This is a genomic window from Pseudomonas violetae (assembly GCF_023072615.1).
Lineage (GTDB): Bacteria > Pseudomonadota > Gammaproteobacteria > Pseudomonadales > Pseudomonadaceae > Aquipseudomonas > Aquipseudomonas violetae.
The window spans coordinates 283,648-396,057 of record NZ_JAKNRW010000004.1 but is presented as its reverse complement, the minus strand read 5'-3'; the positions used below and the strand labels follow the sequence as shown (position 1 = coordinate 396,057).

The 112,410-nt window shown below is 59.6% G+C and carries 106 protein-coding genes, 1 other RNA gene and 6 pseudogenes (2 of these 113 cut by a window edge); 44 read left to right on the top strand and 69 right to left on the bottom strand.

What is annotated here, in order from left to right; genetic code table 11:
* A protein-coding gene (locus L9059_RS08530) for a penicillin acylase family protein (protein WP_247289976.1) crosses the window boundary here: on the top strand, nt 1–2,116 show its 3' portion. It extends 290 nt beyond the left edge of the window; only the last 2,116 of its 2,406 coding nucleotides appear in the window; its start codon lies off the left edge, out of view; it ends in the stop codon at nt 2,114–2,116.
* A gap of 54 nt (nt 2,117–2,170) precedes the next feature.
* On the opposite strand, the gene L9059_RS08525 is transcribed toward L9059_RS08530, so the two are convergent.
* Nucleotides 2,171–3,136, bottom strand: coding sequence for a GlxA family transcriptional regulator (locus tag L9059_RS08525; RefSeq protein WP_247289974.1), 966 nt, complete (start codon nt 3,134–3,136; stop codon nt 2,171–2,173).
* A gap of 349 nt (nt 3,137–3,485) precedes the next feature.
* Between L9059_RS08525 and L9059_RS08520 the strand changes: the two genes are divergently transcribed.
* On the top strand, nt 3,486–4,127 hold the full coding sequence (locus L9059_RS08520; RefSeq protein WP_247289972.1) for an HD domain-containing protein: 642 nt from the start codon (nt 3,486–3,488) through the stop codon (nt 4,125–4,127).
* Nucleotides 4,128–4,274: 147 nt separating this feature from the next.
* Here L9059_RS08520 and L9059_RS08515 read toward each other — a convergent pair whose 3' ends face one another.
* From L9059_RS08515 to L9059_RS08475, 8 genes and pseudogenes are all read right to left on the bottom strand, one after another.
* A complete protein-coding gene (locus L9059_RS08515; protein ID WP_247289971.1) occupies nt 4,275–5,165 on the bottom strand; it encodes an ABC transporter permease subunit in 891 nt (296 codons plus the stop codon).
* The gene (locus L9059_RS08510; RefSeq protein WP_247290042.1) at nt 5,162–6,043 is read right to left on the bottom strand and encodes an ABC transporter permease subunit; all 882 of its coding nucleotides are present in this window, start codon (nt 6,041–6,043) and stop codon (nt 5,162–5,164) included. The genes L9059_RS08515 and L9059_RS08510 overlap by 4 nt, the downstream gene beginning before the upstream one ends.
* Before the next feature lie 35 nt (nt 6,044–6,078).
* A complete protein-coding gene (locus L9059_RS08505; protein ID WP_247289970.1) occupies nt 6,079–7,221 on the bottom strand; it encodes an ABC transporter ATP-binding protein in 1,143 nt (380 codons plus the stop codon).
* Nucleotides 7,222–7,293: 72 nt separating this feature from the next.
* A complete protein-coding gene (locus tag L9059_RS08500; protein WP_247289969.1) occupies nt 7,294–8,391 on the bottom strand; it encodes a polyamine ABC transporter substrate-binding protein in 1,098 nt (365 codons plus the stop codon).
* Nucleotides 8,392–8,632: 241 nt separating this feature from the next.
* Nucleotides 8,633–9,730: a polyamine ABC transporter substrate-binding protein gene (locus L9059_RS08490; RefSeq protein WP_247290040.1), complete on the bottom strand. Its 1,098-nt coding sequence runs from the start codon at nt 9,728–9,730 to the stop codon at nt 8,633–8,635.
* Nucleotides 9,731–9,912: 182 nt separating this feature from the next.
* Nucleotides 9,913–11,277, bottom strand: coding sequence for an aspartate aminotransferase family protein (locus L9059_RS08485; RefSeq protein ID WP_247289968.1), 1,365 nt, complete (start codon nt 11,275–11,277; stop codon nt 9,913–9,915).
* Between the two features lie 58 nt (nt 11,278–11,335).
* Nucleotides 11,336–12,694, bottom strand: coding sequence for a glutamine synthetase family protein (locus tag L9059_RS08480; protein WP_247289967.1), 1,359 nt, complete (start codon nt 12,692–12,694; stop codon nt 11,336–11,338).
* Nucleotides 12,695–12,772: 78 nt separating this feature from the next.
* Nucleotides 12,773–13,022: pseudogene (locus tag L9059_RS08475) on the bottom strand (gamma-glutamyl-gamma-aminobutyrate hydrolase family protein); the annotation flags it as partial.
* 278 nt (nt 13,023–13,300) lie between these two features.
* Here L9059_RS08475 and L9059_RS08470 point away from each other — a divergent pair.
* Together L9059_RS08470 and L9059_RS08465 are read left to right on the top strand one after the other, a co-directional pair.
* Entirely contained in the window at nt 13,301–14,677 is a 1,377-nt protein-coding gene (locus L9059_RS08470; RefSeq protein WP_247289966.1) for a glutamine synthetase family protein, read from the top strand.
* A gap of 225 nt (nt 14,678–14,902) precedes the next feature.
* Entirely contained in the window at nt 14,903–15,541 is a 639-nt protein-coding gene (locus tag L9059_RS08465; protein WP_247289965.1) for a TetR/AcrR family transcriptional regulator, read from the top strand.
* A gap of 201 nt (nt 15,542–15,742) precedes the next feature.
* Here the strand turns inward: L9059_RS08465 and L9059_RS08460 are convergent, their stop codons facing one another.
* The 9 genes from L9059_RS08460 to L9059_RS08420 all read right to left on the bottom strand — a co-directional run bounded on the left by L9059_RS08460 (nt 15,743) and on the right by L9059_RS08420 (nt 24,507).
* Nucleotides 15,743–15,958, bottom strand: a complete 216-nt coding sequence (locus tag L9059_RS08460) for a TOBE domain-containing protein (RefSeq protein ID WP_003229256.1) — start codon at nt 15,956–15,958, stop codon at nt 15,743–15,745.
* 31 nt (nt 15,959–15,989) lie between these two features.
* Nucleotides 15,990–16,796, bottom strand: coding sequence for an aliphatic sulfonates ABC transporter ATP-binding protein (gene ssuB, locus L9059_RS08455; RefSeq protein ID WP_247289963.1), 807 nt, complete (start codon nt 16,794–16,796; stop codon nt 15,990–15,992).
* Entirely contained in the window at nt 16,793–17,575 is a 783-nt protein-coding gene (gene ssuC / locus L9059_RS08450) for an aliphatic sulfonate ABC transporter permease SsuC (protein WP_247289961.1), read from the bottom strand. Before ssuC ends, ssuB begins: the two co-directional genes overlap by 4 nt.
* Before the next feature lie 8 nt (nt 17,576–17,583).
* Nucleotides 17,584–18,732: an FMNH2-dependent alkanesulfonate monooxygenase gene (ssuD, locus tag L9059_RS08445; RefSeq protein WP_247289959.1), complete on the bottom strand. Its 1,149-nt coding sequence runs from the start codon at nt 18,730–18,732 to the stop codon at nt 17,584–17,586.
* Between the two features lie 25 nt (nt 18,733–18,757).
* Complete coding sequence (locus tag L9059_RS08440; RefSeq protein ID WP_247289957.1) at nt 18,758–19,723, bottom strand: sulfonate ABC transporter substrate-binding protein; 966 nt, start codon at nt 19,721–19,723, stop codon at nt 18,758–18,760.
* A gap of 102 nt (nt 19,724–19,825) precedes the next feature.
* Nucleotides 19,826–20,419 (bottom strand): NADPH-dependent FMN reductase, encoded by a 594-nt coding sequence (gene ssuE, locus L9059_RS08435; protein WP_247289955.1) that lies wholly within the window; start codon nt 20,417–20,419, stop codon nt 19,826–19,828.
* A gap of 234 nt (nt 20,420–20,653) precedes the next feature.
* The gene (locus L9059_RS08430; protein ID WP_247289953.1) at nt 20,654–21,292 is read right to left on the bottom strand and encodes a peroxiredoxin; all 639 of its coding nucleotides are present in this window, start codon (nt 21,290–21,292) and stop codon (nt 20,654–20,656) included.
* A gap of 185 nt (nt 21,293–21,477) precedes the next feature.
* Nucleotides 21,478–22,812, bottom strand: a complete 1,335-nt coding sequence (locus tag L9059_RS08425; protein ID WP_247289951.1) for an OprD family porin — start codon at nt 22,810–22,812, stop codon at nt 21,478–21,480.
* 366 nt (nt 22,813–23,178) lie between these two features.
* Complete coding sequence (locus L9059_RS08420) at nt 23,179–24,507, bottom strand: OprD family porin (RefSeq protein WP_247289949.1); 1,329 nt, start codon at nt 24,505–24,507, stop codon at nt 23,179–23,181.
* Nucleotides 24,508–24,856: 349 nt separating this feature from the next.
* Between L9059_RS08420 and L9059_RS08415 the strand changes: the two are divergent.
* Nucleotides 24,857–25,267 (top strand): annotated as a pseudogene (locus L9059_RS08415) (hypothetical protein).
* Between the two features lie 99 nt (nt 25,268–25,366).
* Here the strand turns inward: L9059_RS08415 and argA are convergent.
* Both argA and argE read right to left on the bottom strand, forming a co-directional pair.
* A complete protein-coding gene (gene argA, locus L9059_RS08410; protein ID WP_247289947.1) occupies nt 25,367–26,665 on the bottom strand; it encodes an amino-acid N-acetyltransferase in 1,299 nt (432 codons plus the stop codon).
* 182 nt (nt 26,666–26,847) lie between these two features.
* Nucleotides 26,848–28,017, bottom strand: a complete 1,170-nt coding sequence (gene argE / locus L9059_RS08405) for an acetylornithine deacetylase (protein ID WP_247289945.1) — start codon at nt 28,015–28,017, stop codon at nt 26,848–26,850.
* Nucleotides 28,018–28,173: 156 nt separating this feature from the next.
* Here argE and L9059_RS08400 point away from each other — a divergent pair, with 156 nt between their 5' ends.
* Nucleotides 28,174–29,541 carry a CYTH domain-containing protein gene (locus L9059_RS08400; RefSeq protein WP_247289943.1) on the top strand — a complete coding sequence of 456 codons (1,368 nt, stop codon included), beginning with the start codon at nt 28,174–28,176 and terminating at the stop codon, nt 29,539–29,541.
* 85 nt (nt 29,542–29,626) lie between these two features.
* On the opposite strand, the gene L9059_RS08395 is transcribed toward L9059_RS08400, so the two are convergent.
* Nucleotides 29,627–30,097: an Lrp/AsnC family transcriptional regulator gene (locus tag L9059_RS08395; protein WP_105340727.1), complete on the bottom strand. Its 471-nt coding sequence runs from the start codon at nt 30,095–30,097 to the stop codon at nt 29,627–29,629.
* Between the two features lie 127 nt (nt 30,098–30,224).
* On the opposite strand from L9059_RS08395, the gene L9059_RS08390 reads away from it, so the two are divergent.
* The 5 genes from L9059_RS08390 (at nt 30,225) to L9059_RS08370 (ending at nt 34,315) form a co-directional block, all read left to right on the top strand.
* On the top strand, nt 30,225–30,563 hold the full coding sequence (locus L9059_RS08390; protein WP_247289941.1) for a hypothetical protein: 339 nt from the start codon (nt 30,225–30,227) through the stop codon (nt 30,561–30,563).
* A 90-nt stretch (nt 30,564–30,653) separates the two neighbouring features.
* Nucleotides 30,654–32,438 (top strand): type IV pilus assembly ATPase TfpB, encoded by a 1,785-nt coding sequence (gene tfpB, locus L9059_RS08385; protein ID WP_045059636.1) that lies wholly within the window; start codon nt 30,654–30,656, stop codon nt 32,436–32,438.
* A gap of 112 nt (nt 32,439–32,550) precedes the next feature.
* Nucleotides 32,551–33,471: an SPFH domain-containing protein gene (locus L9059_RS08380; RefSeq protein WP_247289939.1), complete on the top strand. Its 921-nt coding sequence runs from the start codon at nt 32,551–32,553 to the stop codon at nt 33,469–33,471.
* Nucleotides 33,472–33,479: 8 nt separating this feature from the next.
* Nucleotides 33,480–33,929: an NfeD family protein gene (locus L9059_RS08375; protein ID WP_247289937.1), complete on the top strand. Its 450-nt coding sequence runs from the start codon at nt 33,480–33,482 to the stop codon at nt 33,927–33,929.
* Nucleotides 33,930–33,997: 68 nt separating this feature from the next.
* Nucleotides 33,998–34,315, top strand: coding sequence for a DUF2388 domain-containing protein (locus L9059_RS08370; protein ID WP_247289935.1), 318 nt, complete (start codon nt 33,998–34,000; stop codon nt 34,313–34,315).
* A gap of 94 nt (nt 34,316–34,409) precedes the next feature.
* On the opposite strand, the gene gcvP is transcribed toward L9059_RS08370, so the two are convergent.
* From gcvP to L9059_RS08320, 10 genes are all read right to left on the bottom strand, one after another.
* Nucleotides 34,410–37,283 (bottom strand): aminomethyl-transferring glycine dehydrogenase, encoded by a 2,874-nt coding sequence (gcvP, locus tag L9059_RS08365; RefSeq protein ID WP_247289933.1) that lies wholly within the window; start codon nt 37,281–37,283, stop codon nt 34,410–34,412.
* A gap of 145 nt (nt 37,284–37,428) precedes the next feature.
* Nucleotides 37,429–37,812, bottom strand: coding sequence for a glycine cleavage system protein GcvH (gene gcvH, locus L9059_RS08360; protein ID WP_247289930.1), 384 nt, complete (start codon nt 37,810–37,812; stop codon nt 37,429–37,431).
* A gap of 51 nt (nt 37,813–37,863) precedes the next feature.
* Nucleotides 37,864–38,946: a glycine cleavage system aminomethyltransferase GcvT gene (gene gcvT, locus L9059_RS08355; RefSeq protein WP_247289928.1), complete on the bottom strand. Its 1,083-nt coding sequence runs from the start codon at nt 38,944–38,946 to the stop codon at nt 37,864–37,866.
* A gap of 156 nt (nt 38,947–39,102) precedes the next feature.
* Nucleotides 39,103–40,719 (bottom strand): ABC transporter permease, encoded by a 1,617-nt coding sequence (locus tag L9059_RS08350; RefSeq protein ID WP_247289926.1) that lies wholly within the window; start codon nt 40,717–40,719, stop codon nt 39,103–39,105.
* Between the two features lie 148 nt (nt 40,720–40,867).
* Nucleotides 40,868–41,872, bottom strand: coding sequence for an extracellular solute-binding protein (locus tag L9059_RS08345; RefSeq protein ID WP_247289924.1), 1,005 nt, complete (start codon nt 41,870–41,872; stop codon nt 40,868–40,870).
* A gap of 246 nt (nt 41,873–42,118) precedes the next feature.
* Nucleotides 42,119–43,336: a 2-octaprenyl-3-methyl-6-methoxy-1,4-benzoquinol hydroxylase gene (locus L9059_RS08340; RefSeq protein ID WP_247290038.1), complete on the bottom strand. Its 1,218-nt coding sequence runs from the start codon at nt 43,334–43,336 to the stop codon at nt 42,119–42,121.
* A gap of 8 nt (nt 43,337–43,344) precedes the next feature.
* Nucleotides 43,345–43,830: a DUF4442 domain-containing protein gene (locus L9059_RS08335; protein WP_247289922.1), complete on the bottom strand. Its 486-nt coding sequence runs from the start codon at nt 43,828–43,830 to the stop codon at nt 43,345–43,347.
* Nucleotides 43,823–45,010 carry a 2-octaprenyl-6-methoxyphenyl hydroxylase gene (gene ubiH, locus L9059_RS08330; protein ID WP_247289920.1) on the bottom strand — a complete coding sequence of 396 codons (1,188 nt, stop codon included), beginning with the start codon at nt 45,008–45,010 and terminating at the stop codon, nt 43,823–43,825. Before ubiH ends, L9059_RS08335 begins: the two co-directional genes overlap by 8 nt.
* A complete protein-coding gene (gene pepP / locus L9059_RS08325; protein WP_247289918.1) occupies nt 45,007–46,341 on the bottom strand; it encodes a Xaa-Pro aminopeptidase in 1,335 nt (444 codons plus the stop codon). Before pepP ends, ubiH begins: the two co-directional genes overlap by 4 nt.
* A 27-nt stretch (nt 46,342–46,368) precedes the next feature.
* Nucleotides 46,369–46,929 (bottom strand): YecA/YgfB family protein, encoded by a 561-nt coding sequence (locus L9059_RS08320; protein ID WP_247289915.1) that lies wholly within the window; start codon nt 46,927–46,929, stop codon nt 46,369–46,371.
* A gap of 193 nt (nt 46,930–47,122) precedes the next feature.
* Between L9059_RS08320 and L9059_RS08315 the strand changes: the two genes are divergently transcribed.
* The 4 genes from L9059_RS08315 (at nt 47,123) to L9059_RS08300 (ending at nt 48,547) form a co-directional block, all read left to right on the top strand.
* Nucleotides 47,123–47,332, top strand: a complete 210-nt coding sequence (locus tag L9059_RS08315) for a TIGR02449 family protein (protein ID WP_003177365.1) — start codon at nt 47,123–47,125, stop codon at nt 47,330–47,332.
* Nucleotides 47,329–47,646 carry a cell division protein ZapA gene (locus tag L9059_RS08310; protein WP_007942435.1) on the top strand — a complete coding sequence of 106 codons (318 nt, stop codon included), beginning with the start codon at nt 47,329–47,331 and terminating at the stop codon, nt 47,644–47,646. The genes L9059_RS08315 and L9059_RS08310 overlap by 4 nt, the downstream gene beginning before the upstream one ends.
* 30 nt (nt 47,647–47,676) lie before the next feature.
* A non-coding RNA gene (gene ssrS / locus L9059_RS08305) (6S RNA) lies at nt 47,677–47,855 on the top strand.
* 86 nt (nt 47,856–47,941) lie between these two features.
* The gene (locus L9059_RS08300; RefSeq protein ID WP_247289913.1) at nt 47,942–48,547 is read left to right on the top strand and encodes a 5-formyltetrahydrofolate cyclo-ligase; all 606 of its coding nucleotides are present in this window, start codon (nt 47,942–47,944) and stop codon (nt 48,545–48,547) included.
* 35 nt (nt 48,548–48,582) lie between these two features.
* On the opposite strand, the gene L9059_RS08295 is transcribed toward L9059_RS08300, so the two are convergent.
* A complete protein-coding gene (locus L9059_RS08295; RefSeq protein WP_247289911.1) occupies nt 48,583–48,732 on the bottom strand; it encodes a hypothetical protein in 150 nt (49 codons plus the stop codon).
* Between the two features lie 196 nt (nt 48,733–48,928).
* Here L9059_RS08295 and L9059_RS08290 point away from each other — a divergent pair, with 196 nt between their 5' ends.
* A complete protein-coding gene (locus tag L9059_RS08290; protein WP_247289908.1) occupies nt 48,929–49,378 on the top strand; it encodes an EVE domain-containing protein in 450 nt (149 codons plus the stop codon).
* Between the two features lie 106 nt (nt 49,379–49,484).
* Here the strand turns inward: L9059_RS08290 and L9059_RS08285 are convergent, their stop codons facing one another.
* The gene (locus L9059_RS08285; protein WP_247289905.1) at nt 49,485–49,892 is read right to left on the bottom strand and encodes a flagellar basal body-associated protein FliL; all 408 of its coding nucleotides are present in this window, start codon (nt 49,890–49,892) and stop codon (nt 49,485–49,487) included.
* Between the two features lie 150 nt (nt 49,893–50,042).
* Between L9059_RS08285 and L9059_RS08280 the strand changes: the two genes are divergently transcribed.
* Nucleotides 50,043–51,020, top strand: coding sequence for an NADPH:quinone oxidoreductase family protein (locus L9059_RS08280; protein WP_247289903.1), 978 nt, complete (start codon nt 50,043–50,045; stop codon nt 51,018–51,020).
* A 58-nt stretch (nt 51,021–51,078) separates the two neighbouring features.
* On the opposite strand, the gene L9059_RS08275 is transcribed toward L9059_RS08280, so the two are convergent.
* Nucleotides 51,079–51,693: an energy transducer TonB gene (locus L9059_RS08275; RefSeq protein WP_247289901.1), complete on the bottom strand. Its 615-nt coding sequence runs from the start codon at nt 51,691–51,693 to the stop codon at nt 51,079–51,081.
* Nucleotides 51,694–52,014: 321 nt separating this feature from the next.
* Here L9059_RS08275 and glpT point away from each other — a divergent pair, with 321 nt between their 5' ends.
* Nucleotides 52,015–53,364 (top strand): glycerol-3-phosphate transporter, encoded by a 1,350-nt coding sequence (gene glpT, locus L9059_RS08270; RefSeq protein WP_247289899.1) that lies wholly within the window; start codon nt 52,015–52,017, stop codon nt 53,362–53,364.
* Here the strand turns inward: glpT and L9059_RS08265 are convergent.
* The 5 genes from L9059_RS08265 to trxA all read right to left on the bottom strand — a co-directional run bounded on the left by L9059_RS08265 (nt 53,340) and on the right by trxA (nt 58,639).
* Entirely contained in the window at nt 53,340–54,008 is a 669-nt protein-coding gene (locus L9059_RS08265) for a gamma-glutamylcyclotransferase (protein WP_247289895.1), read from the bottom strand. The two genes, glpT and L9059_RS08265, sit on opposite strands and share 25 nt — an antisense overlap.
* A 219-nt stretch (nt 54,009–54,227) precedes the next feature.
* Complete coding sequence (locus tag L9059_RS08260; RefSeq protein WP_247289893.1) at nt 54,228–55,196, bottom strand: CDP-6-deoxy-delta-3,4-glucoseen reductase; 969 nt, start codon at nt 55,194–55,196, stop codon at nt 54,228–54,230.
* Nucleotides 55,196–56,662: a 4-hydroxy-3-polyprenylbenzoate decarboxylase gene (ubiD, locus tag L9059_RS08255; RefSeq protein WP_247289892.1), complete on the bottom strand. Its 1,467-nt coding sequence runs from the start codon at nt 56,660–56,662 to the stop codon at nt 55,196–55,198. Before ubiD ends, L9059_RS08260 begins: the two co-directional genes overlap by 1 nt.
* Nucleotides 56,663–56,800: 138 nt before the next feature.
* Entirely contained in the window at nt 56,801–58,060 is a 1,260-nt protein-coding gene (gene rho, locus L9059_RS08250; RefSeq protein ID WP_007942421.1) for a transcription termination factor Rho, read from the bottom strand.
* Between the two features lie 249 nt (nt 58,061–58,309).
* On the bottom strand, nt 58,310–58,639 hold the full coding sequence (trxA, locus tag L9059_RS08245; protein WP_003206727.1) for a thioredoxin TrxA: 330 nt from the start codon (nt 58,637–58,639) through the stop codon (nt 58,310–58,312).
* 297 nt (nt 58,640–58,936) lie between these two features.
* On the opposite strand from trxA, the gene L9059_RS08240 reads away from it, so the two are divergent.
* The 6 genes and pseudogenes from L9059_RS08240 to L9059_RS30875 form a co-directional block, all read left to right on the top strand.
* Nucleotides 58,937–59,722: a transporter substrate-binding domain-containing protein gene (locus L9059_RS08240; protein WP_247289891.1), complete on the top strand. Its 786-nt coding sequence runs from the start codon at nt 58,937–58,939 to the stop codon at nt 59,720–59,722.
* A 21-nt stretch (nt 59,723–59,743) separates the two neighbouring features.
* Entirely contained in the window at nt 59,744–60,412 is a 669-nt protein-coding gene (locus L9059_RS08235) for an amino acid ABC transporter permease (RefSeq protein WP_247289890.1), read from the top strand.
* Nucleotides 60,409–61,059 (top strand): amino acid ABC transporter permease, encoded by a 651-nt coding sequence (locus L9059_RS08230; protein WP_247289889.1) that lies wholly within the window; start codon nt 60,409–60,411, stop codon nt 61,057–61,059. Before L9059_RS08235 ends, L9059_RS08230 begins: the two co-directional genes overlap by 4 nt.
* Complete coding sequence (locus L9059_RS08225) at nt 61,046–61,783, top strand: amino acid ABC transporter ATP-binding protein (RefSeq protein WP_247289888.1); 738 nt, start codon at nt 61,046–61,048, stop codon at nt 61,781–61,783. The genes L9059_RS08230 and L9059_RS08225 overlap by 14 nt, the downstream gene beginning before the upstream one ends.
* 159 nt (nt 61,784–61,942) lie before the next feature.
* On the top strand, nt 61,943–63,445 hold the full coding sequence (ppx, locus tag L9059_RS08220; protein WP_247289887.1) for an exopolyphosphatase: 1,503 nt from the start codon (nt 61,943–61,945) through the stop codon (nt 63,443–63,445).
* Between the two features lie 27 nt (nt 63,446–63,472).
* Nucleotides 63,473–63,562: pseudogene (locus tag L9059_RS30875) on the top strand (outer membrane lipoprotein carrier protein LolA); the annotation flags it as partial.
* A 65-nt stretch (nt 63,563–63,627) separates the two neighbouring features.
* Here L9059_RS30875 and ppk1 read toward each other — a convergent pair.
* Nucleotides 63,628–65,850 carry a polyphosphate kinase 1 gene (ppk1, locus tag L9059_RS08215; protein WP_247289886.1) on the bottom strand — a complete coding sequence of 741 codons (2,223 nt, stop codon included), beginning with the start codon at nt 65,848–65,850 and terminating at the stop codon, nt 63,628–63,630.
* 18 nt (nt 65,851–65,868) lie between these two features.
* Nucleotides 65,869–66,882, bottom strand: coding sequence for a porphobilinogen synthase (hemB, locus tag L9059_RS08210; RefSeq protein ID WP_247289885.1), 1,014 nt, complete (start codon nt 66,880–66,882; stop codon nt 65,869–65,871).
* A gap of 208 nt (nt 66,883–67,090) precedes the next feature.
* Here hemB and L9059_RS08205 point away from each other — a divergent pair, with 208 nt between their 5' ends.
* A complete protein-coding gene (locus tag L9059_RS08205) occupies nt 67,091–67,723 on the top strand; it encodes a DedA family protein (protein WP_247289883.1) in 633 nt (210 codons plus the stop codon).
* 38 nt (nt 67,724–67,761) lie between these two features.
* On the opposite strand, the pseudogene L9059_RS30715 reads toward L9059_RS08205, so the two are convergent.
* Nucleotides 67,762–67,997: pseudogene (locus L9059_RS30715) on the bottom strand (sterol desaturase family protein); the annotation flags it as partial.
* 84 nt (nt 67,998–68,081) lie between these two features.
* On the opposite strand from L9059_RS30715, the gene elbB reads away from it, so the two are divergent.
* Nucleotides 68,082–68,750: an isoprenoid biosynthesis glyoxalase ElbB gene (gene elbB, locus L9059_RS08200; protein WP_247289881.1), complete on the top strand. Its 669-nt coding sequence runs from the start codon at nt 68,082–68,084 to the stop codon at nt 68,748–68,750.
* An 80-nt stretch (nt 68,751–68,830) separates the two neighbouring features.
* On the opposite strand, the gene L9059_RS08195 is transcribed toward elbB, so the two are convergent.
* From L9059_RS08195 to L9059_RS08175, 5 genes are all read right to left on the bottom strand, one after another.
* Nucleotides 68,831–69,286, bottom strand: a complete 456-nt coding sequence (locus L9059_RS08195; RefSeq protein ID WP_247289879.1) for a YaiI/YqxD family protein — start codon at nt 69,284–69,286, stop codon at nt 68,831–68,833.
* Between the two features lie 86 nt (nt 69,287–69,372).
* Nucleotides 69,373–71,271 (bottom strand): FTR1 family protein, encoded by a 1,899-nt coding sequence (locus tag L9059_RS08190; protein WP_247289877.1) that lies wholly within the window; start codon nt 71,269–71,271, stop codon nt 69,373–69,375.
* Between the two features lie 212 nt (nt 71,272–71,483).
* Nucleotides 71,484–72,116, bottom strand: a complete 633-nt coding sequence (locus L9059_RS08185; RefSeq protein WP_247289875.1) for a LysE family transporter — start codon at nt 72,114–72,116, stop codon at nt 71,484–71,486.
* A 188-nt stretch (nt 72,117–72,304) separates the two neighbouring features.
* Nucleotides 72,305–72,886: a mechanosensitive ion channel family protein gene (locus L9059_RS08180; RefSeq protein ID WP_247289872.1), complete on the bottom strand. Its 582-nt coding sequence runs from the start codon at nt 72,884–72,886 to the stop codon at nt 72,305–72,307.
* Nucleotides 72,886–74,796, bottom strand: a complete 1,911-nt coding sequence (locus tag L9059_RS08175) for an ATP-binding cassette domain-containing protein (RefSeq protein WP_247289870.1) — start codon at nt 74,794–74,796, stop codon at nt 72,886–72,888. The genes L9059_RS08180 and L9059_RS08175 overlap by 1 nt, the downstream gene beginning before the upstream one ends.
* 50 nt (nt 74,797–74,846) lie before the next feature.
* On the opposite strand from L9059_RS08175, the gene L9059_RS08170 reads away from it, so the two are divergent.
* Nucleotides 74,847–75,311 (top strand): TIGR02444 family protein, encoded by a 465-nt coding sequence (locus L9059_RS08170; protein WP_247289869.1) that lies wholly within the window; start codon nt 74,847–74,849, stop codon nt 75,309–75,311.
* Here the strand turns inward: L9059_RS08170 and L9059_RS08165 are convergent.
* On the bottom strand, nt 75,308–76,360 hold the full coding sequence (locus L9059_RS08165) for an AlgP family protein (RefSeq protein ID WP_247289867.1): 1,053 nt from the start codon (nt 76,358–76,360) through the stop codon (nt 75,308–75,310). The two genes, L9059_RS08170 and L9059_RS08165, sit on opposite strands and share 4 nt — an antisense overlap.
* A gap of 192 nt (nt 76,361–76,552) precedes the next feature.
* Here L9059_RS08165 and L9059_RS08160 point away from each other — a divergent pair, with 192 nt between their 5' ends.
* Nucleotides 76,553–77,218, top strand: coding sequence for an FKBP-type peptidyl-prolyl cis-trans isomerase (locus L9059_RS08160; protein WP_247289865.1), 666 nt, complete (start codon nt 76,553–76,555; stop codon nt 77,216–77,218).
* Between the two features lie 61 nt (nt 77,219–77,279).
* On the opposite strand, the gene rsd is transcribed toward L9059_RS08160, so the two are convergent.
* The 8 genes and pseudogenes from rsd to L9059_RS30870 form a co-directional block, all read right to left on the bottom strand.
* On the bottom strand, nt 77,280–77,738 hold the full coding sequence (gene rsd / locus L9059_RS08155; protein WP_247290036.1) for a sigma D regulator: 459 nt from the start codon (nt 77,736–77,738) through the stop codon (nt 77,280–77,282).
* A 178-nt stretch (nt 77,739–77,916) separates the two neighbouring features.
* Nucleotides 77,917–78,468, bottom strand: coding sequence for a disulfide bond formation protein B (locus tag L9059_RS08150; RefSeq protein WP_247289863.1), 552 nt, complete (start codon nt 78,466–78,468; stop codon nt 77,917–77,919).
* A gap of 244 nt (nt 78,469–78,712) precedes the next feature.
* Nucleotides 78,713–79,951: a heme biosynthesis protein HemY gene (locus tag L9059_RS08145; RefSeq protein WP_247289862.1), complete on the bottom strand. Its 1,239-nt coding sequence runs from the start codon at nt 79,949–79,951 to the stop codon at nt 78,713–78,715.
* On the bottom strand, nt 79,948–81,102 hold the full coding sequence (locus L9059_RS08140; RefSeq protein ID WP_247289860.1) for a uroporphyrinogen-III C-methyltransferase: 1,155 nt from the start codon (nt 81,100–81,102) through the stop codon (nt 79,948–79,950). Before L9059_RS08140 ends, L9059_RS08145 begins: the two co-directional genes overlap by 4 nt.
* 16 nt (nt 81,103–81,118) lie before the next feature.
* Nucleotides 81,119–81,886, bottom strand: coding sequence for a uroporphyrinogen-III synthase (locus L9059_RS08135; protein ID WP_247289858.1), 768 nt, complete (start codon nt 81,884–81,886; stop codon nt 81,119–81,121).
* Nucleotides 81,883–82,824: a hydroxymethylbilane synthase gene (hemC, locus tag L9059_RS08130; protein WP_247289856.1), complete on the bottom strand. Its 942-nt coding sequence runs from the start codon at nt 82,822–82,824 to the stop codon at nt 81,883–81,885. The genes L9059_RS08135 and hemC overlap by 4 nt, the downstream gene beginning before the upstream one ends.
* 138 nt (nt 82,825–82,962) lie before the next feature.
* Nucleotides 82,963–83,709 (bottom strand): LytR/AlgR family response regulator transcription factor, encoded by a 747-nt coding sequence (locus L9059_RS08125; protein WP_247289855.1) that lies wholly within the window; start codon nt 83,707–83,709, stop codon nt 82,963–82,965.
* A pseudogene (locus L9059_RS30870) lies at nt 83,706–83,819 on the bottom strand (sensor histidine kinase); the annotation flags it as partial. The gene L9059_RS08125 and the pseudogene L9059_RS30870, both read right to left, overlap by 4 nt.
* Before the next feature lie 350 nt (nt 83,820–84,169).
* Here L9059_RS30870 and argH point away from each other — a divergent pair.
* Nucleotides 84,170–85,564, top strand: coding sequence for an argininosuccinate lyase (argH, locus tag L9059_RS08115; protein ID WP_247289854.1), 1,395 nt, complete (start codon nt 84,170–84,172; stop codon nt 85,562–85,564).
* Nucleotides 85,565–85,683: 119 nt separating this feature from the next.
* Here argH and L9059_RS08110 read toward each other — a convergent pair whose 3' ends face one another.
* Nucleotides 85,684–86,343 (bottom strand): glutathione S-transferase family protein, encoded by a 660-nt coding sequence (locus L9059_RS08110; RefSeq protein ID WP_247289853.1) that lies wholly within the window; start codon nt 86,341–86,343, stop codon nt 85,684–85,686.
* 124 nt (nt 86,344–86,467) lie between these two features.
* On the opposite strand from L9059_RS08110, the gene L9059_RS08105 reads away from it, so the two are divergent.
* The 3 genes from L9059_RS08105 (at nt 86,468) to L9059_RS08090 (ending at nt 90,242) form a co-directional block, all read left to right on the top strand.
* The gene (locus L9059_RS08105; RefSeq protein ID WP_247289852.1) at nt 86,468–86,752 is read left to right on the top strand and encodes a hypothetical protein; all 285 of its coding nucleotides are present in this window, start codon (nt 86,468–86,470) and stop codon (nt 86,750–86,752) included.
* 202 nt (nt 86,753–86,954) lie between these two features.
* On the top strand, nt 86,955–87,200 hold the full coding sequence (locus L9059_RS08095; RefSeq protein ID WP_247289851.1) for a TIGR02647 family protein: 246 nt from the start codon (nt 86,955–86,957) through the stop codon (nt 87,198–87,200).
* 195 nt (nt 87,201–87,395) lie between these two features.
* The gene (locus L9059_RS08090; RefSeq protein ID WP_247289850.1) at nt 87,396–90,242 is read left to right on the top strand and encodes a class I adenylate cyclase; all 2,847 of its coding nucleotides are present in this window, start codon (nt 87,396–87,398) and stop codon (nt 90,240–90,242) included.
* Between the two features lie 6 nt (nt 90,243–90,248).
* Here L9059_RS08090 and rnk read toward each other — a convergent pair whose 3' ends face one another.
* From rnk to cyaY, 3 genes are all read right to left on the bottom strand, one after another.
* Nucleotides 90,249–90,659: a nucleoside diphosphate kinase regulator gene (gene rnk / locus L9059_RS08085; RefSeq protein WP_045059688.1), complete on the bottom strand. Its 411-nt coding sequence runs from the start codon at nt 90,657–90,659 to the stop codon at nt 90,249–90,251.
* 103 nt (nt 90,660–90,762) lie between these two features.
* Nucleotides 90,763–91,005 carry a DUF1289 domain-containing protein gene (locus L9059_RS08080; RefSeq protein ID WP_247289849.1) on the bottom strand — a complete coding sequence of 81 codons (243 nt, stop codon included), beginning with the start codon at nt 91,003–91,005 and terminating at the stop codon, nt 90,763–90,765.
* Nucleotides 91,006–91,008: 3 nt separating this feature from the next.
* Entirely contained in the window at nt 91,009–91,341 is a 333-nt protein-coding gene (gene cyaY, locus L9059_RS08075; RefSeq protein WP_247289847.1) for an iron donor protein CyaY, read from the bottom strand.
* 250 nt (nt 91,342–91,591) lie between these two features.
* On the opposite strand from cyaY, the gene lptM reads away from it, so the two are divergent.
* Genes lptM through L9059_RS08045 form a run of 6 tightly spaced genes read left to right on the top strand, consistent with a single transcriptional unit; the run spans nt 91,592 to nt 96,202 of the window.
* Nucleotides 91,592–91,768, top strand: coding sequence for an LPS translocon maturation chaperone LptM (lptM, locus tag L9059_RS08070; RefSeq protein WP_247289846.1), 177 nt, complete (start codon nt 91,592–91,594; stop codon nt 91,766–91,768).
* A gap of 9 nt (nt 91,769–91,777) precedes the next feature.
* Entirely contained in the window at nt 91,778–93,025 is a 1,248-nt protein-coding gene (gene lysA, locus L9059_RS08065) for a diaminopimelate decarboxylase (RefSeq protein WP_247289844.1), read from the top strand.
* A 4-nt stretch (nt 93,026–93,029) separates the two neighbouring features.
* Nucleotides 93,030–93,860 carry a diaminopimelate epimerase gene (gene dapF, locus L9059_RS08060; RefSeq protein WP_247289842.1) on the top strand — a complete coding sequence of 277 codons (831 nt, stop codon included), beginning with the start codon at nt 93,030–93,032 and terminating at the stop codon, nt 93,858–93,860.
* 13 nt (nt 93,861–93,873) lie between these two features.
* Complete coding sequence (locus L9059_RS08055) at nt 93,874–94,599, top strand: DUF484 family protein (protein ID WP_247289840.1); 726 nt, start codon at nt 93,874–93,876, stop codon at nt 94,597–94,599.
* A 2-nt stretch (nt 94,600–94,601) separates the two neighbouring features.
* A complete protein-coding gene (xerC, locus tag L9059_RS08050; protein WP_247289839.1) occupies nt 94,602–95,501 on the top strand; it encodes a tyrosine recombinase XerC in 900 nt (299 codons plus the stop codon).
* Entirely contained in the window at nt 95,498–96,202 is a 705-nt protein-coding gene (locus L9059_RS08045) for an HAD family hydrolase (protein ID WP_247289838.1), read from the top strand. The genes xerC and L9059_RS08045 overlap by 4 nt, the downstream gene beginning before the upstream one ends.
* 114 nt (nt 96,203–96,316) lie before the next feature.
* On the opposite strand, the gene sutA is transcribed toward L9059_RS08045, so the two are convergent.
* The 4 genes from sutA to glnK all read right to left on the bottom strand — a co-directional run bounded on the left by sutA (nt 96,317) and on the right by glnK (nt 99,092).
* Nucleotides 96,317–96,640 (bottom strand): transcriptional regulator SutA, encoded by a 324-nt coding sequence (gene sutA / locus L9059_RS08040; RefSeq protein WP_247289837.1) that lies wholly within the window; start codon nt 96,638–96,640, stop codon nt 96,317–96,319.
* A gap of 102 nt (nt 96,641–96,742) precedes the next feature.
* Complete coding sequence (locus L9059_RS08035; RefSeq protein ID WP_225568883.1) at nt 96,743–97,168, bottom strand: secondary thiamine-phosphate synthase enzyme YjbQ; 426 nt, start codon at nt 97,166–97,168, stop codon at nt 96,743–96,745.
* A 212-nt stretch (nt 97,169–97,380) separates the two neighbouring features.
* Nucleotides 97,381–98,718, bottom strand: a complete 1,338-nt coding sequence (locus L9059_RS08030; protein ID WP_247289836.1) for an ammonium transporter — start codon at nt 98,716–98,718, stop codon at nt 97,381–97,383.
* Between the two features lie 35 nt (nt 98,719–98,753).
* Entirely contained in the window at nt 98,754–99,092 is a 339-nt protein-coding gene (gene glnK / locus L9059_RS08025) for a P-II family nitrogen regulator (protein ID WP_002555808.1), read from the bottom strand.
* A gap of 417 nt (nt 99,093–99,509) precedes the next feature.
* On the opposite strand from glnK, the gene L9059_RS08020 reads away from it, so the two are divergent.
* Nucleotides 99,510–99,770, top strand: coding sequence for an accessory factor UbiK family protein (locus L9059_RS08020; RefSeq protein WP_247289835.1), 261 nt, complete (start codon nt 99,510–99,512; stop codon nt 99,768–99,770).
* A 29-nt stretch (nt 99,771–99,799) separates the two neighbouring features.
* Nucleotides 99,800–99,961: pseudogene (locus L9059_RS08015) on the top strand (BRO-N domain-containing protein); the annotation flags it as partial.
* A gap of 4 nt (nt 99,962–99,965) precedes the next feature.
* On the opposite strand, the gene L9059_RS08010 reads toward L9059_RS08015, so the two are convergent.
* A complete protein-coding gene (locus tag L9059_RS08010) occupies nt 99,966–100,229 on the bottom strand; it encodes a HigA family addiction module antitoxin (RefSeq protein WP_247289834.1) in 264 nt (87 codons plus the stop codon).
* A gap of 342 nt (nt 100,230–100,571) precedes the next feature.
* Here L9059_RS08010 and L9059_RS08005 point away from each other — a divergent pair, with 342 nt between their 5' ends.
* The gene (locus L9059_RS08005) at nt 100,572–102,065 is read left to right on the top strand and encodes a YifB family Mg chelatase-like AAA ATPase (RefSeq protein ID WP_247289833.1); all 1,494 of its coding nucleotides are present in this window, start codon (nt 100,572–100,574) and stop codon (nt 102,063–102,065) included.
* A gap of 5 nt (nt 102,066–102,070) precedes the next feature.
* Here the strand turns inward: L9059_RS08005 and L9059_RS08000 are convergent, their stop codons facing one another.
* Complete coding sequence (locus L9059_RS08000; protein ID WP_247289831.1) at nt 102,071–103,285, bottom strand: aldose 1-epimerase family protein; 1,215 nt, start codon at nt 103,283–103,285, stop codon at nt 102,071–102,073.
* A 239-nt stretch (nt 103,286–103,524) separates the two neighbouring features.
* Nucleotides 103,525–104,445 (bottom strand): LysR substrate-binding domain-containing protein, encoded by a 921-nt coding sequence (locus L9059_RS07995; protein ID WP_247289830.1) that lies wholly within the window; start codon nt 104,443–104,445, stop codon nt 103,525–103,527.
* 158 nt (nt 104,446–104,603) lie between these two features.
* On the opposite strand from L9059_RS07995, the gene L9059_RS07990 reads away from it, so the two are divergent.
* Complete coding sequence (locus L9059_RS07990; RefSeq protein ID WP_247289828.1) at nt 104,604–106,001, top strand: NorM family multidrug efflux MATE transporter; 1,398 nt, start codon at nt 104,604–104,606, stop codon at nt 105,999–106,001.
* 141 nt (nt 106,002–106,142) lie between these two features.
* Here L9059_RS07990 and L9059_RS07985 read toward each other — a convergent pair whose 3' ends face one another.
* The gene (locus tag L9059_RS07985) at nt 106,143–107,816 is read right to left on the bottom strand and encodes a putative bifunctional diguanylate cyclase/phosphodiesterase (protein ID WP_247289826.1); all 1,674 of its coding nucleotides are present in this window, start codon (nt 107,814–107,816) and stop codon (nt 106,143–106,145) included.
* Nucleotides 107,817–108,080: 264 nt separating this feature from the next.
* On the opposite strand from L9059_RS07985, the gene rep reads away from it, so the two are divergent.
* Entirely contained in the window at nt 108,081–110,090 is a 2,010-nt protein-coding gene (rep, locus tag L9059_RS07980) for a DNA helicase Rep (RefSeq protein WP_247289824.1), read from the top strand.
* 70 nt (nt 110,091–110,160) lie between these two features.
* A complete protein-coding gene (locus tag L9059_RS07975; RefSeq protein ID WP_247289823.1) occupies nt 110,161–110,733 on the top strand; it encodes a xanthine phosphoribosyltransferase in 573 nt (190 codons plus the stop codon).
* Between the two features lie 66 nt (nt 110,734–110,799).
* Here the strand turns inward: L9059_RS07975 and L9059_RS07970 are convergent, their stop codons facing one another.
* On the bottom strand, nt 110,800–112,410 hold the 3' portion of the coding sequence (locus L9059_RS07970) for an acetyl-CoA hydrolase/transferase C-terminal domain-containing protein (RefSeq protein WP_247289821.1). Its footprint extends 312 nt past the window's final position; the window shows 1,611 of its 1,923 coding nt (coding positions 313–1,923); the start codon falls outside the window, past its right edge; its stop codon occupies nt 110,800–110,802.

Here is a 112,410-nt window from a genome sequence, read left to right as displayed (position 1 = left end):
ACTGCTCGATACCGACAAGCTGATGCGTAGCCTGCGCATTCGGGAGCGCGCTGAAACCTACTTCGCCAACCTGGATCAACAGTCGCCGGCGTTTGTCGCCATGCAGGCTTATCTGGACGGCATCAATCAGTATCAGGACAGCCATCCGCGGCCGGTCGAGTTCGACGTGCTGGGTATTCCCAAGCGTCCATTCACCGCACAGGACACCATCAGCATCGCCGGCTACATGGCTTACAGTTTCGCCGCAGCGTTCCGTACCGAGCCCTTGCTGACCTACGTGCGCGATCAGCTAGGTGCGAACTACCTCAGCGTTTTCGATCTCGACTGGCAGCCCAAAGGCGTGCTGGTAAATCACCAGGGGGGCAATGCTGGGCCACTTGCCACTGTCGACTGGAAGGACCTTAACGCCCTCGCCCGCCTGAGTGAACAGGCCCTGGCGGAACATGGCCTGCCGCAGTTCGAGGGCAGTAATGCCTGGGTCGTCGCCGGCAGCCGCACAAAGAGTGGCAAGCCGTTGCTGGCGGGAGACCCACACATTCGCTTTTCCGCGCCGTCGGTGTGGTATGAGGCGCAGCTCTCGGCACCAGGCTTCGACCTCTACGGCCACTATCAGGCGCTGATGCCGTTTGCTTCACTCGGCCTGAATCACGATTTCGGCTGGAGCATCACCATGTTCCAGAACGATGACCTGGACCTGATCGCGGAGAAGGTCAATCCGGACAACCCCAACCAGGTCTGGTATCGCGGCAAGTGGGTGGACATGACCTCCAGCGAACAGCAAATCGCTGTGAAGGGCCAGGCTCCAGTGACCCTGGTGCTGCGCCAGTCGCCCCACGGGCCGATCGTCAACGACGCCCTGGGGGCCAGCGTGGGCAAGACGCCGATCGCCATGTGGTGGGGCTTCCTCGAAAGCCAGAACCCGATACTCGAAGGCTTCTACCAGCTCAACCGTGCCGACACCCTGGCAAAGGCGCGCAGTGCCGCCGCCAAGGTCCAGGCCCCCGGCCTGAACATCGTCTGGGCCAATGCCAAGGGTGACATCGGGTGGTGGGCGGCTGCGCAGTTACCCAAGCGTCCAGCCGGCGTTCGGGGTGGCTTTATTCTCGATGGCAGCACCGCCGAGGCGGAGAAGGAAGGGTTCTATCCGTTCAGCGCCAACCCTCAGGAAGAGAATCCGGCGCGGGGCTATATCGTGTCTGCCAACTTCCAGCCCGTATCGCCGACCGGCATGGACATTCCCGGGTACTACAACCTGGCGGATCGTGGCCAGCAGCTCAATCGCCAGCTCGGCGACAAAGCCGTCAAGTGGGACCTGGAAGCCAGCCAGAAGCTGCAACTGGGCACCACCACCGGCTACGGGCCACGCTTGCTCGCCCCCTTGTTGCCGGTGCTGCGTGAAGTGGTGAGTGATCCGGCCGAACTGCAGCTGGTGGAGCAATTGGCCCAGTGGCAAGGTGATTACCCACTGGATTCCACCAGCGCCACGCTGTTCAACCAGTTCCTGTTCAACCTGACCGACGCAGCCATGCATGACGAACTGGGAGATGCGTTCTTCGAAACCCTGCTGTCGACCCGGGTGATCGATGCCGCGCTGCCCCGCTTGGCCGCCAACGCTTCTTCGCCGTGGTGGGACAACCGCGACACCCCCGTCAAGGAAACCCGCGCCGATACGGTCAAGGCAGCGTGGCAAGCGAGCCTGGCGCACCTCAAGAACACGCTCGGCGCAGACTTCGCGCAGTGGCAGTGGGGTAAGGCGCACACCCTGACCCATGCTCATCCGGTAGGGCAGCAAAAGCCGCTGGACCGAATATTCAACGTCGGCCCGTTCGCCGCGCCGGGCACTCATGAAGTACCCAACAACCTCTCGGCGAAGATCGGCCCGGCGCCCTGGCCTGTCACCTACGGTCCCTCAACCCGACGCCTGATCGACTTCGCCGACCCGGCCCACAGCCTGACCGTCAACCCGGTCGGCCAGAGCGGCGTGCCGCTCAACCGCCACTATGACGACCAGGCCGAGGCGTATATCGAAGGGATGTATTTCCAGGCTTACCTCAATGAAGAGGAAGTGGCGGCGAATACGCGCAGTACTTTGAAGTTGGTGCCAGGGGCTCGGTAGATTTGTGTTGGCTTGCACGCGAAGAGGCCAGCACAGACAACACATACCCCTGCCTCAAATCGACACCGCAAAATTCAACCTGAACTGCTGGGGCGTCACCCCCAGCCGACGGTTGAATACACTGCGCATATGCTGCGCATCCCGGAAACCACACTGATACGCCACCGTCTTGAGGGGTGCACGCGTGCTTTCCAGCAGCACCCGCGCCGCATCCACCCGCGCCCGCTCGACAAATTCCGCCGGGGTGATTTTCGCTTCCCGGGCAAACACCCGGGAGAAATTACGCGCGCTCATGTTCGCGGCGTTGGCCAGGTCGGCGATGGTCAGGTCGCCAGTGAGATTGGCCAACACATGCAGCTGCACCAGCGCTACCGCCGAAGTCGGTTCGGCATGGGGTGTGAGGAACGGGCTGAACTGCGACTGCCCGCCCGAGCGCTGGGTGAACACCACCAGCCGCTTTGCCACGCTCAATGCGACTTCCGGGCCGTGATCCTGGGTTAGCAGGAACAGCGACAGATCAATCCCCGCGGTGACCCCGGCCGAGGTGTAAAGCTCGCCATCCTGCACGTACAACCGGTCGGCTTCGACGCGCGTTCCAGGACATAAAGCGGCCAGCGCCGCCGCATCGCCCCAATGAGTGGTCACTGTTTTCGACTCCAGCAAACCGGCCCGGGCCAGCATGAACGCGCCATTGCAGATCGAGCCAAACCGTTGCGCCCGTGCGCTGGCTTCGCGTAGCCAGGTATCAAAAGCCGCGCCGAAATTCATTAACGGCAACTGCGGCCCGCCGGCCACCAACAGCAGGTCGTAAGCCTCCAGCGCTTCGCTGTAATGCCGATGGGCGTTGAGCGCCAACCCGTTGGAGCACGCCATCGCCCCATGCTCGACGCCGATCACTTCCAGGCGATAGTGCTCGGCCGGATCGAGAAATCGATTGGCTTCGCAAAACACGTCCATAGGCCCGGTAACGTCCAGGGACTGGACGCCGGCGAAGACCACGATGGCAACGGTTTTACTCATGGCAAAAATCGCCCTCTAGGGTTTCGATCATCAACACCCACCTGTGGCGAGGGAGCTTGCTCCCGCTGGGCTGCGCAGCGGCCCTGAAATCAGCCACCAAGTTCTATCCGCGAAAACGCGTCCAGCTGTTTTGCGACTGCTGCGCAGTCGAGCGGGAGCAAGCTCCCTCTCCACAAAAGCGCCTGCACTCCCAGCAAACTTAGCCAATCCCGGGGCAACAAGCGAGACTGGCGCGATATGCATGCTCATTGGCAAGGATCGCAGCCATGGCTCGATTGTCCGCAGTGGGGTGCGGGAACAGACTGGTTCCATCAGCGCCACCACGGCGTTTCCCACGAGGAAAGCATCCATGAGCAGCCAAATCGCCGGCATTCAGATACCCGACAGCGCCCTCGCCAGGGCCACCACCGAATACATCCGCGACGCCGAGTCTGACTTGCTCTATCACCATTCCCGTCGAGTATTTCTGTTCGGCGCGCTAAGCGGTGAACGCAAGCAACTGGCCTACAACCCCGAACTGCTGTACGTCGGCGCGATGTTTCATGACCTGGGCCTGGTGGAAGGCCATCGCTCCGCCGGCGAGCGTTTCGAGGTCGACAGTGCCAACGCCGCCAAGACTTTTCTCAAGCCCTATGGATTGAGCGACGATGACATTGAACAGGTATGGCTGTCGATTGCCTTGCACACCACACCGGGCGTACCACAACACCTTCGTCCCAATGTGGCGCTAGTGACGGCAGGGGTCGAGATGGACGTGCTGGGCATCGATTACGCGGCGTTTTCCACCGTGCAGCGCGAGGCGGTGGTGCATGCGCATCCAAGGGAAGAGGGGTTCAAGGAGTGCATCCTGTGTGCGTTTGCCAATGGCTTCAAGGATAAGCCGCAGACCACACTCGGCACGGTGAATGCGGATGTGCTGGTGGACAGCGAACCGGGGTTCAAGCCGATGAATTTTGTAGAGATCATCCGCAAGTCCCCGTGGATTTCCTGACCGGTGAAAAAACCTGTGGGAGCAGGCTTGCTCGCGAAGGCGGTGTATCAGTCGACTTCTCTATCGACTGACACGCTGCCTTCGCGAGCAAGCCCGCTCCCACATGGGATTGCGGTTGACCACAGATTGATGATCAACCTATCAGACTCAAACCGCTTCCGGCGCCTGCGCGCGACGCACGTCCGGTTGCTTCCACGAGTCGGCAGCACCTTCCTCGATCGCCTGCTGGATCGCTTTCTTGCGCGACTCTTCCGCACGACGGCTGAAGAACCACACCAGGAAGGTCACCAGCGACACTGCCAGCAGAATCAGGCTGGCCACGGCGTTGATCTCCGGCTTCACGCCCAGGCGCACGGCCGAGAACACTTCCATCGGCAGGGTCGTCGACCCCGGCCCGGAAACGAAACTCGCCAACACCAGGTCATCCAGGGACAGCGCGAAGGACATCATGCCCCCCGCTGCCAGGGATGGCGCGATCATCGGGATGGTGATCAGGAAAAACACCTTCCACGGCCGGGCGCCAAGGTCCATGGCCGCTTCTTCGATGGACAGGTCCAGCTCACGCAAACGCGCCGACACCACCACCGCTACATAGGCCGCACAGAATGTCGTGTGCGCGATCCAGATAGTGACAATGCCACGCTCCTGGGGCCAGCCGATCATTTGCGCCATCGCCACGAACAGCAGCAACAGCGACAGACCGGTTATCACCTCGGGCATTACCAGCGGCGCGGTGACCAGGCCGCCGAACAGCGTGCGGCCCTTGAAGTGGGTGATACGGGTGAGGACGAACGCCGCCAATGTCCCCAGCGCCACTGCCGCAATCGCGGTGTAGCAGGCGATTTCCAGCGAGCGCACCACCGAACCCATCAGTTGAGTGTTGTCCATCAGGCCGACGTACCACTTGATCGACCAGCCGCCCCACACCGTCACCAGTTTCGAGGCGTTGAACGAGTAGATCACCAGGATCAGCATCGGCGCGTAGATGAACAGCAGCCCCACTACCAGCATGAAACTCGAGAAACGGAAGCGCTTCATTCCTTGCCCTCCATCTCTTTGGCCTGGCTACGGTTGAACAGGATGATCGGCACGATCAGGATCGCCAGCATCACCACCGCCAGGGCAGACGCCACCGGCCAGTCACGGTTATTGAAGAACTCCTGCCACAACACTTTACCGATCATCAGAGTTTCCGGACCGCCGAGCAGTTCCGGGATCACGAACTCACCCACGACCGGAATGAACACCAGCATGCAGCCAGCGACTATGCCGTTCTTGGACAATGGAATGGTGATTTTCCAGAAACTGTTGAAGGTGCTCGAGCCCAGGTCGGATGCAGCTTCCAGCAGGCTGTTGTCGTGCTTCACCAGGTTGGCGTAAAGCGGCAGGATCATGAACGGCAGGTACGAATAAACCACGCCGATATAGACCGCCAGGTTGGTGTTGAGGATCTGCAGCGGTTCGTCGATCCAGCCCATGGTCATCAGGAAACCGTTGAGCAGACCGTTGTTGCTCAGGATGCCCATCCACGCATACACGCGAATCAGGATCGCGGTCCAGGTCGGCATCATGATCAACAGCACCAGCACTGTTTGCAGCTCTTTGCGCGCACTGGCAATGGCGTAGGCCATCGGGTAGCCGATCAGCAGGCAGAGGGTGGTGCTGATCAGCGCCATCTTCAGCGAACCGAGGTAGGCGGCAATGTACAACTCGTCGCCGGCCAGCATCGCGTAGTTGCCGAGATTGAGCAGCACCTGCAGCTTCTGGTCAACGAAGTTGTAGATCTCGGTGTACGGTGGAATGGCCACGTCGGCTTCGGCGAAGCTGATCTTCAGGACGATGATGAACGGCAGCATGAAGAACAGGAACAGCCAGATGAACGGAACCCCGATGACCAACTGGCGGCCACCGGGAATTATTCGATTGAGTCGGCGTTTGAATTTGCGCATGTTCATGAGCGAAGTACCACGCCGCTATCGTCTTCCCACCACACGTAGACCTGATCGCCCCAGGTAGGACGCTGGCCGCGACGTTCGGCGTTGGCCACGAATGACTGCACCAGCTTGCCGCTTGGCAGCTCGACGTAGAATACCGAGTGACCACCAAGGTAGGCGATGTCGTGGACCTTGCCGCTGGACCAGTTGTATTCGCAGGTCGGCATGTCGGCGGTGACCAGCAGTTTTTCCGGACGGATCGCGTAGGTGACCGACTTGTCCTGCACCGAGGTGCTGATGCCGTGGCCCACGTAGATTTTACGGTCCAGGTCCTTGCAGGTAATGATCGCGTGGCCTTCCGCGTCATCGATGACTTCGCCTTCGAAGATGTTCACGTTACCGATGAATTCGCAGACCAGGCGGCTGGTCGGGGTTTCGTAGATGTCGATCGGGCTGCCGATCTGGGCGATCCAGCCCAGGTGCATGATCGCAATGCGCTCGGCCATGGTCATGGCCTCTTCCTGGTCATGGGTAACCATGACGCAGGTTACGCCGACTCGCTCGATGATCTCCACCAGTTCCAACTGCATTTGCGAACGCAATTTCTTGTCCAATGCGCCCATCGGCTCGTCGAGCAGCAACAACTTTGGCCGCTTGGCCAGGGAGCGCGCCAGCGCCACACGCTGACGCTGACCACCGGACAGTTGATGCGGCTTGCGCTTGGCGTACTGGCTCATCTGCACCAGCTTGAGCATTTCGGCCACGCGGGCATCGACTTCAGCGGAGGAAATCTTGTCCTGCTTGAGGCCGAAGGCGATGTTCTGCGCCACGGTCATGTGCGGGAACAAGGCGTATGACTGGAACATCATGTTGATCGGCCGCTCGTATGGCGGCATATCAGTGATGTCCACGCCATCGAGGAAAATGCGCCCCTCCGTGGGCCGTTCGAAACCTGCGAGCATACGCAGCAAAGTGGATTTGCCCGATCCCGAACCGCCGAGCAGGGCGAATATCTCGCCTTTTTTGATTTCCAGGGACACATCGTCCACGGCAATCGTCTCGTCGAACTTCTTCGTGACCCGGTCGATTTTGACCAGCACCTGTTTAGGTGTCTGGTCGCCCTCGAGGGCTTTCTTATAGGCGCCGGAGGCAACTGCCATTTACGAAACTCCCAAAAAAAAGAGTGCAGTTCGCTCAAGGTGAGCCAACCTTGGATAGTTTGAGCCTTGAAGCTATTTACCCGTCTTGACCTTGGTCCAGCTGCGGGTCATCAACCGTTGAATTTTGGGTGGCAGCTCGATGGACACGTAGGTTTTGTCGAGGACTGCCTGCGGTGGATAAACCGCTTCGTCGGTGCGAATTGACTGCTCCATCAGTTTGTCCGACCCAGGATTTGGGTTGGCGTAGCCTACGTAATCACTGACCTGGGCGATCACCTCAGGTTTCAGCAAATAGTTGATGAAGGCGTGGGCTTCCTTGACGTTGCTCGAGTCCTTTGGAATCGCCAGCATGTCAAACCACAGCGCGCCACCTTCCTTGGGAATCGAATAGGCGATGTTCACACCCTTCTTCGCTTCTTCCGCGCGGTTCTTCGCCTGGAACATGTCGCCGGAGAAACCGATAGCCACGCAGATGTCGCCGTTGGCCAGGTCCGAGATGTATTTGGATGAGTGGAAATATGTCACGTAAGGCCGTACCGCCAGCAACTTGGCTTCAGCCTTCTTGTAGTCTGCCGGGTTGGTACTGTTGGCGTTCAGGCCCATGTAGTTGAGGACTGTCGGCATCATTTCATCGGCCGAATCGAGGAACGCCACACCGCAGCTGTGAAGCTTCTTGATGTTCTCCGGCTCGAAAAGCACTGCCCAGGAATCTATCTTGTCGACACCCAGTACAGCCTTGACCTTTTCGACGTTGTAACCGATCCCGTTGGTGCCCCACAGATATGGCACGGCATAGAGATTGCCCGGATCGTTCTGCTCCAGGCGCTTGAGCAGCACCGGGTCGAGGTTTGAGTAGTTCGGCAACTTCGACTTGTCGAGCTTCTGGAATGCACCCGCCTTGATCTGTTTGCCAAGGAAATGGTTGGACGGCACGACGACATCGTAACCGGTACGCCCGGCCAGCAACTTGCCTTCCAGGGTTTCGTTAGAATCGAAGACGTCATACACCGGTTTAATGCCGGTCTCTTTCTGGAAGTCTTCCAGGGTGGTCTGACCGATGTAGTCCGACCAGTTATAAATATGCACCGTACCGGCGGCCTGGACACTGGCAGCAACTGTCAGTCCCGTAGCCACCAGCAGGGCATTGCGCAACAAAGAAGAAATAGGCAAATGGAGGTCCTCTGAAATTAGTTGGGCCCAAGTTGCCCCGCGCTGCATGACAGCCTCGACTGCCCGACAACAAACCGGCGCGCAACTTACCCTCGAAAAACCGTTCCAGCAAAACTTTTATGCATATACCCCTGTAGGCGCGAGCTCGCTCGCGATGATCGCCAACGATAACGCGGGGTGCCTGACACCCAATGGCGCTTCGGCTTTCTTCACGAGCAAGCTCGCGCCTACAGGGGTTAACTTATTTACCCGATTTGATCCTGGTCCAACTGCGGGTCAGGATTCGCTGGGTAGCGGCCGGCAAGTCGGCAATCGCATACAGCTTGGCCAGAACGTCGGCTGGTGGATAAACGCCCGGGTCGCTGGTGATGTCTTTATCAACCAGTGGAGTTGCGGCTGCGTTACCGTTCGGGAAGCGCACGGCGTTGGTGATCTCCGCCATGACTTCAGGCTTCATCAGGAAGGTCATGAACTTGTAGGCGCCGTCGACGTTTTCGGCATCTTTAGGGATGGCGACCATGTCGTAGAAGCTGCCGGCACCTTCTTTGGGAATGTTGTAGCTGACTTTCACCTTGTCACCGGCTTCAGCCGCGCGAGACTTCGCCTGGTAGATGTCGCCCGAGTAACCGATGGCCACACAGATGTTACCGTTGGCCAGGTCGGAAATGTACTTGGAGGAGTGGAAGTAGCCGATCGAAGGACGGACTTTCAGGAACAGCGCTTCGGCTTCAGCCAGCTGTTTCTTGTCCTGGCTGTCGGTCGGATAGCCCAGGTAGTGCAGCGCCACCGGAATCATCTCGGTTGGCGAATCGAGGACACTGATGCCGCAGGATTTCAGCTTGGCAGCATTTTCCGGCTTGAAAATCAGGTCCCAGGAATTGGTTGGTGCATCGGCACCCAGTGCGGCCTTGACCTTTTCGTCGTTGAACCCGATACCGATCGAACCCCACATGTAAGGGAATGCATGTTCGTTACCCGGATCGCTCACCGATACCGCTTTGAGAAGATCGGTATTGAGGTTTTTCCACAACGGCAGTTTGGACTTGTCGAGCTTCTGGTACACGCCAGCCTTGATCTGCTTGGCCAGGAAGTTGTTCGACGGTACGACGATGTCGTAGCCAGACTTGCCGGCCAGCAACTTGGCTTCCAGCGTTTCGTTGCTGTCGAATACGTCGTAAACCACCTTGATGCCCGACTCGGCTTCGAACTTCTTGACGGTGTCCGGGGCGATGTAGTCAGACCAGTTGTATACGTGCAGAACCTTGTCGTCTGCCTGAACTGCGCCTGCCATCATGCCCATCATGGACATGGCCAGGAGGGTCTTGCCAGCTATCTTCATACCTAATGCCTTCATGGGTAATGCTCCAATTTTTCTTTTTAACCACGTGCTCATCGGCCTTTGCAGGGCATCTGAAACAACCGGTTGCCAGGCAAGTTCCGAGGCAGGCTTTCAAGGAAAGACCCATCCTTTGTTCGCCCTGAGCGAAATGCAAACCTTGCACTCCGCTCAGAGCCTAGCACTTAGCCCTGCAGCGCACTCAGTGTCAGGTCCAGGCACTTGCGAGCCTTGGCAACCAACTCATCGATTTCCGCCTTGGTGATCACCAGTGGCGGAGCGATGATCATGGTGTCGCCGACGGCGCGCATGATCAGGCCGTTGTCGAAGCAGAACGTGCGGCAAATCATGCCGACGCCGCGGCCTTCGTAACGTTTGCGAGTGGCCTTGTCCTGGACCAGTTCGATCGCCCCCAACAGCCCTACCCCACGTACTTCGCCTACCAATGGGTGATCGTTCAGTTCCCGCAGGCGACTTTGCAAATACGGTGCCGTTTCTGCGTGGACGTGCTCGATGATTTTTTCATCACGCAGGATGCGGATGTTTTCCAGCGCCACCGCAGCCGCCACCGGGTGACCGGAATAGGTGAAACCGTGGTTGAAGTCGCCGCCTTCGTTGAGTACTGCCACCACTTCGTCGCGCACGATCAGGCCACCCATGGGGATGTAGCCGGAGGTCAGGCCTTTGGCGATGGTCATCATGTCAGGCTTGAGGTCGTAGAAATCGGAACCGAACCACTCGCCGGTACGACCGAAACCGCAGATCACTTCGTCAGCCACGAACAGGATGTCGTACTTGGCGAGGATTTCCTTGATGCGCGGCCAGTAGGTCTCAGGCGGAATGATCACGCCGCCAGCGCCCTGGATTGGCTCGGCGATAAAGGCACCGACGTTATCAACGCCAACTTCCAGAATTTTTTCTTCCAGCTGATTGGCCGCCCATACGCCAAACTCTTCAGGCGTCATGTCGCCGCCTTCTGCGAACCAGTAAGGCTGGGCAATGTGGACGATGCCCGGAATCGGCAAGTCGCCCTGTTCATGCATATAAGTCATGCCACCCAGGCTCGCGCCGGCCACGGTGGAACCGTGATAGCCGTTCTTGCGACTGATGATGACTTTCTTGTTCGGCTGGCCTTTGATCGCCCAGTAGTGGCGCACCATCCGCAGCATGGTGTCGTTACCTTCGGAACCGGAACCGGTGAAGAACACGTGGTTCATACCTTCCGGCGCGATGTCGGCAATGGCCTTGGCCAGCTCCAGTACCGGGGGGTGGGCGGTCTGGAAGAACAGGTTGTAGTACGGCAGCTCGCGCATCTGCTTGCTGGCAGCGTCGGCCAGTTCGTCGCGACCGTAACCGATCGCTACACACCACAGGCCGGCCATACCGTCGAGGATCTTGTTACCTTCACTGTCCCAAAGGTAAACGCCCTTGGCGCTGGTGATAATACGCGGGCCTTTTTCCTTCAGCTGCTTGAAGTCACTGAACGGTGCCAGGTGGTGGTCGTTGCTCAGTGCTTGCCACTCGCGGGTTTGCGGATTGTTGCTGGTCATGCGAATTCTCCTAAGTTTGTAGTGAGGGCGCGGTTATTTCCTACCGCGCCGCAGCGCATCAGACGGCGAAGAGCAGGAATTCCCGCTCCCACGAACTGATCACGCGCTTGAAGTTTTCATGCTCGGCCCGCTTGACCGCGACGTAGCCAGTGATGAATTTCTTGCCCAGGTACTTCTCGATGGTCGCGCTGTTTTCCATGCGCTCCAGCGCGTCCTCAATGGTCAGTGGCAGACGCAGGTTGCGGCGTTCATAGCCTCGGCCCACCACCGGCGCACTCGGGTTCAAGCCCTCGACCATGCCGATGTACCCGCAGAGCAGACTCGCGGCGATCGCCAGGTAAGGGTTGGCGTCGGCACCCGGCAGGCGGTTTTCCACCCGACGGTTCTGCGGGCCGGCATCCGGCACCCTTAGGCCCACGGTGCGGTTTTCTTCGCCCCACTCCACGTTTACCGGCGCCGAGGTATCCGGCAGGAAGCGCCGGAACGAGTTGACGTTCGGCGCAAACAGCGGCAGCAGCTCGGGGATCAGCTTCTGCAGGCCACCGATGTGATGCAGGAACAGCTGGCTCATAGTCCCGTCTTCATTGGAGAAGACGTTCTTGCCGGTCTCAATATCGATAATGCTTTGGTGCAAGTGCATCGCGCTGCCCGGCTCACCGGTCATGGGCTTGGCCATAAAGGTGGCAGCCACATCGTGCTTGAGCGCGGCTTCGCGCATGGTGCGCTTGAAGATCAGGATCTGGTCGGCCAGGGACAGGGCATCGCCGTGACGGAAGTTGATTTCCATCTGCGCCGTACCGTCTTCGTGGATCAGCGTGTCGAGATCCAGCTCCTGCAGTTCGCACCAGTCGTAGACGTCTTCGAACAGTGGGTCGAATTCGTTCGCCGCCTCGATGGAAAACGACTGACGACCGATTTCCGGGCGACCGGAACGACCAATTGGCGGTTGCAACGGGTAGTCCGGATCATCACTGCGTTTGGTCAGGTAAAACTCCATTTCCGGCGCCACGATCGGCTGCCAGCCTTTGTCGGCATAGAGTTTAAGCACTTTCTTGAGCACGTTGCGCGGCGACAGCTCGATCGGATTACCTTGCTTGTCGTAGGTGTCGTGGATCACCTGGGCGGTTGGCTCGACTGACCAGGGCACCAGGTAAACCGCGTTCTGATCGGGGCGGCAGATCATGTCGATGTCGGCCGGGTCGAGCAGTTCGTAATAGATGTCGTCTTCGACATAGTCGCCAGTAACGGTCTGTAACAGAACGCTTTCGGGCAGGCGCATGCCTTTTTCCGCAATGAATTTGTTGGTCGGCGAAATCTTGCCCCGGGTGATACCGGTCAGATCGGCGATCATGCATTCGACTTCTGTGATCTTGTGGTCTTTCAACCAATCGGTGAGCTGGTCGAGGTTGTTACTCATAAATGCCTCTTAGGCTGAGTTGCCTGACTCTGATAAGTCAGGCGTTGTTTGACGCATCGGCGTCGTGTGGTACAGATTGCCCCTGCAATTGCCGGGCACATGAATGCTCACCTCGAAAGAAGCGTGGAGCAACAGGTGTGTAGGCGATGCGTGCAGAATTACCGGCAGTCCCCGACACGAAGTCCGGGCCGATACAGTAAAACGGTTCTATATTGGATGCAGAGCCTGTAAAGAGAATGCCATCCAGACCGTCCAGAATATCGGACGCTGCCAGCTGATCGGTCTGCGCAGAGCAGCCGGTGACGCCGATTAACGGCAGGCGAGACATGAAACACCCCGGTATTATTGCTGTTATGGGTTTGATTCGAGCTTAGCCTTGTTCATTTTTTTACACAACACCCCCGTAAAAAATACAACACGGCCCGCTCAAGGTCGCAGGCGCTAAAGCGCTCAAAGGTATAAAAACGCCCCAAAGTGCCTCAAAAAAGCCTCATGGGCGCTTTTTTAGGGCAAAAAAGGCCTCGCTTGACTTCGGCATGCCGTTCGGGTTGACTGAAACCCGAAGAGATCAATGATTGATATTTTTAACAACAAAGGTGTTGCATCATGTCGGTACCCCCGCGTGCCGTTCAGCTTAACGAAGCGAACGCGTTCCTTAAGGAACATCCTGAGGTTCTGTACGTTGACCTTCTGATTGCGGATATGAATGGTGTGGTGCGCGGCAAGCGCATTGAACGCACCAGTCTCCACAAGGTTTACGAGAAAGGCATCAACCTGCCGGCCTCTCTATTTGCTCTGGATATCAATGGTTCGACGGTGGAAAGCACCGGCCTGGGCCTGGACATCGGCGATGCTGACCGAATCTGTTATCCAATCCCTGACACCCTGTGCAACGAGCCTTGGCAGAAGCGCCCTACCGCGCAACTGTTGATGACCATGCACGAACTCGAAGGCGAACCCTTCTTCGCGGATCCTCGGGAAGTCCTGCGTCAGGTAGTCACCAAGTTCGACGAAATGGGTCTGACGATCTGTGCCGCCTTCGAACTTGAGTTCTACCTGATTGACCAGGAGAACGTGAACGGTCGCCCGCAACCTCCGCGCTCGCCGATCTCCGGCAAACGCCCGCACTCGACACAGGTCTACCTGATCGACGACCTCGACGAATACGTCGACTGCCTCCAGGACATTCTGGAAGGTGCGAAGGAGCAAGGCATTCCTGCCGACGCGATCGTCAAGGAAAGTGCCCCGGCGCAGTTCGAAGTGAACCTGCACCACGTTGCCGATCCGATAAAGGCGTGCGACTACGCGGTACTGCTCAAGCGCCTGATCAAAAACATCGCCTACGACCATGAAATGGATACCACCTTCATGGCCAAGCCTTACCCGGGCCAGGCAGGTAATGGACTGCACGTCCACATTTCGATCCTTGATAAAGACGGCAAGAATATTTTTGCCAGTGAGGATCCCGAGCAGAACGCCGCACTGCGTCACGCGATCGGCGGTGTGCTCGAGACCCTACCGGCGCAGATGGCTTTCCTCTGCCCGAACGTCAACTCCTACCGTCGCTTCGGCGCACAGTTCTACGTGCCGAACGCGCCGTGCTGGGGCCTGGACAACCGGACTGTAGCGGTGCGTGTACCGACCGGTTCCGCCGACGCCGTCCGCCTGGAGCACCGCGTTGCCGGCGCCGACGCCAACCCGTACCTGCTAATGGCTTCGGTACTGGCGGGCGTACACCATGGCCTGGTCAACAAAATCGAACCTGGCGCTCCCGTGGAAGGCAACTCCTACGAGCAGAACGAGCAGAGCCTGCCGAACAACCTGCGTGATGCACTGCGCGAGCTGGACGACAGCGAAGTGATGGCCAAGTACATCGATCCAAAATACATCGACATTTTTGTCGCGTGTAAAGAGAGCGAGCTGGAGGAGTTTGAACACTCCATCTCCGATCTTGAGTACAACTGGTACCTGCATACCGTTTAAATGACTGCAGTAAAACAAACGCCGTTGGCTGGTAAAGCTGACGGCGTTTTTTTATGGCCGCCTGCGGCGGATCGCTGGCAAGCCAGCTCCCACAAGTTACTTGCCGCACACAAAATTTGTGTTTCGCTGGAAATCCTGGTGGGAGCTGGCTTGCCAGCGATGGCGGCCGACAAGACAACACATCACTCGGCTCGTACAATGCCACCTGCCCCGCAGGAGTCTCCAATGACGCGCACCGCCACCGCTCGCAAACCCCGCGCCCGCAGCCAGGCGCGGATCGATTCGATACTCGACGCCGCCCGTGCGCTGCTGGCCGCCGAAGGTGTGGGCAGCCTGTCGATCTACAGCGTTGCCGAGCGAGCGGAAATCCCGCCGTCCTCGGTGTACCACTTTTTCGCCAGTGTCCCGGCCCTGCTGGAGGCACTGACCGCCGATGTTCACGCGGCTTTCCGCGCCTGTCTGCAAGCCCCTATCGACCACGCAGCCCTCAACGGCTGGCGCGACCTGTCACGCCTGGTGGAACAGCGCATGCTGGGGATCTACAGCGAAGACGCCGCCGCCCGACAATTGATTCTTGCTCAGCACGGCCTGACCGAAGTCACCCAGGCCGACCGCCAGCACGACATCGAGCTGGGTGACCTGATGCACAAGCTGTTCGATTGGCATTTCGAATTGCCGAAGCTGCCGGATGATGTCGACGTGTTTGCCCTGGCCATGGAACTCGGCGACCGCGTCTACGCCCGTTCAGTGCAACAACATGGGCAGATTACCCCGCGCATGGCCGAGGAAGGGATGCGGGTGTTTGATGCGTATCTAGGGCTGTATTTGCCGCCTTACCTGCCGAAGCGCGCTCACTCAATCTGACTACGGTGGAGGTCATGCTGGCCTCATCGTGGGCAAGCCCACTCCCACAAGAATCTCCAGCGAACACAGATTTTGTGAGTGACATATCAACCTGTGGGAGCGGGCTTGCCCGCGATGGCCACACCGCTGACTCCACTGAATCACACCCATAAAAAACCCGAAGGGCTCACACCCGCCGGGGTTGTGCGCAGTGCACGCCCTTTACAACTTGGCGATCGACACCTCGGTGGATTTCACAAATGCGATCACTTCACTGCCGACCACCAGCTCAAGTTCTTTCACCGAACGAGTAGTGATCACTGAAGTGACGATGCCCGAAGCGGTCTGCACGTCGATTTCCGACAGCACGTCACCCAGCACGATTTCCTTGATCGAGCCTTTGAACTGGTTACGAACGTTGATGGCCTTGATAGTCATGATGTTGTTTCCTGTCTTTGGATAAGGAGAGTTATTGCGCCCAACGCAACTGCGCAGGCAATGGTGAAACAGGTTCGGGTTCCGGCGGTTCGCCGGGTAGCGACAGCACACGATTGAGCACTTCGGTTTCCAGCGCCGCCAGTCGGTAAGAACCGCGAACCCGGGGGCGCGGCAGTTCCACGTGGAGGTCGAGGCCGACTTCGCCCTCTTCGATCAGGATCACCCGATCGGCAATCGCTACCGCCTCACTGACGTCGTGGGTGACCAGCAATACCGTGAAGCCGTGCTTCTGCCACAATCGTTCGATCAGTTGCTGCATCTCGATGCGCGTGAGGGCATCCAGGGCGCCCAGGGGCTCGTCCAGCAAGAGCAAACGCGGTTGATGGATCAGCGCGCGGGCCAAGGCCACACGTTGCTTCTGGCCACCGGACAGGGCCGCTGGCCACTCATTTGCACGATCTGCCAGGCCAACCGACTCCAGAGCTTGCAGCGCTTGCGGCCGCCAGTGGCCGCACAGGCCGAGGCCTACGTTATCGATGACCTTCTTCCATGGCAGCAAACGCGCTTCCTGGAACATCAAGCGGGTGTCGTCCAGCGCAGCGCTCAGGGGCGCCGAGCCCGCCAGCAGTTCACCGCCAGTGGGTTTGTCGAGGCCGGCGAGCAACCGCAACAAGGTACTTTTGCCGCACCCGCTGCGCCCGACCACGGCAACGAACTGCCCGGCCGGAATGTGCAGATCGATCTCGCGCAGCACTTGCCGCGAGCCAAAGGTTTTCTGCAGCTTGCGCACTGCCAGCGGAATTCCGCGCAGCAAGTGTGGAGGTTGTTGAGCCGTCATGCGGCACCTCCCTTGGCAATCTGATAGGCCGGATGCCAGCGCAGCCACACTCGTTCAAGTCCACGGGCAGCGAGATCGGCGAGTTTGCCCAGCACGGCGTACAGCAGGATCGCCAGCACCACCACGTCGGTCTGCAGGAACTCCCGGGCATTCATTGCCAGGTAACCGATGCCGGAACTGGCGGAAATGGTTTCCGCCACGATCAGCGTGAGCCACATGAAGCCCAGCGCAAAGCGCACGCCGACCAGGATCGAAGGCAGTGCACCCGGCAGGATCACCTGGCGGAACAGGCTGAAACCGGACAAACCGTAACTGCGCGCCATCTCCACGAGCGCCGGGTCGACGTTGCGGATGCCGTGATAGGTGTTGAGGTAGATCGGGAACAATGTGCCCAGGGCCACCAGGAAAATCTTCGCCGACTCGTCGATGCCGAACCACAGAATGACCAGTGGAATCAGCGCCAGGTGCGGCACGTTACGAACCATCTGAACCGAACTGTCGAGCAGTCGCTCGCCCCATTTCGACAGGCCTGTGATGAAACCCAGGACCAGGCCGATGCTAGCGCCGATGGTGAAGCCCAAGGCCGCGCGCCAGCCGCTGATTGCCAGATGCCTCCAGATCTCGCCGCTGCGCACAAGGCTCACGCCGGCTTCGATGACAGCTATCGGCGCCGGCAGAATCCGTGTCGACAACCAGCCCGCCGACACCGACAACTGCCACACCGCCAGCAACAGCACCGGCAACGCCCAGGGCGCCAGGTTGTGGATAACTTTCTTCATCGCGCGCCTCAGCTCTGGGACGCAGCTTTAGGGAGGATATCGTTGGCGACCATCTCGCCGAACGGGCTCACGTAGTTGGCGCCCTGGGGCAGTTGCGCACGCTCGATATCCAGGTGCGGGAACAGCAGTTCCGCAACACGATAGGATTCTTCCAGGTGTGGATAGCCGGAGAAGATAAACGTATCGATGCCCAGGTCCGCGTATTCATTTACGCGGGCGGCCACGGTAGGGCCGTCGCCCACCAGTGCCGTGCCGGCACCACCACGTACCAGGCCGACACCGGCCCAGAGGTTGGGGCTCACTTCCAGGTTGTCGCGACTGCCGCCGTGCAGCGCGGCCATGCGTTGCTGGCCCACCGAATCGAAGCGCGACAGCGAAGCCTGAGCGCGGGCGATGGTTTCATCGTCCACGTGGGAGATCAACCGGTCTGCCGCCTGCCAGGCTTCGGCATTGGTTTCACGGACAATCACGTGCAGGCGAATGCCGAACCGCACCGTGCGCCCCAACTTGGCGGCCTTGGCCCGCACTTGCGCGATCTTCTCGGCAACCGCGGCCGGCGGCTCCCCCCAGGTCAGGACCATCTCGACCTGCTCGGCGGCAAGGTCTTGCGCCGCTTCCGACGAGCCGCCGAAATACAGCGGTGGACGCGGTTGCTGAATCGGCGGGTAGAGCAGTTTGGCGCCCTTCACGCTGATGTGCTGGCCGTCGTAGTCGACGGTTTCACCTTCCAGCACCCGGCGCCAGATGCGGGTGAATTCCACTGAAGCTTGATAGCGTTCTTCATGGGTCAGGAACAGACCATCGCCGGCCAACTCTTCCGGGTCCCCGCCGGTGACCAGATTGAACAGCGCACGCCCGCCGGACAACCGATCCAGCGTTGCAGCCTGGCGCGCGGCGACCGTCGGGGAAATGATCCCGGGGCGCAGGGCGACGAGGAATTTCAGGCGCTGAGTTACCGGGATCAACGACGCGGCCACCAGCCACGAATCTTCGCAGGAGCGCCCGGTGGGGATCAGCACCCCGCCAAAGCCCAGGCGATCGGCTGCTTGCGCGATCTGTTGCAGGTAACCGTGGTCAACGGTGCGAGCGCCTTCGGCAGTGCCAAGGTAATGGCCGTCGCCGTGGGTAGGCAGGAACCAGAAGATATTGAGGCTCATGGAGTGGTCTCCTTAGGGAATCGATTTACGGTGCGTTGGCAACGGCCGCCGGCGGCGTCCAGATCACGTCCTTAATGCTCAACGGCTTCGGAATCAGCTTGAGCTGGTAGAAGCTGTCGGCGATTTTCTGCTGGGCGGCCACCACTTCCGGGGTCAGGAACAGCGCGCCGTAGCCCTGGCGTTTCACCGAAGTCAGGGTGATGTCTACCGGCAGGCCGAGCAGTGGCGAAACCTGTTGGGTCACGTCTTCAGGGTTGGCCTTGGACCATTCGCCGACTGCGCGCACTTCATCCACCAGGGTCCTAATCACTTCGGGATTCTTCTGTGCGTAGGGCTTGGTCGCCAGGTAGAACTGATGGTTGTCGACGATGCCCTTGCCATCACGCAGGGTGCGCGCCTGCAGTTGCTGTTCGGCGGCAGCCTGGTATGGGTCCCAGATGACCCAGGCGTCGACACTGCCGCGCTCGAACGCGGCGCGGGCATCGGCGGGCGGCAGGAACACAGTCTGGATATCGCTGTACTTGAGGCCGGCGTCTTCCAGTGCACGCACCAGCAGGTAATGCACGTTAGAGCCTTTGTTCAGGGCGATTTTCTTGCCCTTGAGCTCCTGCACCGATTTGATTGGCGAGTCCTTCGGCACCAGGATCGCCTCGCTGTGGGGCGCGGGTGGTTCATACGCGACATAGAGCAGATCGGCACCGGCCGCCTGGGCGAACACTGGCGGAGTTTCGCCGGTAACACCGAAGTCGATGGAGCCTACGTTCAGGCCTTCAAGCAGTTGCGGGCCGCCAGGAAATTCAGTCCATTGCACGTCCACGCCTTGGGCGGCGAGGCGTTTTTCCAAAGTGCCCTTGGCTTTGAGCAGCACCAGGGTGCCGTACTTCTGATAACCGATTCGAAGTGTCTCGGCCTGAGCTTGAGTAATGGCGCCGAAGGTGACAGCCGCAGCAAACAGAGCGACCAGACCACGACGCAAAATGACAGTGCGCATAGCGCTCTCCTTCTTGCAGTTGGGTTTTGGCTGCACCTGCTTGGCCGTTGGCGGCTGAGTAAGGTGGAGTGAAGCAAATTCAGGGGTGCATCGAGTGCAGGCTCAAATGCTCCAGCGGGCACTCAACAAACGTTCCTTCAACAGGTTCGGATCGATCGGCTTCGGCCGTCGCGCCATCGCGATAAGAAACAGCTCCAGAGATTCACTGAGTCGCTGTTCCAGCTCAGGCGCCAACTGTGCCTGGGCGCTGCCCTCGCCGTAAGCGATCTGACTGTCCACGGCAAAAATCCCGTGCAACATTTCCTGGGCTTTTAGCGCCGAAAGCACCGGCTTGAGTGCGTAATCCACCGCCAGCATGTGCGCGATACTGCCGCCGGTAGCCATCGGCAAAACCACTTTGTGGTCCAGTGCGCGCTCGGGCAGCAGGTCCAGCACGGTTTTCAGGGCACCGGAGAATGAGGCCTTGTAAACCGGCGTAGCGATCAGCAGGCCGTCGGCGTTTTCAATCTGTTGCAGCAAGTCGATCACCTTGGGGCTATCGAAGCGCGCATGCAGCAAGTCTTCGGCCGGGAAGTCCCGAACCTGATAACTCACCACCTCCACACCCTGCTCCTGCAACCAGCGCTGAGAGCGATCCAGCAGCACTCCGGAACGGGAGCGTTGGCTAGGACTGCCACCGAGTGAGACGACCAGCATTCAAGGATTCCTTAAGCTATTTTGGCGATTCACACTGTGCGATCTCGCGTTGATGGCAGTGACCTTAACAGCAGTTTTATATATCTATAAATCATATTTATTCATTTGTTTATGCGATTAGGAGATATGAAAAATGGATTTCCAGGCGAAAAAAGGCCGCCGAAACGGCCTGAAATCCCCTGCTTTATGGATGCTGATAGATCTGAACTGTGGTGGCTGAAATAGGCTGGCGAGTTACCTGTTCGGTTGCGGCGTCAGGCGCAAGTACGGCTTCAACGCGCGATAGCCCTTGGGAAAGCGCTTATGGATCTCATCTTCGTCCTTGAGCGATGGCACGATCACTACTTCATCACCGTCCTGCCAGTTGGCCGGGGTCGCCACCTTGTAGTTGTCGGTGAGTTGCAGCGAGTCGATTACCCGCAGGATTTCATGGAAGTTGCGGCCAGTGCTTGCCGGGTAAGTGATAGTGAGCCGCACCTTCTTGTTCGGGTCGATCACGAACAGCGAACGTACGGTCAGGGTGTCGTTGGCATTCGGATGGATCAGATCGTACAGGTCCGACACCTTGCGATCAGCGTCAGCCAGAATCGGAAAATTGACCTGTGTGTCCTGGGTCTCGTTGATGTCTTCGATCCATTTGTGGTGCGAATCCACCGGGTCCACAGACAGGGCGATCGCCTTGACGCCGCGTTCGGCGAACTGGTCTTTCAACTTGGCGGTAAAGCCCAGCTCGGTGGTGCAAACCGGGGTGAAGTCCGCCGGGTGGGAGAACAGCACGCCCCAGCTATCGCCCAGCCATTTATGAAAACGAATGGTGCCGGCGCTGGAATCCTGTTCGAAGTCGGGGGCGATATCGCCGAGTCTGAGGCTCATGGTGCTGCTCCTGGTGGGGACTTGATGAGCTCAACTGTGCCTATGTTATTTATCTATTAAAAAGAATAAATATCGATTTGTTTAGGTCATAAAAGAATATAAATACATGGGCTGAAAGACGCAAAAAGCCCCGCCCGGCGATAAGCCGGGCAGGGCTTCTTTCTACTTCAGTAACGCGAGCGCTGTTACAACAACGGGATCGAATAGCTGAGGATCAGGCGGTTTTCGTCCTGGTCGCGAACGCCCGGGATGTCGGTGCGCCAAGTAGCGTTTTTCCACATGACGCCGACGTTCTTCAACGAGCCTTCAGGTACTACGTAGGCCAGGGTAAAGTCGCGTTCCCACTCCGAGGCACCGGAAGCGACTTGCTGGCGGTTGGTGCCTACGGTGTCGATATCGCCACCTTTGAGGTACACAGCGCCAGCAGTCAGGCCAGGAACGCCAACTTTAGCAAAGTCGTACGAGTAACGTACCTGCCAGGTTTTCTCGCCGGCACGTCCAAACTTCTGGATCTGCATGTCGGTGATGGTGTAGTTCGACGAACCGTCGCCCTGGTTCAGCCAAGGGAAATCACTGCTGCCGTTGCTGACCTGGTAGCCACCGCCGAAGGTGTGACCCGCAACGGTGTACAGGAACAGACCGCTGTACAGATTGTTGTCGACCGGGCCTTTCCCGCTTGGCACGCCATTGTAGTTACCGTTGCTGAAGTAGGCAGCGGTATTGGAGTTGGCACCGTCATCCGAACTGTTGAAGTAACGTAGATCAGACTTCAGAACGCCCGGCCCTATAGCCCAGTTGTGCACCAGCCCCAGGAAGTGTTGCTTGTAGAAATCTTCCAGGTTGCCGTAGTAGTACTGGGCAGTCAGGTCTTTGGTGATCTTGTAGTCACCACCGGCATAGATGAACTTGTTGCTGTTGGCGACACGAGCGTTGGCACCGCCGATCGACAGCTGTTCATTGTTGCTGGAGTTACGGCCTTTGACGTGCTCAATCTGACCGCCGACCAGAGTCAGGTCCTTGATCTCGCCGGAAGTAATCTGGCCGCCCTGCCAGGTTTGTGGCAACAGACGACCGTCGTTGGTCGAAATGACGGGGTTCTTCGGCTGCAAGGTGCCCAGCTTCAACTCAGTCTGGGAAATCTTGGCCTTGGCAGTCAGGCCCAGGCTGGAAAAATTATCAACCGCTTCGCCGTTGGACTTGCTCGGGAACACGGTGCCGCCATAAGAAGTGGCCGTCGCACCGTTAGTGCCGCCCCCGGAGTCCAGCCGGACGCCCAACAGGCCAATTGCATCGATACCGAAGCCAACAGTACCCTCGGTGTAACCGGAGATGAAACGCAAGTCGAAGCCTTGGCCCCATTCTTCGTTTTTATTGGCGCCGGCACCGTCACGGTTATCGGTGTTGATGTAGAAGTTACGCAGCCCCAGGGTGGCCTTGCTGTCTTCGATGAATCCGGCGGCGCCTGCCTGCTGCGCCAAAATCCCTACGGCCACAGCCAGGGCCAAGTTGGGCTTGTTCATTGTTTCGCTCCTATCGTCTCTCATTTTTTTCGGTCCAGAGTCGAATGCTCTGAATCCTGAAATGCGCGGTGACCGCAAACCCCAGATCACAGCTTGATACGTCTACCTCGGGCGTCTGACCAAGGAAAATGGGGCCGCATGGTAAACGGATGAATATTAATTTCACTCTTTTTAATGCCATCCAGAAATAAAGGGATGGTATTAGATCGCGTCAGGACGCTTGATATCGGCCCTGGTGGTTCGTACTTTATTGCGTCGCGATAAAATCCAAAAGGAATAATAAATTACATATTAAGACCGAACGGGAATATAAGAAAAAAGCCGAAAAAAAACCCCGCCATTCGGCAGGGCTTTTCCCGTATTGGTTTACAAGAAGCTATAGGTGTAGTTGAAGATCAGACGAGTCTGGTCTTGCGCAGAGATATTGGTGTCGCCACGGTAAGTGCCGTGACGCAGGGTCGTACCGAACCCCTTGAGTGCGCCGGTCTGGATCACGTAATCCACACGCAGGTCGCGCTCCCACTCAGTTTGGTCTTTGCCAACGCCATTAGTGGCCTTGATGTCCTCACCACGCAGATAAGCGGCCGAGGCCTTCAGTCCTGGAACACCCATGGATGCGAAGTCAAAGGTGTACTGACCGAATGTCGTGTTCTCGCCCGCACGTACGAAGCCGTTAACCATGGCATCGGTGAACAGGTAGAAGCTCGCACCGCCAGCTCCTTCGTTGCGACCGTTGCCGTCGACCACACTGCCCTGGTTCAGGTAGACGAAACCACCGTCATCGCTGACACGCTGATGACCCAGCAAGAAGGCGTTCGGACCCAGCGTATAGGTGAACATGGCACTCCAGGTCTGGTTATCCACCTCGCCCGGGTTCTTCGCGTAACCGCCGTTGTTGTTGAAGCGGTAACCCGCATCACCATTCTTGCCGTCGGAGCTGCTGTCGAAATAGCGCAGGTCAGTCTTGAACGACTGAGTGGCGCTGATCGGGTAGACGTGTACCAGACCAAGGAAATGCTGCTTGTAGTAGTCTTCGAGGTTCGCGTAGTAGTACTGCAGCATCAGGTCCTTGGTGACCTTCCAGTCAGCACCGCCGTAACGGAATTTGTTGCTTTCTTCAGTGCCGCCAGCCACAGCCAGACCGGTGCTGTTCGACGACGCCCGGCCTGCTGCGTGCTCAAGCTGGCCGACGTTGAACGTAACGTTGTCGATTTCCTTCGAGGTGATGGTGCCGCCTTCGAAGGTCTGTGGCAGCACGCGGCTGTCGTTCGCGATCAGTACCGGCATGCTCGGTTGCAAGGCGCCACCGAGGTGGGCTTCGGTTTTCGAGATGCGTGCCTTGACGTTACCGGCTACGCGGCTCCACGGATCGGATGCCGAACCGTCACTGTCACTTGGGAAGAATGAGTTGTTGTCCGGGTGATGACCGCGGCCACCGTCCAGATGGATGGCCGCCAGCGCCTGGGCGTCAAAGCCGAAACCCACCATGCCTTGGGTGAAACCCGACATGTAATCGAACTTGAAACCCTGAGCAGTTTCCCGCTGATCGTTGGCGGTGCCTTCGCGAGGGTCGGCGTTGAAGTACATGGTGCGAGAACTGACGGAAGCCTTGCTGTCTTCAATGAAACCTGCGGCGCCTGCCTGCTGCGCCATAACCCCTACGGCCACGGCCAAGGCCAAGGTGGACTTGTTCATTTTTGAGCTCCTCTCGTTTCTAATTTTTGTATTCCTGGCCCCGGGTCGAATGCCCGGGATCCTAGGGTTTGTGATTAGCGCCAGACCGTGACCCGCAAGTCAATCGTAACCGTATGTAACTACGACCATAGTCTAACTCCGTAAATCGGGTCTCTGCCGGTTAATGCCCGCGGCATAAATCCAACGTGAAGCATCCGATGCGTTCTTTATATCCTTTAGGAATTGAGCGCAGGGCCCGTCCCAAGGGAAGTGAGCCTACAAGCTAATTCTTAAAGGATATTAATTTGTTATTTTTTAGTTCGATTAGATTTAAGGGAGCCCCCTATTTCCTCTCATCGAAGGCCTGACCATGACAATCAAGCGCGCACTATCCAACCCAATTGTTACAGTTTGTGTATCGGCTTTAATTTCATTCAGCGCTCACGCGTCAAACCTCACGGTCAGATATCAAACCGGTATCGATCCCAGCAAAGTGCCGCAGGCAGACGGCCTGTACGAGCAAACCATTGGCCAGAATATCGATTGGCGCCGCTGCAACAGCGGGCCGGAGGCGGTCACCGCCATTGCTTCCGCCGATGTGCCTGAGTTGCTTGCGGGTTCAGCGTTCCCGGACGCCAAGGCACAACAGACTACCGCGCGGCTGTAAGGCGGCACGGCCAAGGCGATCGGCGAGACGGCGAGGTTCTTGAAGGAGCAGGGCAAGGTCGAGGCGGTGCTGCCGGATTATTCGGCGTATGTCAGCTCGAAATATGTGGAGTAAACGCAATCCCCCTGTAGAGCTGCCGCAGGCTGCGATCTTTTGATCTAAAAAAACAAGTCAAAAGACCGCAGCCTGCGGCAGCGCCTACAGAGGATCGCGTTACAGGGTTTTTTCGAAGATCTTCGAATTTCGCTGATAGTTGTACAGCGACGCTCGCGCCGACGGCAGCCGGTCCACGCTACTTGGCACAAACCCACGCTCGCGGAACCAGTGGGCCGTGCGGGTCGTCAGTACGAACAGGGTTTTCAAGCCCTGGGCCCGGGCGCGAGTCTCAATGCGCTCCAGCAGTTCATCGCCACGGCCGCCGTGCCGGTACTCCGGGTTTACCGCCAGGCACGCCAGCTCACCCGTATCCGAATCGGCAATCTGATACAGCGCTGCACAAGCGATAATCATGCCTTCGCGCTCGACCACGCTGAACTGCTCGATCTCGCGCTCCAGTACCTCGCGGGAACGACGCACCAGGATTCCCTGTTCTTCCAGCGGGCTGATCAGATCCAGTAATCCACCCACGTCTTCGATCGCCGCTTCGCGCACGATTTCGAATTGCTCCTGGGCCACCAGCGTACCGCCACCGTCGCGGGTGAAGAGCTCGGTCAGCAGCGCACCGTCTTCGGCATAACTGACGATATGACTGCGCGCGACACCGCCTCGGCAAGCTTCGGCGGCGGCATCGAGCAGTTCACCCTGATAGTTGTTGCCCAGGCGCAACAGGTGGGCCGGCACCTGCTGGGGACGTAACTCGCGCACCAAGCGTCCGTTCTCGTCGATCAGGCCCAGGTCGGCACCGAACAGCAACAGTTTGTCGGCGCCCAGGTCGATGGCGGCGCGGGTCGCGACGTCTTCGCAAGCCAGGTTGAATATCTCGCCGGTTGGCGAATAACCCAAAGGCGACAACAACACGATGGAGCGCTCGTCCAGCAGGCGATTGATGCCTTTGCGGTCGACCCGACGCACTTCACCGGTATGGTGATAATCAACCCCTTCCAGCACGCCTATCGGCCGTGCGGTCACCAGATTGCCGCTGGTCACCCGCAGGCGCGAGCCCTGCATCGGCGATGACGCCATGTCCATCGACAGCCGCGCTTCGATGGCGATCCGCAACTGACCGACGGCATCGATCACGCACTCAAGGGTGGCGGCATCGGTGATGCGCATCCCATGGTGGTAATGCGGGGTCAGGCCTCGGGCAGCCAGGCGGGCTTCGATCTGGGGACGGGAACCGTGGACCAGCACCAGCCGCACGCCCAGGCTGTGCAGCAGCACCAGGTCATGGACGATGTTGCCGAAGTTCGGATGTTCCACGCCATCGCCGGGCAGCATGACGACGAAGGTGCAATCGCGATGGGCGTTGATGTATGGGGAAGCGTGACGAAGCCAATTAACGTATTCGGGCATGAACCTGGGCCTGTAATAAATAGCAGCCAAAAAATGGGCGAAACGGAACAACGCACAGCGGGCTGATGGTTATCGTCGGAACAGGCTTGGCGACACGCGCGCTCTCCTCATGAATAGGGGTTTGAACCCCGACAATTTAAACGGTCTGCCGGCCGAAACACCGCTCCCACAGGGGATTGTGTTTAGCCGCCAGGCATCGGGGTTTGGGCCGGTGTCAGGCAGTAATATTCAATCAGTTGACGTAATAGATGCACCGTAGGCTGCAAACGTGACATTTCGAGGTATTCCCCCGGCTGGTGCGCACAGGCTATATCCCCTGGGCCAAGCACCAGCGTTTCACAACCAAGGCGCTGAAGATAAGGCGCTTCGGTGCCGAACGCCACTGCTTCGGCTATATGACCGGTGAGCTTTTCGGCAATGCGCACCAACTCTGAGTCTTGCGCCTGCTCGAAGGGCGGCACTTCAGGGAACAGCGGCGCGTAATCGATCTTCACCTGATGCCGCTCGGCTACCGGCTTGAGCCTCTGCAAAATCTCTGCGCGCAACGCCTTTGGGTCCATGCCCGGCAACGGGCGCAAATCAAACTCGAGGGAGCACTGCCCGCAGATCCGGTTGGGGTTGTCGCCGCCGTGGATACACCCGAAGTTCATGGTCGGCGTGGGTACGCCGAACTGCGGGTTACGAAATTCGCGCTGCCACAGCAGGCGCAGGCCACGCAGCTCACCGATGGCATCGTGCATCGCTTCGAGCGCACTGTGGCCCAGGCGCGGGTCCGAGGAATGGCCACTCTGCCCGAGAATGTCGATGCGCTCCATCATGATGCCCTTGTGCATGCGAATCGGCTTCAGCCCGGTCGGTTCGCCGATCACTGCTGCACGCCCCAGCGGACGTCCGGCTGCAGCAAGCGCGCGGGCACCGGACATCGAGCTTTCTTCGTCGCAGGTGGCGAGGATCATCAGCGGTTGCTTGAACGGTTGGTCGAGCAAAGGGATGACGGCTTCGATGATCAGGGCAAAAAAGCCCTTCATGTCGCAGCTGCCCAGACCCACCCAGCGGCCGTCGACTTCGGTGAGCTTCAACGGATCGGTCTGCCACAAGGCGCCATCGAACGGCACGGTGTCGCTATGCCCGGCCAGCACCAGGCCGCCGGGGCCGGAACCGTAGCTGGCGAGCAGATTAAATTTACCGGGGCTGACCTGCTGGATATCGCAGGCGAAACCCAAGTCGCCCAGCCAGGTGGCCAGTAAGTCGATGACCGGGCGGTTGGTCTGATCGAGGCTGGCCTGGGTGCAACTGACGGACGGTGCGGCGATCAGCGCAGCGAACTGATCTTTCATGGACGGCAAAGGCATCGCTGACTCCAACTCCCGAATTGAAGTCCATCATAGAGCCATCCAGCGACAGGAATAAACCGTCGCGGCGCGGAGGGTGGATGAGTCCTGTACACTGCACGGCCTTGGCAGCCACACATTCCCCCGGCTGCGCTCCCGATCCTGGATTTTCCGGCCATGCAGAAAGAAACCGAAATCAAACTCCGCGTCAGCCGCGAAACCCTCGCTGCTCTACGCGAGCACCCGCTACTGAAAAAACGCAACAAAAGTGGCTGGGAACGCCGTGAACTGATGAACCAGTACTTCGACACGCCTGAGCGCGACCTGGCTCGCGCCAAGGTTGCCCTGCGCCTGCGCCGCGATGGCGAAGAAGTGATTCAGACCCTCAAGACCCGCGGCCAGAGCGTTGCCGGTCTTTCCGAGCGTAACGAATACGACTGGAACCTGCCCAAAGCCAAGCTCGATGTGAAAAAACTCGACGGCGAATGCTGGCCTGAAGAGTTGGCCGAGCTGGACAAGAAAACCCTGAAAGCCATTTTCACTACTGATTTCGTTCGCGAGCGTGCCGAAATCGCTTGGGGCCGTGGCAAAACCAAAGTAGTCATCGAAGCCGCACTGGACCTGGGCCATGTAGTGGTCGGCAAGCAGAAGGAAGAAATCTGCGAGCTGGAACTGGAGCTGCGCGAAGGCGAACCTGCTGCCCTGCTGGAGCTGGCTGCCGAACTGGCCGCGACCCTCGCGTTGATGCCGTGTGACATCAGCAAGGCCGAGCGCGGCTATCGCCTGTACGACGCCAACAGTTATTCGCTGAGCCTGCCGGCGCCGCAGATCAGTGCCGAAATGCCGCTGGACGACGCATTCGCCGCGCTGTGCTGGCATTTGCTCGGCAGCAGCCAGCGCCTGGCCGAGCAGTACCGCTTCAATGGTCACTGGCGTCTACTGCAGGACTGGGTCGAGAACCTGGCTGAAATGCGCGCACTGCTGAGCAGCCTGGGGCAAGCCGCACCACGTCAATCGACCCACGACCTGCGTGTCGCGCTGGATGCCTTGCTCGAAGACTGGCGTCCGCTGGTCCAGGCAGGGCTGGATGATGAGGATGTGCGCAAAGCCGCACCTGAACAGTTCCTCGAAGAACTCGAAGACCCGCGCTGGGGCCTGTTCTCCCTGAACACTTCGCGTTGGTTGCTGGCCCGCACCTGGACCGCCGAGCGCAACGTGCGCGGCAATCGCCAGGGCGCGGCGCAACTGGGCAGTTGGCTACCGCGCCTGCTGGGCGAAGAGGCAACTTCCTTGCAACTGCAGCGCTATCAGCAGCAACCGGAAGACCTCGCCGAGCAACTGCCGCGCATCGAGCGCATCCAGTCCTGGCTGCACCATGCCCGTGGCGTGCTGGAGATCCCGGAAATGGATCGCCTGTACGGTGAGCTGAAACAGCTGGCGCAACTGGCCAACGAGCCGATCACCGACGAATCGCTGGATGCGCGCAAGCAGCAGGCAATTGCGGTTTATCAGAATCGGGCCTGGAAAATGCTACTGCGTATGTAACACCGTTAAAAGATCGCAGCCTTCGGCAGACCAGGGGGTGTACACATTCCCCTGTAGGCGCTGCAGCAGGCTGCGATCTTTTGCTTCACCGCAACACGGGCAAACTCGTCGTCGACTTGATCTCCGACAACGCCACAATCGAGTTCACCTCCTGAATCCCCGGCACCATCGACAACTTCTCGAAGAAAAACCGCTCATACGCCTCAATGTCCGCCGTGACGATCCGCAACAGGAAATCCACCGATCCCATCAGCACATAACATTCCAGCACCTCGGGAAAGCCGCGAATCGACTCGGTGAATTCAGTGAAGTTCGAGCGCCCATGGGCGTTGAGTTTGATCTCGGCAAAAATCTGCGTATTCAGCCCGATCTTCTTGCGATCCAGCAGCGTCACCTGGCCACGAATGATCCCCTCCTCCTTCATCCGCTGAATCCGCCGCCAGCACGGCGACTGCGACAACCCGACCTGCTCGGCAATCTGCGCGCTGGAGAGCGACGCGTCTTCCTGCAGCAGGGCGAGAATCTTGCGGTCGTAGCCATCCAGCTCACTGTGCATAAATAAACCTGTTACCCCGCTTAAATTGAATTATATGATTCAATGAATCGCTAATAATACCCATCATAGATAAGAAATACCCGGCTCCGAATGTGAAAATTCCTCCACTGATTCTGGAGCCTGCACCATGCCTCACCTCGAAGCTGTAAACATTCCCACCCTGCGCTGCGATGTCTGGAACGTTGATAACGCTCATTGCCGCGTACACTACCAGCTGCTGGCAGAGGCCGAACCCGACCTGCTGTGTCGTGCGCTCAATCTGTTTGCCCTGCAGTGCCTGACCCCGCATCAGGTGAATGTGCAACGCAGCGACGATGTGCTGTCGATCGTCATCGTCATCGATGGCCTGAGCTGGCATCGCGCCGAGGTGATAGCGGAAAAATTGCGTAACCTGATCAGCGTCAGCTCGGTCGACCTGCAAAATGCCGATACCTTCTGGAATTCCCAGGCTCAAGCGGCAGGCTGAAACCCCTCGATACTGCTTCGTCGGGTAATGGCCCAACGGTTGGCAGCTGCGCGTCTATCCTGTGCGCACTGTTGTTCTTGAGGAGCCCGCATGTCCGTTCAACTCGCCATTCAGGACCGCTGGCTGGATCTCAATGATTTGCTGCGCGAGCTGGTCGCCCAAGGTTTCATCAGCCAGGACTCGGCCGAACTCGCACTCAATGCCCGACGGCGCCACGCGGCTAATGGCCAACTGCATCCTCTGGAGTTCATTGCCGGCCAGCATCTCGACGATCTCAGCCGTCCCGGCAAGCATCTCGACCTGGAAAGCCTGACCCTGTGGCTCTCGCAGCAGGCCGGCCAGCCCTACCTGCGTATCGACCCGCTGAAGATCAATGTCGCGGCCATCACGCCCCTGATGTCCTACGCGTTCGCCCAGCGCCACAAGATTCTTGCGGTCTCGGTCGACCGCGACGCCGTCACTGTGGCCAGCGCCCAGCCCTACGTTAACGGCTGGGAGGCCGACCTGACTCATGTACTTAAGCTGCCGATCAAACGGGTGGTGGCCAACCCGGTGGACATCCAGCGCTTCAGCGTGGAATTTTTCCGCCTGGCCAAATCGGTCAGCGGAGCGACTACCGGTGATCAGCAGATCAATTCCATGGGCAACTTTGAACAGTTGCTCAACCTCGGTGCCAGCGACCAGGAACCGGACGCCAACGACGCACACATCGTCAACATCGTCGACTGGCTGTTCCAGTACGCTTTCCAGCAGCGCGCCAGCGATATTCATATCGAGCCGCGGCGTGAGCAGGGCACCGTGCGCTTTCGCATCGACGGTGTCCTGCACAACGTCTATCAATTCCCGCCGCAGGTGACCATGGCAATCGTCAGCCGCCTCAAAAGCCTGGGCCGGATGAACGTTGCAGAAAAGCGCAAACCCCAGGATGGCAGGGTGAAGACCAAGACTCCGGACGGTGGTGAAGTCGAGCTGCGACTATCGACGTTGCCGACGGCGTTCGGCGAAAAAATGGTGATGCGCATTTTCGACCCGGAAGTGCTGCTCAAGGATTTTGATCAGCTGGGCTTTTCCGCCGAAGACCTGCGCCGCTGGCAGGACATGACCCGACAACCCAACGGCATCATCCTGGTCACCGGGCCGACCGGTTCCGGCAAGACCACCACGCTCTACACCACCCTCAAGAAACTGGCGACGCCCGAGGTCAACCTCTGCACCATCGAGGATCCGATCGAAATGGTCGAGCCGGCGTTTAACCAGATGCAGGTCCAGCACAACATCGACCTGACCTTTGCCGCCGGCGTTCGCGCGCTGATGAGGCAAGACCCGGACATCATCATGATTGGCGAGATCCGCGACCTCGAAACCGCTGAAATGGCGATCCAGGCTGCGCTCACCGGCCACCTTGTACTCTCGACGCTGCATACCAACGATGCACCCAGCGCCATCAGCCGCCTGCTGGAACTGGGCGTGCCGCACTACCTGATCAAGGCTACGGTGCTCGGCGTCATGGCCCAGCGCCTGGTGCGCACCCTTTGCCCGCACTGCAAGGCACCACTGGCCCTGGGCGAAGAAGACTGGCAAACCCTGACCAGGCCATGGCAGGCACCGCTACCGGGTAACGCCCAGCGCGCCATCGGCTGCCTGGAGTGTCGCGACACCGGCTACCGTGGACGTGCGGGGGTGTATGAAATCATGCAGTTGACTGACGGGATCAAGGCACTGATCAGTCCCGATACCGACTTGCTGGCAGTGCGCAGGCAGGCCTTCAAGGAAGGCATGCGCAGTTTGCGATTATCCGGAGCGCAGAAGGTCGCGGCCGGGCTGACGACCATAGAAGAGGTGCTGCGGGTCACGCCGCAGAGCGAGCAGAAATAACCCTTTTGTGTCTCTTGATGATGCGAGGGCTTCGTTCCAGTTCATATCCATGACCCGCACCGCTACACTTCTTCGGTCGAGAACTCATTGATGCACTCAACAGGGAATCGTTATGCAGATCGGTACCGTGCTCTTGCTTTTTGTCGGCCTGGTGGTCGCCATCCTTTTCATGGGTTTCAAAGTCGTGCCCCAGGGCTACCAATGGACGGTCGAACGATTCGGCCGTTACACCAACACCCTCAAACCCGGCCTGAACATCATCATTCCGGTCATGGACCGCATCGGTCGCAAAATCAACGTGATGGAAAGCGTCCTGGATATTCCACCACAGGAAGTCATCACCGCCGACAACGCCACGGTGCAGATCGATGCGGTGTGCTTCTTCCAGGTGGTCAACACGGCGCAGGCGGCCTATGAGGTCAACAACCTTGAACACGCGGTTCGCAACCTGCTGCAGACCAACATCCGTACCGTCCTGGGCTCCATGGAGCTGGATGCGATGCTGAGCCAGCGTGACGGGATCAACGAAAAACTGCTGCGCACCGTCGATGAGGCGACTGCACCGTGGGGCATCAAGATCACCCGGATCGAAATCAAAGACATCAGCCCACCTGCCGACCTGATGGCGGCGATGTCCGGGCAGATGAAGGCCGAACGGATCAAGCGCGCCCAGATCCTCGAAGCCGAAGGCCTGCGTGCCGCAGCGATCCTGACCGCCGAAGGCAAGAAGCAGGCGCAAATCCTCGAAGCCGAGGGCGGTCGCCAGGCCGCGTTCCTCGAAGCTGAAGCCCGGGAGCGTCAAGCCGAGGCAGAAGCCCAGGCCACCAAGGTGGTGTCGGAAGCGATCGCCGGCGGCAACGTGCAAGCGGTCAATTACTTCGTCGCCCAAAAGTATATCGATGCGCTGGGCAAACTGGCATCGGCGAACAACAGCAAAGTGATCCTGATGCCGCTTGAGGCCAGTTCGATGATCGGCGCAGTTGGCGGCATCGGCGAAATCGTCAAGGCGACGTTCGATAACAAGAAGGCCTGAGGCATACCATGTGGGCATTCCTGCAAAATCTGTCGTTCTGGGACTGGCTGGCCGTCGGCACGCTGCTGCTGATTCTTGAAGTATTCGGTGCCGGCGGCTATCTGCTGTGGATCGGCATGGCCGCCGCAGCCGTGGGCGTGTTGACCTTCCTGCTTCCGGGGATGTCCTGGGAGCTGCAGTTCCTGCTGTTCGGCCTGCTCTCGATCGCCATGGCGCTGTACTGGTGGCGACGTCAGCGCAGCGCGGTACGCCAGAGTGACGAGCCGAACCTCAACTTGCGGGGCCAGGAGTTGATCGGCAAGACCTTTGTCGTGCACGAAGCAATCGTCGACGGACGCGGCAAAATCAAGGTTGCCGACGGAGTGTGGATGGCCCGCGGGCCCGATGCGGCGCCTGGCAGTCGTGTCCGGGTGACGGGGCAGCAAGGCGCAATTCTGCTGGTGGAACCGTCCGAGTGAGCCAACACGGAACTCGATTGCCAAATTGGCGATCCAACGCGGTAGTTAACCCAGTGGAGTCACCCATCATGCGTTTCAAGTTTGCTGTCGCTACCATCGCCTTGCTGTCCCTTCCAGTTGGATCGGCGATGGCCGACAGCTTTTGGCGTAACGTCCTCTCGTCCGGTGCTACCACCGGCTCGACTTACCTGACGTTCAAGGATCACAAGCTGATTGTTGCTGCTAAAGACGATGCCGGCAGCTTCGTCGCCAGCGATGGCGGCATACGCGGCCCGTACCTGGAAGCCGCGATGCAGAAAGTCCGCGCCGACAATCCTGGCCTGCAGGCCACGGACATGGAGCTGGCGAATGCAATCCTGGCGAAAAATGCCATTGCCTCGGAATAAGCCTGTTAGCTGAACAAAAATGCCGCTCCCATGAGCGGCATTTTTTTGCCAAACAAATCACCTCCGTGCCCCCTGTGGCAGCGTCAAGGGTGTTTCAGCGGTAATCATCCACCGGCACGCACGCGCAAAACAGGTTGCGGTCGCCGTACACATTGTCCACCCGATTCACCGCCGGCCAGTATTTGTGCGCCTTGGTATGGGCATCCGGCGTCACCGCCTGCTCAATGCTGTAGGGCCGCTCCCAGACCCCGGTGATATCCGCCAACGTATGCGGCGCTCCCTTGAGCGGGTTGTCCTCAGCCGGCCAGTTACCGTTCTGCACTTCGGTGATTTCCGCGCGGATGCTGAGCATCGCGCCGATGAAGCGGTCCAGCTCCGCTTTCGACTCGCTTTCGGTAGGCTCCACCATCAGGGTCCCGGGCACCGGAAACGACATGGTTGGGGCATGGAAACCGTAGTCCATCAAGCGTTTGGCAACGTCTTCTTCGCTGATCCCGGTCAACGCTTTCAGGGGGCGCAAATCGAGAATGCATTCATGCGCCACCCGCCCGTTGCGTCCGGTGTAGAGCACAGGAAAAGCGCCAGACAGATGCTGCGCCAAGTAGTTGGCTGCGAGAATCGCCACCTCGCTGGCGTCTGCCAATTGCGGCCCCATCATCGCGATGTACATCCAACTGATCGGCAGGATGCTCGCGCTGCCCCAGGGAGCAGCACTCACCGCGTCATTCTGTGGCAGCGGCCCGTCAATCGGCACCACCGGGTGGTTGGCCACGAACGGCGCCAGATGCGCACGCACGCCGATCGGCCCCATGCCCGGCCCGCCGCCGCCGTGGGGAATGCAGAAGGTTTTGTGCAGGTTCATGTGCGAGACATCCGCGCCAATGTCGGCCGGGCGCGCCAGCCCTACCTGGGCATTCAGGTTGGCGCCATCCATGTACACCTGGCCACCGTGGCTGTGGACAACTTCGCAAATCTCGCTGATCCCCTCTTCGTACACGCCATGTGTCGAAGGATACGTCGCCATCAGGCAGGCGAGTTTGTCCCCTGCGACGGCGGCCTTGTCCTTCAGGTCGTCCAGGTCAACATTGCCTGCCTCGTCGCACTCGACGATCACCACGCGCATCCCGGCCATCTGCGCCGAAGCCGGGTTGGTGCCGTGGGCCGAGGATGGAATCAGGCAAACATCCCGCGCGCCTTGCTGCCGGCTCTCATGGTATTTGCGAATCGCCAGTAGCCCGGCGTATTCGCCTTGAGCACCGGAGTTGGGTTGCATGCAGATGGCGTCGAATCCAGTGATCGCGCAGAGCCAGCGCTCCAGTTCCTCGATCATCAACGCATAACCCTTTGCCTGTTCCCTCGGTACGAAGGGGTGCAGGTTGGCGAATTCTGGCCACGTGATGGGGATCATCTCACTGGTGGCATTGAGCTTCATGGTGCAGGAGCCCAGCGGAATCATCGACTGGTTGAGCGCCAGGTCCTTGTTCTCCAACTGCTTGAGGTAGCGCAGCATTTCGGTTTCGCTGTGATGGGCGTTGAACACCGGGTGTTGCAGATAGGGCGAGGTCCTGAGCAGCCCCTCTGGAATGCCGCTGGCCAAGGGTTCTGCATCCAGTTCCGCGACGATGAGCCCATGATCGGCGCCGAGAAACACATCGAACAATCGGGCGACGGTATTTTCGTCGCTGGTTTCGTCCAGGCTGAGACCCAGTTGCCCGCGCCCCAGGATGCGCAGATTGATCTGCGCCGCCCGGGCGCTTTCGATGATCGCGGTCTGTGTGCCACCCACTTCCAGGGTCAGGGTGTCGAAGAAGTGCTGATTGATACGGGTGATGCCGTGGCGCTCAAGTCCCGCCGCCAGAATGCAGGTCAAGCGATGGACTTTTTGGGCGATGCGCTTTAGCCCCTGCGGACCGTGATAGAGCGCGTAGCAGCTGGCAATGTTGGCGAGCAGGACCTGGGCGGTGCAGATATTCGAGTTGGCCTTTTCGCGGCGGATATGTTGCTCGCGGGTCTGCAGGGCCATCCGTAAGGCTACGTTGCCGCGAGCATCCTTGGACACGCCAATGATGCGCCCCGGAATTGCCCGCTTGTATTCCTCGCGACTGGCGAAGAATGCCGCATGGGGTCCGCCGTAGCCCATGGGCACCCCAAATCGCTGGGACGAGCCGAACACCACATCGGCACCCAGTTCTCCCGGCGGAGTGAGCATCAGCAGACTTAACAGGTCGGTTGCGACGCAAGCCAGTGCTTGCTGGGCATGTAATTGGTCTATTACCGGGCGTAAATCACCGATTTCGCCGTGCGTGTCGGGATACTGCAGGAGCGCGCCGAAGACTTGGTGCTGCCTGAGGTTGTCCACCGAGTCGATGATCAGCTCAAAACCAAAACCTTCTGCACGGGTCTTCACCACTGAGATGGTCTGCGGATGACAGTTTTCATCGACGAAGAACATGTTGCTTCGCGACTTGGCCACGCGCTTGGCCAGCGCCATGGCTTCCGCCGCCGCCGTGGCTTCATCCAGCAGCGAGGCATTGGCCAGCTCCAGACCGGTGAGGTCGATGGTCATTTGCTGGAAGTTCAGCAGCGCCTCCAGTCGGCCCTGGGCGATCTCCGGCTGATAAGGGGTATAGGCGGTGTACCAACCGGGATTTTCCAGGACGTTGCGCAAAATGACGGTCGGCGTGAGGGTGCCGTGGTAGCCCATGCCAATCAAACTGGTCCAGACCTGGTTTTGCCCGGCATAGCCGCGCAGCTTGGCCAACGCGGCTTCTTCGTCGAGTGCGGGTGGCAGGTCAAGGGCGCGGTTCAGGCGAATTCCCGGCGGCACCGTCTGCTCGATCAGCTCGACACGGCTGCCGATGCCCAGGCTATCGAGCATGGCTTGCTGCTCGGCGGTATCGGGGCCGAGGTGACGGCGAAGGAAGGTGTTAGGGTCGCGTAACTGGCTCAGGGACGGCAACTGGGACATGACGGGCTCTCTCGACGTCGATGTAACACGGTCAAACCAGCATAGCAGGCACTGCCGAACGCCATTCAGGATCGCTCCCCCAGGTAAAATCCATCAAATAATAAAAAGCCCCGACAGGTCGGGGCTTTGGGGTGACGCTGAGCGCTTACTCGCCGATAGCGGCTTTGTAGGCGGCTGCATCGAGCAGCTTGTCCAAGTCAGCAGCGTTGCTTGGCTTCAGCTTGAAGATCCAGGCACCGTACGGGTCGGTGTTGAGCAACTCAGGCGAACCGCCCAGCTCTTCGTTGATTGCAATCACTTCACCCGCAACCGGGGCATAGATGTCAGAGGCGGCCTTCACCGACTCGACTACGCCGGCCTGATCTTCGGCGGCGAAGACTTTACCGACTTCGGTCAACTCGACGAACACCACGTCACCCAGGGCTTCCTGAGCGTGGTCACTGATACCCACGGTGACGGTGCCATCGGCTTCAAGGCGAGCCCATTCGTGACTTTCGGCAAAGCGCAGGTCGGCAGGGATATCGCTCATTTCTGTGTCCTCAAGAATAAATGTCAGCGGTCGTAGTCCGCCAAAAAAGGGTTAGATCAAGGTTTTGCCATGGCGTACGAAGGTCGGTTTGACCACTCGGACCGGGTACCACTTGCCACGGATTTCCACTTCGGCGCGGTCGGCAGTTGCCATTGGCACGCGCGCCAGTGCAATCGACTTGCTAAGCGTAGGAGAGAAACTACCACTGGTGATCTCTCCTTCGCCAACATCGGCTATCCGAACCACCTGATGAGCGCGAAGTACCCCACGCTCTTCCAGCACCAGGCCGACCAGTTTGTGCTGGACGCCACCGGCCCGCTCGGCCTCCAGGGCCGCACGGCCGATGAACTGGCGATTGGCCGGCTCCCAGGCAATGCTCCAGGCCATGTTCGAAGCCAAGGGGGAAACATCTTGATCGATGTCCTGGCCGTAAAGATTCATACCGGCTTCGACCCGCAACGTATCCCGTGCACCCAGCCCGATCGGCGAGATGCCCGCGCCGACCAGATCGTTGAAGAAACCCGGCGCCTGACTGGCGGGCAGGACAATTTCCAGGCCGTCTTCACCGGTATAGCCGGTACGGGCGATGAACCAGTCACCGTCGGACCGACCTTCGAACGGCTTGAGCAGCTGGATCAGGTTGCCACGGGACTGGGAGACGAGTTCGCAGATCTTGTGTCGAGCCTGGGGGCCCTGGATGGCCAGCATGGCCAGTTCCGAGCGCTCAACCAACTGCACGTCGAACCCGTCAAGATGCACCTGCATCCAGGCCAGATCCTGGTCGCGAGTGGACGCATTGACCACCAGCCGATAACTGTCCTCGAGTCGGTAGACCAACATGTCATCGACGATGCCGCCCCGCTCGTTGAGCATGGTGCTATACAGGGCACAGCCGGGGCTGTGCAATCGCTCAACATCATTGGCCAGCAGATACTGGAGCCAGGCCTTGGCCTGGGGGCCGCTGACATCGATCACGGTCATGTGGGATACATCGAAAACCCCGCAATCGCGGCGCACCTGGTGGTGCTCCTCGACCTGCGAGCCGTAATGCAGGGGCATATCCCAACCGCCAAAATCGACCATCTTCGCACCGAGGGCGAGATGAAGGTCATACAGAGGCGTACGCTGTCCCATGGGTTTCTCCTTCCGGGCGTGGCGAAGGTGCGGGCGAGTTCTGCACGGACTGGAGGCCTTGAATTAGAGGGCTTCCAGCCGGTTTCAGTGACCTGATATGTAGGACATGCCGCACCGAATGCCGCGCATTGTAGCTGCAAGGTGTAGGACTGACACCTAGGCGTTTCGATGCGCTGAGCGTCTGATCAATCCGATGACCGGTAACAGCCCCACCAGAACGAGCGTCAGTGCCGGCAAGGATGCCCTTGCCCACTCTCCTTCGCTGGTCATTTCAAAGATCCGCACGGCCAGCGTATCCCAGCCAAACGGGCGCATCAGCAGGGTCGCGGGCATTTCCTTGAGCACGTCGACGAATACCAGCAATGCAGCGCTCAAGGTCCCCGGTAGCAATAACGGCAGATACACCTTGAAAAACAGTCGAGGTCCACTGACGCCGAGGCTACGTGCCACTTCGGGCAAAGATGGCCGTATACGCGCCAGGCTGTTTTCCAGTGGCCCGTAGGCCACTGCAATGAATCGCACCAGGTAGGCCAGCAACAACGCGCACAGGCTGCCCAGCAGCAACGGCTTGCCAGCCCCGCCCAACCAACCGGATAGCGGAACCACCAGTTCGCGATCCAGATAACTGAACGCCAGCATGATCGATACCGCCAGAACCGACCCGGGCAAGGCGTAACCCAGATTGGCCAGACTTACGCCGGAACTAATCGCCCGGGTCGGCGCCAGGCGGCGGGCAAATGCGAGCACCAGCGCCACGCTGACGGTGATCAACGCCGCTATGGCGCCCAGATAAAGGGTATGGACGATCAGCCCGGCGTAGCGCTCGTCGAGGTCGAAGCGCCCACGTTGCCAGAACCACACGACCAGTTGCAGCATGGGGATGACGAAGGCACAAGCGAACACCAAGCCGCACCAGCCCATGGCTGCCACAGCCTTGAAGCCGCGCAGTTGATACAGCGCCTTGACCCGCGGCCGCTCATTGCTCGCCCGGTTGGCGCCACGGGCCCGCCGCTCGCCGTACAGCACCACCATGACCACCAGCAACAACAGGCTGGCCAACTGAGCCGCAGTAGACAGGCTGAAGAATCCGTACCAGGTCTTGTAGATGGCCGTCGTGAACGTATCGAAGTTGAACACCGACACGGCGCCGAAATCCGCCAGGGTCTCCATCAAGGCCAACGCCACGCCGGCACCGATCGCCGGGCGAGCCATCGGTAGTGCCACTCTCCAGAACGCCTGCCACGGGGACTGGCCAAGGACTCGCGCGGCCTCCATCAAGCCTTTGCCCTGGGCTAGAAACGCCGTGCGCGCCAATAGATAAACGTAGGGATAAAACACCAGCACCAGAACCAGGATAACCCCACCGGTGGAGCGTATTCGCGGCAGCCGTAGCCCCGTGCCGAACCATTCACGCATCAACGTTTGCACGGGACCGGCGAAATCAAGCAACCCTACGAAGACAAAGGCCAGCACGTACGCAGGGATCGCGAACGGCAGCATCAGCGCCCAATCCAGCCAGCGGCGGCCGGGAAACTCACAGAGGCTGGTGAGCCAGGCCAGGCTGACGCCCAATAACGTCACACCGATCCCGACCCCGAGCACCAGGGTCAGCGTATTGCTCAGCAGTCGCGGCATCTGGGTATCCCAGAGGTGCGACCAAATCTGCTGATCGATGGTTTGCCATGACAGCAACATGACGCTGAGGGGCAGCAGGACCAGCGCAGCGATGGCGAAGACCAGGGGATACCAGCGGCGTTGGGCGGGGTGGGCCAAGGAAGCGCTCTCGCGGGGAAATCGTGCAGTGTAGGGAAAACCCAAAACGATCGCAGCTCCGGCAGCGCCTACAGGGTGTACATCATCCCAATGTAGGAGCTGTCGAGTGAAACGAGGCTGCGATTTTTTGATCTCTAAACTTGCAAACTCAGTTCCAGCCAGCCCGATCCATCATCCGGATCGCTTCCGCCTGACGCTTGCCGGCGATTTCCACCGGCAGGGTATCGGCGACAAACTTACCCCAGCTCGCCACTTCAGCGGACGGCGGAACAGCCGGATTTGCCGGGAACTCCTGATTCACGTCGGCGAAGATTTTTTGCGCTTCAGGAGTGGTCATCCATTCCACAAACGCCTTGGCGGCTTCCGGGTGTGGCGCATGTTTGGTCAGGCCGATACCCGACAGGTTGACGTGCACTCCACGATCAGCCTGGTTGGGCCAGAACAGCTTGACCGCCAGGTCGGGCTTTTGCTTGTGCAGGCGACCGTAGTAGTAGGTGTTGACGATGCCCACATCGCACTGGCCTGCATTGATCGCTTCCAGCACGGCGATGTCATCGGAGAAAACGTCGGTGGATAGGTTGTTCACCCAGCCCTTGAGGATCTGCTCGGTTTTATCGGCGCCATGGACTTCGATCATGGTGGCCGTCAGCGACTGGTTGTAGACCTTTTTCGCGGTGCGCAGACACAGACGTCCTTCCCAGTTCTTGTCGGCCAAGCCTTCATAGGTGGTCAACTCGCCGGGTTTCACTCGCTCAGTCGAAAAGGCAATGGTTCGCGCGCGCAGGCTCAGGCCGGTCCAGGCGTGGGCCGATGATCGGTATTGCAGCGGGATGTTGGCGTCGATCACTTTGGAAGTGAACGGTTGCAGGATGCCCATCTGCTCCGCTTGCCAGAGGTTGCCGGCATCGACGGTGAGCAGCAGGTCAGCCGTGGCATTCTCGCCCTCGGCCTTGATCCGCTGCATCAGCGGCGCTTCCTTGTCGGTGATGAATTTAACCTGGACCCCGGTTTTTGCGGTGTAGGCATCAAACACGGGCTTGATCAGTTCATCGATACGCGAGGAGTAAACCACTACCTCATCGGCGGCCTGGGCGACGGTGCTGCCGATCAAGGTCAGGGCGAGTGCGGTCAGTAGACGCTTCGGTGCCAGCATGGGAGCGGTCTCTCGATTAAAAATGTGAGGGCAAATGATAAGGACTCACATTTACCTTCTCAATCGATGAGTGGGCGGAGGAGTTACCAGATGTTGCACAGTTTGCGATTTGGGGTGAATGGGCCGACGCCTTCGCGAGCAAGCCCGCTCCCACAGGGGATCTTCAGTGTTCAGAAGATGAGGTAAAACCCCAAAACCAATGTGGGAGCAACTGTCTTAACCCTGCCATCAGCCCCAGCGCCAATCTCAGGCCTTGGCCAACGCCGGCAAATCCCCAGTCAACCCCAACGCCTCACGCACAAACAGCGCCTTCGCCTCAGGCATCTGGTCCACCAGTTTCAACCCGGCATTACGCAACCAGCGCACCGGCAACGGATCCGCCTGGAACAGTCGTTCAAACCCCTCCATCGCCGCCATCAACGCCAGGTTGTGCGGCATACGCCGACGCTCGTAGCGGCTCAGCACCTTCGGGTCCGCCAAGCGCTCGCCGCGCTCCAGGGCTTGCAGCAGTACCTCGGCCAGCACCGCCGCATCGAGGAACCCCAGGTTCACACCCTGCCCGGCCAGCGGGTGAATGGTATGGGCTGCGTCGCCAATCAATGCCAGGCCTTCAGCCACATAGCGCTTGGCATGGCGCTGACGCAACGGCACGCAAACTCGCGGATCGGCCAACAGTACAGTGCCGAGTCGACCTTCGAATGCCCGCTCCAGCTCAAGACAGAAACCTTGTTCGTCCAGCGCCATCAGCCGTTCGGCTTCGCTCGGGGTTGTCGACCAGACAATCGAGCACCAATCCTGCTGACCGTCCCGATCCAACGGCAGGAAGGCCAGGGGGCCGTGGTCGGTAAAGCGTTGCCAGGCGGTCATCTGATGTGAATTCGAGCTGCGCACGCTGGTAACGATCGCGTGGTGCAGGTAATCCCACTCGCGCGTGGCGACGCCGGTCAGGCGCCGCACCGCAGAATTGGCACCATCGGCCGCGATGACCAGCGGCGCGCGCAACGTGCGGCCGTCGGCCAGGGTCAGCAGCCAGTCATCCCCGGAACGACGCATCCGCTCCAGGCGTGCATTGGCCAGCATCCCGAGGTCACAGTCGTGCAGGCGATCAAGCAAGGCATCCTGAACCACCCGGTTTTCGACAATGTGCCCCAGCACTTCGGCATGGACACTCGCCGCCGAGAAGTGAATCTGCCCGGTGCCACTGCCGTCCCACACATGCATGTCGGTGTAGGGACTGCTGCGCCGCCCGGCAATGCCCTCCCAGACGCCCAGACGTTCGAGAATCCGCTGGCTGGCGGCCGACAGTGCGCTCACTCGCGGCTCGAACGGCGCCTGGCTGTCGAAGGGCTTGACGCTCATGGGGCTGCCGTCCAGCAGCAGCACTTCCAGCCCGCTGTCCTGTAACGCCAGCGCCAAGGCACTGCCGACCATTCCGGCCCCGACAATCAGCAGATCTGCGCGCATTTCCATGCTTATGCCTGTCTCGCTTGCGGCTTGAGCCGCACGTAAAGGGTTTTGCCGACCCGCGCCACCAACTGGCCGGCGCCGTCATGAATATCGACCTGCAACTGCGGCAGGTATTTTTTGCCATCGGCCGTCTGGCGGCGGATCTCATCGAGCAAGGTATCGTCAATGGTGAAGCGGGCGAACACCGGGCCCTTGCCTGGCACAATGAAATCGATATCGGCGGCCTTGTCCCAGACGATATAGCGGTGACCGAGGTTCTCCATCAGCATCAACATGAAGAACGGATCGACCATCGAATACAGGCTGCCGCCAAACTGGGTGCCAACATAATTGCGGTTGTACCAGCCCAGCCCCATGCGCACCCGCACGTCACGGAAGTCGTCGCTGATGTGCTGCACCCGCACCCCGGCGCCCAAGTACGGCGGGTAGAAGGTCATCGCCCAACGCATCAGCCGTGCCTTGCCAAATTTTTTGCTCAACCAGTTAAGCATCGGGACGGGTACCCAGTCCCATGGCCTGCCGGGCGAACCAGCGCTTGGCCGGCGGCAGCAGGTCCAGGCCAAGCAGGCCGAGGTTGCGCCCCAGGGAAACCAGCGGCTGGGTGCTACCGAACAGGCGAGTGACCTGGTCCGAGAAGCCTACCGTCAGATTCTGATCCAGGCGCTGACGCTCGCGGTAAGCCTGCAAGATCGCGAAATCGCCGGGCGCTTTTTCGCTCGCCAGCAGCGCATCGGCTAGGGCCTGGGCATCACGCAGCGACAGGTTGAAACCCTGCCCGGCAATCGGGTGCAGGCTATGGGCCGCGTTGCCGAGAATTGCCAGGTGTGCACGCACCTGCTCCTCGGCCTCGATCAGCGCCAGAGGGTACAAATGTCGCGCACCGACCTGCTTCAGGGTGCCAAGGCGATAACCGAAGACACCCTGCAATTCGCTGAGAAAAGCACGTTCGTCCAGCGCCGCCAGGCGCTGTGCGTCCATGCCCAGGCGAGTCCAGACCAACGCGCAGCGGTTGTCCGGCAATGGCAGCAATGCCATCGGGCCGTCGTCGGTAAAACGCTCGAAGGCCACGCCGTTATGGGATTCACTCGGGGTGATGTTGGCAATCAACGCGCTCTGGTTATACGGGCGCTTGCGGATGCCGACGCCCAATTGTTCGCGCAGCCCGGAGCGACCACCATCAGCCAGCACGGCGAGATCGCATTCCAGGGTGGTTTCATCGTTGAGGGTCAGGCGATAGCCATCGGTCAGCGGCTCCATGCGAGTGACTTCCGCCGGGCAACGCCAGGTGATCACTTCCTTGTCCAACGCTTGCCACAGGCACTGCCCGAGCCAGGCATTTTCCACCACGTAACCCAGCGCTGGCACGCCCTCCTCCATCGCCGAAAGGCGCGCGGTAGAGAAGCGGCCTCGGTCAGAGACGTGAATCTGTTTGATCGGTTCGGCGCGGCGGGTAATTTCCTGCCAAACGCCCAGCCGTTGATAAATCTGGCGGGCGCCGTAGGACAGTGCCGAGGAACGTGCATCGTAGCTAGGCTGGTAGGTGTCGCCAGGCGCAAAGGGCTCGATCAGCACGATTTTCCAGCCACGGACCTTGGCCCCGGCCTGCAAAGCCAAGGCAAGACTGGCACCGACCAGGCCGCCTCCGATGATTGCCAGGTTTACTCGACTCATGCCGCCTGTGCCCGTGCGGCAGCCATCAAGGCCTCGATCTCGGCGACCGTTTTGGGCACGCCTTTGGTCAGAATTTCACAACCGGTCTTGGTCACCACCACGTCGTCCTCGATGCGCACGCCAATGCCGCGCCATTTTTTCGCAACTTTCTGATTGTCCGCAGCAATGTAGATGCCCGGTTCCACCGTCAGTGCCATGCCGACTTCAAGCACCCGCCATTCACCGCCAACCTTGTACTCGCCGACATCATGCACATCCATGCCCAGCCAGTGACCGGCGCGATGCATGTAGAAAGCCTTGTAGGCCTCGCTGGCAATCAGTTCATCGACGTCGCCCTGCAGCAGACCCAGCTTCACCAAGCCCGAGGTGATCACCCGGACCGTAGCTTCGTGAGCCTGATTCCAGTGTTTGTTCGGGGCGATCTCGGCGAATGCGGCCTCCTGGGAAGCCAGCACCAATTCATAAATCGCTTTCTGTTCTGCTGAATACTTGCCGTTCACCGGCCAGGTGCGGGTGATGTCGCTGGCGTAGCAGTCGATTTCGCAAGCGGCGTCGATCAGCACCAGGTCGCCATCTTTGAGCAGCGCGTCATTCTGCTGGTAGTGCAGGATGCAGGTGTTGCGCCCAGCGGCGACGATCGAGCCATAAGCTGGCATCTTCGCCCCACCCTTGCGGAATTCGTAGTCCAGTTCGGCTTCCAGGCTGTACTCGTACAGCCCGGGGCGACTGGCCTGCATCGCACGGATATGCGCCTGGGCGGAAATCCGTGCAGCCTCGCGCATTACTTTCACTTCTGCAGACGATTTATACAGGCGCATGTCGTGCAGCAGATGATCCAGGGCAACGAATTCGTTCGGCGGCTGGGCGCCAAGATGGGCCTTGGAGCGGATCACGTTGATCCAGTCCATCAGGTGCCGATCGAATTCAGGGTGGCTGCCCATGGCCGAATACACCCGGTCACGCCCTTCGATAAGGCCTGGGAGGATGTCGTCGATGTCCGTAATGGGAAACGCATCATCGGCGCCATACTCGCGGATCGCGCCTTCCTGACCCGCGCGCAGGCCGTCCCACAGCTCGCGCTCGGCATTGCGTTCACGGCAGAACAGGATGTACTCGCCGTGTAAACGCCCAGGCATCAGCACCAGCACGGCCTGGGGCTCGGGAAAGCCACTCAGGTACTGGAAGTCGCTGTCCTGACGGTAGACGTGCTCGACGTCACGATTGCGAATGGCCACCGCTGCAGCGGGCAGAATGGCGATGCTGTTGGGCTCCATCTGCGCCATCAGGGCCTTGCGGCGACGGCTGTATTCCGATTTCGGGATATGGATCATGGGCAGATGGCTTTCCCTGGCAAACGATTAATGCAGTGACGGCTTGGCGGCAGCCGGTGCTTGCGGCTTCCTGGTTTCGGAGAACAGCAGCAGCGGTGCTACGCGCAGGTACTCCATCACTTCCATGTAGTCGCTTTCGCCATCGTCGGACTCTTCCAGGGCGTCTTGCACCTGGGAAATGGCCGCCAGATCCTGCAACACTTCAGTTGCTTCGGTGCTCAGCATACTGCTGTCACGGCAGTTCAGGCCAAAACCGCTGAGGAAACCCTGGCACCATTGGCCCAGTGCGGCAGCGCGGTCCGCCAGTGGCTCGTCATCGGTCGGCAACAGCAGGACGACGGTGACGTCGTCGCCGGTGAGCTCGCCCTTGACCATCTCCTGCAAGCCGATCAAGGCGTTGCGAACGTTGTCTTGAGGCTCGCTCTCCAGCAGCTCGGCGGCGTCGATCAGCCACTCTTCGGCGCTGAAGCCGGCACCAGCGCAACTACGGCCGAGCAACAGCCCGTGCAGTTCAGCGGGCGAGACGTTATGACCGCTGGAAGTCAGCAGGGTGGCGAAGGCTTTGTACGGGGAATTCTGAATGGGCATGGGCAGCTAGGCGCCAGACGGCGCTATGTCTAGAATGAAGGCCTTGTATCCTACATCGACTCCTCTGTAGGAGCGAGCTTGCTCGCGATGGTCGCAAACGATAACGCAGGGTACCTGACACCCCGCAGCGTTCTCGGGTTCATCGCGAGCAAGCTCGCTCCTACAGTCCGACACCCATCAGACAGTGAAGACAATGGAAGACACCGACCTGCAAGCGCTGATGGCCAGACTCGAGTTGTTAATTGACCGAGTCGAGCAACTAAAGAGCCAAAACGGACTCCTATTAGCTCAGGAAAAGACCTGGCGCGAGGAACGCGCGCACCTCATTGAAAAAAATGAAATCGCCCGGCGTAAGGTCGAGTCGATGATTTCGCGCCTCAAGGCCCTGGAGCAAGACTCATGAGTTCAAGCAATAGCGTTACCGTGCAGATCCTCGATAAAGAATATTCGATCATCTGCCCCCAGGAAGAGCGCAGCAACCTGGTGAGCGCCGCCCGTTATCTGGACGGCAAGATGCGCGAGATCCGTAGCAGCGGCAAAGTCATCGGTGCCGATCGCATTGCCGTAATGGCCGCGCTGAACATCACGCACGACCTCCTGCACAAGGAAGAACGCCCTGATGTGCAGGCCAGCGGCTCGACCCGGGAGCAGGTTCGCGACCTGCTGGATCGCGTCGATCTGGTGCTCGCTACCGATCCGGACGTCACCAAGGGCTGATTCGTGCGACCGCTTGGGGTATACTCGCATCACTCCCTGGGGTGCTTGCCAGTTGACCACGTCCCTGAGCCGATTCGCACTACCCTGGAGGTTGCACGTTGGGCTGGTGTGCATGTCCGCTAGACGGAAAGCCTTAAAGCCTACTGCATCTTCCACCTTGAACTTTCGGGTTCAAGGGCTAAGTCAGCAGCGGTTCATCCGGGGAGCCTGATTCCAGTCCGATGCCGGTTTCATTACCGGCATCGGCTTTTTTACGGGTACGCTTAAGTCACCCGCACTGCCGAAGCACGAATCCATGACCGAACCTGCGCTGCTGCCCCGCCCGCAACTTCGACGCATGCTGCGCAAGGCCCGCCGCGCACTGACACACAGTCAACAGCGCCAGGCCGCTCGCGGGCTGTACACGCAATTGGCCCAGCACCCGCTATTTCGCCGCGCAAAACACATCTCGCTGTACCTGCCCACCGACGGTGAAATCGATCCGAGCCAGCTGCTGCGTGCCGCACAGCGCCGGGGCAAGGTGACCTACCTGCCAGTACTCAGTGCCTGGCCGCGCACTCGCATGGTGTTCCAGCGAATTCGCCCCGGCGAAAAGCTCAAGCCCAACCGGTTCCGCATCCTCGAACCCCGACCCAATCTCGCCTTGCAACGCAAAATCTGGACGCTGGATCTGGTCCTGTTGCCATTGGTAGGATTCGACGACGTCGGTGGACGCCTGGGCATGGGTGGCGGCTTTTATGACAGGAGCCTGGCGTATCTGGCGCGCCGCAAAAGCTGGCGCAAGCCGACGTTGCTGGGGCTGGCTCACGAATGTCAAAAAGTCGAGCGGCTGGCTCAAGCGAGCTGGGATGTGCCGTTGCAGGGAACGGTGACAGACAAGGCCTGGTATTACGCAGGGTAGACGCCACCGGACTCAGCGGCGTCGAAGAGCACAGCTTAGCGCTTGAAGGCCGACGACTGTTGCTGGGTTAACTCGATCGGAGCGTCAGTCTTGTTGCTCCACAGACTTTGGGCATAACCGGTAGTCACGACGCCTAGGCCGAACAAAATAACCAAAATCCATAGTAAATCCGGTTTGCGTTTCATCGATTGCCCCCCAAAGGCATATCAACACGATGACAGCAGCGGTTTCCGTTGTAGGCCGTGCAGCAGCGTCAAGCTAAGAAGGCCGGCATTTTGCGACAACGTGACCCTACACGCAAACGCTGGCGTCAACCGACTGTCGGTTTGTCATAATATTGCCCAACAACTTGCCCACTCACTTCGCAAAGAGCAAAAAACCATGGCCTATTGGCTGATGAAATCCGAGCCCGACGAGTTTTCCATTAAGGACCTGGCAAAGCTGAGCAAAGCGCGCTGGGACGGGGTTCGCAACTATCAGGCACGCAATTTCTTGCGGTCCATGGCGGTGGGCGATGAGTTTTTCTTCTACCATTCCAGCTGCCCGGAACCGGGGATTGCCGGGATCGGCAAGATCATCGAGGCGGCGTACCCGGACCCGACAGCGCTCGAGCCAGAAAGCCATTACTACGACCCAAAGGCCACTCCCGATAAAAACGCCTGGAGCGCGATCGATGTCGCGCATGTGGAGACCTTTGCCAGGGTCTTGAAACTGGATTATCTGAAGCAACAGACTGCGCTGGCCGAGATGCCGCTGGTGCAGAAAGGCTCGCGGCTGTCGGTAATGCCGGTTACGGCAGAGCAGTGGGCGGCGGTGATTGCTTTGCGCTAATGCAAAAAAGATCGCAGCCTGCGCCAGCTCCTACATGTGAACGCTAACTTCTGTAGGAGCTGCCGCAGGCCGCGATCTTTTGATTTTCAATCAGGCAAAGAAAGGCTTACTGGATAATGAGGTTGTTGAACAACAGATCCTCAACCACCGGTTTACCAGTCTCGTCATTCATGATTTGCTGGGTCTGCTTCAAGGCCTCCTGACGCAGCTTCTCCTTGGCTTCCACATTATTCATCGCCTCAGTCGTCTGCTGTGCGAACAACGCCACCAGTTGATTGCGAATCAACGGCTCGTTGGCCTTGACCAGCTTGGTCGCCTCATCCCCTGTGACGCGCAAGGCGACATCCGCCTTGTAGACCTTGAGCTTGGGGGTGCCGTCCAGCCCGTAGTTGCCCACGAATGGCGGGGTCAAGGTGATGTAGTTGACCTTAGGCGCTGCTTCTTCCTTGGCTTCTTCGGCCATCGCTGCCACGGGCAGAGACAGGGCCAGCATCAATACGATCCACGCTTTCACAATTCGCTCCTTATCCGATTTGCGGCCTAGCATAACGACCCGCTGCGCCAGCACAAGCTTATGGCTGACTATCAGGGCGAGGCATGCTCGTTGACCCGTTCACTCACACACCTACACTTATCGGCCATCACTCCCAAAGGAATAGCCCTGATGAAAGCCGTGCTGTGCAAAGCCTTCGGCCCTGCCGAATCGCTGGTGCTGGAAGACGTCGCCAGTCCTGTCGCCAAGAAGAATGAAATCCTGCTGGACGTGCACGCCGCCGGGGTCAACTTTCCCGACACGCTGATCATCGAGGGCAAATACCAGTTCAAGCCGCCCTTCCCGTTTTCTCCGGGTGGCGAAGCGGCTGGCGTAGTGAGTGCGGTGGGGGAAAAAGTCAGCCACCTGAAAATCGGTGACCGAGTCATGGCACTGACCGGCTGGGGCAGTTTCGCCGAGCAGGTGGCAGTGCCAGGCTACAACGTGCTGCCGATCCCGCCGTCGATGGACTTCAACACCGCCGCCGCCTTCAGCATGACCTACGGCACCTCGATGCACGCTCTCAAGCAAAGGGGCAACTTGCAGCCAGGGGAAACCTTGCTGGTGCTGGGCGCTTCCGGCGGGGTTGGCCTGGCAGCCGTGGAAATCGGCAAAGCCATGGGCGCACGGGTGATCGCCGCCGCCAGTAGCGCGGAAAAACTCGCTGTGGCCAAGGCGGCTGGCGCTGATGAGCTGATCAACTACAGCGAAACCAGCCTCAAGGATGAGATCAAACGCCTGACCGATGGCCAGGGCGCCGACGTCATCTACGACCCGGTCGGCGGCGACCTGTTCGACCAGGCCATCCGCGCCATCGCCTGGAACGGCCGACTGCTGGTGGTCGGCTTCGCCAGCGGGCGCATTCCGGAACTGCCGGTGAACCTGGCGTTGCTAAAAGGCTCAGCGGTAGTCGGGGTATTCTGGGGCTCGTTTGCCCAGCGCCAGCCGCAGGATAATGCGGCGAACTTCCAGCAGTTGTTTGGCTGGTTCGCCGAAGGGAAATTGAAGCCACTGGTGTCGCAGGTGTATCCACTGGGCAATGCGTCACAGGCAATCAATGACCTTGGACAGCGCAAGGCGGTCGGGAAGGTGGTGGTGCAAGTTCGCTAAAGCTCTGGAGCGGTCTGGGTTGGATGAAACCCGTCCAGATCGCCTCTTCAGCAAGGCTTCACAGTAAGTTGCGAATGTCTGTTGGCAGCAGGTTCATGAACTTGATCACTGGGCTGGACCGGCATTGCCGAACGATGGTTGGCACCTTCCTGTTCAACAGGGCGATCCAAGCCAGGCGCTGCTCATCCGGCAACTGGGTGACATGGAAGGTGTTCGATAAATAAGCCCGTGTGTAATGAAACGGCGGGGAATCGACCCACGCATATTCCGGGGTGTCGCGCAGCGCCTCGTTGACCTCCCGGCACTTCAACTGCTTGATCCATTGGTTGGTGTGGATCGGCGAGTCCAGCTCAAGACGAAACGCCAACGAGGCTATGACTTGCTGCTCAGTTGGCAACTCACCCCCTGGCATCCACGGCTTGAACCGCCACTTCTCGATAGCAACCATGGCAGCCTCGGACATGTCCGGGTTATCCGATTCAAGAACCTTCACCCTGTCGACCGAACCATCCGCATTCACATAGAAGCTGATACGAACATCACCGGTGACTCCGATACGCTGAAGGTACCTGGGATAAACCGGCTTCGGATTGTCCTCCGGTATCAGAAATACTTCCCCCGCCCGCGCATCGACCGAAATCACCAACAACAGCAAAAATGAAATCCACCGCATCCCCCCTCCTCCATGACTCGATTACCAAACTGCATCCTGCATAGGCTACGGGCCAAAAACCCTAAAAAGAACGTGATGACATCCGGTATGCGCGAAGGACGCTTCCTAAAACAGCTGCCTAAAACGGGCGCCCGAAGGCCTGAATGCGGCCAAAGTAATCTTTCCTACAGCGTCCTTCACTTACATCTGAGCGACATGTTCGCAAAAGAACATGCGATCTCGAACATTTCCGCTATTTGGTCAATGGTAACCGGTGCTATTTTCGGTAACGAAACTGTAACATTCGCATTCGCAGTCAAAACAAGAATCTGGAGCTCTTGAATGTTTGCTTTCTTTCGTCCTGCCGCACATCAGGCTCCTTTGCCTGACGATAAAATAGACAGTACCTACCGACGCCATCGCTGGCAGATCTTTGCCGGGATTTTCATCGGCTACGCCGGTTACTACCTGCTGCGCAAAAACTTTTCCCTGGCCATGCCCTATCTGATCGAAGAGGGTTACACCCGCGGTGAGCTGGGCCTGGCGCTGTCTGCCATCGCCATTGCCTACGGGCTGTCGAAGTTCCTGATGGGCATCGTTTCCGACCGCTCGAACCCGCGCTTCTTCCTGCCGTTCGGGCTGCTGGTATCGGCAGGGGTCATGTTCATTTTCGGTTTCGCGCCGTGGGCGACGTCCAGCGTGACCATCATGTTCATCCTGCTGTTCATCAACGGCTGGGCCCAGGGCATGGGTTGGCCACCGAGTGGCCGGACCATGGTGCACTGGTGGTCACAAAAGGAACGCGGCGCCGTGGTATCACTGTGGAACGTGGCGCACAACGTTGGCGGGGGTTTGATCGGCCCGCTGTTCCTGCTGGGTATGGGCCTGTTCAATGACTGGCATGCGGCATTCTATGTGCCTGCGGCAGTAGCCCTGGCCGTGGCGGTGTTTGCCTTTGCAACCATGCGCGATACCCCACAATCGCTCGGCCTGCCACCCATCGAGAAGTACAAGAACGATTATCCGGAAGGCTACGACGCCAGCCATGAAGAAGAATTCAGCGCCAAGGAAATCTTCGTCAAGTACGTGCTGCGCAACAAAATGCTCTGGTACATAGCCCTGGCCAACGTCTTCGTCTACCTGCTGCGCTACGGCGTACTGGACTGGGCACCGACCTACCTCAAGGAAGCCAAGGGTTTCACCGTGGATAAAACCTCGTGGGCGTACTTCTTCTACGAGTGGGCCGGTATCCCGGGCACGCTGTTGTGCGGCTGGATGTCGGACAAAATCTTCCGCGGCAACCGGGGCCTGACCGGCATGGTGTTCATGGCCCTGGTGACCGTGGCAACACTGGTGTACTGGCTGAACCCGGCTGGCAACCCGACCGTCGACATGATCGCGCTGGTTTCGATCGGCTTCCTGATCTATGGCCCAGTCATGCTGATCGGCCTGCAGGCACTGGAACTGGCCCCGAAAAAGGCCGCCGGTACGGCAGCGGGCTTCACCGGCCTGTTCGGCTATTTGGGTGGATCGGTCGCGGCCAGTGCGGCGATGGGCTACACCGTGGATCACTTCGGCTGGGATGGCGGCTTCGTGCTACTGATCGGCGCGTGCCTGCTGGCCATGGCCTTCCTCGCACCCACGCTGTGGCACAAGCAAGTGGCCAGTCAAAGCCGCGAAGCGGTCGCCTGATCCACTGAGAACTTGCAGCGTTTGAGCCGCGCCTCCAGATTTCGGTCTGGCATGGCGTGGCTACGCAGGGCGTGAGCGGTCTGCTCGACATAATCGCGAGTGGTGCCGTAGCGCCCGCAAGCACTTTCGAACACCTGGCTCAGCACATGGTCTGGCAAGTTGCCGGCGTAACTGGGCAGGTGTCGCTCCAACACGAACCCCAACGCCTGAACCTGGCTTCCGTCTTCGAGACGGCAGTTGAGCCAGTGTGGGCGATAGGAAGGGAATGGCATTTCGCGCTGCCAAAGTGCATACAGCGACGCATCGAGCTGTTCTTCAGGCAGGCGATAGGCGAACCCGCTGCAGGAGCCACCCCGATCCAGACCAAACACCAGCCCAGGCACCTCCGGCGTGCCACGATGCTCGTGGGACCACAGGTACAAACCGCGATGATAGCCATGCACCCGACCCCGCACCCTTTCTACAGCCGGGCACTCGGGCCGCCAGATCAATGAACCGTAAGCGAACAGCCATACGGGCCCACCCTTGTGGCGCGCCATGGTGGTCTGCATCGAGCTGAGCAATTGTTCGTGAGTGAGCTGCGGCCCCAGATCGAGCTGCGGCGGATAAGCCAGATTCAAAAAAGCAGATTCAATGGCGCTCATGGCGATTAGCGTTCAGCTCCCCGCGGGTGAAGAATTACTTAATAGAACGCACCGCTGTAACAATAAGGCACATATGTTTTAAGGCAATTTAAGTGCCATGGAACCAATCTTAAATAATTGCCTGGATGAGTTATAACCTACCGGTATTTATAATTTTCTATAAATACCGTTCAGCTATATAGGGAGTTATAACTAATCAACGCGGATCAAGATCGCGGATCAAGATCGCGGCGCATATGCGAATACATCCGCACGCATCTGATGGGCGTCCATCCCGGCTTCCACCAGAGCGTCCAGCGTGCCGTAGACCATCGCTGGCGAGCCGCTCGCGTACACATGCAGTGCCTTCAGATCGGGGAAATCCTCACACACCGCCTCGTGCAACATGCCACAGCGCCCTTTCCAGCCGCACTGATCGCTGACGACTTTATGCAGGAACAGATTGGGCAGCTTCAGCCACTCGTTCCAGTGTTCGATCTCATAGAAGTCTTCAGGCCGGCGCACGCCCCAATACAGGTGGACCGGATGCTTGAAACCCGCGGCCCGACAGTGCTCGATCAGGCTATGAATCTGGCCCATTCCGGTTCCCGCAGCGATCAGCACCAGCGGGCCGTCCGGCAACTCCGCAAGGTGGGTGTCGCCGAACGGCATCTCAATGCGCACCATCGCATTGCGTTGCAACTGATCAATCAGGCTTAGCGCACTGCTTTCGCGCGCCAGCACATGTATTTGCAGGTCCCGGCCAGCATGGGGTGCCGAGGCCAGGGAAAAGGCCGACTTCTCGCCATTCTCTCGCTCGATCATCAAATACTGCCCGGCGTGATAGCGCGGCGGCTTGCCGGCTGGCGCTCGCAGACTGACGCGCCAGGTGTCGCCACCCACGTCCCGGCACTCGATGACCTGACACGCCAAGCTGCGCACCGGCAATTCTCCAATAGAGAGCACGCCATCCCACAGCACGACGCAGTCTTCCAGCGGCTCTGCAATGCAAGTGTAGAACTCGCCGTGATCGCGCACATCTCCGCTCTGCTCGACTCGGCCTTCGACCAGCAGCGCGGCGCACACGTGACAGTTACCGTTGCGACAGCTTTGCGGACAGTCGTAGCCCAGGCGCCGCGCCCCATCGAGAATCCGCTCGCCGGGCAGAATCTGTAGCACCGCTCCGGAAGGCTGCAAGGTTACACGCATCAATCTATTCCTAACTGATTCCAGATGGCATCGATCCGTTGGGTTACGGCTTCGTCCTTGACGATCACCCGGCCCCACTCGCGAGTGGTTTCACCGGGCCATTTATGCGTGGCATCGAGCCCCATCTTCGAACCCAGACCGGACACCGGCGAAGCGAAGTCCAGGTAGTCAATCGGCGTGTTGTCGATCATCACCGTGTCGCGCTTGGGGTCCATGCGCGTGGTGATGGCCCAGATCACGTCGTTCCAGTCCCGCGCATTGATATCGTCGTCCGTGACGATAACGAACTTGGTGTACATGAACTGTCGCAAAAACGACCAGACACCGAGCATTACCCGCTTGGCGTGGCCCGGATACGACTTCTTCATGGTCACGATGGCCATGCGGTACGAGCAACCTTCGGGCGGCAGGTAGAAGTCGGTGATTTCCGGAAACTGCTTTTGCAGGATCGGCACGAACACTTCGTTCAGGGCCACGCCGAGAATCGCCGGCTCATCCGGCGGACGGCCGGTGTAGGTGCTGTGGTAGATCGGCTTGATTCGGTGAGTGATACGCTCGACCGTAAACACCGGAAAGCTGTCGACTTCGTTGTAGTAACCGGTGTGGTCGCCGTAAGGGCCTTCGGCAGCCATCTCACCAGGGTGGATCACACCTTCGAGGATGATCTCAGCGGTGGCCGGCACTTGCAGGTCGTTGCCACGGCACTTGACCAGCTCGGTGCGATTGCCGCGCAGCAGGCCAGCGAAGGCATACTCGGACAAGCTGTCTGGCACCGGAGTCACGGCGCCAAGAATGGTCGCTGGGTCGGCGCCCAGCGCCACGGACACTGGGAACGGTTGGCCGGGATGCTTCTCGCACCACTCGCGGTAATCCAAGGCGCCGCCACGGTGACTGAGCCAGCGCATGATGACCTTGTTGCGGCCGATCACTTGTTGACGGTAGATGCCGAGGTTCTGGCGATCCTTGTTCGGGCCTTTGGTGACGGTCAGGCCCCAGGTAATCAGGGGGCCGACGTCGCCTGGCCAGCAGGTCTGCACTGGTAGCATCGCGAGGTCGACGTCGTCGCCTTCGATGACCACTTCCTGACAGGCCGCATCTTTGACGACTTTTGGTGCCATCGCGATGATCTTGCGGAAAATCGGCAGCTTGGACCAGGCGTCTTTCAGCCCCTTGGGCGGCTCCGGCTCCTTGAGGAACGCCAGCAGCTTGCCGATCTCGCGCAACTCGCTGACGGCCTCCGCCCCCATCCCGAGCGCCACGCGCTCGGGCGTGCCGAACAGGTTGCCGAGCACCGGGATGTCATAACCCGTCGGGTTTTCGAAGAGCAGCGCGGGCCCCTTGGCGCGCAAGGTGCGATCGCACACCTCGGTCATTTCCAGCACAGGTGACACCGGAATCTGGATGCGCTTGAGCTCGCCGCGCTGTTCCAGACCGCTGATAAAGTCGCGCAAGTCGCGATACTGCATGCGTGAGCCTCGTTTTGGCCGTGGCGTTCGGGGGTGGCAGTTTAGCGCCGAACCCTGCTGTTCAGAACCACGAACTGCCGTTCATCAAAAATCAGATAGCAAAAAGCCGGGTTTCCCCGGCTTTTTGGCCCGTTCGACTTACTTGCGTTTCATCGACAGGAAGAACTCATCGTTGGTCTTGGTCGTTTTCAGCTTGTCGACCAGGAACTCGATGGCAGCGATTTCGTCCATCGGGTGCAGCAGCTTGCGCAGGATCCACATGCGCTGCAACTCGTCGTCGGCCGTCAGCAACTCTTCGCGGCGGGTGCCGGAGCGGTTGATGTTGATGGCCGGGAAGACGCGTTTTTCAGCGATACGGCGATCCAGAGGCAGTTCCATGTTGCCGGTGCCTTTGAATTCCTCGTAGATCACTTCGTCCATCTTCGAGCCGGTTTCAACCAGCGCGGTGGCGATGATGGTCAGCGAGCCGCCTTCTTCGATGTTCCGCGCGGCGCCGAAGAAACGTTTCGGTTTCTCCAGGGCGTGGGCATCGACACCACCGGTCAGGACCTTGCCGGAACTCGGGATCACCGTGTTGTAGGCGCGAGCCAGACGGGTAATGGAGTCGAGCAGGATCACCACGTCCTTCTTGTGTTCGACCAGGCGTTTGGCCTTCTCGATCACCATTTCGGCAACCTGCACGTGGCGGGTTGGCGGCTCATCGAACGTCGAGGCAACCACTTCGCCGCGCACAGTACGCTGCATTTCGGTCACTTCTTCCGGACGTTCGTCGATCAGCAATACGATCAGATGAACTTCAGGATTGTTACGCGCGATGTTCGCTGCGATGTTCTGCAGCATGATGGTCTTACCGGCTTTCGGCGGTGCAACGATCAGACCGCGCTGGCCCTTACCGATCGGGGCGCACAAATCGATGACCCGACCAGTCAGGTCTTCGGTGGAACCGTTGCCGGCTTCCATCTTCATGCGCACAGTCGGGAACAGCGGGGTCAGGTTCTCGAAGAGAATCTTGTTTTTCGCATTCTCGGGACGATCGTAGTTGATCGTATCGACCTTGAGCAGCGCGAAATAACGCTCACCTTCCTTTGGAGGGCGGATCTTGCCAACGATGGTGTCACCGGTGCGCAAGTTGAAACGACGAATCTGGCTTGGCGAGACGTAGATATCGTCTGGGCCCGCGAGATAGGAAGCGTCAGCGGAGCGAAGGAAGCCGAAGCCGTCCTGGAGAATCTCCAGCACGCCATCACCGGAGATTTCCTCGCCGCTTTTCGCGTGCTTTTTGAGCAGGGAGAAAATCACATCCTGCTTGCGCGAACGGGCCATATTTTCTATGCCCATCTGTTCGGCCAATTCGAGCAGTTCGGTAATCGGCTTTTGCTTGAGTTCAGTCAGATTCATATAGGAATGACGTAATCATTTATGGAGGGGGGGAAATTAAGCTTTTGGCTTAATGAGGCCGCGCCGCAGAGAAGGCGACAGGATCGCGTACTTATTCGAAAAGGAGTGCGTCGGCGACGGCTAGCAGGGGGCAAAGGAGAAACCAGTGCGGGGCCGAATGTACCACCTGAGTTTCGGAGCGTCTAGCCCTCGACAACGAAAAAGCCCCGCAGATAGCGGGGCCTTTTTTCAGACACTTTATTACGATGCTTAGATGTTGGCGTCGAGGAAAGCAGCCAACTGCGACTTCGACAGTGCGCCGACCTTGGTCGCTTCAACGTTGCCGTTCTTGAACAGCATCAGGGTCGGGATACCGCGCACGCCATGCTTGGCCGGGGTTTCCTGGTTCTCGTCGATGTTCAGCTTGGCAACGGTCAGCTTGCCTTTGTAGGTTTCTGCAATCTCGTCCAGGACAGGAGCGATCATTTTGCAAGGGCCGCACCATTCAGCCCAGTAGTCGACCAGCACAGCGCCTTCGGCCTTCAGTACATCGGCCTCGAAGCTAGCGTCGCTAACGTGTTTGATAAGATCGCTGCTCATGGAAGTCTCCAGGTTGTAAGCAAAAAAACGTGGCCCATCATAGCTGCCCTTCCCCCGTTCAGGAAGCTGCAGATGATTGAGTCTCGCTATGGTGGCGCATGAGTTTGGGTATAGCTCAATTCGTGCACCTCGGGAGTATTCGCCTGCAGCTTGCACCATCGCGGTGCGTATCCGCGCACATCTCATTTCCTGCAAGACCCTGAAAAAACGTGGCCTGCAACCGATAAAAAGGTGTGTTGGCACAGGCCGTGCTCTATCGAATCGCAGAAAATATTTCAGCCGATTCGGAGTCTTACCATGACCAAGCGCTACAGCGCCCTCCTCGCCGCCCTGTTTGCCAGCCTGATGCTGAGCCAGGCGCCCGCCCGCGCCGACGGCCTGGAGGATGTAGTCAAACGCGGCGTCCTCAAGGTGGCCGTGCCCCAGGACTTCCCGCCGTTCGGCTCGGTGGGACCGGACATGAAACCCCGTGGCCTGGATATCGATACCGCGAAACTGCTGGCCGACCAGCTCAAGGTCAAGCTTGAACTGACACCGGTCAACAGCACCAACCGCATCCCTTTCCTCACCACCGGCAAGGTCGACCTGGTGATTTCCAGCCTCGGCAAGAATCCCGAGCGCGAGAAAGTGATCGATTTCTCCAGCGCCTATGCGCCGTTCTACTTGGCAGTGTTCGGCCCGCCGGAGGCCGACATCAAGGACCTGGGCGACCTCAAAGGCAAGACGATCAGCGTCACCCGTGGCGCCATCGAAGATATCGAGCTGAGCCAGGTGGTCCCCGCAGGCGTGACGATCAAACGCTTCGAGGACAACAACTCGACCATTGCCGCCTACCTAGCCGGCCAGGTCGATCTGATCGCCAGCGGCAATGTGGTGATGGTGGCGATCAGCGAGAAAAACCCCAAACGCGTGCCTGCACTGAAAGTGAAGCTCAAGGATTCGCCAGTCTACGTCGGGGTGAACAAGAACGAGCCCGCCTTGCTGGGCAAGGTCAACCAGATTCTGGCGACCGCGAAGACTGACGGTGCGCTGGAAAAAAATGCCCAGACCTGGCTGAAAGAGCCCCTGCCAGCCGACCTCTGATCGTCGCCCGGGAGCTTTAATATGGCTTATCAGTTCGACTTTCTGCCGGTGGTGCACAACACCGATCTGCTGTTGCGCGGGGCGCTGTTCACCCTTGAGCTGACGGCCATTGGCGCAGTGCTCGGCGTCGGCCTTGGCATTGTCGGAGCGCTGGTGCGGGCGTGGAACATCCGGCCGTTTTCGGCGATTTTCGGGGTCTACGTCGAGCTGATCCGCAATACGCCGTTTCTTGTGCAGCTGTTTTTCATCTTCTTCGGGCTGCCATCCCTGGGCCTGCAGATTTCCGAATGGCAGGCTGCGGTGCTGGCAATGGTGATCAATTTGGGGGCGTATTCCACCGAAATCATCCGCGCCGGCATCCAGGCAATTCCACGGGGACAACTGGAAGCCGCCGCAGCGCTGGCGATGAGCCGGTTCGAAGCGTTTCGCCATGTGGTCCTGCTGCCTGCCCTGGGCAAGGTCTGGCCGGCCCTCAGCAGCCAGATCATTATTGTCATGCTCGGCTCGGCGGTTTGCTCGCAGATCGCCACGGAAGAGCTGAGTTTTGCCGCCAACTTCATTCAATCGCGTAACTTCCGCGCCTTCGAAACCTACGCCCTGACCACGCTGATCTACCTGTGTATGGCGCTGATGATCCGCCAATTGCTGAACTGGATCGGTCGTCGCTTTATTTCGAGGAGCAGCCAATGAGCGATTTCACCCTCTGGGACATCGTGCGCAACCTGCTCACGGGACTGCAATGGACACTGGCGCTGTCACTGGTGGCGTTCATTGGCGGCGGGGTGGTCGGCCTGCTGGTCATGGTCATGCGCATCTCGAAGAAACCCCTGCCGCGCAACATTGCGCGCACCTACATCGAACTCTTCCAGGGCACACCGCTACTGATGCAGCTGTTCCTGGTATTTTTCGGCGTGGCGCTGGCGGGGGTGGAAATCTCTGCGTGGATGGCTGCGGCCGTCGCCCTGACGCTGTTTACCAGCGCTTACCTGGCAGAGATCTGGCGTGGCTGCGTGGATTCGATCCCCAATGGCCAGTGGGAAGCCTCGTCGAGCCTGGCGCTCAACCCGCTGGAGCAACTGCGCTACGTGATCCTGCCGCAGGCACTACGCATTGCCGTCGCACCCACGGTGGGGTTCTCGGTACAAGTGGTCAAAGGGACCGCGGTCACCTCGATCATCGGCTTCACAGAGCTGACCAAGACCGGCGGCATGCTCGCCAACGCGACCTTCGAGCCATTCATGGTCTACGGCCTGGTCGCCCTCGGTTATTTCCTGCTCTGCTATTCCCTGTCACTTAGCGCGCGCTACCTGGAAAGGAAACTGCATGCCTCTGCTTAGAATTTCCGCCCTGCATAAATACTACGGCGATCACCACGTGCTCAAAGGCATCGACCTGAGTGTTGAGGAAGGCCAGGTGGTGGCAATCATCGGTCGCAGTGGCTCTGGCAAGTCGACCTTGCTGCGCACCCTCAATGGCCTGGAGTCCATCAACGATGGCGTGATCGAAGTTGACGGCGAATACCTCGACGCCGCCCGTGCAGACTTGCGCAGCCTGCGGCAGAAGGTTGGGATGGTATTTCAGCAGTTCAACCTGTTCCCACACCTGACCGTGGGTGAAAACGTGATGCTCGCCCCGCAAGTCGTGCAGAAGGTAGCGAAGGCCAGGGCCCTGGAGCTGGCGCGCGAGATGCTGGAACGGGTCGGCCTTGGGGAGAAATTTGATGCATTTCCTGATCGTTTGTCCGGCGGGCAGCAACAGCGCGTAGCGATCGCCCGGGCCTTGGCGATGTCGCCGAAGGTGTTGCTGTGTGACGAAATCACTTCGGCGCTGGATCCGGAACTGGTGAATGAGGTGCTCAGCGTAGTGCGGCAACTGGCCAAGGAAGGCATGACACTGATCATGGTTACCCATGAGATGCGTTTTGCCCGGGAGGTTGGAGATAAGTTGGTTTTCATGCATTTGGGCAAGGTGCATGAAGTGGGGGACCCGAAAGTATTGTTTGCCAACCCTCAGACGGCGGAGCTGGCGAATTTTATTGGGAACGTCGAGGCGACAGCCTGACGGTTCTTTAGCGTCTGGCAGACTGCCTTCGCGAGCAAGCCATCCGCCACGCCGCAAGCCCCCGCGCCAAAAGATCGCAGTCTTCGATGGCTCCTACGCGTTGGCGTCAGGCTTTGATCGTGGCAGGATGTCGAGGTTATCGACCGAGACTCCCAGACCATGCCGCAATCCCAAGCCAAGAATCTGTCCCTGATCGCCGCAATCGACCTGGGCTCCAACAGCTTTCACATGGTCGTGGCCAAAGCCCAGAACGGCGAAATCCGTATTCTCGAGCGTCTCGGGGAGAAGGTGCAGCTCGCCGCAGGCATCAACGAAGAGCGCCAGCTCAACGAAGAGTCCATGCAGCGTGGGCTAGACTGCCTGAAACGCTTTGCCCAACTGATCAACGGCATGCCCCCGGGCGCCGTGCGGATCGTGGGTACCAACGCCCTGCGCGAAGCGCGCAATCGCAATGAATTCATCCGTCGCGCCGAGGAAATCCTTGGTCACCCGGTGGAAGTCATTTCCGGCCGTGAAGAAGCGCGCCTGATCTACCTTGGCGTGTCCCACACCCTCGCCGACACCCCGGGCAAGCGCCTGGTGGCCGACATCGGCGGCGGCAGTACCGAATTCATCATCGGCCAGCGCTTCGAACCATTGCTGCGCGAAAGCCTGCAAATGGGCTGCGTCAGCTTTACCCAGCGCTATTTCAAGGACGGCAAGGTCACGCCGGCACGCTATGCCCAGGCTTACACGGCGGCGCGACTGGAGATCATGAGCATTGAACACGCCCTGCACCGCCTGACCTGGGACGAAGCCATCGGCTCCTCGGGCACTATTCGCGCCATCGGCCTGGCGCTGAAGGCCGGTGGACATGGCACCGGCGAAGTCAACGCCGAAGGCCTGGCCTGGCTCAAGCGCAAGCTGTTCAAGCTGGGCGACGCCGACAAAATCGATTTCGAAGGCATCAAGCCCGACCGCCGCGCAATCTTCCCGGCAGGCCTGGCGATTCTCGAAGCAATATTCGACGCCCTTGAACTGCAACGCATGGACCACTGTGAAGGCGCACTACGTGAAGGCGTGCTCTATGACCTGCTGGGCCGCCATCATCACGAAGACGTCCGTGAGCGCACCCTCAGCTCTCTGAGGGAGCGTTACCACGTCGACCTGGAACAAGCGGCGCGGGTAGAACGCAAGGCGCTCCATGCTTTCGACCAGGTGGCCGCAGACTGGGACCTGGATGACGGCGTGTGGCGTGAACTGCTGGGCTGGGCGGCCAAGGTCCATGAAGTGGGCCTGGACATCGCCCACTACCATTACCACAAGCACGGCGCCTACCTGATCGAGCACTCGGACCTCGCCGGGTTCTCCCGCGAAGACCAGCAAATGCTCGCACTGTTGGTGCGCGGCCACCGGCGCAACATTCCCCGGGACAAGTTTGCCGAATTCGGTGATGACGGCATCAAGCTGATCCGCTTGTGCGTGCTGCTGCGCTTCGCGATCCTGTTCCATCACATCCGCGGTACCCAGGAAATGCCCCAGGTTGTCCTGCGCGCCAATGGCGATAGCCTGGATGTGTTGTTCCCGGCGGACTGGCTGGATGAAAACCAGCTGACCCAGGCGGATTTTGCGCTGGAAGCGGAGTGGCTGACCCGGGTGGGCTTCACCCTCAACGTCCGGTAATACCCTGTAGGAGCGAGCTTGCTCGCGATGTACGTGAACGATAAAGCTGGCAGCCTGACAACACCCCGCGGCGCTCTCAGGTTTTTCGCGAGCAAGCTCGCTCCTACAGATTGCTGTGATTGTGATGGCAGCAAAAAAAATGGCGATCCCCAGGGATCGCCATTTTTTATACCCCGTGAGGGTTAACGCACTGCCAGGATCGGACTGCCCAACCGCTCCAGCAACGTCGCCTGCGCACTGCGCGGGTTCTGGTTGCCGGTTGGCGTGTTGCGGATGTAACGGCCGTCCGACTGCAAGCTCCAGCTGTGAGTGTTGTCGGTCAGGTAAAGCTCCAGCTCTTTCTTGACCCGCATGATCAGCTTCTTGCCTTCCACCGGGAAGCAAGTCTCGACCCGCTTGTCGAGGTTGCGCTCCATCCAGTCGGCGCTAGAGAGGAACATCTGCTCTTCCCCGCCATTGAGGAAGTAGAAAACCCGGGTGTGCTCCAGGAAACGTCCGATGATCGAGCGCACGTGGATGTTATGCGAAACCCCGGCGATGCCCGGGCGCAGGCAGCACATGCCGCGCACCACGAGGTCGATGCGCACCCCGGATTGACTGGCCTTGTACAGCGCGCGAATGATCTTTGGATCAGTCAGCGAGTTGAATTTGGCAATGATATGCGCCGGTTTGCCATCAAGGGCGAACTGCGTCTCCCGGGCAATCATGTCGAGCATGCCCTTCTTTAGGGTGAACGGCGCATGCAGCAGTTTCTTCATGCGCAGGGTCTTGCCCATGCCGATCAGCTGACTGAACAGCTTGCCCACGTCTTCACACAGGGCATCGTCGGAGGTCAGCAGGCTGTAGTCGGTGTAAAGACGGGCGTTGGCCGCATGGTAGTTGCCCGTGCCCAAGTGGGCGTAGCGCACGATCTCCCCGGCCTCGCGACGCAGGATCAGCATCATCTTGGCGTGGGTCTTGAATCCGACCACGCCATAGATCACTACCGCACCGGCCGCTTGCAGGCGGCTGGCCAGCTGCAGATTGGACTCTTCATCGAACCGCGCCCGCAGCTCGATCACCGCGGTGACTTCCTTGCCGTTACGAGCGGCATCCACCAGCGCGTCGACGATTTCCGAGTTGGCACCGGAGCGGTACAGCGTCTGGCGTACGGCCAATACATGCGGGTCTTTCGCCGCCTGGCGCAACAGGTCGACCACCGGAGTGAACGACTCGAACGGGTGCAGCAACAGGATGTCCTGCTTGCTGATCACGCTGAAGATGTTCTCGCTGTTCTGCAGCAATTTCGGGATCTGCGGCGTGAACGGTAGATATTGCAGCGCGCGCTGGCTGTCGAGGCCGGTGATGCTGAACAGACGGGTCAGGTTGACCGGCCCGTTGACCTGATACAGCTCGGTCTCGTGCAGGTTGAACTGCTTGAGCAGGTAGTCTGAAAGGTGTTTGGGGCAAGTGTCGGCCACTTCCAGTCGCACCGCATCACCATAACGACGGGAGAACAGCTCACCGCGCAGCGCCCGGGCCAGGTCTTCGACGTCTTCGGTGTCGACCGCAAGGTCGGCGTTGCGGGTCAGGCGAAACTGGTAGCAACCCTTCACCTTCATGCCCTGGAACAGATCATCGGCATGCGCGTGAATCATCGACGACAGGAAGACGTAGTTGTCGCCGGAACCGCCAACCTCCTCCGGCACCTTGATCACTCGCGGCAGCAGGCGCGGAGCAGGGATGATCGCCAGGCCAGAGTCGCGGCCAAACGCATCGATGCCTTCGAGTTCGACGATGAAGTTCAGACTCTTGTTCACCAGCAACGGGAACGGGTGAGTCGGGTCGAGGCCGATCGGCGTGATAATCGGCGCAATCTCGTCGCGGAAGAATCGGCGCACCCAGGTCTTGATCTTGGTGGTCCAGTGACGGCGACGAATGAAGCGGACCTGATGTTTCTCCAGCTCCGGCAACAGAATATCGTTGAGAATCGCGTACTGGCGGTCGACGTGGCCATGCACCAGCTCGCTGATGCGCGCCAGCGCCTGATGCGGTTGCAAACCATCGGCGCCCGCCTGTTCACGGGCGAAGGTAATTTGCTTCTTCAGGCCGGCCACACGGATCTCGAAAAACTCGTCCAGGTTGCTGGAGAATATCAGCAGGAATTTCAGCCGCTCCAGCAACGGATAGGACTCATCCAGCGCCTGTTCCAGCACGCGAATGTTGAACTGCAGCTGCGAAAGCTCGCGATGGATGTACAGGCTGCTGTCATCCAGGCCGGGAATGGCAATCACCGGTGCCGCCACAGCGGCTTCGACCACCACTGCAGGTGGAGCGGGCTCAAGCTCCGGCGGTGTCTCGGCGATTTGCTCCACCACGGGTTGAGCATCTTTTACGGCAACTTCAGTGAGTCCTTCGGTATTCATGGAATGTTCCTGGGAGGGCTATTTTTGCTCTCGTAACAATTGAGCGGCACGGACGGCAAAGTAGGTGAGGATGCCATCGGCGCCTGCGCGTTTAAAAGCGGTCAGGGATTCGAGTATTACCCCCTCGCTCAACCAGCCATTCTGGATCGCCGCCATATGCATGGCGTATTCGCCGCTGACTTGATAAACAAACGTCGGCACTTTGAATTCTTCTTTGACCCGCAACAGGATGTCCAGATACGGCATGCCCGGCTTGACCATGACCATGTCTGCGCCTTCTGACAAGTCCGCCGCCACTTCGTGCAGGGCCTCGTTGCTGTTCGCCGGGTCCATCTGGTAGGAGGCCTTGTTGGCCTTGCCCAGGTTCAATGCGGAACCCACCGCATCGCGGAAGGGACCGTAGTAGGCGCTGGCATATTTCGCCGAGTAGGCCATGATCCGCACGTTAACGTGATCGGCCAGTTCCAGCGCCTCGCGGATCGCCTGGATACGTCCGTCCATCATATCGGATGGAGCGACCACCTGGGCGCCGGCTTCGGCATGGGACAGCGCCTGGCGGACCAATGCATCGACGGTAATGTCGTTCTGCACGTAGCCTTCTTCATCAAGAATGCCGTCCTGGCCGTGGGTGGTGAACGGATCCAGGGCCACGTCGGTGATGACACCCAGGTCTGGAAACTGCGCACGTAACGCGCGAGTGGCGCGCTGGGCAATGCCGTCAGGGTTCCAGGCTTCAGCCGCGTCCAAGGATTTGAGCGCCGGGGGCGTAACCGGAAACAGTGCCACCGCAGGAATACCCAGCTCGACCCACTTGGCGGCTTCTTCAAGCAACAGATCAATGGTCAGGCGCTCGACGCCCGGCATCGACGCGACCGCTTCGCGACGATTCTCACCGTCCAGCACAAACACCGGAAGGATCAGGTCGTCGACGGTCAGAACGTTTTCACGAACCAGCCGACGCGAGAAATCATCACGACGATTGCGTCGCAGGCGAGTGGCTGGAAACAGGCGGTTGGCGGGGGTAAAGCTCACGGCAGACTCCTGAGCCCGCGCTGGCGGGCGAGCGTGACAGTTATAAGCTGCCATTATGACCGTCGTATTACAGTTATGTGCACCCCTGTGACAGGTAGTCACATTCCATTGTCCTTGTAGGAAATCTTCACGTCGAGACACATTTGGACACTTTCATGAATGTGCTCGAAGGGTTAGGCTGCGCGTTCATTTCGCCAGCACCCAGACAATGCTCCAGCAATTTCTTCAGGAATTTGGGTATTTCGCCCTTTTTCTCGGCACGTTTTTCGAAGGCGAAACCATCTTGGTGCTCGCGGGCTTCCTTGCGTTCCGCGGATACATGGACATCAAGATCGTTACGATAGTCGCATTCTGTGGCAGTTATGCGGGCGATCAGCTGTGGTATTTCCTCGGCCGCAAGCACGGGCGCAAATTGCTGGCGCGCAAGCCGCGCTGGCAGATGATGGGCGATCGAGCGCTGGAGCATATCCGCAAGCACCCGGACATCTGGGTCCTGAGTTTCCGCTTCGTCTATGGATTGCGCACGGTGATGCCCGTGGCGATCGGCCTGTCGGGCTATCCACCGGCACGCTATCTGCTGCTGAACGGGATTGGCGCGGCGATCTGGGCTTCGGCACTGGCGGCAGCCGCGTATCATTTTGGTGCAGTGCTGGAAGGTATGCTCGGCAGCGTCAAGAAGTATGAGCTGTGGGTGCTTGGCGCCCTGTTGGTACTGGGCGTGGGCCTATGGCTGCGCCGGCGCTTCAAGAATGCCCAATTGGCGAAGAAGGTCTACGCCGACGAGCAGGCGCTGAAAGCTGAACAGGCCAAGTCTGCAGCCCCCAAGACGCCCATCAAGTGAAACGCTCCCTGCACAAGTAGTGACCCCTTGTGCACACCGATCCGCAGCCGGTATCCCTTGCTCTGCGCCCTGCGCGCGTCGTCCCGCAATGGCGAGCAGAACCGCACGTTGACCCATAGCGGTTTCCAACTCGCACCCCAAAGATCACCGGCTCGTTATCGTCCACTGCCTGGAACGAGCTACATAAACGATTCCAAATAATGAACACCCTGGTGTCGTTGCGATCCATGTAGAAGCCCTTCTACCCATGGTAAGCCCGATAATTGGGCGGCGTGCCTGGTTGTAACCGCAAGTTATCCCTATGGCAACGAGTGAAAAATTAGTGGACATTTAACGCCATGAATAAGGAGAAAAGCCCATGAGCAAAAAAATTGCAGTGATCCTTTCCGGCTGTGGCGTCTACGACGGCGCCGAGGTCCACGAGAGTGTGATCACCCTGTTGCGACTGGACCAGCGTGGCGCTCAGGTGCAGTGTTTCGCCCCCGACATCTCACAGTTGCACGTGATCAATCACCTCACGGGCGAGGAAATGCCCGAGTCACGCAACGTGCTGGTTGAATCGGCGCGGATCGCCCGCGGAAATATCAAGGACATCCGCGAGGCCAGCGTCGAGGACTTCGACGCGCTGATCGTACCAGGCGGATTCGGCGCAGCGAAGAACCTGTCGAACTTCGCCATCGAAGGTGCCGGCTGTACCGTGCAACCTGACGTTCTGGCGCTGACTGAAGCCTTTGCCGAGGCTGGCAAGCCGGTCGGCCTGATCTGCATCTCGCTCGCCCTGGCGGCGAAGATTTATGGCCCCGGTGTGACCTGTACCATCGGCAACGATGCCGATACCGCCGCAGCCATGAACAAAATGGGTGCTACCCATACCGAGTGCGCCGTTACCGAAATTGTCGAAGACAAGGCGCGCAAACTGGTGAGCACTCCGGCCTACATGCTGGCGCAGTCGATCAGTGAAGTGGCTTCCGGCATTAACAAATTGGTAGATCGCGTGCTTGAGCTGACCCACGAAAACGACGTGTAACGCAGGCATAAGTGTGGGTATGGGCAGGCTCGCTCCCACAGGGGTTCGCCCACTGGGTTAGTGTCAGGTTCGAGGCGGGCTCAGGGCTGGCGGGTAAGTCGAGTCAGGATCCGGTCCAGCGCATTGGCGAACGCTTGCTTCTCACGTTCGCCAAAGGGCGCTGGCCCGCCGCTCATCTGACCTTGTTCACGCAGGTCGGTGAACAGGTTGCGCACTGCCAGCCGGTCGCCCATGTTCTGCGCGTCAAACTCCTTGCCTCGCGGATCCAGCACGGTGACGCCATTCTTCACTAATCGGTCGGCCAGCGGGACGTCGCTGCAGATCACCAGTTCGCCCGGCACTGCGTGTTCCACCAGGTAGTCGTCCGCAGCATCCGGGCCGCTGGGCACTACGATCAATTTCACCAGCGACAGGCCCGGCTTGATTTGCGGCTGGCCAGCCACCAGCACCACCTCAAACTGGCGCTTGAGAGCGAACTTCACTACCAGGTCCTTGGCCGCCCGGGGGCAAGCATCCGCATCGATCCATACGCGCATCAGTTTTCACCTCTTTCATAAAAATCGCGAGCGGCGCATTCCTGTGGGAGCGGGCCTGCTCGTTATAGTGAGCGCAGCGAATGCTCTCAAGAGACTAGAACCCGACGTTTCTGCGCAAACCAGCTACGCCCATACAGCACGATAATCGCAATGATCGCCACAGCCTGGGCAGTCAATGAATACGCATCAGCGTGAATGCCCAGCCAGTCGAAGTCAAAGAATGGCACCGGACGCGTGCCGAAAATCCCCGCCTCCTGCAGCGCCTTGACGCCATGGCCCGCGAAAACCACTGACAGGGCACACAACAGCGCAGCATTGATGCTGAAGAACAACGTCAGCGGCAATTTCGCCGAGCCGCGCAGGATCACCCATGCCAGGCCTACCAGCAACACCAGCGCCGTGACGCCGCCTGCGAGCACGGCGTTATGACCGGCAGGCCCTGCCTGCAGCCACAGGGTTTCGTAGAACAGGATCACTTCGAACAACTCGCGATAGACCGAGAAGAACGCCAGGATTGCAAACCCGAATCGTCCACCGCCGCCCACCAGACTGCTCTTGATGTAATCCTGCCAGGCAGCCGCGTGACGACGATCGTGCATCCACACGCCGAGCCACAGCACCATCACACTGGCGAACAACGCGGTGGCTCCTTCGAGCAATTCGCGCTGCGAGCCGCTGACGTCGATGACATAGGCGGCCAGGCCCCAGGTGGCAAGACCGGCCAGCAGCGCCAGGCCCCAGCCGACGTTGACGCTGCGTACCGCTGATTGCTGGCCGGTGTTGCGCAGAAATGCGAGGATCGCCGCCAGCACCAGGATCGCTTCGAGGCCTTCGCGCAGCAAAATCAACAGCCCGGAAATATAGCTCAGGGACCAGCTCAAGCCATCGCTGCCCAACAGGCCGGCAGACTCTTTCAACTTGGCTTTCGCCGATTCCAGGCGTTGCTGGGCCTGGGCCACTGACAAGCCATCCTGCAAGGATTGGCGGTAGGCCATCAGGGATTTTTCGGTGTCTTTGCGTACGTTGGCATCGACATTGTCCAGGGAACTCTCGACCAGCTCAAAACCTTCCAGGTATGCCGCTACCGACAAGTCATAAGCCTGATCGTGATCCCCCGCCCGGTAGGCGGCGATGCTCTTATCCAGAGTCGCCGCTGTGTAATCGAGCAGTTGCGCCGGGCCGCGCTTGACCTGCGGCGGCTGAGCGCGCTGCACACGGTAGGTTGCGGCCGCCTGCGAGCCTTCGGCGGCGTGCACTTCAGCGGGAGTCTGACGGGCCAGTTCGGCAATGTTGTAGGTCTTTTCAGCAGCGGCAGCAGCCGGGGCGGCGCTGAAGCCGGCAATGTAGGTTGCCAGGTCCCAGCGCTGACGATCATCCAGTTGATCGGCGAACGCCGGCATGTCGGTGCCTTCGATCCCAAGGCCCAGGGTGCTGTAGATCGCGTAGAGGCTCAGGTGATCCATGCGCGCGCTATCGCGCAGATTCGACGGTGGCGGCGTCAGGCCGACCCCTGCCGGGCCATCGCCGGCTCCCGCGTCACCATGGCACACCGAGCAATGCTGAACGTACAACGGCGCGCCACGGGTCGGATCCGGGGTAATGATCGGTGCCTGGCTAATTTCATAGGCCGCCGCCAGTTTTGCCGCGAGTTGCCGGGACTGGCGAGCCACATCGGCTCCATCCTGACGCTCGATAATGGCATTGCGCAGCGAACTGACGCCCTGCACCAACGGGACTTGCTCCGGTTTGGCCGACATTGTGGCGATCAGGCCTTGCACCGCCTTGATCGAATCAAGCTGATCACGATATCTGGATTCTTTGACGACCTTGCCTGCCTGCACCGTTTGCGGGTAATCCGCAGCGATGTAATCGAGCCCATGCAGCGCCTGTGGCGCACCGTCCACGGTGTCGGCCAGCAATCGGCTGCTGCAAAGGACTGCCAGGGGGATCAACAGCCAAGCCAGGAATCGCGACGGGGCAATCATGAATGAGTCTCAGTAGGAAATACGAAGTTACACATTGTTCACTTCGAATGAGATTCACTCAAGCTTTGTTAGCTGGTTTGTTAGCAATTGTTTGCTGGCATACAACTGCTGCGTCCGAACGCCGTCAGGGTCGGAGGCGGCCTTCGGCAGTTGCTATAGGAGAACTTAACAAGAAGGCGACCCTGAGGTCGCCTTCTTCGCTGCGAGGGGTTTTACGCTGCGGCTTTGCGCAACGTCGCCATGAAGGCTGCTGCGCCGATGAACAAGCCGGCAAACGTACGGTTCATACGCTTCTGCTGCTGCGGAGTACGCAGCATGCGCAACACCTTGGACGCCAGACCGGTGTAACCGGCCATGACGATCAAGTCGACGCAGACCATGGTGGCACCGATCACTGCATACTGGATCAGCAGCGGCGCATGGGGGTCAATGAACTGCGGAAGCACCGCCAGCATGAACACCAGGGCCTTGGGATTGCTGATGTTCACCAGGAAACCACGGAACACCAGGGCCATCGGCTTGCCGATCTGGCGAACCGCTGCATCGTCGCTCATGTCACTGGGCAGTGCGCGCCATTGCTTGACCGCAAGGAAAACCAGGTAGGCCACGCCAAACCACTTGATCGCATAGAACGCCGTGGCCGAGGCAGTGAGGATCGCGCCGACACCGGCACCCACGATGGCAATTTGTACCACCAGGCCGATCTGCAGGCCGAGGGCGTTCCAGTAACCGCGCCAGAAGCCGTATTGCAGGCCACTGGACATCGACGCAATGGCGCCGGCACCGGGAGACAGGCTAATCACCCAGCAGGCCGCAAAGAACGCCAGCCATGTTTGAAGCTCCATCGCACACCTCGATTCAGAACCTTGTGACAGACGTCTAAGTTAATGCGGCTCTGGGCTGCTGGCCATAGATTTTTACAGGATGTGTAAGGTTTTCGGCCCCCATCGCGACCAGGCTCGCTCCCACAGGGACTGCACAATTCCGGTGAGAGTGAGCCTGCTCGCGATGGGGCGCTCAGACAATCGAAGATTTACTTCTCGAACCCGCTCGAAGGAAACACGTCACTTCCCCGCCACCGCCGAACCGAACGCTGGAAGAACAGGCTGTTGGGCACTTGCACCATGGCACTACCGGTGCCCAGTTCTTCGGCTTCGATCAAGGTGGTGTAGAGCAGATTGATAGCGATCACCCGCCCCTTCACGCCAGGCTTGTCGGTGGTATCGACCAGTTCAACCACGTCGCCAATGCGAAACGGCCCCACGGTGAAGATCAGAATCGCGCACAGCAAGTTGGACAGCACGCTCCACATCGCAAAGAACGCCACGGCGGCGACCGCAACAAAACCGGACAATGCCGTCCACAGCACAGTGGCGGACACGCCCAGGCGCTCCAGCACAAAAATCAGCGCACTGCCCATGATCAGCCAGCGCAGGCCGCCCCGCAGCGGGAGCAACAGCTGCGGGGGAAACGGGTAGCGCTCACCCAGCCGATTCAGGCATTTGGCAACAAAGCGCTGGGCGAAGTAACCCGCCAGCAGAATCAGCAGGATCTGCAACACAAGCCACAACGGCTCGATCCACATGGCTGACAGCGGCAGCCGGAAGGCCTCCATCAGGACAACGCCTCCAGCTCCGCCTGCATGCTTTCGAGCAACTCGAGGGCTTCCATCCAGGACTCCTCGAGTTCGGCTTCACGCACTTTGAGCTTTGCCTGCTCAGCCAGCAGGTCACGCAAATCATTTTTGCGCGCGGGTTCGTAGATATCGCTGTCGCCAAGGCTGACGTCGATCTTCGCCAACTTTTCGTGCAGCTTGCCCAGTTCGGCTTCGAGCTTGTCGGCCTCGCGCTTGTGCGGCGCTAATTGCTGACGCAATGCAGCGGCAGCCTGGCGCTGGGCTTTCTTGTCGGTCTTGTCCGGATTGACCGGCGTGTTGCTGACCGGCGCGTTGCGCTGGCGATAGTCCACCAGCCAACGGGTGTAGTCGTCCAGATCGCCGTCGAATTCCTCGACCTTGCCATCGGCTACCAGATAGAAATTGTCGGTGGTGCTTTTGAGCAGATGGCGGTCGTGGGAGACCACCAATACCGCACCACTGAATTCCTGCAGGGCCATGGTCAACGCCAGGCGCATTTCCAGGTCAAGATGGTTGGTTGGTTCGTCGAGCAGCAGCAGGTTCGGCCGATCCCATGCGATCAATGCCAGGGCAAGACGAGCTTTCTCGCCGCCGGAAAAGTTCAGCACTGGCTCGTCGATGCGTGCACCGCGAAAATCGAAACCTCCGAGGAAGTCCCGCAGCGTCTGCTCGCGCTCGGTGGGCGCCAGGCGCTGCAGGTGCAGCAACGGGCTGGCCTTGGCGTCCAGGGAGTCCAACTGATGCTGGGCAAAGTAACCGACGACGGTATTTTCACCGCGGGTCAGTCGACCGGCCAAGGGTTCGAGCTCACCCGCGAGGTTCTTGATAAGGGTCGACTTACCGGCGCCGTTGGGCCCGAGCAAACCGATGCGCGCGCCAGGGGTCAGTTGCAGCTTGACCTTCTCCAGCACGGTTTTTTCGCCGTAGCCCAGACGGGCATCGGACAGATCGATCAGCGGGCTGGAAATCTTCGTCGACTCACGGAAAACGAAGTCGAACGGCGAATCGACATGGGCCGCCGACAACTCTTCCATCCGCTCCAGCGCCTTGATCCGGCTCTGGGCCTGACGGGCCTTGGTGGCCTGGGCCTTGAAGCGCGCGATGTAGCTTTCCATGTGCGCACGCTGCGCCTGCTGCTTCTCGTAGGCCTGCTGTTGCTGGGCCAGGCGTTCGGCGCGCGCACGCTCGAAGGCGGTGTAGCCACCGCGATACAGGGTGATCTTGCGCTGATCGACATGGGCCACGTGGTCGACCACGGCGTCGAGGAAATCCCGGTCGTGGGAGATCAGCAACAAGGTGCCGGGATAACTCTTTAGCCATTCCTCGAGCCAAATGATGGCGTCAAGGTCCAAGTGGTTGGTGGGTTCGTCGAGCAGCAACAGGTCCGAGGGACACATTAGTGCCTGCGCCAGGTTCAGGCGCATCCGCCAACCACCGGAGAAATCCCCGACCTGCCGATCCATCTGTTCGTTGGTGAACCCAAGGCCGGCCAGCAGCTTGCGAGCCCGGGCATCGGCGGTGTAGCCGTCGGCACTGTCGAGCTCCGAGTGCAGGCGGGCCTGAGCCGCACCGTCATGGGCCGCTTCCGCTGCCGCGAGGTCACGCTGCACCTCACGCAGGCGCAGGTCGCCATCGAGCACATAGTCGACCGCAATGCGTTCGAGCGTCTCGATTTCCTGGCGCATGTGGGCGATGCGCCAGTCGGCCGGCAGGAAGCAGTCACCCGAGTCAGGGTGCAGCTCACCCCGAAGCAGGGCGAACAGGCTCGATTTGCCGGCGCCGTTGGCACCGATGAGGCCGGCTTTGTGGCCGGCGTGCAGGGTCAGCTCGGCGTCTTCTAGCAGACGTTGCGGGCCACGCTGTAAAGTCAGGTTCTGAAGTCGAATCATAATGGCGGCGGAGTCTACCAGCTTCGCTCGCAACTGGCGCGAGTAGCACTATGTCCTCTGACCTGTGGAGCTTTTCCCTTGACGCATATGCCCGGCCTGGCGCCGAGCGGACGTGCCTGCAACTGCAATCGGCAGGTGCGAATGTATGCCTGCTTCTTTGCGGGTTGTGGCTGGAGCACCGAGGGGTGGTATGTAACGCACCGCGATTGCGGCAACTGCAGGAGGTGGCCGAACGCTGGGATGCAGGCGTGATACAGCCGCTTCGTGCATTACGCGGCCAATGGAAAGCCGGCGCAGCTGACGACACCGATCTCAATTCCCTGCGTGAAAAAGTGAAGGCGTTGGAACTTGAAGGCGAGCGGGTTCTTTTGTTGCGACTGGAAAAAACCGCGCAGCAGTGGCCGCAGAATGACAAGGCCGGATCAACGGCCTGGCTGGAAGGTGTCGCGGCGGACACCACCAACGTTGGCCGCGACGCGCTGCATCAGCTGCGCGTCGCGGTGACCGGCACTTAGGAAGCGCTGGTTGGGGTAGTGCCTGGGTTCGACGCCGACGCTGGCGTTGGCGCCGCTGCGGTGGTCGAAGTGCTGGCTGTGGTTGGCGAAGCCGAGGTCGACGATGATGCAGGCGCTGCCGGCTTGGCAGCAGGCGTCGGAGCCGGCTTCGCAGCAGCGGGTTTTTTCACTGCTGGTTTGGCGGCAGTTTTTGCAGCGGCTGGTTTCGCAGCGGAGGCCGGTTTGGCGGCAACTGCAGGTTTTGCAGCGGCCGTTTTAACGGCAGGTTTGGCCGCAGTTTTTGCGGCTGGCTTAGCTGCAGGTTTCGCAGCGGCCGTTTTAGCAGCAGGTTTGGCTGCTGCGGTTTTTGCTGCAGCCGGTTTGGCAGCGGCAGTTTTCGCGGCAGGTCTTGCAGGCGCTTTTGCAGCAGCGGTTTTCGCCGCCGGCTTGGCTGCTGGTTTTGCCGCAGCAGTTTTGGCAGCTGGCTTGGTAGCAGGTTTGGCTGCGACCGATTTAGCAGCCGGCTTGGCAGCACTGGCAGCCACAGGCTTTTTAACGGCAGCTTTCACCGGTGCTTTTGCAGCGGGTTTTGCAGCAGGCTTGGCCGGTGCTTTTGCACCAGTCGATTTGGCTGCGTCTTTCTTGGCAGGTACCGCAGCAGGCTTGGCCGAACGCAGGGACAACACCTTGCCGACAGCCTCTTGAACACGACCGACACCCTGGGCCAGTTTCAGGCTTTCCTGAGCATCGCGCTTGAGTTGCAGGATGTAGTTGCGGGTCTCGGACTGACGATCCTTGAGGGCATCGAGCAGGTCCTCAAGTTCCTTCACTCCACTCTTGGCTTTGGCTTGCGCCTTCGCCTTGCCGGCCGCCGCAGCGTCCTGCAATTTGGTACGGGATTTGTGCAATTTTTCCTGCGCTTTTCCGCGCTGTTTTTCCAGTTTGGCGAGCAGTTTTTCAGCATCAGCCAAGGCTTGCGAACAAGCGGTTTCCAAATGCTCGAGCAAACTGCCCGACAATTGTTGGAGTAAGTGCAACGGAGTATTTACAGGCTTCTTGGTGGCCGACATGGTTTACCTCCTGGCTGACGTGGGTGCGGCTCATACTAGACCTCTGCAGACACCGCCGCTAGGGCATGTTGACAGTATCGAAAGCGTTGCGTTGCAACGGACGGCAAAACTTATTCTCCAGCGTAAAAGCAGTTCACCGTTCATGCCATTCACACTGGCATAATCGGCCGCATCTCAGGCCGGAGAGTGCCCATGTCGCGTTATCTTTTTTTATCGTTGTGCGTGTTTTTTTCAGCGGCTCAGGCTGCGGAAGAAACCACCGAAACCGACGCTCACGATCTTGCCTACAGCCTGGGTGCGAGCCTCGGGGAACGCCTGCGCGAAGAGATGCCTGAGCTTCAACTGCAGGCACTGCTCGACGGCTTGCAGCAGGCCTATCAGGGTAAAACCCTGGCACTGAAAAACGAGCAGATCGAGAAGATCCTGGCTGCACACGAAGCGCAAATTGCCGAGCCACCGGCACTGCCGCGCAGCGAAATTGCCCTCGTCAAAGAACAGCGTTTTCTTACCGAGGAAAAGGCTCGGCCAGGCGCTCGTGAAATCGCCGACGGCATCCTGCTGACAGAACTCGCGGCAGGTGACGGCGCAAAGGCCGGTCCGAACGGCAAGGTACAGGTGCTGTACATCGGACGCCTGCCCGACGGCACGGTGTTCGATCAGAACAGACAGCCGCAGTGGTTCAGCCTGGACAGCGTGATCTCAGGCTGGCGTACTGCGCTGCAGAATATGCCGGTGGGCGCGAAATGGCGGCTGGTGATTCCATCGGCGCAAGCCTATGGCGCCGACGGTGCTGGCGACCTGATTGCGCCATTCACGCCACTGGTATTCGAGGTGGAATTACGCGGCGCGAAAGGCTGAATTCCAGGCACAAAAAACGGCGCGCCGAGCGCACCGTTTTTCAAGTCCTGCACGAAGAGGTTCAGGCCTGAACCGGATCTTCTTCCTTGTGCGCAGTGTGCAACACTTCGATCAGGCAGTCTTCCAATTCGAAGCGCTCGTGCAACAAACCACCAAGTTCCTTGAACTTCTCTGCCACGCATTTGCCAGCGTCGCACAGGTCGTTGAACGCAAGCAGCTTTTCAGTGATGACGTCGATTCGCGGGTAAAGGGTCTCGGCCAGTTCCAGCCCACGCTTGTCATTGAAGGCCTTAGCCTCCCCTGTCAGCTGTTCGTATATCTCGAAATGCCCGGCTGAAACGTAATCGACCAGCACACCGCAGAACTCCTGCAAAGGCTTGCGGTTTTCGCTAAGCGCCTCGGGCTTTTCGCCGAGACCATCATAAGCCCGCACCAGTTCGTGACGCTCCTGCAACCAGCGATCGATCAGCAGATGCACTCCACCCCATCGTTCTTGAGCATTCTGACAACTTTCGAGCATGGTGATCTCTCTTCCCTTGTGGGTCATGCTGCTCTACACCTGTCACGCACTTGAAGGTCAAGGATCGATCAGGCAGAGCGTCATTCGAGCAACATAATTCCAATGACACGTGCGGGCCAGATTATGCCCGCGCGACTGTGGCTTCAAGGTACGCAGGAGATAAAGTTCATACAAGTGTTTAATCGCGCACCAGACTTCGCTGCGACGACTCACCGCCGAGTGGTCGCCGTAAGGTGGTCCACAGAAGTCCGAGTGGTTGATAAACAACCACAATTGTCACCGCAAAGAAGAACAGCAGACTCCACTCCGGGATGCTCAGGTCGAACAGCGTCCAGGAAATCTCGGCACAATCGAAGGTACCTTCGAACATCAGTTTCACTGCACCCGGCCAGGTTGTGCTGGCAAAAGCCTCGGCCAGAGTCGTCGAGCAGTCGTCCAGGTGATGCAGCGGATCGCTCTGTAGCAAGACTTGACGCCATGCTATGACCGTTCCCGCCAGACTGCAGATCAACACCAACAACCAATACACCAGCGTACCCGCACGCTCAGGGCCATGCACTGAAGCAGACAGGCACAGCCCCGTGAGCAACCACAGACAGCCTCGCTGCAGGATACACAGGCCGCACAGCCTGAGGCCGACCGCATATTCCAGGTAATAGGAAATGCCCAACGCCAGGGCACCTGCGACGAAAGCCATGAAGAACAAGGAGCGTGAGCGGGCCAAAGACATGGCATTTCCGTAACAGTAAGAGACAGGCGATTACGTTAGAGGAAAGCGAGCAGACCTTTCAAGGCACTACAGCAGGGAGAGTTCTACAGTGAAGGAGGGAAATACCGACAGGAGTATTAGGATCTGATGTAATCGTCTGTAGGACTAAGCCGTTTGAGCATTTTGAGTGGAATATTCCGACACCGCCAAGGCCGTTTTTTGCGATGAGGGAGCGAGCCCCCTCATCTCAAACACCCACCCAAAATCAACCGTGGACGGGTACCGGCAGCGGTGCCGCCAGCAAGCGTTCATCCAGCAAGCCCAAGCCTTCCTGGAACAGCTGATTGCTGCGCTCGGTATCACCCAATTGCGCCAGCAACCGCGCCAGCTCTGCGCAGGCTTCAGGATTACGCTGCACTCGCAGGCTGCTCTCCAGATAGTCTCGTGCCTTGCCCCACAAACTGCTTTGCAGGCACAGGCGACCCAGTGTCAGGAGCAGGCTCGGATCGGCCGGATGATCCTTGAGCCAGCCCTCGGCAGTTTGCAACTGCCGAACCGGATCGCTGCCGCGGACCAGCCCGTAGAGGCGCGCAAGATGGCTGTTGTAATCACGCTTGAGCGCCGTGCGCAGAATCTCTTCCGCCTCCACCTGGGCACCCAGTTGGCGTAGCTGCTCAGCGTAGGCCAGCACCAGTTGCGGCTCCTGGCGCTGGGCCGACGTCAGCTTCTGCCAGGCTCTATTGAGCGACTGCAGGCCGACGGTGCCGTCCTCTTCACGCTGCGCTGCCAGGGACAGGTTCTCACCCCAGGCTCGACGTTCCAGATCAGCCAGTTCGGCAGATGGCAGCACCTTGTCCTTGCGCAGCTCTGGCAACAGCCGGATCACCGCCGACCAATCGCCCCGTTGTTGATGCAGGCGTTGCAACTGACGCAGCGTCTGGACGTTGTGCGGATGGCGCTCGTGCATGGCTTGCAGCGTCGCCAGGGCACCCTCGGTGTCGCCTCGGTCGGTCTGAAGCTGCGCATGACTCAAGGCAATGGCCAGCTCGGCCTGAGGCTGACGCTCAAGCGCACGCTCGAGCAGATTGTCGCTCTCTTCGTACTTGCCTTGTTCGTTGGCCGCGCGGGCTGCCCCGAGATAGTAGAGCAGCGGTTGGCGCTCGGCTTCCGCAGCTCGGTGCAGGTGACGCTGTGCACTGGCCCAACGGCCCTCTGCCAGATCCAGCTGGCCATGTTCGATTGCAACCTGCACGCGCCGACTGCGATTGCGCCGCGACCAGGGATTGACCACGCCACTGGATGTCATCACCAGCTCGATCAGCGCCTTGATGCCCCAAACTACCAGCCACAAAACGGCTATCAGCGCGAGGGTCGCCCACAGGCTCGATTCGAAACGGAAGCTCTTGTAGGCGACCAGTACGTAGCCGGAATGCTCGGCAATCGCCAGGCCCAGCGCGGCAGCGGCGGCAATCACCAGAAACACGATCACATACAGGCGTTTCATGGCGTGGCCTCCTGCGCGGTGTCAGCGGCAGGCTTGGCCATTGGCTTGACGGAGTCCTCGGCGTTGATGTTGCGTCGCTCCAGATACCCTTGCACCGCGCTCAACGTGCCAGTGAGGTCTGGTGTGACCACGGTCACGGGCTGCTTGCTCAGCTCACTCACCTGCTCAAGCATCACTTTGCTTTGCGGATTGTCCGGGTTGAAGTTGCCCTTGAGCACGTCCCGCGCTTCGGCCAGGGCCTGGGTGTAGACCGGGCCCTGACCATTCAGCGCGGCCCACTGCGCCTGTTCCAGGGCCAGACTCAACGCCAGGCGCACCTGGCTGAGGCTTTGGCCCGCCAGCAATGGGCGAACGTTCTTGTCGGCATTGAAGTCGATGCGGATGTAGCGCGATATCTGATCCCACCACTCAGCCCAGCGGCTGGCGCCGTCGCCATCGGCGGTCAAGCCCAGCAACGACTCGCCACGATCCTTGTACTCAGGCGCCAGTTCGGTGAGGTTGATCACCTGATCGCGCAATGCACCCAATCGCAGGAACAGCCCGGTGCGGTCCGGCTGCTCGGTGCTGCGCAGCGCGACCAGGGTCTTGGCCACCTGCTCGCGGGCAGCAAAGGAGCCCGGGTCGTTCTGCTCTCGCAGAATCTCGTCGGCGCCCTGGACCAGGGCCTGAGCGCTACTGATGTCCTGCAATGCAGACAGACGCAGGCTGGCGAGGCGCAACAAATGCTCGGCCTCCGCCAGGCGCCAGTCCTTGCGGCTGGCACCGAGGACGGTTTCCAGGCGCTGGTTCAGGCGCTGCTGATCACCTTGCAACTGAGCCACCAGGCGACTGCGAGCTTCCAGTTCATCAGCGGGGGGCAGTTGCTCCAGGCGGGCGCTCAGGCGCTGCTCATTGAGTTTCAGGCTCTGCGCCTGATCGCTCAACGCCTGCACCTGGTTCAGTTGCTGTTGGTTATTGGCCTGCAGGTGACGCACCTGCCAGACACCCCAACCGCCGACGGCGATACCGGCCGCGCCCAGCAACAGCGCGACGATTGCCAGGCCATTGCCACGGCGCTGCACAGGTGCAGGTGGCACGGTATCAATCGGATCTTCAACCGGGGCATGCAGCACTGGCTGGACGTCATCTTTTGGCAAGGCTGTTTCGCTCACGTATCCATCCTTTGCATTAGAGAACGGGTTCGGGATGCTCCCGTAACGCCGTCAGCAAAGCCGCGGCACTGGCGCCACGACAATCCACAACTATTTGCGCCCCAGCGGCACGCGCCATTTCGGCGACCCGGGGGCTCGGTACAAACAACGGCAACTGCGCCAATTGCGGCCAGGTATCGCCAGCCAATCGATGCAAGTGCTCAAAACCCTGTCCACTGCTGACCACCAGCCCGTTCAAGCGTTCCGCCCGGATCCGCTCAGGCAGCGTCGCCGGCGGATAGTCTGGCAGCTCGCGACGGTACAACTGCAGATACTCGACACTAGCACCAAGCTCGCGCAAACGCTCAGCGAGCAGCTCGCGCCCGCCCTCTCCGCGCATGATCAGTACCCGCGAAGCAGGTCTGGCGATTGCCTGGCAAAACGCGCCATGCTGGAGCAGTGCTTCGCTGTCATCGCCACCCTTGGGAAAGCTGACATCCAGCCCCTGCTCGCAGAGGATCTGCGCCGTAGCCGCGCCGACGCTGAACCACTTCAACGCAAGGGGCTCGGGCCAGTGCTGGCTGAGCAATTCAACGGCGATTCTGGCGGCTGGCTTGCTGACCACTATCACAGCATCAAAGCGATCCAGAGCCTGGATCACATCGCGCATGTTGGCAGAAACGGGAAGCGGTTCTATATCCAAAAGCGGCAAGCTATTGCTGAAAATTCCCGCCTCAGTCAACACGCTTGCCAGCGCCAGCGACTCATCGGCGGGACGCGTCAGCAACAGCCGCCAGCGAGTCACTCGTGACCTGCCTCGCCATAGACCGCTTTCAGGATGTCATCAGCACCCTGGCTCAAGAGGTCTTCGGCCACTTGCACACCCAGGGACTCGGCTTCGCTGCGTGGAGCACGCGCATCGGCGCTGAGCAGCAGGCCGCCGCTCGGGTCACCCACCAGGCCGCGCAACCAGATCTGCTCGCCTTCAAGTACGGCGTAGCAGGCGATTGGCACCTGGCAGCCGCCATTCAAATGCTTGTTGAGGGCTCGCTCGGCGATGACACGAGTCGCGGTGTCCTGGTGGTGCAATGGCGCCAGCAAGGCCTGGATTTTCGTATCGACGCTGCGGCACTCGATGCCCACTGCGCCCTGGCCGCCGGCAGGCAGGCTGTCGTCGACACTGATGGCAGAGGTGATGCGGTCTTCGAAGCCCAGTCGAATCAGGCCGGCAGCCGCCAGGATGATCGCGTCATATTCACCGGCATCGAGTTTGGCCAGGCGCGTATTGACGTTGCCGCGCAGAAAGCGGATTTCCAAGTCCGGGCGACGAGTCAGCAACTGAGCCTGGCGACGCAGGCTGGAGGTGCCTACGATGCTGCCCTCAGGCAGCTCATCCAGGCTGGCGTAGGTATTGGAGACGAAAGCGTCGCGTGGATCTTCGCGCTCGCAGATACAGAACAACCCCAGGCCTTCGGGGAAATCCATCGGCACATCTTTCATTGAGTGCACGGCGATGTCTGCTTCATTTTCCAGCAGCGCCGTTTCCAGCTCCTTGACGAACAGGCCTTTGCCACCGATTTTCGAGAGCGGCGAGTCGAGCAGCTTGTCGCCGCGACTGACCATTGGCACCAGCGTCACAAGCAGTCCCGGATGGGCCTGCTCCAGGCGGGCTTTGACATATTCGGCCTGCCACAGGGCGAGAGCACTTTTACGGGTGGCGATGCGGATTTCGCGAGAGGACATGGATCAATCCGTACTGAATAGATACGGCGGATAATAACAGCTCAGTCAAATCCACTTTGACTTGTATCAGAAGCGTAGTGGCCTCCCTGGCCTCGAATGTCCTGCAAGCAGCCGGATAAAACGCTTGTGAACCGCGAGTTAAAGCTGTTGCATCATTTTTCGCACGCCCGCCACGTGACGGCGACTGACGATCAGCGCATCACCGTTCAAGCCCTTGAGGTACAGCTGGAAATGGCCAAGAGGGGTACGTTGAAGGCGTTCAATGCGCTCGCGGGCCACCAGAGCATTACGATGGATACGCACGAACCGATCGCCGAATTCATCCTCAAGTGCCTTGAGTGGCTCGTCGAGCAGCACTTCGCCGCCCTCGTGGCGCAAGGTCACGTATTTGTGATCGGCGATAAAATAGACCACCTGCCCCAGCGGGATCAGCTCGATGCCCTTACGGGTTCTGGCGCTGATATGACTTCGCGGACCGCTGCCGGTCTCGGCGGCGGGACGGGTCAGTGCGGCCAACTGGACGCGAGTGGGGCGCTCGGCTTTTTTTAACGCTTCTTGTAAGTGTTCGGTGCGCACAGGTTTCACCAGATAGCCTACGGCGCTGGCCTGTAAGGCTTCCACGGCAAATTCATCGGGCCCTGTGCAAAACACCACGGCGGGCGGGGTTTCGCGCTCGCACAATCTTGCAGCCACCTGCAGGCCATCAAGGCCTGGCATGCCGATATCGAGCAACACGATATCCGGCTTGTGGCTGTCGATCAGTGCCAACGCCTCTTCGCCGTTCGTGGCGCTAGGCTCCAGGACGCTGTATCCCTCGAGTTCGCCAACCATTCGGCTCAGGCGCTCGCGGGCCAAGGGTTCGTCATCAACGATCAGGACATTCATATTGCGCTGGATTCCTGCGTGAGTCTCGCACAAGGATAGCGTAGACAGGTGAAGTGACGTCCGTCACCGCGATCCACGCTAAGACTAGCGCGAGGGCCAAAAAGTGCCGCTGGAACGACGGCTAAATTTTCATCTTCCTGGCAATTGTCAGCCCAGGCCCGCGTTGGCGAGGTATCTCCGTAGGGTTTGCTGATACACAATATGAACACCCCCTCTTTTTATAGTCAGTTGCAGCGCCCGGAATTGCGCTGATCCCTTTGTCCAACTGTAGACGGTTGCCGGGACGATATTGCTCAATCGAAAAATATCGTTGTGCAAATTGTTGAAACGCAGATCTGACCATGGCTCAGGACATCAGAAATTATTCCTGTCGACCAGTGTCAGCGACAGGCTTTGCAACCCTGTTATTATCCGTCACAGCTTTCAACGTCACTTTATTTCACCCGATACGAGCGAATTCATGAGCACTGACAAGACCAATCAGTCCTGGGGCGGCCGCTTCAGTGAACCCGTCGACGCCTTCGTCGCCCGCTTCACCGCCTCCGTCACCTTCGACCAGCGCCTGTATCGTCACGACATCATGGGCTCAATCGCCCACGCTACCATGCTGGCCAAGGTCGGCGTACTGACTGATGCCGAGCGTGACAGCATCATCGATGGCCTGAACACCATCCAGCGTGAAATCGAGGCCGGGCAATTTGACTGGCGCATCGACCTCGAAGACGTGCACATGAACATCGAGGCGCGCCTGACCGATCGCATCGGCGTGACCGGTAAAAAACTGCACACCGGGCGCAGCCGTAACGACCAGGTCGCGACCGACATCCGCTTGTGGCTGCGTGACGAGATCGACCTGATCCTCGCCGAAATCACCCGCCTGCAACAAGGGCTACTGGAACAGGCCGAGCGTGAAGCCGGCAGTATCATGCCGGGCTTCACCCACCTGCAAACCGCACAGCCGGTGACTTTCGGGCACCACATGCTGGCCTGGTTCGAAATGCTCAGCCGCGATTACGAGCGTCTGGTCGACTGCCGCAAGCGCACCAACCGCATGCCCTTGGGTAGCGCTGCGCTGGCCGGTACCACATACCCGATCGACCGCGAGTACACCGCCCAATTGCTGAATTTCGACGCCGTCGGCGGCAACTCACTGGACAACGTATCTGATCGCGACTTCGCCATCGAATTCTGTTCGGCCGCAAGTATCGCAATGATGCACCTGTCGCGCTTCTCCGAAGAACTGGTGCTGTGGACCAGCGCGCAGTTCCAATTCATCGACCTGCCGGACCGTTTCTGCACCGGCAGCTCGATCATGCCACAAAAGAAAAACCCGGACGTGCCAGAGCTGGTTCGCGGCAAGACCGGCCGAGTGTTCGGCGCATTGATGGGCCTGCTGACCCTGATGAAAGGCCAGCCATTGGCCTACAACAAGGACAACCAGGAAGACAAGGAACCACTCTTCGACGCCGCCGACACTTTGCGCGACTCGCTGCGGGCTTTCGCCGACATGATCCCGGCGATCAAACCCAAGCACGCCATTATGCGCGAAGCAGCCCTGCGCGGGTTTTCCACTGCAACTGACCTGGCCGATTACCTGGTCCGTCGTGGGCTGCCGTTCCGTGACTGCCACGAAATTGTTGGCCATGCCGTGAAATACGGCGTGGAGAGCGGCAAGGATCTGGCGGAAATGAGCCTGGAAGAGCTGCGCAAGTTCAGCGACCAGATCGATCAGGACGTGTTTGCGGTGCTGACACTTGAAGGCTCGGTGAATGCCCGTGACCATATCGGCGGGACTGCGCCGGCTCAGGTAAAAAAGGCTGTGGTTCGCGGCCAGACACTGCTCGCCAGCCGCTAGAAACATCGCGGGCAAGCCCGCTCCCACAGGTTTCTCTGGTTGCCACAGATCGTTGGCCAACAGGGATCCTTGTGGGAGCAGGCTTGCCCGCTATGACTGACTTCAGAGCGCTACAAAACCTACCTCTTGGACGCAACCATCGCCATAAACGCCGGCATTCCCGCCTCCTTGTCCTTCGCAATCCGCTGCACATGCGGGTTCTGCTCCAGACGCTCCAGCAGCGCCTTGGCCGCCGGCAGCTCAGCCAGCAAATCCAAGTCGAACAACTTCTTCGCCACTGCGCACGCCAGCGGTACGCTGTACAGAAAATACAGATCCGCCACGCTCAGGCTATCACCCGCCACATAAGGGGCGAACTTGGCGTGCCTGGCCAGCGAGGCAAACCCCAGCAGCAACTCCGCCTTGGTCTTCTCCTTGATCGCATCCGCTACCGGCATGCCGAAAAATGCCTCGGGGTAGCAAGCGCGGCCTGGTAATTCGATGTACAGCTCGATTTCCTTGGCCAGCGCTAACACCTGGGCCCGCTCGAATGGATCGCTCGGCAGCAATGGCTTGCCCGTCTGGCTTTGCTCTATGTAATCAAGGATTACAGCGGTTTCATTGACGAAACCCTGTTCGACGCCCAGCACCGGCACTTTGCCGCGCGGGCTGATGGTCAGAGCTTCGGAGCTGGTGCCTGCATAAAATGGCACTTCTTCGAACGGCAGTCCCTTTTCCAGCAGTGCCAGTTTGACCATGTTGTAATAGTTGCTGACAGAAAATCCGTAAAGCTTGAGCATCACAAAGCCTCCAGGCCGTGCAGGGGTTGGCAGCGCCAGTTATAGAACGCCCTTGCACTTCTTGCCAGCAGCATCGCAGCGCTGAATGCAGGTAAACTGCCCTTCTTAACTTGAGGAGCCTGCCATGAGCGAGCCAACAGATATTGAGATCGACGAAGAAGAGTTCGCCGAGAACACCCTGGTCGAAGCGATCGAAAACCAGATTGAAAGCGACAACCCGCCTGCCGCCATGGCAACCTTCAACAAACTGACGCTGGTGGGTTACGAACGCGAAGAGATTTTGAACCTGATGGCCCATGTCCTGGCGGTAGAAATCGACGCAATCCTCGAAGAAGACCGCGCGTTCAACACAGAATGGTACGAAACGGCGCTGCGCGCCCTGCCCGAGCTTCCCCCGGAAAAGAAATAACCCCTGCTCGCTCGCGAAAAACCTGAGAGCGCCGCTGGGTGTCAGGTTTCCTGATTTATCGTTCACGATCTTCGCGAGCAAGCTCGCTCCTACAGAAAAGCATCCGCGACGAAAAAACCCCACTGCAAGCACTGGACATGCCGCACAACTCGGATCACCTTAGGGGCGCTGTCGTCCAATTCCTAGAAAGTCCGGAGTCCTTATGTCGCTTACCCCTGAGTTGGTTGCCGAACTGGAAATCCTCGCACTCTTCAACCTGGACAGTTCCCAGGAAGGTTTGAAAATTCATCAGACCGCTGCCCCTAAAGCCATTGCCGCTGCCCAACGCCTGTTTGAGAAAGAGCTGATCGATCAGCCTGACGGCGGTTATCTGACCAGCCTCGGTCGTGACGCCGCACAAAACATCCAAACGCTGCTGACCATCCTGAACGTCCAAGAAACAGCCTGAATTTAGCTGTATCGCCCCCCGGAAACCCCTGCTACGGGATTTCCGGGGGCACCCTCTGCCACACACCGTCACAGCACGATAAAAATCTGACGCCAGAAAAACAAAATCAGCTTAAATGTGCCCGGGCCAAGGCGCTAAACTGCGCTTATCCCGAGATCACTTACGCCCGTACCTGCCGGGCCGGTTTGAGCTGACATGACCCGCAACCATGAAATCCGCCCCGACCTGGACGAAGGCATAGACCGCAAGGTACTCAGCCAGCTGCGCGCACGTTTTCTTACGCTCAACGAAGCCCGCATCGCCCGCGCGCTTGAAGGCCTGTCGAGCCGGCAGCAAGCCGTTCTGACGCTGCTGCCACTGTTCTTTCACGTCAATCATCCGTTGCTGCCCGGTTATGTCTCGGGCAACACACCGGCCGGGCTGTCGAATTACGAGCCGGACGCCACAACCCTCGCTGATGCCCAGCGCCTGACCCGCTCGTTTTCCTACAAGCCGCGCCACGGCAGCAATCCGCCACGCCCCATCCATGGTCTGTTTCTGATGGGCAGTCTTGGCACCCTGGCCCAGGCTGACCAGAGCGATATGGACGTCTGGGTGTGCCACGCAACGGATTTGGCCGAGAACGAACTCGCCGAACTGCGCAAGAAATGCCACCTGCTGGAAACCTGGGCCGCAAGCCAGGGTGCCGAGGCGCACTTTTTCCTGATAGACCCGGCGCGCTTTGTTCGAGGAGAGCGTGATAACCAGCTCAGCTCCGAAGACTGCGGCACCACCCAGCACTACCTGTTGCTGGACGAGTTCTATCGCACGGCTATCTGGCTGGCGGGTCGAACCCCCATTTGGTGGTTGGTACCGGTGTACGAAGAGGCGAACTACGACCGGTATACCCATGCCCTGATCTCCAAGCGCTTCATCCGCGCCGACGAGACCCTGGACCTGGGACACATGGCCTACATCCCGCCTGGCGAATTCATCGGGGCGGGGCTATGGCAATTGTTCAAGGGCGTCGAATCCCCGTACAAATCAGTGCTCAAACTGCTATTGATCGAGGTTTACGCCAGCGAACACCCGAGAGTCAATTGCCTCAGCCTGCGTTTCAAGCAAGCGGTATTTGCCAACCAGCTCGACCTTGACGATCTGGACCCCTACGTCGTGGTCTACCGGCGCATCGAGGAATACCTCAAGGCCCGAGGAGAGTCGGAGCGCCTGGAGCTGGTGCGTCGCGCGCTGTACCTGAAGGTCAACCGCAAGCTGACCGCGAGCAGCAACCGCACCCAGAGCTGGCAACGTTCGCTGCTTGAACGCCTGGCCCATGAGTGGAACTGGGACGATCGGCAACTCGCCCTGCTCGACAGCCGCAGCCAATGGAAAGTCCGCCAGGTCGGTACTGAACGCCGGGCCCTGGTCAGCGAACTCAACTACAGCTATCGCTTCCTGACCCGTTTTGCCCGCAATGAACAAACCGCCAGCTTGATCAACAAACGTGACCTCAGTGTGCTGGGGCGCCGGCTGTATGCAGCCTTCGAGCGCAAATCGAATAAGGTCGAGTTCATCAACCCGGGGATTGCCCCGGACCTGGCCGAAGACACGTTGACGCTGGTGTTCGCACCGAACAAGAAGGAAACGGGACAAACCCAGTGGGGCCTGTACAACGGCAGCCTGGCCGCACATGAGTGTGAGCATTTCGCGCCGATCAAGCGCAGCCGCCATCTACTGGAATTGCTCACTTGGTGCCATCGTAATGGTGTGATCGACAATAGCACTCGCCTGGCGCTACACCCGGGCGCCAGCGACCTGAGCGAGTTCGAGCTGTTCAACCTGCTCGGCAGCCTGCAACAGAGCATCGCCCTACCCCTGACCGCCGTCGCCGAGGAACCGCTGCTGCGCGCCGCCGTGCCGAGCGAAGTGTTGCTGCTGATAAACGTTGGCGTGGATCCACTCAAGCATCATCGCGACCTGAATATCCTGATGACCACCGAACGTACGGACTCCCTGAGCTACGCCGGGGTGCGCGAGAACCTGGTGCTGACCCTGGATCAGGTCACGCTCAACAGCTGGAACGAAGTGCTGGTCAACCGCTTCGACGGCCCCCACGCCCTGCTCGACTGCCTGTGCGATTACCTCAACCATTTGCCGAATGTCCCGCAGCAACCCAGGTTGCGCGTGCGCTGCTTCTGCCACAACCGCGCGCAGTTCATCGCCCAGCGAGTCGAAGAGATCATCGACAGTGCGCATGATCTTCTGCTGAGCCGCCTCAATCATCGCTACCTGCTTCAGGTCCAGCAGCACTATCACGTGTTGGAACTCGTGCCGGGCCAGGTCAAACATGTTGCCTTGGGCACACTGACTGAGCTGGTCGACTACCTTGCCAAGGAACAAACGAGCTACAGCCCGCTGCACCTGGACCCCATGGCACTGGCCGACCACGACCTGGCGCTGATCCTGCCCATGGGCCAGCCCGCCTGCATCCAGGTGTTCTACCGGATGCATGACGACCAGGCAGATATCTACGTGCTGGATGAATTCAACGCCTTGTGGCAGCAGCGCCTGCCCTATCACGACGAACAGAGCCTGCTGGTGCCGCTGCAGCGTTTCCTGCAGTCAATCCAGTTTCGACGCGAAGCCTTGCTGCCGATGAGTGGCGCAGAGCCATCGAGCCTGGAAATACAATATTACCAAGTGTTGCCGTCAGGGCCGGCGCGCCCTCGCCGGGTCGAAAGCCGACCGGCGCCAGAGGTTCCGCTCAACCAGCCGTTCTACGACGTGCAGGCCATCGTCGGCAAAGCCCTGGCCGGCAAGGTGCAAGTCACTTTGTACTGTAATCAGCGCGAGTTTTCGGAATTGGAACATGGCGATCAGCTGTTCAGCGTGGTGGCCCGGGAAATTGTCGAGCAACGCCGGGAAACCGAACGTTATCGATGTTACATCACCGATCTGGACCTGTCGGGCCTGGCCGGTGATGATCAGGGCTCAAGCAATTTATACCTCGGTTACAAAGCCGACCTGGAGCGCGCATTGAACGAGGCGCTCGAGCAGGTCTGAGGAATCTTATTCCGGGAAATCACCGCCATTGGCAGGCTGGGATTCAACTTCCAACAGGGTCAGCTTCAAGGTCTTGCCACCCGGCGCGGGCCAGTCGATGTGCTGACCGACCTTGAGGCCCAGCAGCGCGCTGCCGACGGGTGCCAGGATGGAAATCTTGCCTTCGTCGGCGTTGGCATCCTTGGGGTAAACCAGGGTCAGGTGATAGTCCTTGCCGCTGCTTTCCTCTCGGCAATGCACTTTGGAATTCATGGTCACGACATCGGCAGGCACATCTTCGTGTCCGACCAGGGTATCGGCGCGATCCAGTTCGGTTTGCAGCGCGATAACGCCCGGCAGGGTGTCATCCAGGCTGTCGATCAGGCGCTCCAGACGTTGCACGTCCAAACGGGTAAGGGTGATGGAAGGTGCGGTCATGATCAGGGCAGACTCCTTTCTTCTGCACGAAAAAAGCAAAACCCCGCCAGAAAAAGGCGGGGTTTTCACGAGCCTCGATGGGTTGAGGCGTACCCGGACACTATCACAGCTCAATAAATATACAAGCCGGTGGCTTCGGCTTGCGATTGGCGGCCTGCGCACAGATCACCCGCCTGCGCTCATCATCCGCCGAACGCCATTCGCGAATGTCTTCGACATGGCGAAAACACCCCAGGCAAACTTTCTGCTCGTCCAGCCGACACACACCACTGCACGGCGAGGGCACCGCTGGGCTGACATTGCTGTAGAGCGGCTTGGGCGGACGAACAGATGCAGGCTCGGCCACCGCTTACAAACCTTCGAAATCGAATTCAGCACCGGCTTGCTGCATGACGATGCGCTCGAGCATCTCGCCGAGTTGCTCTTCGCTCTTGTCGCACATCCAGCGCTCGCTCTCTTCGTCGTAGTCGAAGTGGAAACCACCGGACACCGCGGCCAGCCACAGCTGACGCAACGGTTCCTGGCGACTGAAGATCAACTGGCTGCCGTTTTCGAACTTCACGGTCAACACGCCAGCCGAACTCTCCAGATCGATGTCCAGGTCGCTGTCGTCAAATACATCCTCCAGCGTTTGCTGGGTGGCATCGACCAGATCGTGGAAACGGGCTTCAGTCAAACTCATTACGGCAACCTCATAAAGTGTCTACTCGCGCTCAAGCGCCGCAAGATACGGGCGAGCCCCGGCGATTGCAAAGGATAACGATCAAGGGTCGATATGGTACATCTGTAGGAGCGGGCTTGCTCCCACAGGGTTTGCAGCGGCGGTGCCCGCATCGGGCACAGCCCCGCCAGACGGGAGGGCCGTCGCATAGGCAAGCTGCCGGGTGGCCGGTATACTCCGGCCCAATTAAAGCATTTTCAAGGATTTCGCCATGAAGCGCCTGATCTCTTCCCTTGCTGCGCTCGCTGCGGTTGCCTGCCTTTTGTCAGCCTGTGGGCAAAAAGGCCCGCTGTACCTGCCTGACGATACCCAGGATCCTGTCGAGCAGGCCAAGTCGTCTCAGCAGCAGCCTGCGTCGAAAGCCCACAAGCACGACGTCTACCAATAAGGGAAACTCATGGACGCTTTTAACTACCGTGACGGTGAGCTGTTCGCGGAAGGTGTTGCCCTGTCCGCCATCGCCGAACGCTTTGGCACACCAACCTATGTCTACTCCCGCGCGCATATCGAGGCCCAGTACCTGGCTTACGCCGACGCGCTGGCCGGCACGCCACACCTGGTGTGCTATGCGGTCAAGGCCAACTCCAACCTGGGTGTTCTGAATGTCCTGGCGCGTCTCGGCGCCGGTTTCGACATCGTCTCCCGTGGTGAACTGGAGCGAGTGCTGGCCGCTGGTGGCAGCGCGGACAACATTGTGTTCTCCGGAGTCGGCAAGACCCGTGACGACATGCGTCGCGCCCTGGAAGTCGGCGTGCACTGCTTCAACGTCGAATCCATCGACGAGCTTGAACGCCTGCAAGTCGTGGCCGCCGAGCTGGGCGTTCGCGCGCCGATCTCGCTGCGCGTCAACCCGGACGTCGATGCGGGCACTCACCCCTACATCTCCACCGGACTCAAGGAAAACAAGTTCGGCATCGCCATCGCCGACGCCGAAGACGTGTATGTCCGCGCCGCTCAACTGCCGAACCTGGAAGTGCTCGGCGTCGATTGCCACATTGGCTCCCAGCTGACCACCCTGCCGCCCTTCATCGATGCCCTCGACCGCCTGCTGGGCCTGGTCGACCGTCTCGGCGATTGTGGCATCTACCTGCGTCATATCGACCTGGGTGGTGGCCTGGGTGTACGTTATCGCGATGAAGAGCCGCCATTGGCGGCCGACTACATCAAGGCCGTGCGCGAACGCCTGGACGGTCGCGACCTGGCGCTGGTGTTCGAACCGGGCCGCTTCATCGTGGCCAACGCCGGCGTGTTACTGACCCAGGTCGAGTACCTCAAGCACACCGAACACAAAGATTTTGCCATCGTCGATGCCGCCATGAACGACCTGATCCGTCCGGCGCTGTACCAGGCCTGGATGGACGTCACTGCCGTGCGCCCACGCGCCTGCGCTGGCCGTGCCTACGACATCGTCGGACCGATCTGCGAGACCGGCGACTTCCTGGCAAAGGATCGTCAACTGGCGCTGGAAGAAGGTGATCTGCTGGCCGTGCATTCGGCGGGCGCATATGGGTTTGTCATGAGTTCCAACTACAACACTCGCGGCCGCGCCGCTGAAGTCTTGGTGGACGGTGATCAGGCATTTGAAGTGCGTCGCCGTGAAACGGTAGCCGAGTTGTTCGCTGGCGAAAGCCTGCTGCCGGAGTAAGACCATGCTGCTGCGTTTTACCAAGATGCACGGCCTGGGCAACGACTTCATGGTCCTCGACCTGGTCAGCCAGCACGCGCATATTTTGCCCAAGCACGCCAAGCAATGGGGCGATCGACACACCGGTATCGGTTTCGACCAGTTGCTGATCGTCGAAGCGCCGAGCAACCCGGATGTGGACTTCCGCTATCGGATCTTCAACTCCGACGGCTCTGAAGTGGAACAGTGCGGCAACGGTGCGCGCTGTTTCGCGCGCTTCGTGCTCGATAAGCGCCTGACCGCAAAACGGCAGATCCGCGTCGAGACCAAGAGCGGCATCATCGAACTGGATATCCGCAGTGACGGCCAGATCAGCGTGAACATGGGCGCGCCGCGCCTGGTGCCGGCCGACATCCCGTTCGAAGCTCCGGAGCAGGCGGTAAGCTACCAGATCGAAGTCGACGGTACTGCGATCGAACTGGCCGCCGTATCCATGGGTAACCCCCATGCGGTACTGCGGGTCAACGACATCAACAATGCACCGGTGCATGAGTTGGGACCGAAGATCGAACATCACCCGCGCTTTCCGGCACGGGTCAACGTCGGCTTCCTCCAGGTCATCGACCGCAACCGCGCACAATTGCGCGTCTGGGAGCGCGGCGTCGGGGAAACCCAGGCCTGCGGTACCGGCGCCTGCGCGGCAGCAGTGGCCGCGATCAGCCAGGGGTTGATGGATTCACCCCTATTGATCGACCTGCCCGGCGGGCGTTTGTCCATTGAATGGGCAGGCCCTGACCAACCGGTGATGATGACCGGCCCGGCAGTCCGTGTTTACGAAGGACAAGTACGTCTTTGAGTGAGTCAATCCGATGACCGACAAGCCCCAGTTACCCGCCCTACAGCCCGACGAATCCCCTTCCGAAAGCCTTGAGGCGGCGGCAGTTGCCGCGTACCTGGAGGCTCATCCGGATTTCTTCATCGAGCACGAAGAACTGCTCCCGGCCTTGCGCATTCCGCATCAGCGCGGGGACACCATCTCGCTGGTCGAACGCCAGATGACCATTCTGCGCGACCGCAATATCGAGCTGCGTCATCGCCTGTCGCACCTGATGGACGTGGCCAGGGACAACGATCGCCTCTTCGACAAGACCCGCCGCCTGATTCTTGCTCTGATGGATGCCGCCAGTCTTGAGGAGGTGGTGATCAGCGTCGAGGACAGTCTGCGCCAGGACTTCCAGGTGCCCTTCGTCAGCCTGATCCTGCTGGGAGACAACCCGATGCCGGTAGGCCGCTGGGTGACCCATGCCGACGCACAGACCGCCATTGGCGGCTTGCTCTGCGAGGACAAGAGCGTCGCCGGCAGCCTGCGCGAGCACGAGCTGGACTTTCTTTTTGGCGAAGAGCAACGCAAGCAGATCGGTTCGACCGCAGTCGTCGCCATCAGTCATCAAGGCATCCACGGCGTGCTGGCCATCGCCAGCCGCGATCCGCAGCACTACAAGAGTTCGGTAGGAACGCTGTTCCTCAGCTACATCGCCGAAGTCATGGGCCGCGTGCTGCCACGGGTCCACAATTCGCTACGCTCGGTACGCTGATCGTGGAGCGACAACTGGACGCTTACTGCGAACACCTGCGCAGTGAGCGGCAGGTGTCGCCTCACACGCTACAAGCCTATCGTCGCGACCTCGACAAAGTCCTGGGCTGGTGCATCAAACAGAACATCAGCAGCTGGACGGCCCTGGATATCCAGCGCCTGCGTGGCCTGATCGCCCGCCTGCATTCTCAGGGCCAGTCGTCCCGCAGCCTCGCACGCCTGCTGTCGGCCGTACGCGGGCTCTATCATTACCTGAATCGCGAGGGGTTGTGCGATCACGACCCGGCCAATGGCCTGGCACCGCCCAAGGGTGAACGTCGCCTGCCCAAGACCCTGGATACCGATCGAGCATTGCAACTGCTTGAAGGTGGGGTGGAAGATGATTTCCTGGCACGCCGCGATCAGGCGATCCTGGAGCTGTTCTACTCCTCCGGCTTGCGCCTGTCGGAGCTGACCGGGCTCAATCTGGATCAGTTGGACCTTGCCGACGGCATGGTCCAGGTGCTCGGTAAAGGCAGCAAGACCCGACTGTTGCCCGTCGGCGCAAAAGCCCGTGAAGCGCTGGAGTTGTGGCTGCCATTGCGCGCCATGGCCAATCCGGCAGATGAGGCGGTGTTTGTCAGCCAACAGGGGCGGCGCCTCGGTCCCCGGGCGATCCAGGTTCGGGTAAAAGCCGCGGGTGAACGCGAGCTGGGGCAGAACCTGCACCCGCACATGCTGCGGCATTCCTTCGCCAGCCATCTGCTGGAATCCTCCCAAGACCTGCGCGCCGTGCAGGAATTACTCGGCCACTCGGACATCAAGACCACCCAGATCTACACCCACCTGGACTTCCAGCACCTGGCGACGGTCTACGACAGTGCCCACCCACGGGCCAAACGCATTAAGGGCGACGATTCATGACGATCCAATTGATCACTTTCGACCTCGACGACACCCTGTGGGACACCGCGCCGGTGATTGTCAGCGCCGAGGCGGTGTTGCGTGAATGGCTTACCGAGCACGCCCCGAATCTGGGTTCCGTGCCGGTCGAGCATTTGTGGGCGATTCGCGAGCGCATCCTTGGCAGCGAACCCGCTCTCAAACACCGCATCAGCGCCCTGCGCCGCCGCGTGCTTTTCCATGCGCTGGAAGAAGCAGGCTACACCCACGGCGAAGCATCAGATCTGGCTGACCAGAGTTTTGAAGTGTTTCTGCATGCGCGCCACCAACTGGAAATTTTCCCCGAAGTAGCGCCGACACTGGAGACGCTGGCCAAGCACTACGCCCTCGGGGTAGTGACCAATGGTAATGCTGATGTGCGACGGTTGGGGCTGGCGGATTACTTCAAGTTCGCCTTGTGTGCCGAAGACATCGGCATCGCCAAGCCCGATGCGCGCCTGTTTCATGAAGCGCTGCAACGGGGTGGTGCCACTGCACAGACCGCGGTGCATGTAGGCGATCATCCGGGCGATGACATTGCCGGGGCGCAACAAGCGGGGCTGCGGGCGATCTGGTTTAACCCGCAGGGTAAATTGTGGGAAGCCCAGCGTGGCCCGGACGCCGAAATCCGCAGCCTCACCGAATTGCCGGCGTTGCTGGCGCGGTGGAACCCCCGGCACTGATCCTGAAAACACCACCGCTCCCACAGGGGATCACCGCACGTCTTCAGGCTTTTGTTTCAGGCATAAAAAAGCCCGCAGCGACGGCGGGCTTTTTCAGCAAGCAAGGACAGACGCCTAGATAGGCCGGCTGCCGTACTTGTTGTCAGGCTTCTTGGGAGGATCGGCGACCACATTGGCCTCCACTTCCTGCACCTTGCCGCCTTTGGCCAGGAACTCTTCCATAGCTTTGGCAAGCGCATCGCGCTCTTTATTTTTCGCTTCGACGCTCGGCAGTTCATCGACCGAAACCGCCGCCTTGGCCTTGCCTTTTGCGGTCGGAACCGGCGCATCACCGCCATCATCTTCTTCAGCGACGTCTTCCGCCGCTGCTTCCAGACCTTCTTCGGTTTCGTCGTCGCCTACTTCGAGGTCGTCGTTTTCCAGATCATCGTCGCTCATGTTCTACCTCATGACTTGCGAAAAGCAGATTAGTTATAGCCCAGCTGCGCCGCCTGTCGACGGGTGCCAGAAAAAATTCAGCCGCCATTGATGACCAATGGCTTATGCCCCTTCACCGTGCAAGGTGGCGAGGACTTTACGAGCACCGCCATGATCACGGTGCTCGCCCAGATAAACGCCTTGCCAGGTTCCCAGCGCCAGTCGGCCTGCCGAAATCGGCAAACTGAGCTGACAGCCGAGTACGCTGGCCTTGAAGTGCGCCGGGAGGTCGTCCAGGCCTTCGTCGTTGTGCTCAAAGCCGTCCGTTCCTTGTGGGATCAGACGATTGAAAAATCGTTCGAAGTCGCGACGTACCGCCGGATCGGCGTTCTCGTTGATAGTCAACGACGCCGAGGTATGCTGCAGCCACAAGTGCAACAAACCGACCCGACATGCCCTGAGTTCAGGCAAACCGGCGAGTAACTCGTCCGTTACCAGATGAAAGCCCCGGGGCCTCGCCCGCAAGGTAATCAGAGTCTGTTGCCACATACAGTTCTCCGCACGTTCGGGGCGCATTCTAGCGCGCTCTGGGAAAAAACAAAGTCCCTAATATTCCTTCGTTGTTGTAAGCCATCGACCGCACAAAATCGCTCGTTACAAAGGTAGCCAAAGCTCGATGAAAAAACCTTTCAGCTTCACTTCCAATGACAAATCCCGGGCAAAAAAATGCCCGGCGAACCGGGCATTATTTTTACGCTGACTTACAAGTTGTAGCCACGCTCGTTGTGCAGTGCCAGGTCGAGACCCACCGCCTCTTCTTCCTCAGTCACACGCAGACCCATGACGGCGTCCAGGACCTTGAGAATGATGTAGGTGACGATCGCGGTGTAGATCACCGTGAAACCTACACCTTTGACCTGGATCCAGACCTGTGCGCCGATATCGGTAACGGTGCCGAAACCACCCAGGGCCGGTGCTGCGAACACACCGGTGAGGATCGCGCCGAGGATACCGCCGATACCGTGCACACCGAAGGCGTCCAGGGAGTCGTCGTAGCCAAGTTTGCGTTTCAGGGTGGTGGCGCAGAAGAAGCACACCACGCCTGCCGCCAGACCGATCACCAGGGCACCCATCGGGCCCACGGTGCCAGCGGCCGGAGTAATCGCAACCAGACCGGCCACGACACCCGAAGCAATACCCAGTGCGCTAGGCTTGCCGTGGGTCATCCACTCGGCAAACATCCAGCCCAGGGCAGCGGCGGCGGTAGCGATCTGGGTAACCAGCATCGCCATGCCGGCAGTGCCGTTGGCAGCAGCAGCCGAACCGGCGTTGAAGCCGAACCAGCCGACCCACAGCATTGCGGCGCCCATCAGGGTATAGCCGAGGTTGTGTGGCGCCATTGGCGTGGTCGGGAAACCTTTGCGCTTGCCCAGCACGAGGCAGCAAATCAGGCCAGCCACACCGGCGTTGATGTGCACCACGGTGCCGCCCGCGAAGTCGAGCACGCCCCAGTCCCACATCAGGCCGCCGTTGCCGGACCAGACCATGTGCGCAATAGGTGCATACACCAGGGTGAACCAGATGCCCATGAAGATCAGCATGGCGGAAAATTTCATCCGCTCGGCGAATGCACCGACGATCAACGCAGGGGTGATGATGGCGAACGTCATCTGGAAGGTGATAAACACCGCCTCAGGGAACAGTGCCGCAGGGCCGGTCAGGCTCGATGGCGTGACGCCGGCGAGGAACGCCTTGCCCATGCCGCCGAAGAACGAGTTGAAGTTGACGACGCCCTGCTCCATGCCGGTGGTGTCGAATGCAATGCTGTAGCCATAAATGACCCACAGGATGCTGATCAGACCGGTAATGGCGAAGCACTGCATCATCACGGAAAGAATGTTTTTGGAGCGGACCATGCCGCCGTAGAACAGCGCGAGGCCGGGAATGGTCATGAACAGCACGAGGGCTGTCGAGGTCAGCATCCAGGCGGTGTCGCCGGAATTGAGGACTGGGGCCGCCACTTCGTCTGCCGCCATGGCCAGGCTGGGCATTACGAGGGACAACAGGGCTCCTAGCCCTGCGAATTTACGCAGAGTCATATTGTTTTCTCCTGGGGCGTTGGGGTTGTGGCGGCTTAGATTGCGTCGGTATCGGTTTCGCCGGTACGGATGCGAATCGCCTGTTCCAGATTGACCACGAAGATCTTGCCGTCACCGATCTTGCCGGTGTTGGCTGCCTTGGTTATCGCCTCGATAACCCGATCAAGATCCTTATCGTCAATGGCGACATCGATCTTCACCTTTGGCAGGAAATCGACCACGTATTCCGCGCCGCGATACAGCTCGGTGTGACCCTTCTGCCGACCGAAGCCTTTGACCTCAGTAACGGTAATGCCCTGCACGCCGATCTCGGACAAAGACTCGCGCACGTCGTCCAGTTTGAACGGCTTGATGATGGCAGTGACTAGCTTCATGAAAACTCTCTCCCGAATTGGTGGACTTGCCCCAGGAAAACAAACCCGACTCAAGTCTAAGCGCAGTGCCTGGCTTTGTAACGCATCGTCGGCCCTACCTGCCCGTCCGACGCCAGTTAACCGCTCCTGGCGAAACACTTCCCCGTTCCGCCCGGCGCACTGCATTCGTCACAGCGACTGCATCAGTGCATGGGTTACTTGGCTCTAAGCAGAAAGCTTGCCATCTCTTGAAAAGTGCCTGAATTCAATCCCTTGGCCGGGTTCGCATCCGGATGGGCGAAAAACCTGCGGCGTATACGCACAACAACGGTGCGATGCCGTTCGTCTGCATGCGCGAAAACCGTGCATCCCTGTGGTCGAGATTGACTATAGACACTGCGTGATACACTGCCCGCTATCGTTTCCAGGACCTTTCCCATGCTCGCGCCAAAAGACTTCCTCGACGCCCTCACGGGCACTGCCTCCCGCCTTTTCAGCGGCGACACGCCATTGCCGAAAAGCGAAATCGAAAGCCAGTTCAAGGCGCTGCTGCAGAGCGGGTTCAGCAAGCTGGACCTGGTAAGCCGGGAAGAATTCGATAGCCAGATGGTTGTGCTGGCACGGACCCGGGCACGCCTGGAAAGCCTCGAAGCGAAAGTGGCCGAGATGGAAGCGAAATTCAATCCACCCACCGAATAAACACCGCGAATCCCTGTGGGAGCGGGCCACTGAACTGGCCAGAGATGTCTCTGAACCTGCTGCACTGGAACAACCAGCCGTGGATTCGGCTGCAGGATGTGCCGCACCTGATGCCGAACGAAGAACCAGCACAACACGCCATCAACGTGCCGTGGTGGAAAAAGGCCTCGCGAGCATTGCAGTCGCTATAAATACCTAACCACGCTCGATATCGTCGCTGCGCGCCTCGTAATGCGATTGCAGATTCAGCCAGAAGTCGGGCGTGGTATTGAAGTGAACGGCCAGCTTCCTCGCAAGGTCCGGACTGACGCCTGTGCTTTGCGCGACAAGTTTTGTCAGTTCAACCTCATAATCTGGATGCTGGCCTGCAAGATCAGCCCCCGTGGCGCCCAATGGTTCAAGAGAATCCTGCTCAAGAGTTTCTCCGGAATGAATCGAGCGCATTCCATTACTGTCCATCTTCCCGTCTCCGGCTGGCTTGATCTGCAGTGATCATAAGCAGCCCCCCCCAGCAAACAAGAGCGCCCCGGCCATTCAGGCATCGTCCTTCAAACATTTCAGAACAGTCCTACAAAAACTCCGTGATGCAGCTGATTTCGCCCCTCGTTTTGCTCCGCTAACTTCATCGGCCAGATCCAGGGAGCGACCCATCGCACAGCGTGAAGTTGAACTAGACACCTGCGCGGGCCGGTAGCGGGCTCCAGCAACATCCTGCGAAGCTTCCCTTCCCCCGGAAAAAGAATCCCCGTCTACCCTTGAAACCACCGCAGGAAGCGGCCTCCGTCAGCTCAAGGAACGACCATGTCCCTCTCCATCGTCCACAGCCGCGCCCAGATTGGTGTGGATGCGCCCGCCGTCACCGTGGAAGTCCATCTCGCCAATGGCTTGCCCTCCCTGACAATGGTCGGCTTGCCCGAAACCGCCGTGAAGGAAAGCAAAGACCGGGTGCGCAGTGCGATTATCAATTCCGGGCTGCAGTTTCCTGCGCGACGCATCACGCTCAATCTCGCCCCGGCGGATTTGCCCAAGGATGGTGGACGGTTTGATTTGGCGATTGCCTTGGGGATTCTGTCGGCCAGCGTTCAGGTGCCCACATTGACGTTGGATCACGTGGAATGCCTGGGGGAATTGGCGCTGTCGGGCGCGGTGCGGGCCGTGCGCGGCGTGTTGCCGGCCGCCCTGGCAGCGCGCAAGGCGGGTCGGACGTTAGTGGTGCCGAGGGCGAATGCCGAAGAGGCATGCCTGGCCTCGGGCCTGCAGGTGATTGCCGTGGATCATTTGCTGGAGGCCGTGGCTCATTTCAACGGCCACACCCCCATCGCGCCTTACGTTTCGGACGGGTTGATGCACGCCATCAAACCCTATCCGGACTTGAGTGAAGTACAGGGCCAGTTCGCGGCCAAACGGGCGTTGCTGATTGCCGCGGCGGGCGCCCACAACCTGCTGTTCTGCGGGCCACCGGGAACAGGCAAAACGCTGCTGGCGAGTCGGCTGCCGGGCTTGCTGCCACCCCTGGCCGAAAGCGAGGCGCTGGAGGTCGCCGCTATTCAGTCGGTGGCCAGTTGCGCGCCCCTGAGTCACTGGCCACAGCGACCGTTTCGCCAACCTCACCACTCAGCGTCGGGCCCGGCGCTGGTGGGTGGCGGCTCAAAACCACAACCCGGTGAAATCACCCTCGCCCACCATGGCGTGCTGTTCCTTGATGAACTACCGGAGTTTGATCGCAGGGTACTGGAGGTGTTGCGCGAGCCGATGGAGTCCGGCCATATCGTGATTTCCCGCGCCAGGGATCGCGTGCGCTTCCCGGCACGATTTCAACTGGTTGCGGCAATGAATCCCTGCCCCTGTGGATATCTTGGCGAACCGACGGGCAAATGCTCATGCACCCCGGACATGGTTCAGCGCTACCGCAACAAACTGTCCGGGCCGCTGCTGGATCGCATCGACCTGCACCTGACCGTTGCACGGGAAGCAACAGCCCTGAATCCCGCAGCGAAACCCGGCGATGACAGTGCCAGCGCAGCCGTACTGGTGGCAGACGCCAGGGAGCGGCAACACAAGCGCCAAGGCTGCGCCAATGCCTTCCTGGACCTGCCAGGCCTGCGCAAGCACTGCAATCTATCCACAGCCGATGAAACTTGGCTGGAGTCCGCCTGCGAACGCTTGACCCTGTCACTACGCTCGGCCCATCGGCTGCTCAAGGTAGCGCGCACCCTGGCGGACCTTGAGCAAGTCGATGCCATCACGCGCGAGCATTTGGCTGAAGCACTACAGTATCGGCCGGCTACGAACTGATGGATTTAATCCTTGGTGAGATCCACCAACGGCATCTGCCGCACCTCGGTTTCCCGCCCGGCCTGAATCTCGCTCACCCGCTTCAACGCCTGATCCACCGCACCTTTATCCGCCAACAAGCTGTAGCTGATCAGGAATTGCTTCTGCTCTTTCGGCGCAATCGTCGGCACCAGGCCCAATGGCCGTTGATACCGGCGGTTGTAGGAAAAGCTCGTGCCTGGCTCCAGTCCGGTGACATAGCCCTGCCCTTGGGTATCGGTGTTTTTCCACAGGGAGAATACGGGCAGGGTTTGCGTGTTGAAACCTACCGAGACGCCCAGGCTGCCGGCCTTGTTGTGCAGCACCGTCAACGTATCGCCTTTCGCATCGGCATACGGCACTACGTTGTAGACCGTTTCGTCATAGTCCCTGGTGGGCCCGCGGTAGGTCTGCCAGTCCGCCAGATCTGTTTTGGCCTTGTCGTTGAACGGCGACACCTGTTTCACCGGCGCGGCGAATTGAGCGCCCTGTTCCAGGAATGGTGTACTGAAGTTGCTGTGGTAGAGCGCCTGGTATTCCTTCGGGTAGTCGCCATTGTTGGTCAGGATGTCGTTGAGGCTGAACTGCATGCTGCCGGGTTCGGTGACCAGTTCGGTAGCGACGGAGAAGTCCACTTTCTTGAACGCCTGCTCTTTCAACTCACCACGCAGGCTGATGGCGTAAGGCGGTTTTTCGTCGATGTGCAGGGTGACTTTGCTGGCCGGAATGTTAGCGGCGCGACCGTGCAGGGTCAGCAGCTCGCCGTTGTCCAAGCCAGGATGGCCGACCCATTCATAACCGCAGCGAGTGACCAGTTCGTTGAAACCTTCCAGCCAACCCAACCCACCCCGGCCGTTGAGTTCGATGAAGGCCGGATTGACCACCTCTTTCACCGGCGAATCCCAGCCCATGCGCACAGCGCCCACCGAGGCCTGCAGCACGTTCATCCCGCGGGTCGGCACTACCGACAGCTTGAGAGTGCCATTATCGATGTCAACGATGCTGACGCCCTCCTGCCGACCGCCGTGCAAGTTGCGCAGGGTCACGGAGAAGGGTTTGTCGGTTTTCACCCCAAGTTGCTGGCTGGTGATTGTCCAGTTTTCGGCCGCTTTGTCGGCGTCGAGCAGGACGTAATCCCACGCCATGGCATGGGAAGCAGCGGACAGCGCGCCGAGGGCAACGATGAGTTTGAGCGAAGTCATGGCAGGAGCCTTTCTTGGAGTTGTGCCATTTTTATAGACTGGCTGAAACGATTCATCAAGCTTAAAAGCAAAGAATCAACCCCCGGCCTTGATACGGATTCCTCAACGGAAACGGTCAACCTCCTGCCGCAACTCCGCCGCGAGGCTCTGCAGCTCCTTGGCCGTCACGGCCAGGTGCGACACGACCTCGCGCTACTCGCAGTTGGCCTGGAGCCTTTCTCTGCAGCGGCTATATCGATTCAGCTCAGGTGCTCGACGTCTGGCAACTCCATGGCCCTGGCCTCACCCTGTAGGAAGTCACTGAGCCGACGCATCCGTTCACCGCCGGGACGGGTTTTCGGCCATACCAGGTAATAATTCTCACCACTGGCAACGGCCGTCGGCCACGGCAGGCTCAGACGCCCCTGAGCGACATCTTCGGCCACCATCAGCAAGTCACCCATCGACACGCCGTAGCCCCGGGCTGCGGCGATCATGCCCAGCTCCAGCGTATCGAACACCTGCCCACCTTTGAGTGACACCTGCTCGGCCAGGCCCATGCGCACCAGCCAGTTGCGCCAGTCGCGGCGGTCCGGTGTGGGGTGTAGCAGTTCGGTATTGGCCAGACGCGTTACGTCCCAAGGCTGCTCGTTCAGCAGGTTCGGCGCTCCTACCGGGATCAGCTCTTCGGGAAACAGGTAACTTGCCTCCCAATCGGGTGGGAAATGTCCGTTGCTCAACAACACCGCACAGTCGAAGGGCTCGTCGTTGAAGTCCACAGAGTCGACGTCCATCCAGGCGCTGGTCAGTTGCACCTCGTTGCCCGGTTGCAGGTGACGGAAGCGGCTGAGGCGCGCCAACAGCCAGCGCATGGTCAGGGTAGAAGGCGCCTTCATGCGCAGGATGTCATCTTCGGCGCGCAGGGTATTACACGCTCGCTCCAGCGCGGTGAAGCCTTCGCGGACACCCGGGAGCAGCAACCGGGCCGATTCGGTCAGTTGCAGGTTGCGGCCACTGCGGTGAAACAATCGGCAGGCAAAGTGCTCTTCGAGCGTACGGATATGCCGACTGACCGCACTCTGGGTGATCGACAGCTCTTCAGCCGCGCGGGTAAACGAACTGTGTCGGGCCGCCGCTTCGAAGGCTCGCAGGGCATACAACGGAGGAAGACGACGTGACATTCAGAAAGCTCCTACAGCGTGATGGCAACAACTTAGCAGAAACTCTCCAGAATGAGTTTTAGTCATGCCACCCATCCTTTTTATCCCTTTGTGAAAATCCTTCAAAGCGCCGAAAATCGACGGTCTACTGTTCCCTCTGAAAATCGAGCGTGATGATCATGAAGCATCCAGCGCGTACTGAACTCTGGGCCATCCTGCGGCTGGCGGGGCCGCTGATTGCCTCGCAGTTGGCGCACATGCTGATGGTCCTCACCGATACCTTGATGATGGCGCGCATCAGCCCCGAGGCGCTCGCGGGCGGAGGCCTGGGCGCGGCCACCTACTCTTTTGTGTCGATTTTTTGCATCGGGGTGATCGCGGCAGTCGGGACCCTGGTGGCGATTCGTCAGGGTGCGGGCGATATCGTTGGCGCCGCCAAGCTGACCCAGGCAGGTTTGTGGCTGGCGTGGCTGATGGCGCTGGCCGCAGGCCTGCTGCTGTGGAACCTCAAGCCCGTGCTGCTGCTGTTCGGCCAGACCGAAAGCAACGTCCACATGGCTGGGCAATTCCTGATGATCCTGCCATTTGCCCTGCCCGGTTACTTGAGCTTCATGGCCCTGCGCGGCTTCACCAGTGCGATCGGCCGGGCGACACCGGTGATGGTGATCAGCCTCGTCGGCACGGTGGCGAACTTCCTGCTCAACTATGCATTGATCACCGGTATGTTCGGCCTGCCCAAAATGGGTCTGGTGGGGATCGGGCTGGTCACGGCCATCGTCGCCAACCTGATGGCATTGGCGCTGGCTCTGCATATCCGGCGGCATTCGGCGTATGACGCTTATCCGTTGCGCGAGGGCCTGTCACGGCCCAACCGCCAGTACCTGAAGGAGCTATGGCGCCTGGGCCTGCCCATCGGCGGCACCTATGCCGTGGAAGTCGGGCTGTTTGCCTTCGCGGCGCTGTGCATGGGCACCATGGGCAGCACACAACTGGGTGCGCACCAGATCGCCCTGCAGATCGTTTCGGTGGCGTTCATGGTGCCGGCCGGTATGTCCTATGCGATTACCATGCGCATCGGCCAGCACTACGGTGCAGGACAACTGCTGGATGCACGACTGGCGGGACGGGTCGGAATTGCGTTCGGAGCGGCGGCGATGCTCGGCTTCGCGATGGTTTTCTGGCTGTTGCCGCATCAGTTGATCGGCTTGTTCCTGGACCACAACGACCCGGCGTTCCGCCCTGTCATCGAACTGGCGGTAAGCCTGCTGGCGGTCGCCGCCTGGTTCGAGTTGTTCGACGGCACGCAGACCATCGCCATGGGCTGCATTCGCGGGCTCAAGGATGCCAAGACCACGTTCCTGGTCGGGCTGGGCTGCTACTGGCTGATTGGTGCGCCGGCCGCCTGGTGGATGGCCTTCCATCTCGACTGGGGCCCAACGGGGGTCTGGTGGGGCCTGGCGCTGGGCCTGGCATGCGCGGCGGTGAGCCTGACGCTAGCGTTTGAGTGGAAGATGAAGCGCATGATTCGGCGCGAGCCTGCTTCTGCAGCCAGTTTCCAGATCGCCCAGCCTGACTGAGATTTCCCGTAGGGGCCAGCCTGTGTGGCGAGGGAGCTTGCTCCCGCTAGGCTGCGAAGCAGTCGTAAAGCATTTAGGGCCGCTTCGCGCCCCAGCGGGAGCATGCTCCCTCGCCACAAAAGCTCCGCAGTTTGTCTGTGTTCAGATCACGAATTCGATCATTGGCTGCTGACTGCTACCAAACGTCAAATACTCCACCAGTTCCACCAACGGCAACGGCTTGCTGATCAGGTAACCCTGCACCTGATCACAGCCAAACCCGCGCAACAGTTCCAGCTGCTCCGGAGTTTCCACGCCTTCGGCCACCACTTCGAGATTGAGGTTGTGCGCCAGGTTGATCATCGCGTGCACCAGCTTGCGATTCTCCTCGCGCTCTTCCATGCCGCCGACAAAACTCTTGTCGACCTTCAGCAAGGCGATTGGCAGGCTGTTGAGGTGGACGAATGACGAGAAGCCGGTACCGAAGTCATCCAGGGAGAAACGCACCCCCAGGCGCCCGAGCGCATCCATGGTCTGCTTGACCAGATCGCTGCGGCGCATCACTGCGGTTTCGGTCAGTTCAAACTCCAGCCACTGCGCCTCGACCCCGCGCTCGATGATCAGGCGGCTCAGCGTCGGCAATAACTGGCTGTCCTGGAACTGCCGGAACGACAGGTTGATCGCCATGTGCAACGCCGGTAGCCCGCGCTCGCGCAGGGCCTGCATGTCACGCAGGGCACGGGAAATCACCCAGTACCCCAGGGGCACGATCAAGCCGCTCTGCTCGGCCAGCGGTACAAATTCGCTTGGCGGCAGCAAACCTCGCTCGGCGTGGCGCCAGCGCACCAGCGCCTCGAGGCCGACAATCTGCCCGTCGTCGAGGTTCAGCCGCGGCTGGTAATGCAGTTCCAGCTCATCGCGGCGCAGTGCCCGACGCAGCTCGCTTTCCAGGTCGGCCATGCTGCGCGCATTGCGGTTGATACGTTCGTTGAAGATGTGAAAGGTGCAGCCCTGGGTGCTCTTGGCTTGCTGCATGGCAATGTGCGCGTGCCACATCAGCGGGTCGGCGCCGGCCTGGGCACGAGCGTGGGCGATGCCCAGACTGGAACCGATCAACAGGCTTTCGCCGTCAACCCAATAGGGTTCGGCGAGTGCTTCGGTGATTCTTTCGGCCATCCACTCGGCGCGCTGGGGAGCCCGGCGGGTGTCGATCAGCAGCGCGAATTCGTCGCTGCCCAAGCGCGCCAGCTGATCGCCGACCTCAAGCTGGCTTTTCAGCCTGGCGACCACTTGCAGGATCAGCCGATCACCGGCCTGATGTCCCAGGGCGTCGTTGGCGTGGCGGAAGTTGTCGAGGTCCAGATGCCCGAGTGCCAGGCCACGGCCGTCGTTTTCCACCAGCCGCGCCGCCAGCAGGGTCTGAAAACCCTGACGATTGGCGATGCCGGTCAACGGGTCCTGCTCGGCCAGGCGCTGCAAAGTGGTCTCCAGCAGACCCCGTTCACGCACGTGGCGCAGGCAGCGACGCAACATGCCGGGATCAAGCTGATCGCGCACCAACCAGTCGCTCACACCATCGGGCGGCGACGCCGGTTCGTGTTCGAGCAGCAATACCGCTGGCAAGGTGCAACGGCCGGGAAGTGGCTGCAGAGCAGGGGTCGTCAACAACACCGCACTGCGGTTGTCATCGAACAGACTACTGACAGACTCCCAACTCGGAGCGCTGATGAGCACGGCCAAGCTCCCGATCGGAGCCAGACACTCGCGCAACAACGCTGTCCACGCTGGCTCTTCGGCCAGTAGCAGCAAACGCAAGGGTTCGACAGGCGTAGACAAGCTAGCTCCCTAGACTCTGCAGTGATGTAGGCGACGGGCATTATGCCGGGCCGCTAACCAATGACCAAATGACATCAGTTATCAGACGTGCCTTTTGTATCAGGAATTACGAACATTAGGCGCAAATACCTCATGCATCCTGCGTGAAAGTAACAAAACCGGCAAATGCAGTTAGCGTGGTACGTCACAAGTCGGAGAGAGCAGCACAAATTGCTGAGCCTGTTAAAATGCCGGCCCATTTCGCAAACGACTCCCTGATTCCGTATGTCCCGACTCAATCCCCGGCAGCAAGAAGCCGTGAGCTACGTCGGCGGCCCTCTTTTGGTGCTCGCCGGCGCAGGCTCCGGCAAGACCAGCGTGATCACGCGCAAAATTGCGCACCTGATCCAGAACTGCGGCATCCGCGCCCAGTACATCGTCGCCATGACCTTCACCAACAAGGCCGCGCGCGAGATGAAGGAACGGGTCGGCACCCTGCTCAAAGGCGGCGAAGGCCGCGGCCTGACGGTGTGCACCTTCCACAACCTGGGCCTGAACATCATCCGCAAGGAACATGTTCGCCTGGGCTACAAGCCCGGCTTCTCGATCTTTGACGAAACCGACGTCAAATCCCTGATGACCGACATCATGCAGAAGGAATACTCGGGCGACGACGGCGTCGACGAGATCAAGAACATGATCGGCTCGTGGAAGAACGACCTCATCCTGCCCGCCGAGGCCCTGGAAAACGCACGCAACCCCAAGGAGCAGACCGCTGCCATCGTCTACACCCACTATCAACGTACGCTCAAGGCGTTCAACGCGGTGGATTTCGACGACCTGATCCTGCTGCCGGTAAAGCTATTCCAGGAGCACGCCGACATCCTCGAAAAGTGGCAGAACAAGGTCCGCTACCTGCTGGTGGACGAATACCAGGACACCAACGCCAGCCAGTATTTGCTGGTGAAGCTGCTGATTGGCACGCGCAACCAGTTCACCGTGGTGGGTGACGACGACCAGTCGATCTACGCCTGGCGGGGCGCGCGCCCGGAAAACCTGATGCTGCTCAAGGACGACTATCCGTCCCTGAAAGTGGTCATGCTTGAACAGAACTACCGCTCCACCAGCCGCATCCTGCGCTGCGCCAACGTGCTGATCGCGAACAATCCCCACGAGTTCGAAAAGCAACTGTGGAGCGAGATGGGCCACGGCGACGAGATCCGCGTGATCCGCTGCCGCAACGAAGACGCCGAAGCCGAGCGCGTGGCCGTGGAATTGTTGACCCTGCACTTGCGCACTGACCGGCCCTACAGCGATTTCGCGATCCTGTACCGCGGTAACTACCAGGCCAAGCTGATCGAGTTGAAGCTGCAGCACCACCAGATTCCGTATCGACTGTCTGGCGGCAACAGCTTCTTCGGGCGCCAGGAAGTGAAGGACTTGATGGCCTATTTCCGCCTGATCGTGAACCCGGACGACGACAACGCCTTCCTGCGAGTGATCAACGTCCCGCGCCGGGAGATCGGCTCGACTACCCTGGAAAAACTCGGTAACTACGCCACCGAGCGCAAGATTTCGATGTACGCGGCCACTGACGAAATCGGCCTGGGCGAGCACCTGGACACGCGCTTCACCGATCGTCTGTCGCGCTTCAAACGTTTCATGGACAAGATCCGCGAGCAGTGCGCCGGCGAAGATCCGATTTCGGCGCTGCGCAGCATGGTCATGGACATCGACTATGAGAACTGGCTGCGCACCAACAGCTCCAGCGACAAGGCGGCCGATTACCGTATGGGCAACGTCTGGTTCCTGATCGAAGCACTGAAAAACACGCTCGAGAAGGACGAAGAAGGCGAAATGACTGTCGAAGACGCCATCGGCAAACTCGTCTTGCGCGATATGCTGGAACGCCAGCAGGAAGAGGAGGACGGTGCCGAAGGTGTGCAGATGATGACCTTGCACGCCTCCAAGGGCCTGGAATTCCCTTACGTGTTCATCATGGGCATGGAAGAGGAAATCCTCCCGCACCGTTCCAGCATCGAAGCCGACACCATCGAGGAAGAACGCCGCCTGGCCTACGTCGGTATTACCCGCGCACGCCAAACCCTGGCCTTCACCTTCGCCGCCAAGCGCAAGCAATATGGCGAGATCATCGACTGTGCGCCAAGCCGCTTCCTCGATGAACTGCCGCCGGACGACCTGGCCTGGGAAGGCAATGACGACACCCCCGTTGAAGTCAAAGCCGTTCGCGGCAATACCGCATTGGCAGATATACGGGCGATGCTAAAGCGCTAGAATCGAATACTTTTTAACCGAACACTTTTTGACAAGCTAGGCGCATATCGCGCCAGTAGAGGAAAGCTTCATGGAAGCACTGCACAAGAAAATTCGCGAAGAAGGCATCGTGCTTTCCGATCAGGTCCTGAAGGTTGACGCCTTTCTGAACCACCAGATCGACCCAGCCCTGATGAAGCTGATCGGCGACGAGTTCGCCGCGCTGTTCAAGGACTCGGGCATCACCAAGATCGTCACCATCGAAGCCTCGGGCATTGCCCCGGCGATCATGACGGGCCTGAACCTTGGCGTGCCGGTGATCTTCGCCCGCAAGCACCAGTCCCTGACCCTGACTGAAAACCTGCTGTCGGCGACCGTTTACTCCTTCACCAAGCAGACCGAAAGCACCGTGGCGATCTCCCCGCGCCACCTGACCAGCAGCGACCGCGTGCTGATCATTGATGACTTCCTGGCCAACGGCAAGGCGTCGCAGGCGCTGATCTCGATCATCAAGCAGGCCGGCGCGACCGTGGCCGGTTTGGGGATTGTGATCGAGAAGTCGTTCCAGGGTGGTCGTGCCGAGTTGGATTCCCAAGGTTATCGGGTTGAGTCGCTGGCGCGCGTGCAGTCGCTGAAGGATGGCGTTGTAACCTTCATCGAGTAACCCAGTTACACCACCGACCCTGTGGGAGCCGGGCTTGCCCAGCTCCCACAGGTTTTTTGTTGGCTGTTATTGCGAGGTGGCCTTGAGGCCAGTGAGCAACAGCCGCTGGAACAGATCCTCTTTCAACCCGTCCGGGTTTGTCAGCTGCATCCGCTCCAGATGCACCGGAAACTGCGACGCCTCTGGCGCATCCAGCGCCGCCTTGCCCAACTCCAGAATCTCCGCCAGCTTGAACTTGCTCTTCAACCAGTTCAACGCCCGCAATAGATCCCGCTCCACCTCAGTGAAATCGCACCCCAACGGATACTCCGGAAACAAATGCGGATGCCGTGCCTGAATGGCCTGCAGCCGTTGCGGGCTGTTGTCGGCAAAACGCGGATCCATGCGGAAATCTTTCGGCAACTTGCCAACCTTCTGCGCCTGCTCGATCAGCCCTGGCTGAAAGCGCGAGTCGCTGATATTCAGCAACGCCTCAATCACCGCCGCATCGGTTTTGCCACGCAGGTCGGCAATGCCATACTCGGTGACGACGATATCGCGCAGGTGCCGCGGGATGGTGCAATGGCCGTATTCCCAGACGATGTTCGAACTGACCTCCCCACCCGCCTCGCGCCAGCTGCGCAATATCAGCACCGAGCGCGCGCCTTCCAGCGCATGACCCTGGGCGACAAAGTTGTATTGGCCGCCCACTCCGCTGAGCACGCGCCCGTCCTCCAGCTGGTCGGCTACGCCGGCACCCAGCAGCGTCATGATGAACACCGTGTTGATAAAGCGAGCATCCAGGCGTTGCAGGCGCTTGAGCTCCTCCTGACCGAAGAGCTCGTTGATGTAGCTGATGCGGGTCATATTGAATTCGAGCCGTTTGCTTTGCGGCAACTCGCGCAGGCGCTCGTAGAAGCTGCGCGGCCCGAGGAAAAACCCGCCATGCACCGAGATGCCATCAGTCTGCGCGGCCTCATCAAGCGTACCGGCATTGGCCTGTTGCTGCGTCAAAACATCCGGATAGACCTTGCGCCGCACGATCCCGGCATCCGCCAGCACCAGCAGACCGTTGACGAACATTTCGCTGCAGCCGTACAAACCTCTGGCGAACGGTTCGACACCGCCTTCGCGCTCGATCAGTTGCGCCCACTGGCTGAGATTGATGTCTGCCAGCAACGCCTTGTATCCGTCACTGTCGGCCTGACGCGCGAGCAATGCAGCGGTCAATGCATCGCCCATGGAACCGATGCCGATCTGCAACGTACCGCCGTCACGCACCAGTGAACTGGCGTGCAGCCCGATGAAATGGTCCTGGAAACCGACCGGCATGTTCGGCGTGGAAAACAGCGTGGTGTCGTCCTTGGCATCGATCAACAGGTCGAAGGTATCGATGCCAATTTCCGCGTCGCCCGGCATATAGGGCAAATCGTTATGCACCTGCCCTACCATCAGGATCGTCTCCCCCGCCGCCCGGCGTTTTTCGACCATGGGCAACAGGTCGAGGGTGATGTCCGGATTGCAGCTCAGGCTCAGGCGATCGGGGTGCTCGCTGTGGCTGGCCACCATCTGCGCGATCAGGTTCAAGCCGGCTGCATTGATGTCCCGGGCAGCGTGGCTGTAGTTGCTGCTGACGTAATCCTGCTGCGCAGACTCGCTGTGGAGCAGGCTGCCTGGCTGCATGAAGAATTGCTGCAC

Excerpts from the sequence above, each read along its gene's own strand:
- L9059_RS08525 (WP_247289974.1), bottom strand. The coding sequence starts at position 3,136 with ATGAGTAAAACCGTTGCCATCGTGGTCTTCGCCGGCGTCCAGTCCCTG.
- L9059_RS08520 (WP_247289972.1), top strand. The coding sequence starts at position 3,486 with ATGAGCAGCCAAATCGCCGGCATTCAGATACCCGACAGCGCCCTCGCC.
- L9059_RS08515 (WP_247289971.1), bottom strand. The coding sequence starts at position 5,165 with ATGAAGCGCTTCCGTTTCTCGAGTTTCATGCTGGTAGTGGGGCTGCTG.
- L9059_RS08505 (WP_247289970.1), bottom strand. The coding sequence starts at position 7,221 with ATGGCAGTTGCCTCCGGCGCCTATAAGAAAGCCCTCGAGGGCGACCAG.
- L9059_RS08490 (WP_247290040.1), bottom strand. The coding sequence starts at position 9,730 with ATGAAGATAGCTGGCAAGACCCTCCTGGCCATGTCCATGATGGGCATG.
- L9059_RS08485 (WP_247289968.1), bottom strand. The coding sequence starts at position 11,277 with ATGACCAGCAACAATCCGCAAACCCGCGAGTGGCAAGCACTGAGCAAC.
- L9059_RS08480 (WP_247289967.1), bottom strand. The coding sequence starts at position 12,694 with ATGAGTAACAACCTCGACCAGCTCACCGATTGGTTGAAAGACCACAAG.
- L9059_RS08470 (WP_247289966.1), top strand. The coding sequence starts at position 13,301 with ATGTCGGTACCCCCGCGTGCCGTTCAGCTTAACGAAGCGAACGCGTTC.
- L9059_RS08465 (WP_247289965.1), top strand. The coding sequence starts at position 14,903 with ATGACGCGCACCGCCACCGCTCGCAAACCCCGCGCCCGCAGCCAGGCG.
- L9059_RS08460 (WP_003229256.1), bottom strand. The coding sequence starts at position 15,958 with ATGACTATCAAGGCCATCAACGTTCGTAACCAGTTCAAAGGCTCGATC.
- ssuB (WP_247289963.1), bottom strand. The coding sequence starts at position 16,796 with ATGACGGCTCAACAACCTCCACACTTGCTGCGCGGAATTCCGCTGGCA.
- ssuC (WP_247289961.1), bottom strand. The coding sequence starts at position 17,575 with ATGAAGAAAGTTATCCACAACCTGGCGCCCTGGGCGTTGCCGGTGCTG.
- ssuD (WP_247289959.1), bottom strand. The coding sequence starts at position 18,732 with ATGAGCCTCAATATCTTCTGGTTCCTGCCTACCCACGGCGACGGCCAT.
- L9059_RS08440 (WP_247289957.1), bottom strand. The coding sequence starts at position 19,723 with ATGCGCACTGTCATTTTGCGTCGTGGTCTGGTCGCTCTGTTTGCTGCG.
- ssuE (WP_247289955.1), bottom strand. The coding sequence starts at position 20,419 with ATGCTGGTCGTCTCACTCGGTGGCAGTCCTAGCCAACGCTCCCGTTCC.
- L9059_RS08430 (WP_247289953.1), bottom strand. The coding sequence starts at position 21,292 with ATGAGCCTCAGACTCGGCGATATCGCCCCCGACTTCGAACAGGATTCC.
- L9059_RS08425 (WP_247289951.1), bottom strand. The coding sequence starts at position 22,812 with ATGAACAAGCCCAACTTGGCCCTGGCTGTGGCCGTAGGGATTTTGGCG.
- L9059_RS08420 (WP_247289949.1), bottom strand. The coding sequence starts at position 24,507 with ATGAACAAGTCCACCTTGGCCTTGGCCGTGGCCGTAGGGGTTATGGCG.
- argA (WP_247289947.1), bottom strand. The coding sequence starts at position 26,665 with ATGCCCGAATACGTTAATTGGCTTCGTCACGCTTCCCCATACATCAAC.
- argE (WP_247289945.1), bottom strand. The coding sequence starts at position 28,017 with ATGCCTTTGCCGTCCATGAAAGATCAGTTCGCTGCGCTGATCGCCGCA.
- L9059_RS08400 (WP_247289943.1), top strand. The coding sequence starts at position 28,174 with ATGCAGAAAGAAACCGAAATCAAACTCCGCGTCAGCCGCGAAACCCTC.
- L9059_RS08395 (WP_105340727.1), bottom strand. The coding sequence starts at position 30,097 with ATGCACAGTGAGCTGGATGGCTACGACCGCAAGATTCTCGCCCTGCTG.
- L9059_RS08390 (WP_247289941.1), top strand. The coding sequence starts at position 30,225 with ATGCCTCACCTCGAAGCTGTAAACATTCCCACCCTGCGCTGCGATGTC.
- tfpB (WP_045059636.1), top strand. The coding sequence starts at position 30,654 with ATGTCCGTTCAACTCGCCATTCAGGACCGCTGGCTGGATCTCAATGAT.
- L9059_RS08380 (WP_247289939.1), top strand. The coding sequence starts at position 32,551 with ATGCAGATCGGTACCGTGCTCTTGCTTTTTGTCGGCCTGGTGGTCGCC.
- L9059_RS08375 (WP_247289937.1), top strand. The coding sequence starts at position 33,480 with ATGTGGGCATTCCTGCAAAATCTGTCGTTCTGGGACTGGCTGGCCGTC.
- L9059_RS08370 (WP_247289935.1), top strand. The coding sequence starts at position 33,998 with ATGCGTTTCAAGTTTGCTGTCGCTACCATCGCCTTGCTGTCCCTTCCA.
- gcvP (WP_247289933.1), bottom strand. The coding sequence starts at position 37,283 with ATGTCCCAGTTGCCGTCCCTGAGCCAGTTACGCGACCCTAACACCTTC.
- gcvH (WP_247289930.1), bottom strand. The coding sequence starts at position 37,812 with ATGAGCGATATCCCTGCCGACCTGCGCTTTGCCGAAAGTCACGAATGG.
- gcvT (WP_247289928.1), bottom strand. The coding sequence starts at position 38,946 with ATGGGACAGCGTACGCCTCTGTATGACCTTCATCTCGCCCTCGGTGCG.
- L9059_RS08345 (WP_247289924.1), bottom strand. The coding sequence starts at position 41,872 with ATGCTGGCACCGAAGCGTCTACTGACCGCACTCGCCCTGACCTTGATC.
- L9059_RS08340 (WP_247290038.1), bottom strand. The coding sequence starts at position 43,336 with ATGCGCGCAGATCTGCTGATTGTCGGGGCCGGAATGGTCGGCAGTGCC.
- L9059_RS08335 (WP_247289922.1), bottom strand. The coding sequence starts at position 43,830 with ATGCTTAACTGGTTGAGCAAAAAATTTGGCAAGGCACGGCTGATGCGT.
- ubiH (WP_247289920.1), bottom strand. The coding sequence starts at position 45,010 with ATGAGTCGAGTAAACCTGGCAATCATCGGAGGCGGCCTGGTCGGTGCC.
- pepP (WP_247289918.1), bottom strand. The coding sequence starts at position 46,341 with ATGATCCATATCCCGAAATCGGAATACAGCCGTCGCCGCAAGGCCCTG.
- L9059_RS08320 (WP_247289915.1), bottom strand. The coding sequence starts at position 46,929 with ATGCCCATTCAGAATTCCCCGTACAAAGCCTTCGCCACCCTGCTGACT.
- L9059_RS08315 (WP_003177365.1), top strand. The coding sequence starts at position 47,123 with ATGGAAGACACCGACCTGCAAGCGCTGATGGCCAGACTCGAGTTGTTA.
- L9059_RS08310 (WP_007942435.1), top strand. The coding sequence starts at position 47,329 with ATGAGTTCAAGCAATAGCGTTACCGTGCAGATCCTCGATAAAGAATAT.
- L9059_RS08300 (WP_247289913.1), top strand. The coding sequence starts at position 47,942 with ATGACCGAACCTGCGCTGCTGCCCCGCCCGCAACTTCGACGCATGCTG.
- L9059_RS08295 (WP_247289911.1), bottom strand. The coding sequence starts at position 48,732 with ATGAAACGCAAACCGGATTTACTATGGATTTTGGTTATTTTGTTCGGC.
- L9059_RS08290 (WP_247289908.1), top strand. The coding sequence starts at position 48,929 with ATGGCCTATTGGCTGATGAAATCCGAGCCCGACGAGTTTTCCATTAAG.
- L9059_RS08280 (WP_247289903.1), top strand. The coding sequence starts at position 50,043 with ATGAAAGCCGTGCTGTGCAAAGCCTTCGGCCCTGCCGAATCGCTGGTG.
- L9059_RS08275 (WP_247289901.1), bottom strand. The coding sequence starts at position 51,693 with ATGCGGTGGATTTCATTTTTGCTGTTGTTGGTGATTTCGGTCGATGCG.
- glpT (WP_247289899.1), top strand. The coding sequence starts at position 52,015 with ATGTTTGCTTTCTTTCGTCCTGCCGCACATCAGGCTCCTTTGCCTGAC.
- L9059_RS08265 (WP_247289895.1), bottom strand. The coding sequence starts at position 54,008 with ATGAGCGCCATTGAATCTGCTTTTTTGAATCTGGCTTATCCGCCGCAG.
- L9059_RS08260 (WP_247289893.1), bottom strand. The coding sequence starts at position 55,196 with ATGCGTGTAACCTTGCAGCCTTCCGGAGCGGTGCTACAGATTCTGCCC.
- ubiD (WP_247289892.1), bottom strand. The coding sequence starts at position 56,662 with ATGCAGTATCGCGACTTGCGCGACTTTATCAGCGGTCTGGAACAGCGC.
- rho (WP_007942421.1), bottom strand. The coding sequence starts at position 58,060 with ATGAATCTGACTGAACTCAAGCAAAAGCCGATTACCGAACTGCTCGAA.
- trxA (WP_003206727.1), bottom strand. The coding sequence starts at position 58,639 with ATGAGCAGCGATCTTATCAAACACGTTAGCGACGCTAGCTTCGAGGCC.
- L9059_RS08240 (WP_247289891.1), top strand. The coding sequence starts at position 58,937 with ATGACCAAGCGCTACAGCGCCCTCCTCGCCGCCCTGTTTGCCAGCCTG.
- L9059_RS08235 (WP_247289890.1), top strand. The coding sequence starts at position 59,744 with ATGGCTTATCAGTTCGACTTTCTGCCGGTGGTGCACAACACCGATCTG.
- L9059_RS08230 (WP_247289889.1), top strand. The coding sequence starts at position 60,409 with ATGAGCGATTTCACCCTCTGGGACATCGTGCGCAACCTGCTCACGGGA.
- L9059_RS08225 (WP_247289888.1), top strand. The coding sequence starts at position 61,046 with ATGCCTCTGCTTAGAATTTCCGCCCTGCATAAATACTACGGCGATCAC.
- ppx (WP_247289887.1), top strand. The coding sequence starts at position 61,943 with ATGCCGCAATCCCAAGCCAAGAATCTGTCCCTGATCGCCGCAATCGAC.
- ppk1 (WP_247289886.1), bottom strand. The coding sequence starts at position 65,850 with ATGAATACCGAAGGACTCACTGAAGTTGCCGTAAAAGATGCTCAACCC.
- L9059_RS08205 (WP_247289883.1), top strand. The coding sequence starts at position 67,091 with ATGCTCCAGCAATTTCTTCAGGAATTTGGGTATTTCGCCCTTTTTCTC.
- elbB (WP_247289881.1), top strand. The coding sequence starts at position 68,082 with ATGAGCAAAAAAATTGCAGTGATCCTTTCCGGCTGTGGCGTCTACGAC.
- L9059_RS08195 (WP_247289879.1), bottom strand. The coding sequence starts at position 69,286 with ATGCGCGTATGGATCGATGCGGATGCTTGCCCCCGGGCGGCCAAGGAC.
- L9059_RS08190 (WP_247289877.1), bottom strand. The coding sequence starts at position 71,271 with ATGATTGCCCCGTCGCGATTCCTGGCTTGGCTGTTGATCCCCCTGGCA.
- L9059_RS08185 (WP_247289875.1), bottom strand. The coding sequence starts at position 72,116 with ATGGAGCTTCAAACATGGCTGGCGTTCTTTGCGGCCTGCTGGGTGATT.
- L9059_RS08180 (WP_247289872.1), bottom strand. The coding sequence starts at position 72,886 with ATGGAGGCCTTCCGGCTGCCGCTGTCAGCCATGTGGATCGAGCCGTTG.
- L9059_RS08175 (WP_247289870.1), bottom strand. The coding sequence starts at position 74,796 with ATGATTCGACTTCAGAACCTGACTTTACAGCGTGGCCCGCAACGTCTG.
- L9059_RS08170 (WP_247289869.1), top strand. The coding sequence starts at position 74,847 with ATGTCCTCTGACCTGTGGAGCTTTTCCCTTGACGCATATGCCCGGCCT.
- L9059_RS08165 (WP_247289867.1), bottom strand. The coding sequence starts at position 76,360 with ATGTCGGCCACCAAGAAGCCTGTAAATACTCCGTTGCACTTACTCCAA.
- L9059_RS08160 (WP_247289865.1), top strand. The coding sequence starts at position 76,553 with ATGTCGCGTTATCTTTTTTTATCGTTGTGCGTGTTTTTTTCAGCGGCT.
- rsd (WP_247290036.1), bottom strand. The coding sequence starts at position 77,738 with ATGCTCGAAAGTTGTCAGAATGCTCAAGAACGATGGGGTGGAGTGCAT.
- L9059_RS08150 (WP_247289863.1), bottom strand. The coding sequence starts at position 78,468 with ATGTCTTTGGCCCGCTCACGCTCCTTGTTCTTCATGGCTTTCGTCGCA.
- L9059_RS08145 (WP_247289862.1), bottom strand. The coding sequence starts at position 79,951 with ATGAAACGCCTGTATGTGATCGTGTTTCTGGTGATTGCCGCCGCTGCC.
- hemC (WP_247289856.1), bottom strand. The coding sequence starts at position 82,824 with ATGTCCTCTCGCGAAATCCGCATCGCCACCCGTAAAAGTGCTCTCGCC.
- L9059_RS08125 (WP_247289855.1), bottom strand. The coding sequence starts at position 83,709 with ATGAATGTCCTGATCGTTGATGACGAACCCTTGGCCCGCGAGCGCCTG.
- argH (WP_247289854.1), top strand. The coding sequence starts at position 84,170 with ATGAGCACTGACAAGACCAATCAGTCCTGGGGCGGCCGCTTCAGTGAA.
- L9059_RS08110 (WP_247289853.1), bottom strand. The coding sequence starts at position 86,343 with ATGCTCAAGCTTTACGGATTTTCTGTCAGCAACTATTACAACATGGTC.
- L9059_RS08105 (WP_247289852.1), top strand. The coding sequence starts at position 86,468 with ATGAGCGAGCCAACAGATATTGAGATCGACGAAGAAGAGTTCGCCGAG.
- L9059_RS08095 (WP_247289851.1), top strand. The coding sequence starts at position 86,955 with ATGTCGCTTACCCCTGAGTTGGTTGCCGAACTGGAAATCCTCGCACTC.
- L9059_RS08090 (WP_247289850.1), top strand. The coding sequence starts at position 87,396 with ATGACCCGCAACCATGAAATCCGCCCCGACCTGGACGAAGGCATAGAC.
- rnk (WP_045059688.1), bottom strand. The coding sequence starts at position 90,659 with ATGACCGCACCTTCCATCACCCTTACCCGTTTGGACGTGCAACGTCTG.
- cyaY (WP_247289847.1), bottom strand. The coding sequence starts at position 91,341 with ATGAGTTTGACTGAAGCCCGTTTCCACGATCTGGTCGATGCCACCCAG.
- lptM (WP_247289846.1), top strand. The coding sequence starts at position 91,592 with ATGAAGCGCCTGATCTCTTCCCTTGCTGCGCTCGCTGCGGTTGCCTGC.
- lysA (WP_247289844.1), top strand. The coding sequence starts at position 91,778 with ATGGACGCTTTTAACTACCGTGACGGTGAGCTGTTCGCGGAAGGTGTT.
- dapF (WP_247289842.1), top strand. The coding sequence starts at position 93,030 with ATGCTGCTGCGTTTTACCAAGATGCACGGCCTGGGCAACGACTTCATG.
- L9059_RS08055 (WP_247289840.1), top strand. The coding sequence starts at position 93,874 with ATGACCGACAAGCCCCAGTTACCCGCCCTACAGCCCGACGAATCCCCT.
- L9059_RS08045 (WP_247289838.1), top strand. The coding sequence starts at position 95,498 with ATGACGATCCAATTGATCACTTTCGACCTCGACGACACCCTGTGGGAC.
- sutA (WP_247289837.1), bottom strand. The coding sequence starts at position 96,640 with ATGAGCGACGATGATCTGGAAAACGACGACCTCGAAGTAGGCGACGAC.
- L9059_RS08035 (WP_225568883.1), bottom strand. The coding sequence starts at position 97,168 with ATGTGGCAACAGACTCTGATTACCTTGCGGGCGAGGCCCCGGGGCTTT.
- L9059_RS08030 (WP_247289836.1), bottom strand. The coding sequence starts at position 98,718 with ATGACTCTGCGTAAATTCGCAGGGCTAGGAGCCCTGTTGTCCCTCGTA.
- glnK (WP_002555808.1), bottom strand. The coding sequence starts at position 99,092 with ATGAAGCTAGTCACTGCCATCATCAAGCCGTTCAAACTGGACGACGTG.
- L9059_RS08020 (WP_247289835.1), top strand. The coding sequence starts at position 99,510 with ATGCTCGCGCCAAAAGACTTCCTCGACGCCCTCACGGGCACTGCCTCC.
- L9059_RS08010 (WP_247289834.1), bottom strand. The coding sequence starts at position 100,229 with ATGGACAGTAATGGAATGCGCTCGATTCATTCCGGAGAAACTCTTGAG.
- L9059_RS08005 (WP_247289833.1), top strand. The coding sequence starts at position 100,572 with ATGTCCCTCTCCATCGTCCACAGCCGCGCCCAGATTGGTGTGGATGCG.
- L9059_RS08000 (WP_247289831.1), bottom strand. The coding sequence starts at position 103,285 with ATGACTTCGCTCAAACTCATCGTTGCCCTCGGCGCGCTGTCCGCTGCT.
- L9059_RS07995 (WP_247289830.1), bottom strand. The coding sequence starts at position 104,445 with ATGTCACGTCGTCTTCCTCCGTTGTATGCCCTGCGAGCCTTCGAAGCG.
- L9059_RS07990 (WP_247289828.1), top strand. The coding sequence starts at position 104,604 with ATGAAGCATCCAGCGCGTACTGAACTCTGGGCCATCCTGCGGCTGGCG.
- rep (WP_247289824.1), top strand. The coding sequence starts at position 108,081 with ATGTCCCGACTCAATCCCCGGCAGCAAGAAGCCGTGAGCTACGTCGGC.
- L9059_RS07975 (WP_247289823.1), top strand. The coding sequence starts at position 110,161 with ATGGAAGCACTGCACAAGAAAATTCGCGAAGAAGGCATCGTGCTTTCC.